Consider the following 115343-nt stretch of genomic DNA (forward strand, 5'->3'; position numbering starts at 1 on the left):
GCGCAGCCGGGGCAGTCGAAGCCGTCGGGCTGGTTGGCCGACAGCATCGTCTTGGCGCCCTTGGCCGCGATGCCTTGCGACAGCAATTGATGTGCAACGCTTTTAAGCGCGCCCCAGCCACCGGCCGGATGACGGTAGAACTCGATCTTCTGGTGCTTCATGTGAAAGCTCCGAATCGGAAGTTGGAGGGACGCTACGCGCGGCCGTCACTCCTGATTCTGGAAGTCATCGCGGTAGCAGGCTGTCAAAGCGACCGAGCGGAGGCGTCGTGCCGCCGAATTACGCTTTGAAGCTGTACAGGCTTAGCCAATGGCCATCGTTGCAAGCCGCCCAGGAATTCGAGGAGACTGGCATATACCGTTAGCCGCGTCTCGGGTGATGTCATCTGCTAAACAGATTTTTCTGAATTTGGACCAGATGGTCCTCCATCAAGCGCCTAGCCGTGGCCTCATCACGGTCCTTGAGCGCTTCCACGAGTGCGCGGTGTTGGTGCTCATATGTTTTGCGACGCTCCGGTGTGAGCGAGCGCTGCTTCAGTCGCCCCCACTCTCCCTGTTCGCGGATACGGGTCGCGAGTTCAAGAATCTGCTGGAAAAACGAGTTGTGTGTTGCTACAGCAAGTGCCTCGTGTAGCGCGCCATCCCAGTGCTCAAACTCTTCAACGGTCTGTGCCGCTTCAGAGCGCTCCAAACATTCGTCCATCCGAGCGAAATCGCGTGATGTTCCAAACTGGACTATCAACGATGGCATCAAAGGTTCAATCAAAAGCCGCGCCTGCATAAGCTCGGCGGGACTTGTGATTCCAATGTCGCGCTTAGCGTCAGCCTGCGCAGATTCAGGCTGCGGCACGGCAGCAACAAACGTCCCGCTCCCCACGGTCTGAGTAATCAACCCGCGATTTTTCAGTTCGCCGAGCACGCGGCGCACTGCTCCTCGTGACGCGTTGAATTGCTCACTCAGTTCGCGCTCTGCTGGCAGCTTGTATCCCACTGCGAGCCGGCCGCTGCTGATTTCCTCGATCAAGTAGCGCGCCAGGGCCTTTGCCCCATCGGCGCGAACCGCTTGCTCAACATCGATTTCACTCACAAGGCCTCCCTCTGAGGTAGCGAACTCGTTACCCAGTAGATCGCATTGTATCGATGATGAACCAATTGGTAAAGATAATTTAACCGAAACCCTTGCATTGGTCCCAATGCGGTACTACATTTTCGTGGAATCGAACCAATCTGATCGAGATACAACGAGGACAAAATGAAGTTTGCAACCCTGAACACACCTGAAGGTAAGCTTGTCGCCCTGGTAAACACTGAGTCTGCGCAGTTTTGGCCTGTTTCGAGCCTCATTCCAGGTTTTGATGGCGACATGGTCCAATTGGTCCATGTTTTTCATGAGATCAAGGACCGACTCACACCGACCGGCGCAGGTAAGCCGCTCGATGCTGCGACCGTTCTTGCACCAATTGACCAGCCCCGCCGCAACATCTTCTGCGTGGGCAAGAACTATCACGAGCACGCCAAGGAATTTTCGATCTCAGGCTTTGACAGCAGCGCCAAGGAGGGCGAACACGCTCCCGAAGCGCCGGTCCTGTTCACGAAGCCGGCGTCGACCATCATCGGGCCGAACGTCAAAGTTCCGAACCACGCAGGTGTGACGAGCCAACTGGACTACGAGGCAGAGCTGGCCGTGATCATTGGTACGGGCGGGCGGGGGATCAAAAAGGCTGACGCGTACAAGCACGTCATCGGCTACACGATCGTCAACGACTTTACCGCCCGCGACCTTCAGAAGACGCACCGTCAATGGTTCCTTGGTAAGTCGCTCGACGGCTTCTGCCCGATGGGACCGTATCTGGTCACCGCAGACGAGGTAGATGTCGAGCACCTGGACATCAAGTGCTGGATCAACGGCGAGCTTCGCCAGAACTCGAATACGGGCCAGCTCATCTTTGACATCCCCACCCTGATCGAGACCATCTCGGCCGGCATCGAACTGCAGCCTGGTGATGTGATTGCTACCGGCACACCCGCAGGTGTTGGTATCGGCTTCACGCCGCCGAAGTTTCTCCAATCCGGCGACGTCATGCGTATCGACATCGACGGTCTGGGGACTCTGACCAACGAGGTTCAATGATGGCGACTACTGTTGTCCGCAACATCGCAGTGGAGGTCACCGGCGAAGGGACGCCCGTACTCTGCATTCACGGGCTCGGCGGGTCGTCCAATACCTGGACGCCGGTGCTCTCCGCGTTTGACGGGTTCAGCGTCCTACGTATTGATCTGCCTGGAAGCGCGCGGTCGGCGCTTCGCCCCGAAGCCCTCTCGATCGAACAGTACGTTGCTTCGGTTGTTGAGGTGCTGGGCGAGATGGGCATCGAGGCGGTCCACGTTGTCGCCCATAGCTTGGGAACAATCGTCGCCCAGCATTTTGCGGCCACATATCCGCAGCGGGTCAGCAGCTTGGCTCTATTTGGCCCGCTTACCAACCCTCCGGAGCAAGCCCGTTCGGCCATCCGTGCGCGCGCTGAGCTTGCGCGCCAAGGGCTTGCAGGCATGCAGCAGATTGCAGATGCAATCGTCTCAGGCGCGACCAGTCGAGAGACCAAAGCGACTCAGCCAGCCGTACTGGCGCTGATTCGCGAGAGCGTCATGCGTCAAGGCAGCGAAGGATACGCGCAGAGTTGTGAAGCATTGGCAAGCGCGCAATCCGCACAGATCGAATCGATCAACGTACCCGCGCTGCTCGTGACTGGCGACCAAGACGGCGTTGCGCCCGAGGCAGCGGTCAAAGCCATGGCAGGACGAATCCACGGAGCATCCGTTCACGTACTCCCTGGCTGCGGGCACTGGATGACTTTCGAGAAGCCGACTGAATGCATCCAGCTTCTTGAGCAGTTCTACCAAAATTTCAAGTAAAGCGACAACACGGAGGAGACACCAATGACAAAAACTGTATTCAACAACGTTACGATTTTTGACGGTTCCGGTGCGGCCCCTTTTCAGGGCTCGGTTCTGGTCGATGGGGCGCGCATTGCGCAGATCGCACGTGATGGCAGCGACATCGAAGTAGCGGACGCGCGCACATTCGATGGTCGCGGTCGCTTCTTGATGCCCGGGATGACCGAGGCACACACCCACTTTTCGTGGAATGACCAGCCGACGCTGTCGGCGATTCAGTTCATGCCTCCCGAGGAACACATCCTCTGGTGCGTCCGGGTGGCCAAGCGATACCTGGATATGGGCTGGACCTCTGCGATTGGGGCAGCAGCGGCCAAAGCGCGCCTGGACGTTGTACTGCGTAACTCTATCAACGCTGGCGACTTTCCTGGCCCTCGCTACCTTGCAGGCAGCCAAGAGCTGACGACCATTGGGGGCCTTGGGGACAATACGCTTCCGCATCTCCCGTTCGAAGAACTGAGTTTCGGCACGGTGTGCACTGGGCCCGAGGAGATTCGGCGCGCCGCTCGGATGTTCATCAAGTACGGCGTCGACCATCTGAAGATCAATCTTTCCGGCGAGTACATCGCAGGGATTCCTGCGGAGCTGTCACCATTCTCCGAAGAGGAGATCGCAATGCTCGCGGCAGAAGCCAAGCGCAACGGCAAGCGCGTTGCTGCCCACGCGCGCTCGAGCGAGTCGGTCAAGCAATGCGTTCGGCACGGCCTCGAGATGATTTACCACGCTAGCTTTGCCGATGAAGAGGCGCTCGATATGCTGGAGGCAAACAAGGACAAGCACTTTGTTGCTCCAGGGATCGGCTGGCTGGTTCGCACCTGCTTCAATGCTTCGGACTATGGTGTGACGCCGGAAATCGCCGAGAAGATGGGCTATAAGCGCGAGCTCGAAGTCGCAGCGCAGACGCTTTCCAAGATGCACAAGCGTGGCATTAGGATTCTGCCTGGGGGCGACTACGGTTTCGCCTGGATGCCTCACGGCACGAACGCAAACGACCTTCAGTATTTTGTTGACTACATTGGCATGACGCCGACTGAAGCGCTTGTAGCAGCAACAAAGCTGGGCGGCCAAATCATGATGCGACCGGACGAGCTTGGTCTGCTGCGTGAAGGCTTCATTGCCGACCTGGTGTTGGTCGACGGCAACCCTCTCGAGAATCTGAGCATTCTCACGAACCCCGATCGTATCGCGTTGGTGATGAAGGAAGGCGTCATTCACAAGGAGTGCAAGGACATTCGTCCGCCTAGCGCTGCACTCCATATTGCCGACGACAATCGACCGTTTGTCGATGAGGGTGTGCGTAAAGCAATGCAGTGATTCGCACGCGCTGCCTGTAGACCTAGGCCTTAGTTGGCCCGTGGTCTGATCCTCGCGCCGACCACTACAGGCCAGGTTCCTGATCAATGGAGGTCTTGGATTCGGTAGTCCTTTGACTATCGAGTCCCCTCTGTTGTCAGCGAAAACGAAGCGTTTTCACAAACAACAGTACGCACCTTTCCATCTGGCCTTCAGGCTGGATGAGGGCCGCTTTTTGCCGTCCAAATATGAAGTTATCTGGAGGAGACAACCGTGAAATATCGACACACCCTAACGTGTGCTGCAGCAATTGGGCTTACAGGAGCATTGCCAACCGCCGCGCATTGTGCTGATTTCGCTGTGAACAGTTTCAGCGTTCTTGGTACAACACAAGCCAAGCCCGACGCGATCTACGGCTACGGCACCGGAAATGAAAAGCTGCTGACGTACCAGTTCGAACACTTTAGCGGGCACAGCTGGGGGGACGTGTATTTTGACGCTGAGGTCTATCACGGCCGAGATGTCGGATCACCGTTCGTAACAGGCCACAGCATCCAGAACCTCCTGGTGCTGAATCCGCGACTCTCGTTGGGAAAGATAACAGGCAAAGATCTTTCCTTCGGACCCGTCACCGATGTCTCTCTGATTTCACGTTGGGAGGCCGGAAGCTATCCAAATGACAATCCCTATCGATCCCAGAACTATGGGGTATCGCTGAACTTCGATGTGCCAGGCTTTTCGTACTTCGAGTCCGGGCTCCTCTATCGGAACACGAACTTCGACAAACGCACGTGGCTGTGGCGGTCCGTGCTGATGTCTAAGCCGGTCGAAGTCTTTTCGCAGAAATTGCACTTCAACTTGCTGTCACTTGTCAGCGGCAGTCAGAACAACGGGACCGAAGTGTTCGAGCGTGGGGAAATGCTCTGGGAGGTTGGCGGGAAAGCAGCCTATCAGCTTGGCCTGCGCCTGGAGTATGAAACATATAAGAACGATCCCATCAAGGGCGGCAGGTACCAGCGTTGGCTGCCGATGCTGATGTTCAAATACACGCTGTAGTTAAGAGGCACCTTGGTTGGACCGACTGTGCTGCCCTATAAAGGATGAGGGAAGTCAAAGCGGACTCTAGGCGTCGGAGGTGCTGATGCGCCTCCGCGCCTCTATGGATCCTCCAAGAGTTCCTATGAGTCACGGCTTAGTGCGCGGCCGCAAGGCCATTGAGGCCGACCTGTGAACCGCTGACGCAGAATCCGGCAAGGAACACCACGGGGCCGAGGACCATCGGCATGGTGTAAAGCCGCAGAAACAGCCGCAGTGTTTCGAACTCGTGGAATCCGGAAAGGTGCTGGTCTCCGGCATACTGCTGTATGCGACCAAGGATCAGGCGCTCATTCATGATGGGAAAGGTGCCGCAGTTTGGCCGCTTGAGAAGCGGGAACTTGTGCCCTATCACCCCAAGGAGCAAGCCGAAGTTGGAGCACAGGGAACACCGGCTACCGCCGTCAAACCTCACTCGCCCTAACAGAACCATCCGCTATGGGGCGGCTTCGTTTAGTGAGAGCCAGCGCTTCGGCGAGAAAAACCGCCGCTTACCGCCATATTTGCCGCCGGCGCAAATGTGGCGCTTATCACACTTAATCAAGCACTCGTGGACGAGATGTTCCTGGTTTCCATCAACAGCGCTGGTGCGCTCAACAGGGCCCATCAGAAAGTTCCAAATTCAATGACCTAGGCCCCGGATAGTTCCAAATTAAGTGAACCAAGAGTTCCAAGTTCGCTGAACCGTTCCGCTGAGAATGGCGCCATATCGGGCTCTGCGGTTCAAGATTGAGTGAATCTCGACACCTGCCCCGGGGGCTCGTCAGCCTTCGCTCGGGCATCGAACTCCTGGTTTGGACAACGCCCTGTCAACGATTTTTCATGCTCATTGCCGGGAGCCCCGACACCTGTTCAGGCTTCTGTACGATTACGCCGTACCAGCCTAGGCCCGGATAGGTCTCATAGCCAAGGGTACGCGCGAAGGCGACCTGGGTGCCATCCGACATTTCATAGCAGCCAGTCGGTGCATTGCCTGCCTTCAATGGAAATATCTCGCTTAAGAGGCCCTTGCCATCCGAAGCCGCAATCACTCGGTAGCCGGAGTCGAGCAGCAGGCAGCGCGTACGCTGCCAATCTTCGGCGGAGACCCGCACGCTCTTGACCACCGTCTCTGCCTGGGGTGCCCAGTTGAAGAACACGGCAAGCACGCCGAGCGGTGCACCGTCGGCCCGACCCTCTTCGCGAATGGCGGTGGCATAGGTGGCTACGCTGGCGTTTTGAAGCATCCGCGAGACAGTGATGTCGTGTGCCACATACGCTTCACCCGACGCGGTTGCCAATGCACGCCTGAACCAATCCACACCTGACACGACCCGGCCACGCACCCCAGGGTACGTTTGCGGCCGGCCGTTGGCAATCACCCGGCCCTCGGCGTCGATGACCCACAGATCCAGGTACACCGTGTAGCTGTTGAGGATGATGCCAAGCCGCTTGCTGGCGAATGCAGCCACATCGCCGTCGGGGCGGCTCACTGCTTCGACAATGGCGGCGTCGGTCGCCCACCACCGCACGTCGCAGGAGCGCTCATAGAGATTGCGGTCGACGATGTCGATCATGTTGAGCGCCATGTCCGTCAGGCGCTGGCCTTGTTGGCCGCGCATTTTCTGGATCATGGCATCGCCCAACTGCGTCAGCTCGACGATCGAGCCGGCCAGTTCGGTCGTCAGCTCACCGGTGATGCCAGCAATGCGTTCCGACACTTGCTTGACCTGATTCGCTACGACGCTGAAGCTGCGGCCCGTTTCGCCGGCACGTGCGGCTTCGATCAGCGCATTCAGCGCGAGGAACTTGGTTTCACGGTTAATTTCGGCAATACCCGCAATCTTGTGGTCTGCGATGCGACCAACATGGTGTGACAACTCGACGATGCGCTCTGCGCTTGCCATTGGATAACGCCCCCATGCGTTGGGCTACTGCACGAGCCGTACAGGAGCTGGATGTGATTGTTGTCGGGGGGACATGCGAGATATGTGCCAACGCGAGGCGGCATAAGGTATCGAGGTCGGCTGCACGGTTACCGAGCACTCCAGGCGATGCGATGCATCACCAACGTGCATGGTGCATTGCTTGCGCGCACCGTCCTGCCGTCGTTGGGCCGCGTTGTTGTACGCGCTGCACCGTCTCAGGCCGCGTGCATTCCCTGGTATGGGAATTGCAAGATGCGACCACCGAATCCGGGAACAGGAGCGCGCATGAAAACCCCTCGGCAGCCTCTTCGTGCCATGGTGGAGCAGTTTGTCCGCTATATCGGATTCGGCAGCGGTGCGACGCTGGTGCACTACGCCAGCCTATTCGCACTGGTGCATGCCGATGTGCCGGCCTGGCGCGCTTCGGTCATCAGTAACACGATCGGTGCAGGGCTTTACTACGTGATCAGCCGGCGCGCGGTTTTTCAGACCAGCCTCGGCCACGTGAACGCCATGATTCGCTTCGCCGTGGTGGCGGTCATGGCGGTGGGATGCAATGCCGCCATCATGGCGGTCGCCCTGCGGTTAGGCCTGTACTACCTGGTTGCCCAGATGTGTGCCTCAGCCCTGTCGGCCACGCTCGCCTTCCTGGCGCACCGGTACTGGACCTTCCGCGATGACGCGATGGTCAGCACGACACTGCCTTCCTCACCGATGACGGCGCTCAGCGACCCTCTCGAGCACTTTGAAGCCCTATCACTATGATTCTGGCGATGCTGCGTGGCGTTGCCGTTTTCCAGTACCGTCTGCGGTGACGCGTTCCGCTAGGGATGGTGTTCAGAACCCAATTTCACCGCACTGAGTCATCAACGTAGAGCCAATGCAGTGCAAACGGTGCGGCGCCTGACTCGAACGCAACGCCGCGCTCCGCATGAAGGCTCCGGTTGCCCGCCCGCTCAGGCAACTTTTTCGCTCACGCCGTGGCCTCGCGCATTAGCCGCCCATGCATCATCCACAGATTGCTCAGGGCGAACAGCGTATGCAATAGACGTTCCCGTGTGAACCGCCACGACTCCGGGATCGCATCGACAGTACCGGTCGCCCGCACTTCGTCGTTCAGACGTGTGTATGCGCGACTGTTTGGTTCCCCTCTACAACGGGATATCTCAGCATTGCGAGTTTCGCGGCCTCGCCCGTGAGGTTGTGAGAGAGTTGGGGCAATCGTTATTTTGGGCACCCCAGTTCCACCCTTGAGCGGTCCATCACGCCCCTCAGCTAACCGGCTGCTTCTAGCTGCGAACAGTCGGTCAATTTCAGGGCATGGCCTCCTGTCACTAGGCGATGGTTATAGCTGAATCACGCGATCAAGAACTTGTCACGGTTTTTGCCGATCCATGCCGGAGCACGACCACGACCGGACCATGTGGCGCCAGTTTTCGGATCTTGATACTTCGGTGCCACGGTCGTCTTCTTCTTGGTAGCGCGACCAGGCTTCGACGCGAGACCAATGTCTTCTGCTGTCAGACCGTACTCTTCCACGACTTGGCGGACCTGCTGGATCACCGTCTCAAGCTCTTTAACGCGAGCGCTCTCAAGTTGCTCTTCCAGCTTTGCCTTCTGTGCCAGAAGTTCCTTGTATGTGGCCATTTCCGATCCTTATCAGGGTTTTGGAAATCGGATCATAACTGAGATGAGGGGCCCTCATCAAAAACGTTACCGCAACCGTTCCATTGGCTCTATGCACAGGCAGGATGGTAAAGCCCGCCAAGTCATACCGAATGACGAATGCTCACTACTAAGCTAATCGAAGGAGTGCGAACACCGAGGCCATTGCGACTCTCTATGTATGCGGCTCAGTCGAGAAGGCAGACCCTGTGAGTTGAACCCTGAAATCCGCCACAGGAACTGCCAATATTGACTCGCGGCACCGAGTAAAAATGCGCGCCCTGTTAGGTGCGCACGTACCCCAAATCGCAAAAGCTGGGGACCTCACCTTGCCTTACAGCTCTGCCCGATAAAAAGCAGAGCCGTCCAACTCACTAACGCTTACGAGATCGTTCGTGCTACCAAACAGCAATTGGGCCACATCCAGCTGAACTTCAAGCTCGTGCAGAACTTTTCGTCCGAACCTCTTTCCGCTCTCCGAAATAGCCTCCCTCTTGATAATGATCGGAAACGTGCACTCTTCAGTGATCCCGTGCCTTTCACAGCGATTCCGGAACTCCATCAGCATGGCGACCGTTGCTTTCCCGATTGCTTTTGCCCACATGCGACTCAGCCCTCGATCACGCATCTCCGGAACGATGAAATCGGAACCCAGCTCAACATGTACCGCCGGGATCCCTTGTTCGAAAATCTGATCGATCCGTAGCTCTACAGTACAGAACCCGATCTCTACATTCTGGTCGCACAACACGAAGCAGTGCCGTTGGCTTGCTGACATTCCAAGCCCGGCTACGTGGTGGACGGACGTCTCAGGCCACGCTCCCGGCCTTGCCAGCAAGTCGTTCGTAGAAGACGACCTCCCATCGAAATACGTTATTGGGTCATTCACGTCTGACACGCGAGCCTTTTCGTGAAGCGATCGGATCACGGCGGGCAATGTCTTTGACGGGTGACCGTTCGCGTAGACCACCATGGTCGCCTCGCCCAGGTAATTCAACTGCACAAACACAGGGCACCCCGTCACCCCTTCGATCAAAAACGGTTCAGACAATGCTTTGGCGACAGCCTTCGCCAGCGGCGACAGCGTAATCACCTCGCTGTCACTACCAACGTCAACCGAACTATCATGCTGCAACATAGGAAATCCTCCCGCCCGCCAACAACATTGGCAGATAAAAGAGCAGGCTAAGCCTTAAAGAGCTAATGCCGGCATACCAAAGGGATACGCTTGTGGATACAAGCGCGCAACGCGATCAATGGAAAACTCGTGGCTTCGATTGCGGACTGACCGAAACCGATCGCAACGTAACGGACAGATTCAGGCTGGGATATGGCCGGCGACACTCACCGATCCCACCATTTCAGGATTGGGGACTCGCCAATTTGTCAACACGCAGCAGGTCTGGAAAACCTCGTCGTGGACAAAGCTTTTATAGGAACCAAGCTCAAGCTTGGGCGCAGCGCACAGGCGTTGTACACGCCGCGCCTCTCTAGTGCTCGTATTTGCTGGTGCTTGTGGGTGAAAGCCAGGTGGAGAAACTAGATCGAAGTTGGCCTAGCGATACGGCCCACGACGACGATCAGCGAAACCTCTGGATCGCTTCACAAGACAGCAAGATCTGAATTGATGTACATGCCGAACCGTGACGACTGCACGGTGGATGCTGAGATTTATCAAGGCTCAATCAGCCTGATAAATATTGACTCGACGACGGATCGGTCGAGAAGTGAATCATGCCGCTTATGCACGGCTACTTAAACAGTAGCACGGCATTTGACGGTAAAGCAAGCTTGGCAGAGAAATATCATGCAAATTTCCCCAGGGCACCAAGCCTGAAAGCGAAAATACCTTGGCCCACCCTTCCGGCAGGGGGTCGCAATATCATTCCCTACACCACGCGACTGATCGAGGCCGACATCGAGCCCTCGGTCGGCGGCCGCCACAACAGTTGCGTCAACGCGTTGGCACAAACCATCGGAGGGCTGTATGACAATACGGCTGTGTCAGGGCGACTGCTCTGCCTGCCTGGATTGTCGAAAACCGTTTTCACATAAGGCTTTCAAGACCAGCCGTCTTGCGCCACAGCCTCGCTTATATGCAACGATTCGGGCGGCACTTCAATCCGACTCCAGCTTCCTGTGCTAGACACCATGCGCTGCGGAGTAGCGCTGAAGCTCAACCCAAAGATCGGAGCCCGTGATTGAATGCCTCTCTGCGTGGAAAAGCGGTATATGACCGACGCACATAAATGCCCCGCGTGTCGCCTCAGGCCTCTAACGATCTGCGTTTTCCGGCACCAAGCGAATTCGCCTCAAGCCTCCCGCCGCCTCGACAGCATGAGCGTTGCGCCATGAGCTCACAAAGCGCCATCTAAACGCCACTTAAATCTTGTCGATTTAAGAATCCCTGCTTTTCAGACCACCAAGTGCCGCCAATGCGCCACTTGTCTATAGCCTCGGAAGCGCTACAAAGCATCGCCACAACCGGGCTTGTGCTCTGAGGGCGTCGGTCAGTTCCATATGTATGGATCGTGCGACCACAAGAGAAACGGCTGTGTCAGGGTCAGTCGGCAAAGCGAGTCTCGCCTCAAACTCAAGCCCCACAAGCCTTTAGGCGCTCCAGCCGTCGAAAAACGAAATCGTTAAACGCAACGAACGTGAAGATCGCCCGATCCCAGACTTGTCAGTAGCCCCTCATCAAGTCGAAATTGTCTTTCGGCGGCACTTGCCTAGTCGACCACATTGCCTTATGCTGAAAACTAGAAAAACCGCCGGTATGCCGGCATGAAGTTGATCGACTGCTCAGTTGATCGACACCCAGGCTTAACGGGCGCCCTACCTAGAGTGCCCCCTAAAGCTAGGAACATCCAGACAACCTGGACGCGCCGATAGCACGTCGCAAGAATGTGCTGATCGCCGGGAAATTGCGGTCACCCTGCTGTGATGCATCCCGCCGGCGCCGAGCTCGACTCGAGTGATGTCGGCAACGACACTCACCAAGAAGCCCCGCTACCCGCAATTTCGACCCCGCGCCGTCCGGCGCGTTCGGGCCCTCAGATGCGTTGCCTTCTGGCCGCGCTCAAGAAATCCCGCGCAATCCTCATCCAATCGAGTCTTCGCACGCAGGCCGCGCGCTCGCGAACGACGAAGAAAAAAGCAGCATGGCGGCAAGTCGCGTTCCCGCGGGAACACGCACGGCCTCGAGCCGATCATCTTTCAAAGTAGCGCAGGACAGCACAGATCAACTTGCATCGCGCACAAGCGCCTGCAACATACAGATCGACAACACGAAGGTTTTGTGTTTGCAGGCGAACCAATGACTTAGGTTGGGGCGCAGATCAATTTACAGACTAGCTCAGGCATTTCATAACCCATCGGAGGAGCCCATGCGTACCGACCCTAGCTTCACAAATCGATCGACGACCCTCGGCGTGGACGTCGGTTACTCCTTCACCAAATATGCGTTCATGCGCGACGGAAAAATCACCACTGGGAGCATGCCGTCGGTTGCACGCCGCGTCACCGAAACCACCTTTGAGTCCAGTCTTGAAGCCGTCGGCGCACGTGAAGCCGATCTACAGATCGAAGTCAATGGCATGAAGTATCTGGTGGACACCACTGACGCCGAGGTTGTCCCATCAAGCATCATCCGGACCGAGACCGATGATTTCCCAACGTCGAACGAATACTATGCCCTGCTCGGCTCTACCCTCGTTCGTTGTCAACAAAGGTACATCGACGAGCTGGTGCTGGGGCTTCCTTTGCCAACGTACCAAATGCACGCACGGGGCTTGATCGAGAAATTCCGTGGTAGCCACGACTTTGGTCGTCACGGAACCTTCACTATCCGCAACGTTTCGGTTCTCCCTCAGCCGTTGGGAGCTTATGTATTTTTGCGGTCGACACACCCGCAGGCATTTTCCGGTGATACGTCGTGCTGCATCGTTGATTCGGGCTGGAATACGACCGACACCTTCGTATCTTCATCCAGCTTCAAGGTCGACCGAGCGCGTTGCGGCGGCTTGCAAGGCGGAGCAGCGATCGTGCTGCGAGAGATCGCAGCGCTGCTACAGCGCAAACATAAGGGCCGGTTCAGCAACTTGGACCGCATCGATCGGGCGATCGTAACCAACAAGCCGCTGATGCATAACGGTGAAGCGATCGACCTTCAACCGTTCCTTAACTCCGCGCTGCACGTCACGATCCCGATCGTGCGGTCAGTTTTGACCACCATCAAGACACGAGAGGATTTAACTGTGTTTGCGGCGGGTGGCGCGGCGCACTACTACTTGCGGGCGCTTCGTGAGACGCTCGGCGGTGAAATTAATGTCGTCGAGCAGCCTCGCTTCGCAAACGCGGTTGGCTTTCTACTCGCCGGCGAGGCCGCACTTAAGGGGAAACGATGACATTGCTGAAAGGCAGATTCACGGTGCACGAAGTGGAGGATGCCCATATAGCCGAAGTCCTCGCACTCGAGCCGTCCCCTCGCCGACGTTCGCGCTTGCTTGTCCGATATGCCAACCTTGGCCGCATGCTGGAGAAGATGCGATTGGCCGAAGGAGACGGCATTGGCACACGCTTGCGACCGGCTCTCGCGGTCAGTGAGGCCCCGCCGTCCCAGCAGCCTACCGTAATCACTGACTTGGGGGATGCATTCTTCGCGAATGCTCTCTCTGACTTCATGTCCCCGCGAGTCGAAGGCGATTAGAGCAATACCAAAGACAACATGGGGGTTCGGCTGCGTGGTGATTCTCCGTTTCCATAGAGTGGAGTGCTCCGATTCAGCTGTGATCCAATCGCCCATATCGTTGTCCTTTATATTGCTGTGGCTTAAAGGCAACGCGAGTACGGCTACTTCACGTTGGTCTAAAGTCGGTGTAGTATGTTTTTACGCCGCACATGCGGCATGAGCCCTTCGGGCACCTGTAATCAATCGACTCCAACTTGGAGTTGTAATCCATTCAAGCAAGCGTTTCCTGCGCCTTGAAGAAACGTACCTCCCGCCATTCGCTTGGCACCGGTGCGTTTACCATCGACTGAAAATCCAGCCTGACTGACACCCTGCGCCCAGCGGCGGCGCGTTCTTGTGTCCGTTTGCGCCCGTCGAACCTGTTCCGCCCGCAGCACGTGCGAATCCGCAATGCCGATACGGTTTGCGACTCGCCTCGGCGACCCGCGCTTCCGAAATCTGTAGCTATCAATCAGGTCGGGGCACCGCCCCCTCGAAAGGCCTTCGCCACGTCGCGCCCCTGGTCCGGGTACGCCTCGCATCAACCCGCAAAGCTTTCTGACCCGTCGCCCGCTTCGGGCGACGGCAGCGTATTGCTGCGCGGGTTGCATTCGCCCTTCCGAATGCGAGATTTGTCGTACGGAGGACCTGCCATGTCCACTCGCAATAAACACTCAAAACTCGATCGGCCCGAGGTCGTCGCGTTTCTGCGCCGTTGCACTGTTGCACGGCTGAGCGCAGCAGATAAGGGGGCGTACTCGCTCCAGAACCTCGCGAACAGAATTGAGGAGCATTTCCACATCAAGGCAAACAAGTCGACTATCCATCGATTCCTTAAAGTCCTTGGAATCAATTTCGCGTGGGAGAAGGTCAAATGACACGGGCAATGAGAGCCTATTCTCCCCAGGAATTGGCGCGCAAGCTGGTCTCAGCTGTCGTCGCACTGGGAAAAACAAAGAGTTCGCTCGGTGCGCTCGTCGACCATGTCATCCTGTCTGTCGGAACGGCCCGCAGCTTCGAGCAATGCGTACGTGAGTTCCTCACGTGGCGTCTTGGCGGCGGCACAGCGACTGGCGCGCCCGTCACTCGCGCCGAACTTGAACAATACCTGGTGCAAGAAAGTCAGCGCTGGCGCCAAAAAACTCTGGGCCAGCACCGGCAGGCGCTCAGTCTTTTGTTCTGCGTAACGTTGCCGAATCTCGACGCGGAGATTCCAACGTTCACCATTGGACGCGCATACACGCGCGAAGAGATGGAGCAGATTGCTCGCTGTCAATCGAAGCGCAACGCCCTCGGGACACGGATCGCGTTCAGCTGTGGCTTGCGTGCGAGCGAGCTGATTGAACTGCGCGAAGCACATGAACTTGACCCCGAATCGAATCGCCCATGGCGCCACGATTTATTCCTGGGATTACCAGAAGGCTTCATTTACCGAACGACCGGCAAGGGGGGATTGGCGCGCAGCGTTTGGATCCCACGCGAATTGCACGAGCAGCTACAGCTGCGCCGGCTTGAGACTCCAGCATCAGTAGTGGATCGCAAGGTGCATCGACTGCGGGTCTTTGATATAGGCGGCGGACACAGCCTCTCTGAGTCCTTTTCTTCTGCGAGTATCCGGACGCTCGGTTTCTCGCTGGGGCTACACGGACTGCGTCACTCCCACGCACAGCATCGCCTTGAAGTTCTCCTGAGGATGGACCTGGATCCGCTGGATTGCCTGGAAATCGTCAGCCAGGAACTCGGTCATCTCCGGCCCGACATCAGCCTCGCATACACGCCGCGGAGGAAAAGTGCCGCCCAAAACTAATCGCCCCGCTGGTATGCGTGTCCGCCGCAAGCGAGACGGCACATCCACCTTTTATATGCTCCGTCCCGAAGGGCAGAAGCTCATCCTGGGCAACGACTTTGGCGTCGCCTGCTCTCGGTGGGTCGACGAGCAACACACACGAGTGCGGCAATCTCGCCCTGCTACTGCACTCGCATTGCTTGATGCGTTCGAACAATGCTCTCTGCCATTGCTCGACACACACGCAACTGCGCACAGAAGCAGCGAACTGGCGATTCTTCGAGAGTACTTCACCGACCGCGGCAATCCGCGCCTCGAAGCAATCGACGGCGAGGTTGACTTCCTGACATGGTACGGAGCGGCCAATCACGCAAGTTTGGCAGATGCAGTGATCCGACTTTTCCGCTTTGTGTGGAAGTTCTCTCAGCAGCTCGAAATCAGCAATGATGCCTGCCCCTGGAAATCATTCGATCTCAGCAAAGCCCGGCTTCAGCTCGAGGCCGTTGACGTTGTTTATGGTTTCGCGTCGGTGCCGCTAAAAGATCTGCTCGGCGAACTTCTTGCCAAAGCGGCAACAACGATTGTCGAGCAGGATCACGATCCCAGCGAGTCAAAGATCATGCAGGTTCAGCTAAAACAGGCGGTATCGCTTGCGGTTACTAGGCTGCGTAGTTGTGGGAGGCTCGATTTGGTGTCCGCAGTGTACCAACTCACAGTCGACGATCTGATCGCACTGCGCGGGTCGCCTACCGTCGCGCTGGCTCGTCCGTCGGGTCGCATTCTGCTAGACCATCGGCGCAAAGAGGCTCTGGCCTCGCTGCGGTCCGAAGCTAAATCTACTCACGCCGCGCAACAAGCGTGTGTGGCGTCGCACCCTGCTACGTTCGGGAGAGCGAAATGTCCCACGGTCTAATTTCTGAACAAGAACCCATGGCTGACATCGTAGACATCGCCCCAAACCGCGCCGCACGCGAGGCACCCTGCCTGCTCGCCGCCAGCCACCGCCCGGCTGGTCCGCTGGCAAACGGCAAGTACCACCACTGCGACGAGCCTGTCGAGCCTGGCATGCGCTGGCACCCCCGCGTGGAGTGCCGTGACTCGTGGCATAAGAAACAGGGGCGTCGTTGATGAAGTCGAGCCTGTTCCTTCTCGCCGCCCAGTTTGACGGCCGCGTCCTCTTGACGTTGAACGAGGTGTGCGACGCCATCGCTATCCAGAAGCAGACCGCCTACAACCGGCTGTCGACCGGCACCTTCCCGATTCCCATGCGCAAGGAAGGACGCAACCTCGTTGGCGACATTCGGGACGTGGCCGACTACCTAGACTCGCAGCGTGCGGCAGCCAAGCACGAGCACGAGAAGCTGCAACAGGCGATGGCACCGTACTGATCGCCAGTGCACGATTGGACAAACACGAAGGGGCTACGGCCCCTTTTTTGCTATTTCTCGTTGCTATGAATTTGCTACAGCAACCGTAGAAAATGCCAGCAAACCCCCGCCGTTAAGCCAAACACATATTTACTTCGCACCAGTCCATCATCGGTGCGACGGACAGGCGACGTGGGTTCGGCGTGGGGCGTTCAGCGGTCACAGCAAAATCAACGATTCAAAATCCAGAGGCGCAGTTTACCGGTTCTAGTCCGACAGCCCCAGCAGCGGATGCTGCTCCCGACGCCACGGTGAGACAAAGAACGCGGCCACTTCATCGGCGCGCACGGCGTCGACGCTGGCGTGCTTCCACTTGGGTGCGTGGTCCTTGTCGACGGCCAGCGCGCGGATGCCTTCGATGCCATCGCCCTCGGCAAACACGTGGGTCATCATGTCCAGCTCGCGGCGCAGTTCGTCAGCCAGCGTGGTGTGGCGGCCGCGGCGGATCAGCTCCAGCGTCACTGCCATCATCAGCGGCGAGCGCTTGGCCATGTGTGCGGCGGTCTGTGCGGCCCACTCGGCATCGGTACTGCCGGCGAGGTCGGCCAGGATGCCTTGCACGGTGTCGTGGCTGAAGCAGGCGTCAATGGCCTCACGGTGCGGGATGACGATCGCCTTGGCGGCATCCGGCGACGATGCGGCATCCGTGAAGCACGCGGCGATCTGCTCGGCGCTGCCCCAGCTGCCATCGCGCAGGCGCTGCACAACGGCGGTGAGCGTTTCGGTCGTGACATGGCAATCGGCGAGGCCAACCGACAGCGCATCCGCCGCCTCGATCATCTGCCCCGTCACGCCCAGGTATTCGCCCACATGGCCCGGCACGCGCGCCAGAAACCAGCCGCCACCCACGTCCGGAAACAGGCCGATGTTGGTTTCGGGCATCGCCATCTTCGTGCGCTCGGTCACCACGCGCAGCGATGCGCCCTGCGAGATGCCCATGCCGCCGCCCATCACCACGCCGTCCATCAGCGCGATGTAGGGCTTGGCGTATTGGAAGATCAGGTGGTTGAGGCGGTATTCCTCGGTGAAGAAGGTGATGAGCTGCGGGTCACCCGCGGTGGCGGCACGGTGAAAGAACCGGATGTCGCCGCCTGCGCACAGGGCCTTGCCGCCCTCGCCGCGCAGGATAACGGCGTGAACTTCGGGATCATGCTGCCAGGCCAGTAGCGCATGCGACATCGCGCGGATCATCTCCAGCGACAGCGCATTAAGCGCCTGCGGCCGGTTCAGCGTCAGCCAGCCGATGCCGCCGCGTACTTCGGCAATCACGTTGGGTTGGACTTCGGCCTGGGGCGCAGTGGAAGCGGTGGATTGCATGTCTCTGATGTTGTTGTGGGAATCACGGGTCGCACTGTACACGACACACTTCTTAAGCGAGGAAGGGCTCTAGCCCGCCCCCTTTCGCAGCGCGGGTGTTGGGCGTATATCTGCCGGTTGGAGACAACACACATCACAACAATCCAATGACCCCTGCCAACGGCGCCCCGGGCGCGTCCACTTTCGATCCTGGCCTGATCCTGCTGGCCTTTGCGCCGGTCTTCCTGCTGACCATCGGCGCGGAGGCCTGGTACTGGCGCAAGCGCGATCCATCTGTCTACAGCCTCAAGGACACCGTTTCAAACGCCTGCCTCGCGCTGATGCACCAGGCGTCCGACGCGTTCTTCCTGTGGCTGATGATCAAGACGGTCTACGCGTGGACATACAACCATGGCCTGCGCGCCGTGCCCGAAACTTGGTGGTCGTTCGCGCTGCTGCTGTTGCTGCAGGATTTTCTGTACTACTTCTTCCACCGCGCCAGCCACCGCGTGCGCTGGATGTGGGCCTCGCACGTGACGCACCATTCGTCGGAAGGAATGAATTTTTCGACCGCCTTCCGCCAGAGCCTGACCTATCCGATTTCCGGGATGTGGCTGTTCTGGATTCCGCTTGCGTGGATCGGTTTCACGGCCGACTGGGTGATTCTGGCAGTGGGCCTGAATCTGGCGTTCCAGTTCTTCGTGCACACGCGGCTGGGTGCGCTGGATTCGCGCTACGCAGGTTTCTGGCGCTGGCTTGGGCAATACGTCAACACGCCTTCCGTGCACCGCGTGCACCACGCCAAGAACCCGCAGTACATCGACCGCAACTACGCCGGCGTGCTGACCATCTGGGACCGCATGTTCGGCAGCTTTGTCCCCGAGGAAGACGCGCCGGTCTTCGGCATCACGCGGCAGGTCCGCACGCATAACCCGATCACCCTCACCTTCCACGAATGGCGCGACATGTGGGCCGATGTGGTGCGCGATCGCGATCTGCGCTACCTGTGGAAGCCGCCCGAGTGGCGCAGCCCGCGCGCTACCTTGACAGCCGAGCACGGCCACATTGGCTCTCCCTCCTAGGCATTGCTAAAAAAAAACGCCCCGAAACCTCGGGGCGTTCTTGTTGGCAGATCGGCTGGCGATCAGACCGCTTCTTCACGCGATGCGCGCTTGCGCTCGTGTTCCTTCAGGTGACGCTTGCGCAGGCGGATGCTCTTCGGCGTGACTTCCACCAGTTCGTCGTCGGCGATGAATTCCACCGCGTATTCCAGCGACATCTGGATCGGCGGCACCAGGCGCACCGCTTCGTCGGTGCCGGAAGCCCGCACGTTGGTCAGCTGCTTGCCCTTGATCGGGTTGACGACCAGGTCGTTGTCGCGGCTGTGGATGCCGATGATCATGCCTTCGTACAGCGCATCGCCGGGCGACACGAACATGCGGCCGCGGTCCTGCAGCTTCCACAGTGCGTAGGCCACGGCAGCGCCGTCGTCCTGCGAGATCAGCACGCCGTTGTGGCGCTCGCCCAAATCGCCTTCCTTGACCGGGGAGTAGTCGTCGAAGATGTGGCTGATCAGGCCGGTGCCGCGCGTGAGCGTCAGGAATTCGCCCTGGAAGCCGATCAGGCCACGGGCCGGGATACGGTATTCCAGACGCGTGCGGCCCTTGCCGTCCGACGCCATGTCGAGCAGTTCGCCCTTGCGGCGGCCCAGCTCTTCCATCACGCCGCCCTGGTGGCCGTCTTCCACGTCCACGGTCAGGCGCTCGAACGGCTCGCACTTCACGCCGTCGATTTCCTTGAACACCACGCGCGGGCGCGACACGGCCAGTTCGTAGCCTTCGCGGCGCATGTTTTCCACCAGAATCGTCAGGTGCAGTTCACCACGGCCCGACACTTCGAAGATCGTGTCATCGCCGGTGTCCTTCACGCGCAGCGCCACGTTGGACTTCAGCTCGCGGTCCAGACGGTCGCGCAGTTGGCGGCTCGTCACAAACTTGCCTTCGCGGCCAGCCAGCGGCGAGGTGTTGACGCAGAAGTTCATCGTCAGCGTCGGCTCGTCCACCTTCAGCATCGGCAGCGCGTCCTGGGCGTCCGGCGCGCACACGGTGCAGCCGATGCCCAGTTCTTCAATCCCGTTGATCAGCACGATGTCGCCGGCTTCGGCTTCCTGCACCAGCTCGCGCTCCAGGCCACGGAACTTCAGCACTTGGTTGACGCGGCCCTTGATCGGCGCGCCTTCCGGGCCGAACTTGACCACCACGTCCTGCAGCGGACGCACGCGGCCACGCGTGATGCGGCCCACACCGATCTTGCCGACGTAGCTGGAGTAGTCCAGCGAGATGATCTGCAGTTGGAACGGACCGTTCGGGTCGTCGTTACGCTGCGGCACCTTTTCGAGAATGGTCTCGAACAGCGGCTTCATGTCGCCGCTGCGCACGTCGTCGGTCAGGCCGGCATAGCCGTTCAGGCCCGAGGCGTACACCACCGGGAAGTCGAGCTGGTCGTCATTGGCGCCCAGCTTGTCGAACAGGTCGAAGGTCTGGTTGATCACCCACTCCGGACGCGCGCCCGGACGATCCACCTTGTTGATCACGACGATCGGCTTCAGGCCCAGGGCCAGCGCCTTGCGCGTCACGAAACGCGTTTGCGGCATCGGGCCTTCCACAGCATCGACCAGCAGCAGCACGCCGTCGACCATCGACAGCACACGCTCCACTTCACCGCCGAAGTCCGCGTGTCCCGGCGTGTCGACGATGTTGATGTGCGTGCCGTTGTATTCGACCGCGCAGTTCTTGGCCAGGATGGTGATGCCGCGCTCTTTTTCGATGTCGTTCGAGTCCATCACGCGTTCAGCAACTTGCTCGTTCTCGCGGAACGTGCCGGACTGGCGGAGGAGCTGGTCGACCAGCGTGGTTTTGCCGTGGTCAACGTGGGCAATGATGGCGATGTTGCGAAGCGCGCGCATGGGATGTGAACTCGAAAAGACGTGACACGAGCCGGGGACAGCACCAAAAACAGCTCGCGGAATAACCTGACATTCTAGCATGCTGCGATGCGCAATAGATGACGCTACCAAACGAAACCCTTGAGGGATGTTGCGAGAGCGATCAATGAATCACGAATTATTTCTAAAAACGAAATCAGCTATTCAGTACCTTGCTGTTTGCTGCGCCGATTCGTATATTTGTCCGGACAATGATTGTGCATACATAAGATGTCCGAACAGACAAGATCCGCCACTGAAGTCGGCACCTCCGGAGCGCTCTTCCGGGTGGAGGACTACCGCATGTGCGAAAGCGTGGGCTACCTCGTCGGGCGCACCAAGACAGCGCTGTCCATGGCGATCGAGCAGGAAGTCGCGCAGATGGATGTGACGCATTCCCAGGCCAGTTGCCTGGTACTGCTCGCCAACGGCCGCTGCCAGACCGCCACCGACCTCGGCCGTGAACTGAACACCGACATCGGCTCGCTCACCCGCATGCTCAGCCGCATGGAAAAGCGCGGCCTGATCGAGCGCGTGCGCAGCGAGTCCGACCGCCGCGTCGTCCACCTGGAGCTGACCGAAGCCGGCCGCGACCTGGCCGGCCGCATGCCAGCCATCTACACGCGCGTGCTGAACCGCTTCTTTGCCGGCTTCTCGCAAGACGAAGTCCAGACGCTGCGCGGCCTGCTGCGGCGCGTGCTCGACAACAGCTGCGCCGCCGAAGGCCAGCGCTTGCGCCCTGCTGAACACTGACGCCGCCTTGCCCGAGTTGCACCAAACGTTTCCGCTCTCCCGATCGCCTGACACTACAAACAACATGAACGCCTCGATCTCCGCCCCCCAGGCACTTGGCTCCCGCAGCCGCACCGGCGACAGCCGGGCGCAATGGCCGGCGCGCCTGGGCGTGGCGCTTTCCGCCATTGCACTGGCCGCATTGGCCGGCTGCGCCAACCTCGGCAATTCGCACAGCACGCAGACGCTGACTTCGCCCGAGCAACTGGCGAGCGCGCAAACGCTGCCGTCGCAAGGCGGCCAGTGGCCGTCGCAGAACTGGGTCGACCAGTTCAACGACCCGCAACTGCGCGCACTGGTGGACGAAGCGATCAAGGACAACCCGAACCTGCAGGTCGCCTTTGCCCGCGTGCGCGCCTCGCGTGCGATGGCCGACGTGGCGCGCGGCAATCTGTATCCGAGTGTCGGATTCGAGGCCGAGTCGACACGCCAGCGCCTGTCGGAGTACGACCTGTTTGAAGGCACGCCGCTGGCCGGCCGCTGGTTCACGGAATCGAAGATCCAGCTCGGCGTGAGCTATGACCTGGACTTCTGGGGCAAGAACCGCTCCGCGCTCGAAGCCGCCCTGTCCGATGACAAGGCGCTGGAAGCCGAAAGCCAGGCTGCGCGCCTGATGTTGTCCACCACGGTGGCCCGCACCTATGCCAAGCTGGCCGCGCTCTATGCGCAGCGCGACGTGGCCGAGCGCGCCATCACGCAGCGCAAGGATCTGACCTCGCTGGCCGGCCAACGCCTGCGCGCGGGGCTCGATACGCAAGTCGAAACCACGCAGGCCCGTGCCAATGTGGCCGCCGCACAAACCGAACTGGAACAGGTCGACGAGCAGATCACGCTGGCACGCAATCAGTTGGCTGCGCTGCTGGGCAAGGGGCCGGACCGCGGCCTCAGCATCACGCGCCCCACCCTGCTCGCACAACCTACGCCCAAGCTGCCGAACAACCTGACCATCGACCTGATCGGCCGTCGCCCGGACCTTGTGGCCGCGCGCTGGCGTGTCGAGGCCGCGTCGAAGGATATCGACGTGGCCAAGGCGGAGTTTCTGCCGGACATCAGCCTGACGGCGTTCCTGGGCCTGGCCTCGATTGCGCCGGAGAACCTGCTGCTCGGCGCGTCTCGCCAGCTTGGCATCGGCCCGGCGCTGAAGCTGCCGATCTTCCAGGGCGGCAAGCTGCGCGCCAACCTGCGCGGCAAGTACGCCGGCTATGACGCCGCCGTCGCCAGCTACAACCAGACGCTCACCGAAGCCCTGCACGACACCGCCGACCAGATCACCGCACTGCACAGCATCGATGCGCAGGTCGCCATCCAGCGCACCGCCTTGACGGAAGCCGAACGCGCCTACAGCCTGGCGCGCACGCGCTACAGCGCGGGCCTCGGCACGCAACTGGTCGTGCTGAACGCCGAGACGACCGTACTGCAGCAGCGCAAGCTCGCGACCGACCTGCAGGCGCGCCGTCTCGACGCCCAGATGGCCCTCATCAAGGCCCTGGGCGGCGGCTATACGGCCGAAGAGCTGCCGGGTGCCAAGCCTGAGCACGCGACCACCGGCGAGGCGACCCAGCCCGCGGCATCGCATAGCTGATCCGACGTGAATTGAATTGAACTGAACCGACCGTTCCAACGCATTCTTTCGAGCCAACATCATGAGTGACAACAAGCCCCAAGCCGCACAGCCCGCTGCCCCTGCTTCGGGAACCCCGGCGGCAGCCCCCGCGGCACCGTCGAGCAGCAATGGAAACGGCAACGGAAAGCGCAAGCGCATGCTGACCACGCTGGCCGCCGCACTGGTGGTTGCAGGCGTCGGCTACGGCCTCTACTGGGGCCTGTACGGCCGCTGGTTCGAATCGACCGACGATGCCTACGTGCAGGGCAACGTCGTCCAAGTGACCCCGCAGGTGGCGGGCACCGTGGTGGCCATCCGCGCCGATGACACGCAGCTCGTGACCGCCGGCCAACCGGTGATCGAACTGGACCGCGCCGATGCGCGCGTCGCGCTGGAACAAGCCGAAGCCGCGCTCGCGCAGACGGTGCGCCAGGTGCGCACGCTGTATTCGAACACCAGTGCGTACACCGCCACGCTCGCCATGCGCGAAAGCGATCTCGCCAAGGCCAAGGACGACCTCGCCCGCCGCAAGCAGATCGCCGGCACGGGTGCCGTGTCGCAAGAAGAAATTTCGCACGCGCAAACTGCCGTGCAGGCTGCGCAATCGGCACTCGAAGCCGCCAAGGAGCAACTGCAGGGCAATCGCGTACTGACCGAGCAGACCACACTGGAGCGTCACCCGAACGTGCTCCAGGCCGCCGCCAAGGTGCGTGAGGCCTACCTCGCCTATGCGCGGACCAGCCTGCCGGCTTCGGTGACGGGCTATGTGGCCAAGCGTTCGGTGCAGGTGGGCCAGCGCGTCGCGCCGGGCACGCCGCTGATGGCGATCGTGCCGCTGGACCAACTCTGGGTCGATGCCAACTTCAAGGAAGTGCAGGTGCGCCACATGCGCGTAGGGCAGCCGGTTGAACTGGTGGCCGACGTGTACGGCAGCAGCGTGACGTACCACGGCAAGGTGGTCGGCTTCTCGGCCGGGACTGGCTCGGCGTTCTCGCTGCTGCCGGCGCAGAACGCCACAGGCAACTGGATCAAGGTGGTGCAACGCCTGCCGGTGCGCGTGTCGCTCGACCCGAAGGAGTTGAAGGACCACCCGCTGCGCGTGGGCCTGTCGATGGAAGCCAAGGTCGACATCCATGACGAAGGCGGCCAGGCCCTGGCCACCGCTCCGGTTGCCTCGCCGCTGCAGACGACGGTGTACGACCAGGCCGGCAAGGATGCTGACCAGGTGATCGCCAGCATCATTGCCAACAATGCTGGCCGCGGCGCCGCTACCGCACCGGCCGCCGCCAATGTGCCGGCCGCATCGGCCCCGCGCGCGTCGCAACCTGCACCCAAGGTCTAAAAAAGGTCTGAAGCATGGCAACTGCCGCGCCCAAGCCGCTACCGCCACTGACCGGCGCCAAACTGGCGATCGGTACGGTGGCGCTGTCGCTGGCTACCTTCATGAACGTGCTGGATTCGTCCATCGCCAACGTGTCGATCCCGGCCATCTCGGGCGACCTCGGCGTGGCGCCGAACCAGGGCACGTGGGTCATCACGTCGTTTGCGGTGGCCAACGCCATTTCGGTGCCGCTCACGGGGTGGCTGACGCAGCGTTTCGGACAGGTGCGCCTGTTCGTCACGTCGATCCTGCTGTTCGTGCTGTCTTCATGGGCGTGCGGGTTGGCGCCCAACATGGGCATGCTGATCGCCGCGCGGATCATCCAGGGCGCCGTGGCTGGTCCGATGATCCCGCTGTCGCAATCGCTGCTGCTGTCGACGTATCCGCCCGCCAAGAGCTCGATGGCGCTGGCGCTATGGGGCATGACCACGCTGGTCGCGCCGATCATGGGGCCGATCTTCGGCGGCTGGATCTCCGACAACATGACCTGGCCGTGGATCTTCTACATCAACATTCCGGTGGGGATCCTGGCCGCATATGCGACCTGGGCGATCTACAAGGACCGTGAATCACCCACGCGCTCGCTGCCGATCGACAAGGTCGGCCTGGCACTGCTGATTCTGTGGGTGGGTTCGCTACAGCTGATGCTCGACCGCGGCAAGGAGCTCGACTGGTTCAACTCTTCCGAGATCGTGCTGCTGACGGTCATCGCCGTCGTCGGTTTCGCGTTCTTCCTGGTGTGGGAGCTGACCGAAGACCATCCGGTGGTGGACCTGACGCTGTTCAAGGGCCGCAACTTCAGTGCAGGCGTGGTCGCCATCTCGGTGGCGTATGGGCTGTTCTTCGGCAACCTCGTGATCCTGCCGTTGTGGCTGCAGACCATCGTCGGCTACACCGCCACAGACGCGGGCCTGATCATGGCGCCGGTGGGCATCTTCGCCATCATCCTCTCGCCCGTGATCGGCAAGAACCTGCCGAAGATGGACGCGCGCTGGGTAGCGACTACAGCGTTCATCACGTTCGCGCTGGTGTTCTGGATGCGCTCGCACTTCACCGTGCAAGTCGACACCTGGACGCTGATGGTGCCGACCCTCATCCAGGGTGCGGCCATGGCGATGTTCTTCATCCCGCTCACGTCCATCATCCTGTCGGGCCTGTCGCCCGAGCGGATTCCGGCGGCGTCGGGCCTGTCGAACTTCGTGCGGATCATGTTCGGCGGCATCGGCGCGTCGATCTCGACCACGATCTGGGACAACCGCTCTGCCCTGCACCACGCGCAGCTGGTCGAGCACGCGAACCCGTACAACCCGGCGTATGCGTCGTCGATCGACCAGTACGCGCAACTGGGCATGCCGAACCTACAGGCCAATGGCGCAATCGAGCGCGTGATCTCGCAGCAGGCCGCGATGATGGGTGCCAACGATATCTTTTGGATCTCGGCGGTGCTGTTCATCGTGCTGATCGTCTTCATCTGGCTGACAAAGCCGGCGAAGTCGGCGGCCGGTGCGGAAGCCGCTGCCGGCGCACACTGACGCGACATCCCCCAAACAAAAAAAGCCACGCAGCAACGCGTGGCTTTTTTATCGTTCGTCGACCGCTCAAAGATGGACGAGGCGCTCCGGCCGCAGCACGCCGTTCTGCCATCCCGCCACGCCAAGTAGCGATAGGGAGGTTTCCACGCCCGCAGTGTCGCGCAGGCCATAGACGCGCACCTGGTCCGCATTCGGCAACGTCAATCGCAACGGCAGGCGCTGGCCATGCAGGAAGCGGCGGCTCTCTTCGGCATCCAGCTCCACGCGCGGCAACGTCTGCAGCAGCGCATCGACCGGAGCCAGCAAGTCGGCACGTGCTTCTTCGGTAGCGGTCTCCAACGCTTCGAGCGTCACCGCGCCGTCCAGTGTCAGGTTGCCGACCTGCGTGCGGCGCAGCGCAACCAGATGCGCACCGCAACCCAATACCTCGCCGATGTCTTCACCCAGTGTGCGGATATAGGTGCCCTTACTGCACGACACGCGCAACGTGATGGTCGGCGTTGCGGATTCCAGATCGGTCGCCAGCACATCGACCGCGTGGATCGTTACGCGGCGCGCGGCACGCTCCACCGTCTGGCCGGCGCGCGCGTACTCGTACAGCGGCTTGCCGTCTTTCTTCAGCGCAGAGTGCATCGGCGGGACCTGATCGATCTCGCCGACAAAGCGGGCGATGGCCGCCTGCAACTGCGCTGGCGTCACCGACACGGGCCGCTCGCTCAGCACCTCGCCTTCCGCATCAGCGGTACTGGTCTTGATGCCGAGGCGCACGACGGTCTCGTAGGTCTTGTCCGCGTCGAGCAAGTCCTGCGAAAACTTGGTCGCCTCGCCAAAGCACAGCGGCAGCAAGCCGGTGGCGAGCGGATCGAGCGTGCCGGTATGCCCGGCCTTCTTCGCCCACAGCAGGCGCTTGGCACGGATCAGCGCGTCGTTGCTCGACCAGCCAATCGGCTTGTCCAGCAGCAGCACACCGTGCACATCGCGGCGCGGCGGCTTTGCCGGCTTGGGCGCGTGTTGCTCAGCCATCGTCAGTCGTCTTTGGCGCGCGTGGCGTTGGCTTCGTCGATCAGGCGCGACATCTCGATACCGCGCTCGACCGAACCGTCAAAGTGGAAATGCAGCGTCGGCACCGTGTGGATGTGCAGGCGCTTGAACAGCAGCGAATGCAGGTAGCCCGCCTTCTCGTTCAGGATGGCGGCAGCCGCTTCGGGCTCGGCGCCCAGCACCGTAAAATAAACCTTGGCGTGTGCGTAGTCCGGCGTGAGCGTGACGGATTGCAGCGTCACCAAGCCCATCGCCGGATTCTTGATTTCGCGCTGGATCAGCTCGGCCAGATCGCGCTGGATCTGGTCGGCGATGCGCACGTTGCGGCCCGAGGCCGATCCCGATTTCTTCGGCATAGTGTGTTCCTCACATGGGCAACGCAGCACGCGCTGGCCACCCCAAAAAGACAAAACGGTGGCGCGGGACGCGCCCGGGCCACCGTCGCAAAATCGAGCCGGACACCGCAGCGTCCGGCCACCGCATTACAGCGTACGCGCCACCTCGGTGATCTCGTAGATCTCGAGCTGATCGCCTTCCTGAACGTCGTTGAAGTTCTTGATCGACAGGCCGCATTCGAAGCCTTGCTTCACTTCCTTCACATCGTCCTTGAAGCGCTTGAGCGAATCGAGCTCGCCCGAGAAGATGACCACATTGGCACGCAGCACCCGCACCAGCGAGTTGCGCTTGACGAAGCCGTCCAACACCATACAACCGGCCACCGCACCCACCTTCGGCACGTGGAAGACCTGACGCACCTCGACGAGGCCCGTGGTTTCTTCCTTCTTCTCCGGCGACAACATGCCCGACATCGCCGCCTTCACCTCATCCACAGCGTCATAGATGATGTTGTAGTAGCGGATGTCGATACCGTGGTTCTCGGCCAGCTTGCGCGCACCGGCATCGGCTCGCGTGTTGAAGCCGATGATGACGGCCTTCGACGCGGTTGCCAGGTTGACGTCCGACTCGGTGATACCGCCCACCGCAGCGTGCACAACCTGCACACGCACTTCGTCGGTCGACAGCTTCTTGAGCGAATGCACCAGCGCTTCCTGCGAGCCCTGCACGTCGGCCTTGATGATCAGCGGCAGCGACTTCACGTCGCCTTCACTCATCTGCTCCAGCATGTTTTCCAGCTTCGCAGCCTGCTGACGTGCCAGCTTCACATCGCGGAACTTGCCCTGGCGGAACAGCGCGATTTCACGCGCCTTGCGCTCGTCCGGCAGGACCAGCACTTCTTCACCTGCGCCCGGCACTTCCGACAGACCCTGGATTTCCACCGGGATCGACGGACCAGCCTCCTTGGCAGGCTTGCCGTTTTCGTCCAGCATGGCGCGCACGCGGCCGTAGGCGGTGCCTGCGAGCACCACGTCACCGCGCTTGAGCGTACCGCTCTGCACCAGCACCGTGGCGATCGGGCCCTTGCCCTTGTCCAGCTGCGCTTCCACCACCAGACCCTTGGCCGGTGCATCCACCGGTGCCTTCAGTTCCAGCACTTCGGCTTGCAGCAGCACGTTTTCCAGCAGGTCGTCGACGCCCTGGCCAGTCTTGGCCGACACCGACACGAACGGTGCATCACCGCCGTACTCTTCCGGAATCACGCTCTCAGCCACCAGTTCCTGCTTGACGCGGTCGGCATTGGCTTCGGGCTTGTCGATCTTGGTGATCGCCACGACGATGGGCACGCCGGCGGCCTTCGCGTGAGCAATGGCTTCCTTCGTTTGCGGCATGACGCCGTCGTCGGCAGCCACCACCAGAATCACGATGTCGGTCGCCTTGGCACCGCGCGCACGCATGGCCGTGAAGGCCTCGTGACCCGGGGTGTCCAGGAAGGTGATGACGCCGCGGTCGGTCTCGACGTGGTATGCGCCGATGTGCTGCGTAATGCCACCGGCTTCGCCCGCCGCCACCTTGGCACGGCGGATGTAGTCCAGCAGCGAGGTCTTGCCGTGGTCGACGTGACCCATCACGGTCACGACCGGCGGACGGGTTTCGGCTTCGGCGTTGGTTTGCTCCTGCACGTCCCCAACCAGCAGCGCTTCCGGATCGTCCAGCTTGGCTGCGACCGCCTGGTGGCCCATTTCTTCAACCACGATCATCGCGGTCTCTTGGTCCAGCACCTGGTTGATCGTGACCATCTGGCCGAGCTTCATCATCTGCTTGATGACCTCAGCTGCCTTGACCGACATCTTGTGTGCCAGATCAGCCACAGAGATGGTTTCCGGCACGTGCACTTCACGCACGACCGGCTCGGTCGGTGCCTGGAAGGCATTGCGATTGTCGTCGCCATGACGGTTACGGCCGCCCTTGGAGCCGGAACGCCAGCCATCTGCACCGCCGCCGGTGTCGCCGCGGGTCTTCAGACCACCACGCTTACCGCCACGGTTGTCGTCTTGCCAGCCCGACTTGCCGCGACCGCCCTTCTTGTCGCCAGATGGCGAAGAACTCGGTGCCGCTGCGGCAGGTGCCGGAGCAGCAGGCTTCTTCGCCGCTGCGGCCGGACGCGCTTCACCAGCGGGCTTGACCGGCTTGTGCAGCGTGCCCGATTGCTCGGCCTTCTTGATCTCTTCAGCCTTGCGCTCGGCGGGCGTCTTCAGCACACGTGCCGGGGCGCTCATCATTTCGCGGATGGCGCGGGCTTCGGCTTCGGCAGCTTCGCGACGCTTGCGCGCGGCGTCTTCCTCAGCCTTGATCTTGTCGGCCGCAGCACGTGCCTCGTCCGACGCCTTTTGCGCAGCTTCGCGCTCGGCAGCCAGACGCGCGGCATCTTCCTCGGCCTTGCGGCGCGGGGCTTCGTCCGAAGCCTCGGCAGCAGCGCGGGCAGCAACGGCTTCCTCTTCCGCCTTCTTGGCAGCGAGTTCAGCCTGGCGCTTCTGCTCGGCTTCGGCGGCTTCCTGACGGGCGCGACGCTCGGCTTCCTCGCGCTCCATCGCTTCCTGCCGGGCCTTCAGTTCGGCTTCCTGGCGGGCCAGCAATTCGGCCTGGCGACGCTGTTCTTCCTCGCGACGTGCGACTTCCTCGGCGTCGACCACCGGGGTATCCAGTGCGGCTTCCTCTTCTGCCGGCGGCGCGCTCGGCTCGTCACGCTTGACCAGCACGCGCTTCTTCTTGACTTCCACTTGCACGGTGCGCGTCTTGCCGGTGGCATCCGCCTGGCGGATTTCACTGGTTTCGCGCTTGGTGATCGTGATCTTCTTGCGCGCGCCATCCTCGGCACTGCCGTGTGCTCGCTTGAGATAGTCGAGCAAACGGGTCTTGTCCGATTCGGTGATGACGTCTTCCGGCGTCGCCTTTTGCACGCCCGCGGCCTGCAACTGTTCCAGCAGCGCCGAAGCGCTACGGTTCAATTCGCCAGCGAGTTGGGCAACTGTTGTGCTTGCCATTCAAACCCTTTCGATGCTTGGTTTTAAGTGAGATTGCGAAAAACGATCAACGCTCAGTCGCAACGTCACGAAAACCAGTGTTCACGCGCCTTCATGATCAGCGCCTTGGCTTGTTCTTCGTCGACGCCGGTCATCTCGACCAGTTCGTCCACGGCCAGCTCGGCCAAGTCGTCACGCGTCTGGATGTTCCCCTCGGCCAGCTTGCCGATCAGCTCCGGGGTCAGCCCCTCGAGGTCGCGCAGGTCTTGCGACACCTTCTCGACCCTTTCTTCCTTCGCCAGCTCCATCGTCAACAGCACGTCACGGGCGCGATTGCGCAGCTCGTTGACGGTGTCTTCGTCGAACGCTTCGATTTCCAGCATTTCCTGCAGCGGCACGTAAGCCACTTCCTCGAGCGAGCTGAAGCCCTCTTCGATCAGGATGTCGGCAACCTCTTCGTCCACGTCCAGCTTCGCCATGAACAGCTGGCGAACCACGGAGCTTTCTTCAGCCTGCTTCTGAGCAGACTCTGCCGGCGTCATGATGTTGATCTGCCAGCTGGTCAGCTCCGACGCCAGACGAACGTTCTGGCCGCTACGGCCGATGGCCACGGCGAGGTTTTCCTCGTCGACCACCACGTCCATGCTGTGCTTTTCCTCGTCCACGACGATGGACTGCACTTGCGCCGGCGCCAGCGCGCCGATCACGAACTGCGCCGGGTCTTCCGACCACAGCACGATGTCCACTGCCTCGCCGCCAACTTCATTGCGCACTGCCGTCACACGCGTGCCACGCACGCCGACGCAGGTGCCGATCGGGTCAATGCGCTTGTCGTGCGCCACGACCGCGATTTTCGCACGCACGCCCGGGTCGCGCGCGGCCGCCTTGATCTCCAGCAGGCCCTGTTCCATTTCGGGCACTTCGTTTTCGAAGAGCTTGATCAGGAACTCGGGGCACGTGCGCGAGAGCTCGATTTGCGGGCCGCGTGCAGTGCGGTCGACATTCAGGATGTACGCGCGGACGCGGTCGCCCGTGCGCAGGTTTTCCTTCGGGATCATCTGGTCGCGCGCCAGCAGCGCTTCCACGCGGCCGGACTCGACGATCAGACCCTTCTTGTCGGCACGCTTGATCGTACCGGTCATGATCTTTTCGCCGCGATCCAGGTAGTCGTTCAGGATCTGCTCGCGCTCGGCATCGCGGATGCGCTGCAGGATCACCTGCTTGGCCGCCTGCGCGCCGATACGGCCGAATTCCACCGACTCGATCTGCTCTTCGATGAAATCGTCGACGTTGATGTCGGCGTTCTGCTCCTTGGCTTCGAACAGCAGAATCTGCTTGTCCGGCTCCTGCAGGCCTGCATCGTCGGGAACGACGAGCCAGCGACGGAAGGTTTCGTGTTCGCCCGACTCACGGTCGATCGCCACGCGCACATCCACGTCTTCTTCAAAGCGCTTCTTGGTCGCCGAAGCCAATGCGGCTTCCAGCGCCCCGAACACCACATCCTTGTCGACGTTTTTTTCGCGCGCAAGCGCATCGACGAGCAACAGAACTTCGCGGCTCATTGCTTGTTCCCTTTATTTCGATTTCCTTTGAAGTCCAGCACGGGCACCAGCCGGGCGCGATCCAACTCCGCCAGCGTGAATTCCAGCAGTGCCGGGCCATCCTTGCCCTCGAATTCGAGGCCGATCCGTTCCTGGCCGGGCTCTCCCGTCGGAGCCTGAATGATGCCCGTGAAATTCTTCTGTCCGCCCACCGGCAGACGCAGCGTCACTTTAGCCTCTAGGCCAGCGAAGCGCGTGAAGTCGACCAATGTGCGCAGCGGGCGATCCAGCCCCGGTGACGACACTTCCAGCCGTTCGTAGTTGACGTTTTCAACCTCGAATACGCGCGTGAGCTGATGGCTCACTTTTTCGCAATCTTCAATGACGATACCGTTTTCCGCCTGATCGATATACACGCGCAGCAACCCGGCTGGCGCGCGTTCCACTTCCACCAGCTCGTAACCCATGGCGGCGAGGGTTTTTTCAATCAGATCAGTCAGATGCACGTTTTTCCTGAAGAATTTCCCGGTCTGGCCAACCTGCTGAAGCAAAAAAAAATGGGCGCAACGCCCATATCATTCGCCCATCTTCTGCAGGATGACTTTTGATTAGACTCACATTGTAATGCGTCTCGGGGCAAAACGCAAAGTTTGCCCCGAGAGATCGCAGAACCCGCTGTGTGGCGGGTCGCACCCACAACGCTCAGCGCTTGCCGCCGCGTTTTCCGCCGCCACGCGGTGCCTTGTTGCCGTTCGGCATGCCGCCACCGCCCTTGCCACCGGGGCGCTTGTTGCCCGGTGCGCGGTTGCCATCACGCATGCCTCCGCCCACACCACCTGAGCCACCACGCCCGTCCGGACGGCTGCCCATCCGGGTGCGTGCCGTCAGCGTCGTCGGGCCACCCACGTTGATGTAACCCATGGAGGTCTGCATCGGATCCGGTTGGCGCGGGCTGGACTGACGGCGCTGCGCAGGCTGCGCGCGGTTACCGTTTTCAACCCCAAGACCACGTGACTGGAAGTTCGCTTCGCCGGTAAAGCCCGACGACATCGGCCCCATCAGCACCGGCGCCGGTTGGCGACGACGATCATTCTGGCGACTCTTCTCGCCCGAACTTGCCGTCGGCACCTTCATGCCCAGCGTGCTCATCAGCGTGCGCACATCTTCGGGCGACACCTCTTGCCAGCGCCCACGCTTGAGGCCGCGAGGCAGCACAAAACTGCCATAACGCGTGCGGATCAGGCGCGACACGGTCAGATTGACCGCCTCGAACATGCGACGCACTTCGCGGTTGCGACCTTCCGTGAGGGCAACGTGGTACCAATGGTTGACGCCCTCGCCGCCGCCGTCCGCACAGCGCAGGAAGTTGGCTTCACCATCCTGCAGTTGGATGCCGTGCAGCAGCTTCTGGCGGTCGGTTTCAGCCAGCTCCCCCAGCGTGCGCACCGCGTACTCACGCTCGACGCCGTAGCGCGGATGCATGAAGCGGTTGGCAATATCACCGGACGTCGTGAAGATCAGCAGGCCTTCGGTATTGAAGTCCAGACGGCCGACGGCGACCCATTTGCCGGTCTTCATGCGCGGCAGCGCGTCGAACACGGTCGGACGGCCTTCCGGATCCGACTGGCTGACGATTTCGCCGGCCGGCTTGTGATACAGCAGCACGCGCGGTGGCTTGTTGGGCAGCTTGCGCTGGATCAGCTTGCCGTTCACGCGTACCTGGTCGGTGGCAAGGATGCGCTGACCGATGTGCGCCGGCAGGCCGTTCACGGAAACCCGGCCCTGCAGGATCAGGTCTTCCATGTCGCGGCGCGAACCGAGGCCGGCGTCGGCGAGAATTTTGTGGAGCTTGGGCGCGTCATCCTCGGAGGTCAGCTCCCGCACCTTGGACGGCTGCGAAGCTCCGCCAGCATCGGCTTCGGTGTCGTACGCACCGGAAATCACGTACTGGAAGACGTCTTCGGAGCCCTTGCCGCCCTTCGGCCCCTTGCCGCCGCGGTTCTGGTTCTGGCCACCGGCCTTGCCCTGGGGCTTGCCACCGCGGTTCTGCGGCTTGCCGCGGCCGCCGGCATTCTTGCCGCCTGCACCTTCGGTGCGCTCCGCGCGTTCGGCTCGCTCCGCTGGCTGGCCCTCGCCCTGACGGCGGCGGTTCTTGCCAAAACGGCCTCGCGGACCGCGTCGCTCCCCCTGGCCTTCCGCCGACGGCAGCTCAGCCGGTGCGGCACTCTCCGCAGCGACAGCCACCGGCTCGCTCACCGCATCTTTCGGCTTGCGTGCACGCGGCGCGCGAGGCTTGCGCGGCTGCGCGGGTTGGCCGGCGTCCGCACCAGCTGCATCGGCGGCCTCGCCCTCGGGGCGTCCGTCCTGCGGCTGGCGGCGCGAAGCCACAAGGTTGCGCAAACCGCGGCGCAATCCCTTGCGACGAGGCGCGGACTCGGTCCCGTCGCCGCCTTCTTGTCGGGGCGGCTGAGCGTCGGCGTCGGCCGGCATACGTGTATCCATGGAATCAGGCTGGGTGCTCACAACGTCTTTCAAATCTTAGGGGTTCAAACCATGCGCCGACCAGGCGGCTGTCATGGCATTACGAGTGTTCGTTGGCGGGAGTCGAGGGCGACTCGGCCGGCGTTTTGTGTTCGTCTTCCGAATCCACTTCGGTCGCATTCACCGAAGGCGGCTCGGCCTGCGCAGCGGGCTCATCGGCCGCCATCTCGGAGAGCCCCTCCGCCACGGCCAGTTCTGTTTCCGTGCCTTCGACGACCGGCGACTCAACCGCTTCTGCCGCCAGGGGCGCAGCACCCTCGGCGCCTTCCGGTACTTCGTTGACCAGCGCGGTCAACTCTTCCACTGCAATCGCGCCACCCTCGAACTCGATGGCGCCCTGTTCCAGCAGGCTCGCCTGCGCCTGGGCGCGGGCATCTTCGAGCGGCGGCAGTTCGTCCAGCGAACGCAGGCCAAGGTCGTCGAGAAACTGCTTGGTCGTCGCATACAGCGCCGGGCGACCCGGCACGTCGCGATGGCCGATCACTTCGATCCAGCCGCGGTCTTCGATCTGCTTGATGACCTGCGTGTTGACCGTCACACCGCGGATGTCTTCGATGTCGCCGCGCGTCACCGGCTGGCGGTAGGCGATGATTGCCAGCGTTTCCATCACGGCGCGCGAGTACTTGGGCGGCTTTTCCGGATGCAGGCGATCCAGGTACACACGCATCTCGGGGCGGCTCTGCAGACGCCAGCCCGAAGCCAGCGCGACCAGTTCGACACCGCGGTCGAGCCAATCCTGGCGCAGCTCTTCGAGCAGCACGCGGATGGTGTCCGCGGAGACATCTTCGTCGAACAGCTTGCGCAAGTCATTGACTCGCAACGGGTCCTGCGCGCAGATCAGCGCGGTCTCGAGGACGATCTTCGCCTCTTGGGTATTCATCGGGTTGAGCGGCTCGTCATTGCTCGCGCGCGGCCAGTTGCCGTCACGCTTGAGGTTTGTCGTCCCACCGCGAAGCACGCGGCATTTCTGAATGCTGTTGCCCACCCGGGCCCGGCGCGCGAGGGCCAATGGATTCAATTGGGCCTTGCACCGAAACGCAGTGGCTGTGCCCGCAAAATAGGGCCGGAGGAGCGAGTTGATCCGGTGCGGGTCAGGCACCACAAGGGCAATTTCTTCCGCCGCCATGGGGACGGATACTGCACCGGACGACTACCAACGAAGAATGGCAGCTCGCCCGAATCGACTGTCCAGGGTGACTTTACCGCTGGATGGCATCGCTTGGCGCCGCGCTTGGGATTGTTGATGTGCGCGGGTGGCGAATCGAATGTTGCCGATTGTAGGGCAATTTCCCGCGATGCCGCAACCAGGAAGATACCCCAGCCTCCCACTCAAGCCGGATGCCGATCCGTGTCTGTTTAAAACATCTAAAGCACGAGGCAAAAGCCATGTGCGTTAAGCATCTCTGGCAGCCAGACGGCATGCACCAGCCCCCAGACCCCGAACGCGGCAATGGCGACGCCGGCCGCGCTGCGGGCCCAACGCTGGCGAGAAAGCCCGCGCAGCCAGCCCGCCAGACCTGACATCATCAGCAGATTGGGCAACGTGCCCGCACCAAAAGCGAGCATCACCGCCGCCCCCGATGCCGCGTTGCCTGCCAGCAACGCCACGGCCAATGCGCCGTACACCATGCCGCACGGCACGAGCCCCCAAGCCAGCCCTGTCACGTAGCGTCGAAACAGCGGAGGACGGCGCCGCAGCTTGCCCCCCAGCCGGGCCGCGATCTGAGCCAGACCGCCAGTGACATGGCCAAGCACCCGCTCGAGCCACGCGCTGCGCCACGCGTCTCCCGCGGAACGGAGCAGCAGCAGAAGGCCGTAGGCGAGCAGCAACGCGCTGGCCAGCGCAAACAAGCCGCGCTGGATCGGCAGCCATTGCTGACGCCAGACCGTCGCGCCCATCGCGCCCATGATGGTACCCAGCAGCGCATAGGTGGTCAGCCGCCCCGCGTGCATGACGACCTGCTCGAACCACAACCGCCGACGCGACACGATCCGCACCGCCACAGTCCCGCGCTCGGCTGCGAGGGCGATACCGCTGCACATCGCCAGACAGTGCACACCGCCGAGCAATGCAATCAAAAAAACGCTCACAAGCGCCGCGACACTCATCTTTTTGACGGTCTTTTGATGTGGGCCAAAGTTTCTGTTTTGCTGCCCGGAATCCGGCGTAAATCGCGCGTTTTGCCGCATCGGAAATATCCGATGGCCAGAAGGTCGTCGTTATAATAAGCCGCAGCTGCATCACAAAAATTACGCATTTCACTTTCTCGAAATTCAGTCGCCCCGCCCGTGCTCACTCGAATCGCGCTTACCGACCAAGCCTCGCGTTGCTCCACCTGCGTACTCGGGCAAATCTGCCTGCCGGTGGGGATGAATGCGGAAGACGTGCGCAAGATGGACGACCTCGTCGGCGAGCGCATCCGCATTAAGAAAGGGCAAACGCTCTATGCCCTCGGTGAGCCGCTCGAAGCGGTGTACGGCATTCGTTTCGGGACACTCAAAACGCATCTGACGCTCGAAGACGGGCGGCACCAGATCACCGGTTTCCACCTGCCCGGTGAAATCGTCGGGCTCGATGGCATTGGCGACATGCGCCATGTGTCGGACGCCACCGCGCTCGAAGACACCGAAGTCTGCGTGGTGTATTACGACCAACTGCAACAGCTCTCGCGCCGGCTGCCCTCGCTGCAGCATCAGTTCCTGCGCATCATGAGCAAGGAAATCTCGCAGGATCACCTGATGCTGCTCACGCTCGGCTCCATGCGTGCGGAGGAGCGGCTGGCTGCGTTCCTGCTCAACCTCTCCAAGCGTTCGGCCCAGCGCGGGTACTCGTCGACCGAGTTCGTGCTGCGCATGAGCCGCGAAGAACTCGGCAGCTACCTGGGCCTGAAGCTCGAAACCGTGAGCCGCCTGTTCTCGCGCTTTGCCGAGGCTGGCCTGATCCAGATCCGCCAGCGCCACGTCAAGCTGGTCGACCTGGCCGGACTGCGCCAGGTGATGAGCGGCCAGGCCGCCTGAGCTGTATCCCATTGCTGCCTGTTGGCCCGCTCACACGAGCGGGTGTTCGTGCGCTTCCAGCTTGCCGATGCCCGGCGACACATAGAGCGTCAGCGCGCTCGACAAGCCGCACAGTAACCAGAACACGAAAAACGACACGGTGTAGACCGCCTGGGTCGACACCGTGATCTGTTCACCGAAGAAACGCAGGTCGGCCGGGTCCACCACCGCAAAGACGATCAGCTCTGCCAGCGCGGCTGAGAGAAACGCCGGCCACAGGATCCACATCAGCAGTCGACGCTTCATCGCGCCTCCGGGTGAATGGCGTGGGTCGGTGCGGCAGCCGGTTTCTCGATGACGAGGCCGCGCCGCACCACGTTGTCGTGGATGACGGCATCCGGATGTGAGATCGCCAGCCAGATGGTGACGCCGCAGCCGACCATGGCGACGAAGGGCCCGGCCATCAGCAGCCACGGCCAGGGCTCGCGCCACCAGGGCCGGACCGGTGCGGAAGTTTGCGTTGCGTGCATCGAGGCCTCCTGTTGGGGATACAACTCATACCGCGTCAGCGCGGCACGATGAAGCTCGACGGCTCGCGCAGCACGAGGCTGTCGCTGCCGTTGTCTGCGTGAATGACGAAGTGGATCTTGTGCGAGCCGGGGGCGGCGTCATCCGCCGGGCGTCGCACGCGCACCGGCAGCAGGCGGTTGGCCGCGGGCGGCAACTCCAGCGTGGTCGATTCACCCCCACCGCCCTGCACATCCAATTCGGGCATGCCTTCTGCGGTGATGGTCACGTGCAGGGGCCGCTCCGAGGCGTTCATCAGCTGCAGGCGATAGACGTTCTCGATCTTGCCGCCGTCCACTTCGCGCGCGAGTGCACCGCGGTCGCGGATCACATCCACCTTGAGCGGCTGGCGCATGACCAATGCCACGACAAAGCCGATGAAGAGCGCCATCAGGATGCCGCTATAGATCAACACACGCGGGCGCAACAGATGCCGGCGCGCCTGCTGCGGGCTGAGCCGGTCGCGCATGGCGCGCTCCGACGTGTAGCGGATCAGGCCGCGCGGATAGCGCATCTTTTCCATGACCTGATCGCACGCATCGATGCAGGCACCGCAGCCGATGCATTCGTACTGCAACCCCTGGCGGATATCGATGCCGGTCGGGCACACCTGCACGCAGATGCTGCAATCGACACAGGAGCCGAGGCCCTGCGCTTCAAAGTCGGCATTGCGCGAACGGCTGCCGCGCGGTTCGCCGCGTTGAGTGTCGTAGGTGACGACGTAGGTATCGGGGTCGACCATCACGCTCTGGAAGCGCGCGTACGGACACATGTAGCGGCAAACCTGCTCGCGCATGAAGCCCGCGTTGCCCCACGTGGCGAAGGCGTAGAACAGCATCCAGAAGGTTTGCCACGGACCAAGGGCGAGCGTCCATGTCTGCGTGCCCAGGTCGCGGATCGGCGTGAAGAAGCCGACGAAGGTGAAGCCCGTCCACAGTGCAATCAGGACCCAGGCCGCGTGCTTGGCCGCCTTGATGCGCAGCTTGCGCAGGCTCCAGCGCTCACCGTCGAGGCGGATGCGGGCAAAGCGGTCGCCTTCGATATGCCGCTCGATCCACATGAAGATTTCGGTGTAGACCGTCTGGGGGCACGCATAACCGCAAAAGAGCCGCCCCGCCACCGCCGTGAACAGGAACAGCCCGAGCGCAGACAGCACCAGCAGCACCGTCAGGTAGATCACGTCCTGCGGCCAGAGCACCAGACCGAACAAGTAGAACTTGCGCGCAGCGAGGTCGAACAGCACCGCCTGCCGGCCGTTCCACTGGAACCACGGCAAGCCATAGAAGATGGCCTGCGTGGCCAGCACCAGCCAGACGCGCCAACGTGCAAACGCTCCGCTCACGGCACGCGGATAGATCTTGCGCCGGACTTCATAGAGCATCTGCTCGGTCGGGGCGTCCTCCGCAGCCGCTGCCGCAGTCGCAGACGCCATGGGACGCCAGGCGGGTTCTTGATCGCTCATTGCTATTGCTGCGCGCTCGGGTTGTTGTTCGACAGGCCCCACACGTAGGCAGCCAGCATGCGGATCTTCTCGGGCGAGAGCAGGTTCTCGTGTGCCGGCATCGTGTTGTTACGACCCTTGAGGATGGTCTCGACGATGGTCGCTTCCGAGCTGCCGTACAGCCACACGCGGTCGGTCAGGTTCGGCGCGCCAAGCGCCTGGTTGCCCTTGCCTGTGGCCATGTGGCAAGCCGCGCAGACCGACTTGAAGGTCGGCTCGCCACGTGCCGCCTTGATCGGGTCGTATGACAGGCCCGAGAGCGAGCGCACGTAGTTGGCCACGTTCACAGCCTGGTTGCCATCCACCACAGCAGCCAGCGATGGCATCACGCCATGTCGGCCCTTGGTGATGGTGGTGAGGATCGTGTCCGGATCGCCGCCATACAGCCAATCGCTATCGGTCAGGTTCGGGAAGCCCTTCGAGCCGCCTGCGTCCGAGCCGTGGCATTGCGCGCAGTTGTTCAGGAACAGGCGCTGGCCGATTTCGCGTGCCTGCGGGTCCGCCGCGATCTGCTTGATGTCCAAGCTCGCGTAGCGTGCATAGAGCGGGCGCACCTTGGCTTCCGCCTCGGCACGCTGCGAGGCCAGCTCGCCGCGCGTGGAGAAACCCAGCACGCCGCCATACGCACCCAGCCCCGGATACAGGATCAGGTACGCCACCGCAAAGATGCACGACAGCAGGAACATCCACATCCACCAGCGCGGCAGCGGGTTGTTCAGCTCGCGCAGGTCGCCATCCCATACGTGGCCGGTGTCGTCGCCGGCCTTCTGCCCAGGCGCGATCTGAATACGCCGCTGCGAGAACAGCAGCCACACACACCACACGATGCCCACCAGGGCGATCGCTGCGATGTAGTACCCCCAGAACTCCGAAATGAAGTCGCTCATGATTTGGTGTCCTTATTGATGCGGGCGCGGCGTCTCAACGCGCGCACCGGCGACCTCGGCCTCATCGGGCAGCAGGAACGGCAGCATGGCCGACTCCGCATTGGCAGCACGGCGATGCGCCGAAAACGCCCACCAGCTGATGCATACGAACAGCACCAGAAACACCGCCGTGGCAATTGCACTTAACGTGGCCATGACTCACTCCTTTGCGGCAACGGTGGCGGCCGATTCATCAGCGGGCGTACCGGCCATGTCGCGAACATTGCGCAGTTCCACGCCCAGGCCCTGCAGATAAGCGACGACGGCGTCCTCTTCGGTCTTGCCGGCGAGTTGCTCGCGTGCACCGGCAATCTGCGCATCGGTGTACGGCACACCGAGCTGGCGCAGCACATGCATCTTCTTTTCGATGTCGCTGTCATCCAGCGGCGTCTTCGAAAGCCATGCATACGAAGGCATGTTCGACTCGGGCACCACTTCGCGCGGATCGCGCAGGTGGATGCGATGCCAGTCGTCGGAATAGCGCTGACCCACGCGCGCCAGGTCCGGACCGGTACGCTTGGAGCCCCACAGGAACGGGTGGTCGAACACCGATTCACCGGCCAGCGAGTAGTGGCCATAGCGTTCGGTCTCGGCGCGTAGCGTGCGCACCTGCTGCGAGTGGCAGCCGACGCAGCCCTCGCGGATGTAGATGTCGCGCCCCGCCAGCCGCAGCGGCGAATACGGCGCGATGCCCTTGACCGGCTCGGTGGTCGAATGCTGGAAGAACAGCGGCACGATCTGCACCAGCCCTGCAATGCTGACCACCACGAGCGTCAGTGCGATCAGGAAACCGATGTTCTTTTCCAGCGTTTCGTGCGAGAAGAACTTGTTGGATGGGTTGCTCATGTTCGTCTCCTCACTGTGCCGCGACCAGCGGAGCTTGCGCAGGTTGAGGAATCGGTGCATCCACCGCCTTGCTGCCCTGGATGGTCTTGATCACGTTGAAGGCCATCAGCAGCATGCCGGCCAGGAAGCACAGGCCACCCAGCAGGCGAATGAGGTAGAACGGGTACGTCGCCTTCACCGCTTCGACAAAGCTGTAGGTGAGCGTGCCGTCGGCCTCGGTAGCGCGCCACATCAGGCCCTGCATCACGCCGGCGACCCACATGGCGGCGATGTAGAGCACCACGCCGATGGTGGCGATCCAGAAGTGCACCTCGATCAGGCGCGTGCTGTACATGCGCTGCTGGCCGAACAGGCGCGGAATCATGTAGTACATCGAGCCGATGGTGATCATCGCCACCCAGCCGAGCGCGCCGGAGTGCACGTGGCCGATGGTCCAGTCGGTGTAGTGCGACAGCGCGTTGACGGTCTTGATGGACATCATCGAGCCCTCGAACGTCGCCATGCCGTAAAACGACAGCGCCACCACCAGGAACTTCAGGATCGGATCGGTGCGCAGCTTATGCCAGGCGCCCGAGAGAGTCATGATCCCGTTGATCATGCCGCCCCACGACGGCGCCAGCAGAATCAGCGAGAACACCATGCCCAGCGACTGTGCCCAGTCCGGCAGCGCGGTGTATTGCAGGTGGTGCGGGCCGGCCCACATGTAGGTGAAGTTCAGCGCCCAGAAGTGCACGATCGACAGGCGGTACGAATAGATCGGTCGCTCAGCCTGCTTGGGCACGAAGTAGTACATCATCCCCAGGAAGCTGGTGGTCAGGAAGAAGCCCACGGCGTTATGGCCGTACCACCACTGCACCATGGCGTCCTGCACGCCGGCGTAGGCCGAATACGACTTCCACATCGTCACAGGCAGCTCTGCGTTGTTGACGATATGCAGCAGCGCGATCGTGATGATGTACGCGCCGAAGAACCAGTTGGCCACATAGATGTGCTTGGTCTTGCGCTTAATGATCGTGCCGAAGAACACGATGGCGTAGACCACCCACACGACGGTGATGAGGATGTCGATGGGCCATTCCAGCTCGGCGTATTCCTTCGAGCTGGTGATGCCCAGCGGAAGCGTGATGGCCGCAGCCACGATCACCGCCTGCCACCCCCAGAAGGTGAAGGCCGCCAGCGTGTCGGAGAACAACCGCACCTGACACGTGCGCTGCACGATGTAGTACGACGTGGCAAACAGCGCGCTGCCGCCAAACGCAAAGATGACGGCATTGGTATGCAACGGACGCAACCGGCCATACGTCAGCCAGGGCACCCCGAAGTTCAGTTGCGGCCAGATCAACTGGGCCGCGATCAGCGCACCGACCGCCATGCCGACGATGCCCCAGACGATCGTCATGATCGAGAACTGGCGGACAACGCGGTAATTGAAGGTCTGGGTGGGCTGGGTATGCGGTATCGCGCTGGATAATTCCATGCTTGCTCCCCGAGAGTTTTGGTGTGATGTGGTCATGTTAAGAACCGGGCCGCTTGCGGGTGTTGACGTGCATCAAGGCACCCCGGCCCAGGTGGTTCAAGCAGTTCCGTCCCGCGACATTGCGTCGCGTGCAGGCGTGTCGGGATCCAACAGAATCGATTCGGCGGGCGCCCTGAGATCGTCGTACTGGCCCGAGCCCACGGCCCACCACAGCACGCCGACAATCGCCACCACGAGCATCAGCGAGAGCGGAATCAACAGGAACAGCGTTTCCATATCGCCCCCTTACTTGGCGCGTGACAAACGCCACGCATTGAGCGCCACCAGCAGCGACGACGCCGACATGCCGATGCCCGCGGCGAGCGGCGACAGCCACCCGAGCGTGGCGAGCGGAATGCTGATCGCGTTGTAGGCGAAGGCCCAGCCCAGGTTCTGACGCACCACGCGCAGCGTGCGGCGGCCAATCGATACGGCCTCGCTGATGGCGAGCAGACGCGGCTCGGTCAGGATGGCGTCGGCGCCAGCCTGGGCCAGCGGCGCGCCCGATCCAATCGCAATGGAGACCTGTGCCTGCGCGAGCAGCGGCGCATCGTTGATGCCGTCACCAACGGCCAGCACGCGCGCACCCTCGGCCTGCAGCTTGCGCACGTAGGCGCGTTTGTCTTCGGGGCTGACACCACCCACCGCGTGGTCGATACCGAGGCGATTGGCCCACCAGTGCACGGTCTCGGGCGCATCCCCGGACACGAGATGCAGGCGCAAGCCCTGCGCACGCAAGGCAGCCAAACAAGCGGGCGCATCCGCACGCGGCGTGTCGGCCAGGGTGAAACGTGCAAGCGGCTGGCCGTCACGGCCGAGCCAGACGGACGTACACGCGGCCGCAGGAGGCACCTCCTCCACCGGCGTTTCGCCGTAACGGATGGAGGCGGCCGGCTGACCGGTGTACTGCGCAGCCGCGAATGACTGCGTGCCCACCCGCATCTGTTTGCCCTCCACCATTGCGTGTACGCCCTGCCCCGGCACGTTGGCGGTACTCGTCAACGTCGGCAAGGGCATCGCGTGCGGGGTGGCAGCACGCAGCGACTGGGCAATCGGGTGGTTCTCGGCTTGCTCCATCGCGCACGCCAGCGCCAGGCAGTGCTCCGCGTCCATGTCGGCGAAGGTCTCGATGCTTAGCAGGCGCAGCCGTCCTTCGGTGAGCGTGCCGGTCTTGTCGAGCAGCACATCGGTCACCGCAGCAAGGCCTTCGACAGCGTGGCCGCGCGTGACCAGCACGCCGCGCCGTGCAAGCGCACCGCCGGCCGCCGCCAGCGCAGACGGCGTGGCCAGCGACAGTGCGCATGGGCAGCTCACCACCAGCACCGCCACCGTGACGGCAAACACGCGCGCCGGGTCGATCCACCACCACGCAATCGCAGTAAGCAGCGCCCAACCGAGCAGCACCGCCACAAAGCGGCCCGCCACGCGATCGGCGAGTTCGGCCATGCGCGGTTTGTCGGACAAGGCGCGCTCGAGCAGTTCAACGATCGCCGACAGGCGTGTCTGCGCACCCACGCGCGTCACACGCACGCGAATCGCGCTGACCACGTTGTAGCTGCCGGCCAGCACGGTCGCCCCCACATCGCGCGCGCGCGGCACGCTTTCGCCGGAGAGGAGGGATTCGTCAATCTCGGTGGCGCCGTGCTCGATGGTGCCGTCTGCGGGCAAGACTTCGCCCGCGCGCACCTCCACGCAATCGCCCTGCTGCAATGTGGCGACGGGGATGATTTCGAGCGCACCGCTGGCGGCATTCATGCGCCGGCAGGTGGCAGGCAACTGGCGCACCAGCGCCTCAGCGCCGGAAGCCGCGCTCTGGCGTGCCCGCAGTTCAAGATAGCGCGCCGCCAGCAGAAAGGCGACGAACATCGTCACCGAGTCGAAATATGTTTCACCGTGGCCGCCGTTGGTCGCAAATACGGTGGCCACCACGCTGGCCACGAAGGCCGCGCCCACACCCAGCGCCACGGGCACGTCCATGCCGACGTGCGCGTGCCGCACCTGTCGCCAGGCATTCACAAAAATGGGCCGCGCAGAAATCAACACCACCGGCACGGTCAGCACCAGGCTCGCCCACTGCATCAGGCGGGTCTGGCTGAGGGGGATGTCGCTGCCGTGCAGATACACCGGCCATGCATACATCATCACCTGCATCATCCCCAACATGGCGATGCCCAGACGGATCAACAGGCTGCGGCGCTCGCGTGCCTCGGCCGTGCGGCGCGCGGAGGGCTGGTCGGGCCACGCTTCGTAGCCGACGTCGGCAATCGCGGCAAACACCGTGGACAAGCGCACGGCGCCCGCGTCTCCCACAATGCGCGCGCGTTCGGTGGCGTAGTTGACGGTTGCCTCACGCACACCCGGTACGCGGGACAGTGCGCGCTCGATCAGCCAGACGCACGCGGCGCACCGCATACCGCTGATGGCAAGCGACAGCTCCTCAGACCCATCCGCCCGCACACGCACGAAGCGCTCGCGCATGACGGGCAAGTCGTAGGTCGACCAGACGGCTTCGGCTTCAGTGCGTCGTTCGCCCTCGATGGGCTTCGCAAAGGCGACGGGGCCGTCATAGACATGGCCCATGCCGGAGGCGTGCAGCGTCTGCGCGACGGCCTGACAGCCGGCACAGCAAAAATCCCGGGATTGGCCGCCGATCTCGGCGTGAAGCGCGGCAGCGCCGTCCAGCGGCAAGGCGCAGTGATAGCAGGTGACGTGTGATGCGCCCGCCCCACCCCTGGCAAGGGGCGAGCCTGAACCGGCAACCGGCACGGCTGGATGATTGGGGGCGAATGTCGTCGTCATTATGAAGACGATGCTAGCCAGCATCCTTCCGGCGACCCTTGATGCGAATCAACTCAGGCCCATGAAAAACGCGGCCGGATATGCGACTTTTGCTGCACTCCCGGCAAATACCAGCCCTCGCGCAAAAAATTTAGGCGCCTATAGTAAAGAGCTGCACCAGGCAAACAGGAGGGCGCGTCATGGCAACCGAATTCAGCCTGTACAACATCCACTGCGAATGGGGCGAGCACGGGGCATCCGCGCTGGCACCGCATTGCGACGTGGTCATCGTGGTGGACGTGCTGTCCTTCTGCACCTGCGTGGATGTGGCCGTGGCGCGCGGCGCACGTATCTATCCGTACCCCTGGCGTGACGGCAGCGCAGAAGTCTTCGCGCGTCGGGCCGGCGCGATGCTGGCGGGCACCAACCGCAGCCAGCCGGGCTACACGCTCTCGCCGGCGTCACTACGCGAGTTGCCGATGGGCAGCAATCTGGTACTGCCCTCGCCCAACGGCGCAACGCTGGCCCTGGCAACCGGGTCAACGCCCACGTTCGCCGGCTGCCTGCGCAATGCGCGCGCCGTGGCGGAAGCTGCATCGCGGCTAGGCCGACGCGTGGCCGTGGTGGCATCGGGAGAACGCTGGGCCGACGGTAGCCTGCGCCCCGCCCTGGAAGACTGGCTGGCCGCTGGTGCGATCGTGCATCACCTCTCGGAAACGGTGGCCGGCTTTCTGCCGCAGGCGCTGTCACCCGAGGCGCTTGCCGCCCGCGCGATCTACCGGGAAGCTTCCCAGACCGGCATGATGAAAGCGTGGCTGCTCGATTCGGTGTCGGGCCGTGAACTGTGCGAACGCGGCTTTACCGAAGACGTGACCATCGCCTCGCAGACCGACGTCAGCAATGTCGCCCCGATGCTGGTGGAAGGCGCGTTCCGCAACGTCAACCGCAAGACCGAGCGCCTGCCGCAGGATTTCTTTGGCGCAAACCTGCGGCCCTCGCAGGCACCGTCATCGCACCGCAATCCGCCGCCGCTTTCGCATTAGGCGCCCGATGGCGCCAACCGATCAGGTCAACGACGTATCGACTTCGCGGCGAGGCGCCTCGAGGTATTCGCGCGACTGCATTTCGATGATGCGCGACACGGTGCGCTGGAATTCGTTGGCCATCTGGCCCTCGGTGTAGAGCTCGTCAGCCGGCACTTCGGCAGACATCAGCAGCTTGACCTTGTGGTCGTAGAACACGTCAATCAGCCACGTGAACCGGCGCGCCTCGGAGGCCATGCGCGGCGTCATCTTGGGCACGTCAGCCAGGATGACGGTGTGGAAGCGCGAAGCGATTTCCAGATAATCGTTCTGGGAACGCGGCCCGCCGCACAGCGTGGCGAAATCGAACCACACCACGCCGCCAGCCTTGCGCGCGGCGCGAATCTCGCGGTGTTCAATGTGCAGCACTGGCGAGTCATCCGGCCCCTCTGCCACCGCGGCAAACGCATCACGCAACGCCGAGTTGGCCTTGGCGCCCAGCGGCGTGTGATACGCCTGCACCTGCTCCATCGCGCGCTTGCGGTAGTCGATGCCGGCATCGACGTTCAGCACGTCCAGCTTCTCTTGCAGCAGTGCGATGGCGGGCAGCACACGATCGCGGTGCAGGCCGTCCGGATACAGCAAGTCAGGCCGGTAGTTGGACGTCATCACAAACTGCACGCCGTTGGCGAACAGCTGATCGAGCAGTCGATGCAGGATCATCGCGTCGGCCACATCGCTGACATGGAATTCGTCAAAGCAAATCAGGCGGTAACGCTTGGCGATGCGACGCGCCAGTTCATCCAGCGGATCGGCGCGGCCGCGCAGCTCTTCCAGCTGGCGATGCACCTCGCGCATGAACTCGTGGAAGTGCAATCGCGTCTTGCGCACAAGCGGCACGCAAGCATAGAACGCATCCATCAGGAACGACTTGCCGCGCCCCACCCCACCCCACATATAAACGCCGCGCGGCAAGTCCGGATGCACGAGCATCTTGCGCAGCGCGCTGGAACGGCGCCCTTTGTAGGCGACCCATTCGTCGTAGCACAACTGCAGGCGATCGACGGCACGCTGTTGCGCTTCGTCGGGCTGATAGCCGCGCGCCTTCAGTTCCTTGAGGTAGGTTTCCTGAACGTTCATCTGCTTTGGCGGGGCCGCTGGGCAATCGCCCGAGCAGCCCAAATGGAACAATGCCCGGCATCTTGCGGATGACCGGGCACCGTGCTCGCTCTTCAGCGAGTCATTACATGTTGAGCTGACGCTTGTCGACAGCCAGCGCAGCTTCGCGCATCACTTCCGACATCGACGGGTGCGGATGGCAGATGCGGCCGATGTCTTCCGCCGCAGCCTTGAACTCCATCGCCACCACGGCTTCGGCCACCAGGTCCGATGCGTTGGCTGCGACGATGTGCACGCCCAGGATTTCGTCGGTCTTCGCATCGGCGATGACCTTCACGAAACCGTCGGATGCGCCCATGCCCAGTGCACGGCCGTTGGCCATGAACGGGAACTGGCCAGCCTTGATCTCACGGCCTTCGGCCTTGAGCTGCTGTTCCGTCTTGCCGACCCATGCGATTTCCGGGAAGGTGTAGATCACCCAGGGGATGCAGTTGTAGTCGATGTGCGGCTTCTGGCCGACGATGCGCTCGGCTACGGCCACGCCTTCGTCTTCGGCCTTGTGTGCCAGCATCGGGCCACGCACCACGTCACCGATCGCCCACAGGTTCGGCAGTTTGGTCGCGCAGTGGTCGTCCACCTCGATGAAGCCGCGCTGGTCGGTCGCCATACCGATGGCTTCCAGGCCCAGGTTGTCGGTGTTCGGCACACGGCCGATCGAGACGATCAGCTTGTCGCACTCGAGCACTTGCGCAGCGCCAGCGGCATCGGTGTAGTTGACCTTCACACCCTTGGCCGACGATTCGATCTCGCCGACCTTCACACCGACGTTGATCTTCAGGCCTTGCTTGACCAGCAGCTTGTTGGCTTCCTTCGCAACGGATTCGTCCGCCGCGCCAAGGAAGCTCGGCAGCGCTTCGAGGATCGTCACTTCCGAACCCAGACGGCGCCACACCGAGCCCAGCTCCAGGCCGATCACGCCAGCGCCGATCACGCCCAGCTTCTTCGGCACTTCGGCAAACTTCAGCGCGCCTTCGTTGTCGGCAACGATCACGTTGTCGACCGGCACGTTCGGCAGATGGCGTGCCTTCGAGCCCGTGGCAATGATCACGTGCTTGGCGGTCACGACTTCCGTGCCGGCCTTGCCCGCGACTTCCACTTGATAGCCAGCGTCGGTCTTGCCAACGAACTTGCCGTAGCCCTTGAGCAGCGTCACCTTGTTCTTGCGGAACAGGAACTCGATGCCCTTGGTCATCTTGCCGACGATGTCGTCCTTGCGCTTGAGCATCTTGGCCACATCGACGCGGGCGCCGTCCACCGTGATGCCGTGATCGGCTAGGTGGTGGTTCACGTTCTCAAACTCTTCCGACGAAGCCAGCAGCGCCTTGGACGGAATGCAACCCACGTTCAGGCACGTGCCGCCCAGACGCGGCTCGCTCTTCGGATCGTCGTAGGCGTTGCCTTCGCAGCACGCCACGTTCAGGCCCAACTGGCCAGCGCGGATGGCGGCGATGTAGCCGCCGGGGCCGGCGCCGATCACCAGCACGTCAAATTCTTTGCTCATGGAGAAATCCTCGATTCGGACGCCGCCGCATAGCGTGGGCGGCGTCTCGTGTCATCAACGCGGTTGATTACAGGTCCAGCAGCAGGCGTGCGGGATCTTCCAGCGCTTCCTTCATCGCCACCAGGCCCAGCACGGCTTCGCGGCCGTCGATGATGCGGTGGTCGTAGGACATGGCCAGGTAGTTCATCGGGCGAACCACAACTTGGCCGTTCTCCACCACGGCGCGGTCCTTGGTGGCGTGCACGCCCAGGATGGCCGATTGCGGCGGGTTGATGATCGGAGTCGACAGCATCGAGCCGAACGTACCGCCGTTCGAGATCGAGAACGTGCCGCCGGTCAGGTCGTCCAGCGTCAGCTTGCCGTCCTGGGCCTTTTTGCCGAATTCTGCAATCTTCTTCTCGATGTCGGCCAGGCTCATCTGGTCGGCGTTGCGCAGGATGGGCACCACCAGGCCGCGCGGCGAGCCGACAGCGATACCGATGTCGAAGTAGCCGTGGTACACGATGTCGTTGCCATCCACCGACGCGTTGATGATCGGGTACTTCTTCAGCGCGTGAACAGCGGCCTTCACGAAGAACGACATGAAGCCCAGCTTCACGCCGTGGGTCTTCTCGAACTGGTCCTTGAACTTGGCGCGCAAGTCCATCACCGGCTTCATGTTGACTTCGTTGAAGGTGGTGAGAATGGCGTTGGTCGATTGCGATTGCACCAGGCGCTCGGCGATACGGGCACGCAGGCGGCTCATCGGCACGCGCTCTTCCGGACGGTCGCCCAGGGCAGCGAAGTCCACCGGAGCAGCCACTTGCTGCAGCGCCGGACGTGCGGCTTGCGGAGCGGCGGCCGTTGCCGTTGCCGGCTTGGCACCACCAGCCACGGCACCCAGCACGTCGCCCTTGGTGATGCGGCCATCGCGGCCCGTGCCGGCCACTTGGCCAGCCGACAGGTTGTTCTCAGCCATCAGCTTGGCAGCCGACGGCATGGCCACGCCACCCGTGGCAGCAGCAGCGGCCGGAGCAGCGGCTGCCGGCGCGGGCGCTGCGGCGGCGGGTGCCGGAGCAGCAGCGCCTGCCTTGCCTTCGGTGTCGATCTTGGCCAGCAGCTGTTCCGACGTGACGGTTGCGCCGTCCGCCACCAGTACTTCAGCCAGCACGCCAGCCGACGGAGCCGGCACTTCCAGCACGACCTTGTCGGTCTCGACTTCGATCAGGATTTCGTCCTGGGCCACGGCTTCGCCCGGCTTCTTCTTCCAGGAGATCAGCGTGCCCTCTTCAACGGACTCGGAAAACTGCGGGACCTTGACATCAACGATAGCCATTTCAGTGGTTCCTTGGATTCATGTATGCGCGCCCTTCTCAGCGGGGCGGCGCTTCAATTCGATATACGGTGGAATTCGACGGTGGAATTCGGTGGCGACGATGCGCCAAGGCGACGGCCGAAGCCGTCGCCTTGATGCGCTTGTCGCTTACTTGGTCAGCACGAAGCCCTTGAGCTTGGCGAATGCTGCATCGATCAGCGCCTTCTGCTGCTCGTTGTGCTTCGCGTAGTAGCCCACAGCCGGCGATGCCGATGCCGGGCGGCCTGCGTAGCCCAGCTTCTGACCCTCGGCCATGTTTTCCATGATGTAGTGCTGCACGAAGAACCAGGCGCCCTGGTTCTGCGGTTCGTCCTGGCACCACACCACTTCGGCGAGGTTCGGGTACTTCTTCAGCTCCGCTGCGAACGCCTTGTGCGGGAACGGATAGAGCTGTTCCACGCGGATGATGGCGGTGTCGGTCTGGCCACGTTCCTTGCGGGCGTTGACCAGGTCGTAGTAGACCTTGCCCGAGCAGGCCACAACGCGCTTGACCTTGGCGGCGTTCAGATCTTCGGCCGTATCGGCGATCACCGTTTCGAAGTGGCCCTTGGCCAGATCCGACAGCGGAGACACGGCGTCCTTGCTGCGCAGCAGCGACTTCGGCGTGAGGATGATCAGCGGCTTGCGGAACATCCGGATCATCTGGCGACGCAGCAGGTGGAAGATCTGCGCCGGCGTGGTCGGCTGCACCACTTGCATGTTGTGGTCTGCGCAGAGCTGCAGGTAGCGCTCCAGACGCGCCGAGCTGTGCTCCGGACCCTGACCTTCGTAGCCGTGCGGCAGCATCAGCGTCAGGCCCGAGGCGCGGCCCCACTTCACTTCGCCCGACGAGATGAACTGGTCGATCACGACCTGCGCGCCGTTGGCGAAGTCACCGAACTGGGCTTCCCAGATCACCAGGGTGTTCGGGTCAGCCGACGAGTAGCCGTATTCGAAGCCCATCACGGCCTCTTCGGACAGCACCGAGTCGATGACGGTGAACGGCGCCTGGCTTTCCGACACGTTCTGCAGGGGGATGTAGCTGCCAGCGTCCCAACGCTCACGGTTCTGGTCGTGCAGCACGGCGTGGCGGTGCGTGAACGTACCGCGGCCGGCATCCTGACCGGTGATACGCACCGGGTAGCCCGAGGCCACCAGCGAGGCGAACGCCAGATGTTCGCCCATGCCCCAGTCCAGCGCCTGGTCACCCTTGCCCATCTTGGCGCGGTTGTTGACGACGTTCTCAACCAGCGGGTGCAGCTTGAAGTGATCGGGGATGGCGGTGATGCGCTCGGCCAGACGCTTGAGTTCGGCCATCGGCACAGCGGTATCGGCGGAATCCGTCCACTTGCGGTTCAGGAACGGCAGCCAGTCCACCGCGAACTTGTTCTTGAAGTTCGACAGCACCGGGTCGACCGTGTGCTTGCCGGCGTCCATGGCGGCGCGGAATTCCTGCACCAGGCCATCAGGCTCTTCGGTCTTCAGCGTGTTCTGCGTGACGAGCTTGTCTGCGTACAGCTTGCGCGTGCCCGGGTGCTGGCCGATCTTCTTGTACATCAGCGGCTGCGTCATCGCCGGCGTGTCTTGCTCGTTGTGGCCGAGCTTGCGGAAGCAGATGATGTCGACCGCGATGTCCTTCTGGAACTCGGTACGGAAGTCCACGGCCAGCTGCATGGCCAGCACGACGGCTTCCGGATCGTCGCCGTTCACGTGCAGGACCGGCGCTTCGATCATCTTGACCACGTCGGTGCAATACAGCGTCGAGCGCGAATCGCGCGGGTCCGACGTCGTGAAACCGATTTGGTTGTTGATGACGATGTGGATCGTGCCGCCCGTACCGTAGCCGCGCGTCTGCGCGAGGTTGAGCGTTTCCATCACGACGCCCTGGCCTGCGAAAGCCGCGTCACCGTGCACTTGCACAGCCAGCACTTGCGCGCCGTGCTTGTCGTCGCGGCGCTCCTGGCGTGCCTTGACCGAGCCTTCCACGACCGGGTTGACGATTTCCAGGTGCGACGGGTTGAACGCCAGCGACAGGTGAACCGGGCCGCCCGGGGTGGTCACGTCGCTCGAGAAGCCCTTGTGGTACTTCACGTCGCCGGCCGGCAGGTCGTCCACGTGCTTGCCTTCGAACTCGGCAAACAGGTCGGCGGGCATCTTGCCCAACGTGTTGACCAGCACGTTCAGACGGCCGCGGTGGGCCATGCCGATCACGATTTCCTGCACGCCCTTCTCGCCCGCGCGCTGGATCATTTCGTCCATGGCCGCGATGAAGCTTTCGCCGCCTTCCAGCGAGAAGCGCTTCTGACCGACGTACTTCGTATGCAGGAAGCGCTCGAGGCCTTCAGCGGCCGTCAGGCGTTCCAGGATGTGCTTCTTCTTTTCCGCCGAGAAGGTCGGCTTGGAGCGAATGGTTTCCAGACGCTCCTGCCACCAGCGCTTCTGCGCCTGGTCGCTGATGTACATGAACTCGGCGCCGATCGAGCCGCAGTACGTTTCGCGCAGGTTGTTGACCAGCTCGCGCAGGCTCATCGATTCCTTGCCGAAATATGTGTTGCTGGCATTGAAGATGATCTCCTGGTCAGCTTCGGTGAAGCCGTAGAAAGCCGGGTCCAGATCCGGAACCGGGGGGCGCTCCTGACGCTTGAGCGGGTCAAGATCGGCCCAACGCAGGCCCACGTTGCGGTACGCGGCAATCAGCTGCGTCGCGGCCACGCGCTTGCGACCCATGTCGGAATCGGCAGACGCGACAATCGTCTTGATCGGGCCAGCCTTGGCGCGCTCAGCGAACGACGTGATGATGGGGGCGTGGGGGATATCCCGGGCGTTGGAACCGTCGACGGCGGGGACGTTCTGCAGCGCATCGAAGTACGCGCGCAGTGCCTCGCTAACGGACGTGGGATCTTGAAGGTACGCTTCGTACTGATCTTCAACGTAGGCGGCGTTACCGCCGGACAGGTACGAAGTGTCCAGGTACTGCTTATACAGCTCAGTCATGGGGCGCTCACTTTTCTCCGGGTCTGCCGGAGTTCAGCGGGTTCATCAACCTTCCGCGACACGGCTTGACCGGTTAGCGGATCGCAAACTAAATCGCCTGAAATCACCTGATCGGACCGGATCGCGCATGGCAGGAAAGAGGGACCGAGACAGCTTTTACAGACAAGTTGTGCGGGAAGGACCTAAGTCTTCACGGGCGGGAAGCATAGCACGTTTATAAGCAATATTCCGATTCTTTGACGTGACAAACGCATAGGGTTATGCCACGCAAAAAGAAGCGTTTTCATCACATTCATGCCGGCGAAATGCGATCCACCCAATCGGTAATGAGCCCGTCCAGCCCGGCGCCCCAGAGCAGCTGGGCGCGATCCACGTCATTGACCGTATAGCAGCAGACGCGGAAGCCGGCAGCGTGTGCCCCGGCAATGATTTCGGGCGTAAGTTCGCGGTGGTTGGCGTCGAGCGCAACGCAGTCGAGCGCGCGCAGACGGTCGAGCCAATCGGCGGGCAGCTTGTCGAACAGCAGTGCGCGCGGAAGCTCTGGTACCGCTTCCCGCGCGGCGGCCAGCGCCTCTTCGGAAAACGACGACAGCAACGGCGGCACATCGGCGCCGGCCCACAGCGTGTGGGCATCGAGCGCCACGGCAGCCCCCGTGCGCCACTCTACGCCGGGCACCGGCTTGATTTCGATGTTGGCGAGAAAGTTGTTGGCGCGGAGGTAGCGCGCGATGGCCGCCAGCGTGGGTACGGGCTCGCCGGCATAGGCCGGGCTGTGCCAGCTGCCGGCATCCAGTTGCGCGATCTGGCCGAGCGTGAGCGCGTCGAGGCGACCGGTGCCGTTCGAGGTGCGGTCCAGCGTGGCGTCGTGCAGCAGGACGGCCACACCGTCGCCTGAGAGTTTCACATCGAACTCGAACATGCGGTAGCCGAACGAGGCGCCATGGCGGAACGCCGCCAAGGTATTCTCGGGCGCCAGCTTGCCGGCACCACGATGCGCAATGGCGCGCGGGTACGGCCAGGCCGGCAAGGTGCGTGCGTTGCTCATGCCTGTGCCTCGATGCGGCGGGTGGTTTGCGGATCGAACCAGTGCAGGTGGTCGGCAGAGGCGGTGATGGGCAGCTTGTCGCCCGCCTTCACGCTGGCGTGCGGCTCCAGGCGGACAACAACCGGGTGACCGGCCAGCGAACCGTAGGCAAACGCATCGGCGCCGAGTGCTTCGACTACGCGCACGTCGATGAATGCGATGGCCTCGTCAACAGCGCATGGCTCGATATGTTCCGGCCGCAAACCCATCAAAGCATGTTCGGGCAGATGCAAGCCCATCGGCAGATGACCCAGCGTGGCTGGCGCATCGCCCCCCTTCGCGCCATCGACGCGGATCTGCGCGCCCTCGCCTGCGTGGCGTGACACCGGCACCAGGTTCATCGGCGGCGAGCCGATGAAGCCAGCCACGAACGTGCTGGCCGGGCGCGAGTACACCTCCAGCGGCGAGCCGATCTGCTCGACCCGACCACCGTTGAGCACCATCATGCGGTCGGCCAGCGTCATGGCCTCGACTTGATCGTGCGTGACGTACAGGCTGGTCGTGCGCAGGCGGCGGTGCAGATCCTTCAGCTCCAGGCGCATCTGCACGCGCAGCTTGGCATCGAGGTTCGAGAGCGGCTCGTCGAACAGGAACACAGCAGGTTCTCGCACGATCGCGCGGCCCATGGCGACACGTTGGCGCTGACCACCCGAGAGCTGACGCGGCTTGCGGTCGAGCAGCTTGCCGAGTTCCAGAATGCCCGCGGCCTGCTGCACGCGCGCCTGAATATCGCTCTTTGGCAAGCCGCGAATCTTCAGGCCATACGCCATGTTGTCGAACACGGTCATGTGCGGATACAGCGCGTAGTTCTGGAACACCATCGCGATATCGCGCTCAGCGGGTTCCAGTTCGTTGACGACGCGGTCGCCAATCCACACCTCGCCGCCGGTGATGGGCTCGAGGCCTGCCACCATGCGCAGCAGCGTGGACTTGCCGCAGCCCGAGGGCCCGACGATGACGATGAATTCCCCATCGCCAATTTCCATGTCGATGCCGTGCACGACCTGGAGGTTGGCGTAGTGCTTCTGCACGTTGCGTAGAGACAGTTTTGCCATTGCGATTCGTCTTTTACTTTTCGCTTATTTCTCAGTTTCCACCAGGCCCTTCACGAACCACCGCTGCATGCCGATCACGATGGCCGCAGGTGGCAGCATCGCCAGCATCACGGTGGCCATCAGCAGGTTCCAGTCGGTGGCGGAATCGCCGGAGCGGGAGATCATCTGCGTCACGCCCAGCACGATGGGGGTCATGCTCTTCTCGGTCGTGATCAGCAGCGGCCAGAGGTATTGGTTCCAGCCGTAGATGAACTGGATCACGAACAGCGCCGCAATACTCGTGCGCGAGAGCGGCAGCACCACATCCCAGAAGAACTTGAGCGGCCCGGCGCCGTCAATGCGCGCGGCTTCGGCCAGCTCATCGGGAATGGTCAGGAAGAACTGCCGGAACAGGAAGGTGGCCGTGGCCGACGCGATGATCGGGATCGTCAAGCCGAAGTAGCTGTTCAGCATGCCGAGGTCCGACACCACCTTGTAGGTGGGCAGGATTCGCACTTCCACCGGCAGCATCAGCGTGACGAAGATCAGCCAGAAGAACGTCTTGCGCAGTGGGAACTTGAAATAGACGATCGCGAAGGCCGAGATGATGGAGATCGCGATCTTCCCGAGCGAAATGCCCAGCGCCATGATCAGGCTGTTCATCAGCATGGTGCCGACTGGCGTGGCCGAGTTGCCCATGCCGTGGGTCAGCACTTCGCGGTAGTTGTCGATGAGGTGCGAGCCCGGGATCAGCGTCATCGGCGCCTGCAGCACTTCTTCGGTCGTCAGCGACGACGCAACGAAGACCACATACACCGGAAACGCCACGACGATCACGCCGAGGATCAGCACGACGTGCGTGAGGAAGTCCAGGAATGGACGGCGCTCAATCATGATGCGGTTGCCCTCCTTTTAGTATTGGACTTTGCGTTCAACGTAGCGGAACTGGACGATCGTCAGCACGATCACCAGCCCCATGAGGATGACCGACTGCGCCGCCGATCCGCCGATATCGAGCCCGCGCACGCCGTCTTGGTAGACCTTGAACACGAGCGTCTCCGTCGCCTTGAACGGCCCGCCCTGCGTGACCGAATCGATGATGGCGAAGGTATCGAAGAACGCGTACACCACGTTCACCACCATCAGGAAAAACGTCGTGGGCGACAGCAGCGGAAACACGATCGACCAGAAGCGCTTCCACGGCCCCGCACCATCGATGGCCGCCGCTTCAATCAACGACTTCGGGATGCTCTGCAGCCCCGCCAGGAAGAACAGGAAGTTGTAGCTGATCTGCTTCCACGCCGCGATGATGACCACCAGCGTCAGCGCCTGCCCGCCGTTGAGCACGAAGTTCCAGTCCACCCCCATCTTGCGGATCACGAACGACACGATGCCCAGTGACGGATTGAACAGAAAGCTCCACAGCACACCCGCCACAGCCGGTGCAATCGCATACGGCCAGATCAGCAAGGTCTTGTAGAACGTGGCGCCACGCAGCGCACGATCAGCAAAGTACGCCAGCGCCAGCGAAGTGCCCAGCCCGACAAGCGCCACGCCAATGGCGAACACCGCCGTGGTCTTGAACGATCCGAGGTAGGTCGGATCGGCAAAGAGATCATGAAAGTTCTCCAGCCCCACGAATTCGAGGTTGATGCCAAAGGCATCCTGGCGCAGCAGCGACTGATACAGCGCCTGTCCCGCCGGCCAGAAGAAGAACACCAGAGTGATGACGATCTGCGGGGCCACCAGCACATACGGCAGCCAGCGCGATCGAAAGACGACGCGTTTTTCCATGCGACATTCCAAAAACGCACCGCCGGCCGGTGCAAGCGCACGAGGCCGGCGGTTCAGACGAGCGCGATGTTGCGCTTATTCCTTGACGGTCTTCTCGAAGCGGGCGAGCAGTTCGTTGCCACGGGCAACGGCTGCATCCAGCGCTTCCTTCGGCGTCTTCTTGCCGGCCCAGACGGATTCCAGCTCTTCGTCAATCACCTGACGGATTTGCGGGAAGTTGCCCAGACGGATGCCGCGCGACTTGTCCGTCGTCTTGACGATCATCTGCTTGACGGCCACATCAGCACCCGGGTTCTTGTCGTAGTAGCCCGACTTCTTCGTCAGCTCATAGGCCGCCATCGTCACAGGCAGATAGCCGGTCGACTGGTGCCAGTCGGACTGGATTTCCGGACGCGACAGGAACGTGAAGAACTTCGCCACGCCTTTGTATTCCTCGGCCTTGTGGCCGCCCATCACCCACAGCGAAGCGCCGCCGATGATGGTGTTTTGCGGAGCACCGGGCACGCCAGCCTCGTACGGCAACGGTGCCGGGCTGAACGCGAACTTGGTGCCCACGCCCTTGCGGATGTTCGCCAGTGCCGCCGACGACCCCGTATGCATGGCGCACTCACCCGCGATGAACTTCGCCTTGGGCTCGTCCTTGCGGCCGGCGTAGGTGAAGTAGCCCTTCTTCTGCATGTCGGCCAGATTCTCGATGTGCTTGATCTGCACCGGGCCGTTGAAGTTGAGGCGAGCCTTCGGGCCACCAAAGCCGTTGTTCTCCGTGGCGAACGACACGTTGTGCCAGGCTGAGAAGCTCTCCAGGTGCACCCACGATTGCCAGTCGGTCGTGTAGCCGCACTGGAAGCCGGCAGCCTTCAGCTTGGCCGCGTCGATGGCCACTTCCTGCCACGTTGCGGGCGGCTTGTTCGGATCAAGGCCGGCCTTCTTGAAGGCGTCCTTGTTGTAATACATGATCGTCGTCGAGCTGTTGAACGGGAACGACAGCATCTCGCCCTTGTTCGACGTGTAGTAGCCCGCCACGGCCGGCACATAGGCCTTCGGGTCGAACTTCTCGCCCGCGTCCTTCATGATCTTAGCGACCGGCACGATGGCGCCCTTGGCGTTCATCATGGTGGCGGTGCCAACTTCAAAGACTTGCAGGATGGCCGGTGCATTGCCGGCACGGAACGCCGCAATACCCGCTGCCAGCGATTCATCGTACTGGCCCTTGTAGACCGGCACGATCTTGTAGTCGGACTGGCTGGCGTTGAACTTGCCGGCGATCTCGTTCACCTTGTCATTCAAGGCGCCTTCCATCGAGTGCCACCACTGGATCTCCGTCACAGCGTACGCGCCTTGCGCAAACGTACACGCGGCCAGCACTGCTGCTGCCCCCGCAATCTTCTTGATCGTCATCGTTTCTCCTGTATACGACGTGATGGCGAGCTTCCTCGCTCTGCCAACGGCGCGCCGACTCTAGCTCAATGGCCGGGCATTTTTATGACAGCGGGATGTTACTTGCCTTTCTGTCACAAAGAAATTGGGAAAACCCTCCAAGGTTTGGCTTGCAACGGCCGTTAGAATGGATTGAAGCCATCCTCTATTGCACCCGCAGCATGCTCGCCCCACCGACCACTCCTGCCGCTCCGGACTCGCCAGAAACCACGCCCGTCATTGCGGCGCGACGCATTCCGCAGCCCCTGCATCAGCTCTCGAATGATGCACTGCGCAATATCACCGGCGTCTTCACGGATGTGGACGGCACGCTCACCACACGGGGCAAGCTGCCCGCGCAGACGTACTCGGCGTTGGAGCAGTTGCACCGCGCCGGCATCAAGGTCGTGCCCGTAACCGGCCGTTCGATCGCCTGGTGTGAAGTCATCGCACGGCTGTGGCCCGTCGATGCGGTGATCGGCGAGAACGGCGCATTTGCCATGCGCGTCGACGCACGCGGCCACCTGGCGACGGATTTTGTCGATGACGCCCAGACGCGCGCGCGTAACCTGGAGCGCATCCGGGAAATCGGCGCGGAGATCCGGCGTGCGGTGCCCGGTTCGGCCCTGGCGACGGACCAGGCCTGGCATGCAGCCGACCTCGCCGTCGACCATGCCGAGCAGGTGCCACCGCTGCCCCAGCATGCGGTGCAGCACATCGTCGACATCATGCGCACGCACGGCATGCACGCCACCGTCAGTTCGATTCACGTCAACGGCTGGTTCGGCAAGCACGACAAGCTAAGCGCCAGTGTGTCGCTCGCCCGCCGTGCATTCAGCATCGACTTGCATGCCGAGCGCGAGCGCTGGGTGTTCGTGGGCGATTCGGCCAACGATGCGGCGATGTTCGAGTTCTTCCCGCTCTCGGTGGGTGTGGCCAATGTGCTGGACGTGATCGATACGCTGCCCGTACCGCCCGCCTACCTCACCGAAGCCGAAGGCGGCGGCGGCTTCGCCGAGGTGGCCGCGCGCATTCTCGGGGCACGCGCTCCCGCCCTGCCCGCACCACGCGGCTGACGGGCCGCGAAATCCCGCCTGCGCCGTCCGCCGCACGCGGCACAGCACTTGCGCCACGATAGGGCGTTGCACCGCTTTGCATCATGTGAAGGCCTCACAACGGTGCATCGCGCAGCAACGTCCCTTTCAACGCCCGACAGGAGGTTTCTCATGCAAACCCAGGAACTGCGGCAGCGGTTCGAACACGCTGAAAGCACCATCGCCGAACTCGCCCGGACGTGCTCGTCGCACCAGAACGTACCCAGTGCGCTGAAGCAGTCGATTCAGGAATTGGACCAGCAAGCCCGCGAGTGTCACTCGCGCGTGCAGGGCGGCAATGAGCAGACGTTCATCGAAGCCGTGGACAAGCTCGAAGCCTGTTCCGACCGTGCCAAGATGGCCTGCCAGAACGCCGAGAAGGTCGACCAGACCGTGCAGTCGGCGGTCATGCGCACGCACCAGGAGCTCTCGCGGCTCAAGCACAGCCTGCACTGAGCGGGCCGGGCTTCCAGAAAAAAAGGGCGGATCCCCTTTCGGAAATCCGCCCAATCCCAATCGCCAAGCTCGACGATATTCGGTTGAACCGGCCTTGTTGACAGAGCGTCAGTCGAAGCCGAGTTCCTGCAATTTGCGGGTGATGGTGTTGCGGCCGATGCCCAAGCGTGTTGCCGCTTCAACGCGGCGCCCGCGCGTGACACCGAGCGCGGCCTCCAGAATGGCCTTCTCAAAACGGCGCGTGAGCGCATCCATCACATCCGGCTGACCGGCCTCGAGCATGGCCTTGGCTTCGCCTGCAAGTGCGCGCTCCCAGCTCGCCGTCACGGAGGCGCCGAGCGCCGTCGTGGACGCCAATACATCGGCCGCTGCCGGCACATAGGGCTCGCCACCGTGCGAAGGCTCGCCGATATAGGCAGGACGCACCGTACCGGCATCCCCTTCTGCGGGCAGCATCTGCGCGCTGCCGCGCACGAGGTCGGCCGGCAGATCCTTGATTTCGATGGTCTGCGCCGGCGCCATGACGGTCAGCCAGTTGCACAGATTTTCAAGCTGGCGCACGTTGCCCGGGAACGGCAGCGTGGCGACATGTGCCAGCGCTTCGTCCGACATGCGCTTGGGCTCCACGCCCAGTTCCTTCGCGCTCTTCTGCAGGAAGTGGCGCGCGAGCAGGGTGATGTCTTCCGGGCGCTCGCGCAACGGCGGCAAGCGCAGGCGGATCACGTTCAGGCGGTGGAACAAGTCCTCCCGGAACAGGCCATCCTTGACGCGCGTTTCCAGATTCTGGTGCGTGGCCGCGATCACGCGCACATTGGCCTTGAGCGGGTTGTGGCCGCCCACGCGGTAGAAGTGCCCGTCCGACAGCACGCGCAACAGACGCGTCTGCAAGTCGAACGGCATGTCGCCAATTTCATCGAGGAACAGCGTGCCGCCCTCGGCCTGCTCGAAGCGGCCGCGGCGCATGGTCTGCGCACCGGTAAAGGCGCCGCGCTCATGGCCGAACAGTTCGGATTCCAGCAGGTCTTTCGGGATCGCCGCCGTATTCAGCGCGATGAAGGGGCCGCTCGCACGCGGGCTGTGCTTGTGCAACGCGCGCGCCACCAGCTCCTTACCCGTCCCGGATTCCCCGGTGATCAGCACCGTCACGTTCGACTGCGACAGCCGGCCGATGGCGCGAAACACATCCTGCATGGCCGGCGCCTGGCCGAGAATCTCGGGCGCATCGCTCAGGCGATCGTCAATCTCTTCCTCGCGCAGGCTTTCTTCCAGCGCGCGGCGGATCAGTTCGACTGCGCGATCCACGTCGAACGGCTTGGCCAGGTATTCAAACGCACCGCCCTGGAACGCCGCCACGGCGCTGTCCAGGTCAGAGTACGCGGTCATGATGATGACCGGCAGCCCCGGGTGCTTCGTCTTGATGGCCTGCAGGAGGTCCAGCCCCGAGCCGCCCGGCATGCGCACGTCGGATATCAGGACTTGCGGCGTTTCTTCATCCAGCGCACTGAGCGCATCGCGCACGTTGGTGAAGCTGCGTGACAGCAAGCTCTCGCGCGCCAGCGCCTTTTCAAGGACCCAGCGGATGGATTGATCGTCGTCGACTATCCAGATTGGCTTCATGTGTTGGTTCGTCTGCTTGACTTCGTATCTCGACACTGCGGCCTGGATCCTTGTGCGCTGCGTGCGCCGATGAAGCGTCAGTGCAGCGGCACCAGAATGCGGAAATCTGTCAGGCCTGGCCTGCTCTCGCACTCGATCAGGCCATCGTGCTGTTGCACGAATGTCTGCGCGAGTGTCAGGCCCAGTCCGCTCCCCCCCTCCCGCCCCGACACCAGCGGGAAGAAGATTCGCTCGCGGATGTCGTCCGGGATACCAGGACCGTTATCCACGACATGCAAGTCCAATGCCAGCTTGTAAAGCCGTTTTGCGATCGTGACTTTGCGCGCCACACGCGTGCGCAGAATGATCTCGCCGTCGCCCTGCGCAATGCGCGGTCCCAGCGCATGCGCCGCGTTATGAACGATGTTGAGCACGGCCTGAATGAGCTGCTCCTTGTCGCCGCGAAACTCCGGCAGGCTCGCATCGTAGTCGCGTACGATGCGCAGCCCCTGCGGAAACTCCGCCAGCACCACCGAGCGCACACGCTCGAGCACCTCGTGGATGTTCACATCGCCGACGATGTGCGGATGCCGATGCGGCTCCAGCAGGCGATCGACCAGCGTCTGCAGCCGGTCGGATTCCTTGATGATGACCTGCGTGTATTCCCGCAGCGAGCGCTCGGGCAGCTCGAACTCCAGCAACTGCGCCGCGCCGCGAATGCCGCCCAGCGGGTTCTTGATCTCGTGCGCAAGGTTGCGGATCAGCTCTTTGTTCGCGGAGGTCAGGTCCAGCAGGCGCTCTTCGCGCTCGCTGCGGATCTTCTGCTCGTTGGGCAGCAGCTCCAGCAGCACGGCGCCTGGCGCAAAGTCGATCGCCCCCACCACCGCATGCGCGTGCAACGACTCGTGGCCCGGACGGTCAAGCGACACGTCGCGCCGCTTGGCATCGAACTGGCGGACGGCCACGGTGGCGATCATCTCGGCCAGCTCCGACGGGTCGACAAACAGCTCGTGCAGCGACATTTCCACCAGCTGACGGCGGGACACGGCCAGCGCGGCTTCAGCGGCGGGGTTCGCGTAGAAGACCGTCAGCGCCGGATGGCTGACGAACAAGATAGGATTGGGCACCGCATCCAGCCCCGGATACGAGGGCGGTGCACCGTGTGAAAACGGAATGGGCGGCGGCCCATCGATGACATCGCCGGTGGAAGCTCCCAGCACGGCGGCGGAGACTGACGGCGCGGATGGCGTCGTCTGTTCCTGTTCATCGCGGCGTGCCGCTTTGCGGATCAGTCGACGCGTCACTCGGCTACTCCTTCAGGTTGCCCAGCTCCCGGCGGATGGAATCGACATTGGCCTGACTGCGCTCGATGTCGCTCTTCAACTGCGCGGTGCGGTCCAGATATTTCTGATAGTTACGTTCATTGCCCTGGCGTTCGGGCTGACCGTTGTTGTATTCGGTCTTCAAGCCTTGGAGCTTGCGCTCCTCTTCGGCCAGTTCGGCTTCCAGCACCTGGCGTCGCTCGCTATCGCGCGCCTTCTGTGTGGCGCTGTCCACGCGCGGGAATGCGCCTCCCGCATTGCTACTGCTGGGTGCCGGCGTTGGCGCCGCCCCTGCACTACGCGGGCTACGCGTGCCCGGCACGGTCACCACGTCCGGCAGCGTCAGCTTGCGGCAGCCCTTCACATTGCCACTGTTGCGATACTCCGGCACGCCGTTCGGGCCCGTGCACAGATAAACGTCATCGGCGTACGCAGGTGCCTGCATGGACAACGCTGCAAGCACTGCCGCGCTGGCAAGCAGTCCGGATGCAATGCGTGAGGAAGGACGGAACATGGATGAAACCTGGCGGAAACGTCGATCGGGCGCCGGAATCCGGCGATCGCTCATTCTAGCCACAAACCTTCCCTTCACAAAAAGGAAGGGCGACCTGCGCCGCCCTCCTTTGACAACCGTCTCTTCGCCCCGACGCATCGGCCGGGGCGCTCGCAAATTACAGCGAGTAGTACATCTCGAACTCGAGCGGGTGCGTCGTCATGCGGAAGCGCGTGACTTCTTCCATCTTGAGCTCGATGTAGGCGTCGAGCATCGAGTTGGAGAACACGCCGCCACGGGTCAGGAACTCGCGATCCTTGTCGAGGTACTCGAGGGCCTGATCCAGGCTCGAGCACACGGTCGGGATCTTTGCGTCTTCTTCCGGCGGCAGGTCGTACAGGTTCTTGTCGGCAGCTTCGCCCGGGTGGATCTTGTTCTGCACGCCATCCAAACCAGCCATCAGCAGCGCCGAGAAGCCCAGGTACGGGTTCATCAGCGGATCCGGGAAGCGCGTTTCGATACGACGGCCCTTCGGGTTCGCCACGTACGGAATACGGATCGAAGCCGAACGGTTACGTGCCGAGTAAGCCAGCTTGACCGGAGCCTCGAAGCCCGGCACCAGACGCTTGTACGAGTTCGTGCCCGGGTTGGTCAGGGCGTTCAGTGCGCGAGCGTGCTTGATGATGCCGCCGATGTAGTACAGCGCGAATTCCGACAGACCGGCGTAGCCGTTGCCTGCGAACAGGTTCTGGCCGTCCTTCCACACCGACTGGTGAACGTGCATGCCCGAACCGTTGTCGCCCACGACCGGCTTCGGCATGAACGTGGCGGTCTTGCCGTAGGTATGCGCGACGTTCTGGATCACGTACTTCTGCAGCTGCGTCCAGTCAGCGCGTTGCACCAGCGTGCTGAACTTCGTGCCGATTTCGTTCTGGCCCTGGCCAGCCACTTCGTGGTGGTGCACTTCAACCGGAATGCCCAGCGATTCCAGGATCAGGCACATTTCCGAGCGCATGTCTTGGAACGTGTCGATCGGGGCGACCGGGAAGTAGCCGCCCTTCTTGCCCGGACGGTGGCCCGAGTTGCCGTGTTCGAAGTCCTTGCCCGACGACCACGGGGCTTCTTCGGAATGGATCTTCACGAAGCAACCTTGCATGTCGATGTTCCAGGTCACGCCGTCGAAGATGAAGAATTCGGGTTCCGGACCGAAGTAGGCGGTGTCGCCCAGGCCGGAGCTCTTCAGGTAGGCTTCAGCGCGCTTGGCGATCGAGCGCGGGTCGCGGTCGTAGCCCTTGCCGTCCGACGGCTCGACCACGTCGCAGGTCAGCACCAGGGTCGGCTCTTCGTAGAACGGGTCGATGTGGCCGGTGTTTGCATCCGGCACCAGCAGCATGTCCGACGCTTCGATGCCCTTCCAGCCGGCGATCGACGAGCCGTCGAATGCGTGGCCGCTTTCGAACTTGTCTTCGTCGAAGTGCGAAACGGGGACCGAGACGTGCTGCTCCTTACCCTTGGTATCGGTGAAGCGGAAATCGACGAACTTGACGTCGTTTTCCTTCACGAGCTTCATCACGTCTGCAATGCTTTGGGACATGCCATTCTCCTGGTAGCGCAATAACGCAAAGTATTGTGAGCCGGTTGTGTGACGGATCGCTGCGCACTCGGCGGCAACTCGCCTCCACTCCGAAACATCTTCTTTCCAGCAAGGTCGTCCGGCACACCCGAACGCCCCTGAAAAAGACCGCGGGAATCTTAGCAGAAACTATGCCAATTCCCCTCCACCTGCCGGGATGCGCTCCCGCAAATAGTGCAGTGCCGCGCCAGCCTATGCCTGGCACGGTGCGCAAGACCGGGCAAGCCACAGGATTGACGTGGTCCAAGATCACCTCGAATCACCCCAAGGCTGTCCCTGCAACATAGCCATCGCACAAACACGGTGCATCAAGACAGTAAACGCACCGTTTGCGTGCACAAAGGCGGTGCGCGCACCATCTCGGGGATTTTCACCCGCGCCACGAAAGGGCGGCGCTAAAATGCTTGTTTCCATTTCGCCGACCTTGCCCGCCATGACTGCCACCACGCTCACCCGCGAGTCCCTGCTGGAAGCCGCCGCTGCCCGCCGCCAGGCGGATCAGTTGCCGTATTTCGGAGCCCTGTCGCCGCAGGAGGCTGCCGCATTGCTAGCGGCCGATCCGCAGGCACGCCTGGTGGACGTGCGCACGCGCGCCGAACTTGACTGGGTCGGCACGCCGGACGTCCCGCCCGGCCAGTTTGTGCATGTGGAGTGGAACCAGTATCCGGGCGGCGTGCGCAACGCCAATTTCCTGAGTGCGTTGGAGGCCGCCGTGCCGAAGGAAGCACCGGTGCTCTTCCTGTGCCGGAGTGCGGCACGCTCCAAGCATGCCGCCGCAGCGGCCGCCCAAGCCGGTTACACGGCGGCGATGGATGTGCTGGAAGGTTTTGAAGGCGCGAAGGACACCGAAGGCCACCGCAAGACCGTGGAAGGCTGGTGCTTCCGCGGCCTCCCCTGGCACGGCGCCTGAGCCCCGCGGCGTCGACCTTCAGGACGCCGCAGCGGCGTCCGTCTCGAAAATCTCGCCGCCAAGCGCCAGCGCGCCTTCACGCAGCACCACATACGCGCGCGCGACGGCTTCGGGCGAGCCCTTCACCCCCAGGTCGATGTGCGAGCGGGCATAGCGCTCGCCGCGCGCTGCGTCGCCCACACTGGGGAGACTGAAGACCTTCACACCATCGAACTCGGCTTCGATGCGCTCCATCAGCGGCGTGAGCCGCGACTCCGGCAAGCCGAACACCAGGAACGAGCGCTCCTCGCGCGGTGCGCGGTGGAACTGATCGGCGTAGTAGGTCTCGAGCACCCACTCCATCATCGGCCACGCCATCACCGGGAAACCCGGCATGAAATGGTGATGCGCCACCGAGAATCCGGGGATGCGGTTGTAGCTGTTGGGGATGATGCGCGCGCCCTGGGGAAACTCGCCCATCTTGAAGCGGTGCTGGTTCTCGGGGGTGGAAACATCGGCCTTGACCGGATCGCCTGCCGCCGACTCGATGATGCGCTGGGTAATCAGTTCACGTGCTTCCGGATGCAGCTCCAGCGGCACGCCCAGCGCGGCGGCGGCGCATTGGCGCGTGTGGTCATCGGGCGTGGCGCCGATGCCGCCGGTACAGAACACCACGTCGTCGCTGGCGAACGTGCGCTTGAGCACGCTGGTGATGCGCGCGGGCTGGTCGCCGACGTATTCCGCCCAATCCAGTGCCAGACCACGCTCGCCGAGCACTTCGATCAGCTTGCGCAGGTGCTTGTCTTCGCGGCGGCCGGAGAGGATCTCGTCGCCGATGATGATCATGCCGAAAGCCATGTCAGTCCTGATGGTTCTTGATTATTCGCGGGGCAATTCAATGGTGGTGACCTCGATCACGCTGGCTTCCACCATGCATGCGGGCGGCGCCTCGGCACGCAGGCGTGCAAGCGCGCGCAGGCAGAAGTGCCCGAACCACAGCGCCGAGAAGATGAAGATCAGCACATACAGCCAGATGACAGCGATGGCAATGATCGGGAACAGCACGATGGTCACCACCGACGACACCCACAGCAGCGTCGGCGCCGAACCCAGCATGCCGACAGCAATGCCGATGCCGAGCAACGGCAGCCGGTAGCGCTGCATGATCGCGCGACGTTCCTCCGCCGTGGCGTGGTCGGCCAGCGCGTCGTACGTCATCAGGCGATAGGTCAGCCAGCCCCACAGCAACGGCGGGATCAGCGCGAAGAACGGCGGGATCAGCCACAACGGCAGCGTGATGACAGCCACGAGGATGAACACCAGCGTGCACAGCAGCGCATGCGTGAGGCTGCCCAATACCGAGCCGCCCTTGCGGCGCTCAAGCTGCGGATAGCTGCGATCGAGAAAGCGCATGACCACCGGCACCGACGCCACGCTCACCAGCACGAGGATCGACACGACGATCACCGGCACCAGCAAGGTGATGACCAGCAGCGGCGCAATGGCCGACCACAGCCCCGTCATGCCGATCGCGTTGAGGCCGCTCTTGATCCAGCCCATGAACGCCCAGCTTTCCACGGCATCGCGCGCCACGCCATTCATGGCGTCCCAGCCGAAATACAGCACTCCGCCCCAGACCACCAGGGCCACGACGAACGGCAGTACCGTCAAGAACAGCATGCGCGGATGCAGTTGCGAAAGCAGCGCACGGCCAAACGAGCGAATCAGGTCGTTCATGCGGGGGGGAGTCGGGAAATCAGGGAGCGGACAGCCTAGCACAGCGTGCGGACATGACGCAGGCACCGCCAAGCGTCGCACTGCGCCTGGCCTTACGCGCGGCCGAACAGTCGCTTGAGGCCAAGCCACTGCTGGCGCAGCACGCCCCGGCCGTAATCACGCGAACGGCCTTGCGGCGCGGGAAGTTGATCGCGGATGCCGGTGGCGTGGTACTCCGGCGAAAAGATGGCGGTGCCGAACAGCATGTCCCACCACGGAAACAGCACGCCGAAGTTGCAACCGCCGAGCACGCCCGGTTTGCCCGGCACCTCATGCCCGAGGCCGATGGCGTGGTGCAGACGATGGAAACGCGGCGAGATCAGCAGCCGTTCACCCAGCCAGCCGAAGTGCAAGCGCACGTTGGCATGCTGCAGGCTTTGCAGCAGCTGCGAGATGGCGACCAGCAGCACGTACTGCGAGGGCTCCACCCCGATGATCAGTGCGGCGATGGCGAACACTGCCCCGCGCAACACATCGTCGAGGATGTGGTTGCGGTCATCCGACCACAGCGTCATCTGTTGCTGGCTGTGATGCAGCGAATGCAGGTTCCACCACCAGTGGAACTTGTGCGACAGACGGTGATACCAGTAGTCGAGCAAGTCGAACAGCACCAGGTAGATCAGGAAGCTGACGATGGCGACGGACGTCACACCCGGCCACCAGTCTTCCACGTTCAGGTGCGCCCAGCCCCAGAAACGCAGCTTGCCGTCCAGATCGTCGATCAGCGGCTGCAGCGTGAAGAACATCAGCAGCGGAAAGAAGCCCAGCCGGTGGAACAGCGTGTAGAAAATGTCCGCGCGCACAGCCTTGCGATCGTGCACCGGCTCCACCGGACGCCAGCGTTCCAGCGGGCGGAAGATCAGCAGCAGCACGGCGATCTGCACGAGGCCCATCAACAGCCATTCGGTGCCGGGGTACGCATCTTCAACGTAGCCACCCAGGCCGATGGCGTAGGTGATCGGCATCACGACGTGCTGAAAGAGCACGTCCTGCGCTTGCGTGAAGGTGTCGGCAATCCAGTCGAACATGTCAGCGTGCTGCCGCGTGTGCGGGGTGAGCAGCAAACCAGGCCTTGTACTGCGGATGATCGCGCAGCGTGGCGAAGCAGAAGCCCTTGCGCTCGAGGCCTGTGATCAGCGGTTCCAGGTCAGCCGGTGCCCATGGATCCTTGCGCGACCAGATGCCAAGGTGCGCCATGGTGATATCGCCATCGCGCACGCTGGACAGCGCCTTTTGCAGCAGCGCATCGTTGGGATAGCGCTCGGACGGCAGCTCATCGCCAAGAAAACCTGCGGGCGCCCAGGCCACATGCGCAAACCCACACTGCTTGGCCCAGCCCTCTGTGGTGGCCGAGAGGTGGCCGCCAGGCGCACGCCACAGCGGGTCCATCGGCTGACCGGTCATGACCTTGAAGCGATCGGCGCTCCGCTTGAGTTCGGCGCAAAACTCGGGCTCACCCCAGACGACGTTGCGGCCGCCCTGCTCGCCAAACTGCGGGCGGAAGCGGACTTTGCCTGCCCCAGCCTCGCCCTTGTAGTAGACGTGGTCGAACGTGTGGGTGCCAAAGGCGTGGCCGTCCGCCGCCAGGGATTTCCAGTACGGCGCCCAGCCGTCATCGAGCGTGCTGTCGCCGTGGATGGTCTTCTCGTTGGCGAGGAAGAAGGTGGCCTGGATGCGGTGGCGGCGCAGCGTGTCGGCAATCAACTGCGCCTGGCTCATGCTGCCGGTGTCGAATGTCAGGTAGACGGTGCCCCTGCACGCGCCGGCATTCACACCGCCCGGTGCGGCAGTCGCCAGCGCACACAGCCCCAGTGCCGCCGTAGCGGCCGCCGCGCGAAACACCGACATACCGGATTTCATGGTCACCACGCTCAGATCAGGGGCGCGCGCGAGCGGAAGTAGATGCCGTGCGGCGAGCGCCCGACCTTGATCTTCTCCACCACCGTACGGCTTGCCACATCGACGATGGCCACGGTCTTGGCCCAGCGGCAGGTCACCCAGAGCTGTTTGCCGTCGGCGGTCAGCTCCATGTCATCCGGGCCGGGCGGCAGGCCGGTGATATCACCCACCTTGGTCAGCGTTTGCTGATCGATGATGCTGATCGTGCCCGACACGCGGTTGGACAGGAACAGGTGGCGCTTGTCGCCCAGCGCGCGGAAGTTGTGCGCGCCCTTGCCGGTCGGGATGCGCTTGACGGTGGTGCGCGTGCGCCAGTCGATGACTTCGACGTAGTCCGCGCCGGTCATGCCCACCAGCAGGTATTTCTGGTCGGTCGTGACCCACACGCCGGCCGGCGCGGACCCAATGGTCATGCGCCACATCACGGTCTGCGTGGGCAGATCGATGGCCACGACTTCGTTGGAATCCTGCACCGTGATGAACGCGATCTTGCTGTCCGCCGTGAAGGCGATGTGGCTGGGCGTCTTCGCCATCGGCACTTGCTTGGCGATGGTCAGCACGTGGCCGTCCCAGCGGTAGATATCGACGCGGTCCAGACGGTTGCCGGTGGTCAGGAACCACTTCTGGTCGGGCGAAAAGCCGATCTGGTACGGGTCATCGATGCGCGGCACGCGCTGTTGGATCTTGCCGGTGACCGGATCGAGGAACACCAGATCGTTGCCGACCGCATTGGCGACGATCAGCGATTTTTCGTCCGGGGTGGCGATCAGGTGGTGCGGTTCCTTACCGATGGGGAACGTCTCCAGCACCTTGCGGGTGTCTTTGTCGATCAGAGAAACGCTGGCGTCGCCCGAATTGAGCACAGTGACGACTTCAGCACGCGCCGCATGCGCGGCCATCAGGGCTGCGGCCGACAGGACAAGCGTGGAAAACCAACGGGAGGCAAACGAGGCGCGCGAGGCAGACATAGCGAGAAGATTCAGCAACTTAGCCAGCCATTTTAACGCCCGCCTTTACGGCACCGCTGACACAAATCAAAAAAAGAAAGCGGGAACTTTCCCCGCGCCCGCCAAGGCATCGCAGCGCCTAGCGCTGCATGGATTCCCACACCTTTTGCAGCCGCTTGACCGACATCGGCACCGGCGTGCGCAATTCCTGCGCAAACAGTGCGATGCGCAGCTCCTCCAGCATCCAGCGGAATTCCTCCATGCGGGGGTCGGTGCCGCCCTGCCCTTGCACGCGCAGCGCCTTTTCCGCGCGCTGGTACTGCTGGATGAGCGGCGCCATCTCCTGCATGCGCTGCGTGTCGCGCGCGGGGTCGGCCTTGAGCTTGTCGATGCGCAAGGCGATGCCCTTCAGGTAGCGCGGGAAGTGCGTCAGCTGCGCATATGGCGTCGCCTCGATGAAGCGCTTGTGCATCAGCGTCTTGAGTTGTGCGTCGATATCCGCATAGGCGGCGGCGAACGGCTTGGCCATCTGCAACTTGCGTGGCATCTGCGCGTACTCCGCCAGGATCGCGCCAGCCAGCCTCGCGATCTCCTGCGCCAGCAGCGTCAGGCGGGCACGGCTTTCGTCCTTGCGGGCACCGAAGCTGGCGTCGTCGGTGGGCAGCGGGTCTTGCAGGCAGGCGCGCTCCAGCGTGGCGTCCAGTATCTGGTTGCGCAATTCGTCCTGCGTACCCAGGTGCATGAACTGGATGGCCATCTGCGACAGGCCCGGGATGTTCTTTTCCAGGTACTTGAGCGGCTCGCGCAGTTGGATCGCAAACAACCGGCGCAGGCCCAGCCGATGGATGCGCGCGGCCTCGGCCGGATCGTCAAAGACTTCCACATCGCAGTGGTCGCCCGCATCGACGAGTGCCGGATAGCCGAACAGCGTCTGGTTGCCCTTACGGACTTCGAGCAGCTCCGGCAGCTGGCCGAAGTTCCAGGTGGTCAGGCCCGAATACAGCGCCGCATTGGCCGGCAGGTCCGACGATGGCGATTTGCCGGCCTTTGCGGGCTTGGCACCATCGCTCTGCGCCGCGTCTTGGGCGGCAATCGACTGGAACGTCTGCTGCGCGCGTCCACCGAGTTCAGCGCGCAACTGTGCCAGATTGCGACCCATGTCGAGCTGCCGACCATGCTCGTCGATCACCTTGAAGTTCATGAAGTGATGCGCGGGCAGCGTTTCGAGCTTGAAGTCGGCGCGTTTGAGCATGATGCCGGTCTGCTCGCGCACATCAGCGATCAGGCGGTCGAGCAGGTCGCCATCGCCCAATTTGACGCGCGAGACGAAGCCTGCCGCGTAGTCGGGCAGCGGCACGCAATGGCGGCGCAGCTTCTGCGGCAGGCTCTTCAGAAGCAGGTGCACCTTCTCCTTGAGCATGCCGGGCACCAGCCATTCGGCGCGCTGCGCGGGCACCTGGTTGAGCGCGTACAGCGGCACCGTGAGCGTCACGCCATCACGCGGGCTGCCCGGCTCGAAGTGGTACGTCAGGCCCATGTCGATACCGGCAATCGGCAGCGTCTTGGGGAACAGGTCGGTCGTGATGCCGGCCGCCTCGTGCCGCATCAGGTCATCGCGATTCAGGTACAGCAGCTTCTGGCCGGCTTTGCCACTGGCGTTGGCAGCCTCGGCGTACCAGCGCTCGAACGACACGGTGTTGTAGATATCGGCCGGGATCTGGCTGTCGTAAAACGCGTAGATCAGCTCATCGTCCACCAGCACGTCCTGTCGGCGGGACTTGTGCTCGAGGTTCTCGATCTCGCGCACCAGCCGCTGGTTGTGCGCAAAGAACGGCAGACGCGTTTCGAATTCGCCGTCGACCAGCGCGCGGCGGATGAACATCTCGCGCGCCTCCTTCGGCTGCATCGGCCCGAAATGCACACGGCGCTGCTGGTAGATCGGCAAGCCATACAGCGTGCCGCGCTCGAAGGCCATCACCTGGCCGGCCTTCTTTTCCCAGTGCGGATCGCTCCACGACACCTTCAGCAGGTGCGCGCCGGCCTTCTCCACCCACTCCGGCTCGATCCGCGCGAGCGTGCGACCGAACAGGCGACTGGTCTCCACCAATTCACCGGCCACAACCCACTTGCCCGCCTTGCGTGCAATAGTCGAACCCGGCCACAGGAAAAACTTGATGCCGCGCGCGCCGAGGTATTCGCGGCCCTTGCCATCGGCCTCTTCAATACGCACGCCGATGTTGCCGAGCAGGCCCGTCAGCAGCGCCAGATGCAACTGCTCGTAGGTCGGATCGGTTTCATTGAGCTTCCAACCCTGCTCCGCCACCGTCGTATGCAGTTGCGAATGCACATCGCGCCATTCGCGCAGCCGCACGTGTGAGAGGAAGTGCGAGCGGCAATTCTCCTGCAACTGCTTGTTCGACTTCTTGTGCGCGACGGCCTCTTCAAACCACTTCCACAGCTTCACCCAGCCGAGGAATTCGGACTTTTCGTCAGCAAACTGACGGTGTGCCTGATCGGCTTGCTGCTGCAACTCCTGCGGCCGCTCGCGCGGGTCCTGCACGGACAGCGCACTCGCGATGATGAGCATTTCGCGTAGACATTGGTGGTCGCGGCCAGCCAGAATCATCCGCGCCACGCGGGGGTCCAGCGGCAGACGGGCCACCTGTTTGCCCAGCGGCGTCAGCGCATTTTCATCGTCGACGGCACCGAGTTCCTGCAGCAACTGGTAGCCATCGGCAATCGCACGGCCCAGCGGCGGCTCGATGAAGGGGAACTGCTCGACATCCGTCAACCGCAGCGCCTTCATGCGCAGGATGACCGACGCCAGCGATGAACGCAGAATCTCCGGATCGGTAAAGCGCGCCCGCGCAACGAAATCTGCCTCTTCATACAGGCGAATACACACGCCATCAGCCACCCGGCCGCAGCGGCCCGCGCGCTGGTTGGCTGCAGCCTGCGACACCGGCTCGATCTGCAACTGCTCGACCTTGTTGCGATACGAATAGCGCTTGACGCGCGCCAGCCCCGTATCGACCACGTAACGGATGCCCGGCACCGTGAGCGAGGTCTCGGCCACGTTGGTCGCCAGCACGATGCGCCGCGCGTTGGACGGCCTGAACACGCGCTCCTGCTCCTGCACGGACAGACGCGCAAACAGCGGCAGGATCTCGGTATGCGCAGGATGGTGCTTGCGCAGCGCCTCGGCGGCCTCGCGGATCTCTCGTTCGCCCGGCAGGAAGATCAGCACGTCGCCCGAGCCTTCGCGGGCGAGTTCGTCCACCGCATCAACGATGGCTTCGTAGAGATCGCGCTCCTTGTCCTTCTCATCCCGCTGCACGGGGCGGTAGCGCACTTCGACCGGATACAGCCGGCCGCTGACCTCGATGACCGGCGCAGGCCCCTTCGGCCCCGCAAAGTGCTCGGCAAAGCGCTGGGCGTCGATGGTCGCCGAGGTGATGATGATCTTCAGGTCCGGGCGCCGCGGCAGCAGTTGCTTCAAATAGCCCAGCAGGAAATCGATGTTGAGGCTGCGTTCGTGCGCCTCGTCGATGATGATCGTGTCGTAGGCGCGCAGCAGCGGATCGTTCTGCGTTTCGGCCAGCAGGATGCCGTCGGTCATCAGCTTGACCGACGCGCCGGCGGAGAGCGCATCGTTAAAGCGCACCTGATAGCCCACGTGCTCGCCCACCGGCGTGCCGATCTCCTGCGCGATGCGCTTGGCCGTGGACGTGGCGGCAATCCGGCGTGGCTGCGTGTGGCCGATCAACCCCGTGCCGCCCGCGCCGATCCCCCGCCCGATCGACAGGCAGATCTTCGGCAACTGCGTGGTCTTGCCTGAGCCGGTCTCGCCCGAGACGATCACCACCTGGTTAGCGGCAATGGCCTGGGCGATCTCGTCGCGGCGAGCGGAGACGGGCAACGCCTCTGGAAACGTGATCGGGGGGACGCGGTTGGCGCGGGCGCGGCGCGCTTCCAGTGCGGCGGCCAGCTCTTCCGGCGTAGGCTTCGGGCGACGCTGCGAACGACCAGATGGACGACCATTGCCGCCAGGCTTGCGCTCGGGCGGCGGGGCGTCTTTCGGCTGGGGGCGGGAGGGCACCGCAGACTGCGGCTTGGCGTGGGAATCTGACATCGGGCGGGATTATAATCCGCGCATCTTTCCTCGCGCCGGCCCGCGCCCCGTGCCGCTTTCCCTGCTCCGCCCGTGACCGCTCGTTCCTCCGCCCCCGCTTCCGGCGTCTCGCTGGTTGCGCACACGCCCGCCCCCGTCGACGTCGCGCCGATTCCGCCCACGCCCGAGCAACAGCAGTTCGTGGACTGGCTGCGCGCGGTGGCGCCGTACATCCACGCCTTCCGCGACAAGACCTTCGTGATCGGTTTCGGCGGCGAGCTGGTCAAGGCGGGCATGCTGGGCTCGCTGGTCAACGACATCGCCCTGCTGCACGCCATGGGCATGCGCATCGTGCTGGTGCATGGCTCCCGCCCGCAGGTGGAAGAACAACTGGCGCTGCGCAACGTGCAGACGCAGTTTGTCGACGGCATCCGTGTCACGGACAACGCCGCGCTGGAGTCGGCCAAAGAGGCCTCGGGCGAACTGCGCCTCGATATCGAAGCCACCTTCAGCCAGGCGCTGCCGAACACGCCGATGGCGGGTGCGCGCATCTCGGTGGTGTCGGGCAATTTCGTGACGGCGCGGCCGGTCGGCATCGTCAACGGCGTGGATTTCCAGCACACGGGGCTGGTGCGCAAGATCGATGCGGACTCGATCCAGCAATCGCTCTCCAACCGCAAGATCGTGCTGCTCTCGCCGCTGGGCTTCTCGCCCACGGGGCAGGCGTTCAACCTGTCAATGGAAGACGTGGCGACCAACACGGCCACAGCGCTCAAGGCCGACAAGCTGATCTTCATCACCGAGGTGCCGGGGCTGGTGGACCGTGTGGGCAAGCTGCAGCAAGAGCTGTCGATGGAAATGGCCATCGAGCGCGTGCGCGAAGGTGCCCTGCAAGCGGACGTGGCCTATTACCTGCAGCACATCGTCAAGGCCATGCGCGGCGGCGTGCGCCGGGCGCACCTGATTCCGTTTGCATTGGATGGCAGCATCCTGCTGGAACTGTTCCAGCACGACGGCGTGGGCACCATGGTGTCGCACACCGATCTGGAATACCTGCGCGAAGCCACGCTGGACGACGTGGGCGGCATTGTCCAACTGATCGAACCACTGGAAGCCGACGGCACGCTGGTGCCGCGCGAGCGCTGGCTGCTCGAGCGCGACATCGCCAACTTCTCCGTCATCGAGCACGACGGCATCATCTTTGGCTGCGTGGCGCTGTATCCGTATCCGAAGGATGGCATGGCCGAAATGGCGTGCCTGATCGTCTCCCCCGACAGCCAGGGCACCGGCGATGGGGAACGACTGCTCAAGCACACCGAAGTGCGCGCCCGCGCCCTGGGCCTCAAGCAGCTGTTCGTGCTCACCACGCGCACGGAACACTGGTTCCTCAAGCGCGGTTTCGTGCGCGCTACCGTGGACGACCTGCCGGAAGACCGCCGCAAGCTCTACAACTGGCAACGGCGCTCGATGGTGCTGATGAAGAAGCTCTAAGCCCCGATATGCCCCTGAGCGGCATACCGGAATCCCGGCGGTGCCGGCCACGCGTTTTACAATGGCGAAATTCGCGCGCGTCCGATGAATGTCCCACCAGGGCGACGCATCCGCCACACAAGAGAAAAGAGGAAACCCCATGGCCCGCATGGTCCACTGCGTCAAGCTCAACAAGGAAGCCGAAGGTCTCGACTTCCCGCCCCTGCCCGGCGAACTGGGCAAGAAGATCTGGCAAAACGTCTCGAAGGAAGCCTGGGCCGGCTGGCTCAAGCACCAAACCATGCTGATCAACGAAAATCGCCTGAACATGGCGGATTCGCGCGCCCGCCAGTACCTGCTCAAGCAGACCGACAAGTACTTCTTCGGCGAAGGCGCCGACGAAGCTGCCGGCTACGTGCCGCCGCCCTCGGCCTGATCTGCCGCTGCCAATGAAAAAGCCGTTCAGTTTGCGCTGAACGGCTTTTTTGTTTGAGCAATCACCCAGGGGCTCAGGCAAGCACGATCGTGCCGTCGAGCTTGAAGATCGACACGGCACGGCGTAGTGCATCGGCCTGATCTGCCATGGCCTGCGCAGCCGCCGATGCCTCTTCCACCAGCGCAGCGTTCTGCTGCGTCACCTCTTCAATCTGGCCCACAGCGATGTTCACCTGCTCGATGCCGGTGCTCTGCTCGGCCGAGGCGGAGGAGATTTCCGCCACGATCTGCGTCACGCGCTGCACCGAAACCACAATCTCGTCGATGATGCCGCCCGCATCCTGCACGAGGCGCGCGCCAGCTTCCACGCGTTCGGTTGATTGGCCAATCAGTCCCTTGATCTCCTTGGCTGCCGTGGCACTGCGCTGCGCAAGGGTGCGTACTTCGCCGGCAACCACGGCAAAGCCGCGGCCCTGCTCCCCGGCGCGTGCGGCCTCCACCGCGGCATTCAGCGCCAGGATGTTGGTCTGGAAGGCAATGCTGTCGATCACGCCGATGATTTCGCCCACCCGGTTCGAGCTCTCGGAGATGCCCTGCATGGTCTGCACCACATCGCTCATCACCTTGCCGCCACGCGCTGCTGTGTCGGAAGCCTGACCTGCCAGCGACGAGGCCTGTACCGCGTTCTCGGAGTTGCGCCGCACCGTGGAGGTGATCTCGTCCATGTTGGCGGCGGTCTCCTGCAACGAAGCCGCCTGCTCTTCCGTGCGCGACGACAGGTTCAGGTTGCCCGAGGCGATCTGCGAACTCGCGGCAGCCACACCCTCGGCATTGCGACGCACCTCGCTCACCACGCTCGCCAGGCTGCGCTGCATGTCCTTCAACGCAATCAGCAGTTGCGCGATCTCGTCGGACCCGCGGGCCTCGAAGGCATTGGCCAGGTCACCTTGCGACACCGTGCGAGCCACATCCACCGCACGCGACAGCGGCCGCGTAATCGACCGGCTGAACACAAACGCGCCGGCCAGCCCCAGCCCGAACGCAGCCAGCATCAGCACGACGCTGACCACCAGCGCCGTATGCGCGGCCTCCGCAGTCTTGGCCGATACGGCTGTGCTTTCCGCGGCGATCTCCCTGGCCGCTTCATCGAGCAGGCGAGCCGGTTCTCGATCCACGCCGGCCACGATCTTGTCGCCCACGGTCGGATCAAACGACGACGCCACAAACATGTCGTGACCCTTGCGATAGCCCTGCCCCATGGCCATGTGCGCGGTCGCGAACTGGGCGATCAGGTCACGGCTCCTGCCCGCCGGAAGCGTGGCCTGCAACGCCTTTGCCTGGTCGGCGACCGCCTGCTCGCCCTTGAGGAACGCACCCCAGTATTTATCCAGCTTGACGGGGTCCTCGCCGCGCAACAGGGTGTCCTTCCATTCCTGCACCTGGGTCTTGAAGGTGACAAGCATGTTGGTCACGGCGCGTTCGTCGGCCACTCGAGCCTGCACGGTGGTGTTGTATTCGACGATGGAGTGGTTCAGCGAGGCAATACCGTAGATGGCCCCGGCAAACATCAGCAGCAAGGCCGCCGCAAATGCCAAGGGAAGTTTGATCGCGAGTTTCATGGTGTTCCGGGTAAGGCGACTTCGAGTGGCAGCCCACGCTGCCCCGTCTCCGTCTTATCGGCCACTCCATGTCTCGCTGAACCCCCGGTTTTCAATCCCTCGCCGCGTGCAAACGTGCGCGCAGATCACTTATTCCCTGCGTCGCCCCAAAGTGAAGCCCTCGGCATAAAAAAAAGCTGCTCACTTGCATGAGCAGCTTTTTATGGGTGCACAAGCCGGATCAGAAATCGCGGCGCTGGACGCCTGCTTCCGTCCCCAGCAGCAGCACGTTGGCGCCGCGCTTGGCAAACAAGCCGACCGTCACCACGCCTGGAATGTCGTTGAGCACCGATTCCAGCCCCTTCGGATCGGCAATGCGCAGGCCGACCACATCGAGAATCACATTGCCGTTGTCGGTCTTGTAGATCTGGCCTTCCTTGGTCATGCGCAGGCGCGGCTGGCCGCCCAGCGCAGCCAACTGGCGCGCCACGGCAGCACGTGCCATCGGCACCACTTCCACGGGCAGCGGGAACACGCCCATCGTCTCGACCAGCTTGCTGCCGTCGGCAATGCAGACGAACGTGCCGGCCACGGAAGCGACGATCTTCTCACGCGTCAGTGCGCCGCCACCACCCTTGATCATGGCGCCCGAGGCGTCAATCTCGTCGGCACCGTCCACGTACACGGGGATCGCGTCGACTTCATTCAGATCCAGCACCGTAAAGCCGTGGCCCTGCAGGCGACGCGTCGACGCCTCCGAGCTCGACACCGCACCCGCAAAGCGCGCCTTGTGCGGCGCCATGGCGTCGATGAACAGGTTGGCCGTCGAGCCGGTGCCGACACCCAGCACGGCACCTTCGGGCACGTTGGCCAATACGTAGTCTGCGGCGGCCTGTGCCACCAGTGCCTTCAGTTCATCCTGCGTCATCGCAAAAACTCGGTCGGGATCGGAAAACGCAGTAGTGTACCGGATCAACATAACGGCTCTCCCCCAGCTAGCCGAGCCAAACCCGCGGAGTACAATCGATTCATCCTCCACCCACCAGCGCAACGCTGGAACGTATTGCGGACTCGCTTCATGACTCAGCTCGATCAACTCAAGCAGTTCACCACCGTCGTCGCCGACACGGGCGATTTCCAGGCCATGCGCGCCTATGCGCCGCACGATGCAACGACCAATCCGTCGCTGATCCTGAAGGCCGTGCAGAAGGCCGAATACCGCCCGTTGCTGGAGCAGGCCGTGCGCGACGCACGCAGCGACAGTGTGGAAGACATCATCGATGCCGTGCTCGTGGCCTTCGGCTGCGAGATCCTGTCGATCATCCCGGGGCGCGTGTCGACTGAAGTCGATGCACGCCTGTCGTTCGACACCGAGGCGACCGTCGCCAAAGCCAAGCACCTGATCGCGCTGTACGAAGCGCGTGGCGTGGCGCGCGAGCGCGTGCTGATCAAGATTGCATCGACGTGGGAAGGCATCCGCGCGGCAGACCAGCTTCGCGCCGAAGGTATCCGCTGCAACATGACGCTGCTGTTCTCGCTGGCGCAGGCCGTGGCGTGCGCGGAAGCGGGCGTGCAGCTCATCTCGCCGTTCGTCGGCCGCATCTACGACTGGTACAAGAAAGACGCCGGCGCCAATTGGGACCCGGTCGCGCAAGGCGGCGCGAACGACCCCGGCGTGCAGTCCGTCCTGCGCATCTACAACTACTACAAGAAGTTCGACTACGCGACCGAGGTGATGGGCGCGAGCTTCCGCAACACTTCGCAGATCGTCGAACTGGCTGGCTGTGACCTGCTGACCATCAGCCCCGACCTGCTCGCCCAACTGCAACAATCCGATGCGCCGGTCGAGCGCAAGCTGTCGCCGGACAACGCCAATGCCGCCAACATCGTGCGCCTGCCCGCCGACGAGAAATCGTTCCGCTGGCACATGAACGCCGATGCGATGGCAACGGAAAAGCTGGCCGAAGGCATCCGCCTGTTTGCGGCGGACGCGGTCAAATTGGAAGCGTTGATTGAGCCGCTGCGCGCGGCAGCGTAAGAAAGGATAAGTGCCCTACCCCAGCATGGCGGGCAAGCACACGCCCGCCGGCTGGTGGATCACCAGATCTGCCGTCGCGTCCAGCGCGCTCGGTTCTGGATTCACCACGATCACGCGCGCGCCGTGATCCTTCGCCAGGCCGGGCAACCCGGCAGCCGGGTACACCATGCCCGACGTACCCACCACCAGGCAGACATCGCACGTGTTGGCAGCCTCTTCGGCGCGGTAGTTCGCCACCAGCGGCAGTTGCTCGCCAAACCACACCACACCTGGGCGCAGCATCGCGCCACACGTTGCGCAACGTGGGGGCCTTGCCGGCTCCGCCGTGGCGATGTCGCATTTGCCGCACCCGCCCAGCCATTTGTTGGCGAACAGGTTGCCATGCAGTTCGATCACGCCCTCGCTTCCGGCACGCTGGTGCAGCCCATCGACGTTCTGCGTGACCAGCATGACCGTCTTGCGCCTGGCCAGTGCGGCTATCGCCAGATGCGCGGGATTCGGCTGGGCCTGCAGTACACGCTCGCGGCGCTCCTGATACCAGTCCCACACCATGCGCGGGTGCTTGCGGTAGGCTGCCTCAGTGGCCAGATCTTCAGGGTTGAAGCGCGCCCACAGGCCCGTGAGTGCATCGCGAAACGTGGGCACGCCGGATTCGGCCGAAACGCCAGCACCGGTGAGTACCATGATGCGCTCGGCCGCATCGATCCAGGCGTGTGCCCGGGCCAACGCGGCCGGTGCGGATGCGTCCGTCAGCTCGCCGCTCATCACTTCTTGGCGAGTGCCGCAGCGCGTTGCCGGACGGCCTCAAACAGGCAAACGCCGCTGGCCACCGACACGTTCAGGCTTTCCACGCGCAAACCCAAGTGAGACAAGGGTTGACGGGTTTCTTGGGTCATTGTCATCCAGTGCTTTTTCGGCTTCACAGGACAATTACAGGGCACTGGCATGGCAACCTTCAGCAAAAATTTGGACAAGCCTGGCAAAGCCTCGTGGCAAGTGAAAATTCGCCGCAAGGGGGTTCCCGGCATATACGCGAACGTTCGCCAACAAGGCACAGGCACTGGACTGGGCACGGCGGACTGAGTCAGAGATGGACCGGGCGGAACATCGGACAACCCGCGCAGCAAAACAGACCGCAATGGCCGAGATTTTAATCCGTTACCACGATGAAGTCGTTCCAACCCATCGCGGCGGCAAGTACGAACTTCAGCGCATCAAGCAACTGCGAGGGCAAGAGAGCTTTCCGGCTTGGCGAACAGACGCGATCCCATGTCGGGACCTAATTCGAATCTCAAGCCTGCGTTGACACGAATTCGTTTGTCTTCAGTGACAGCAGCCGATCTGCGTCGGCTTGGGCCGAATCGCGATCTAACCTCGCCTGATCGCACTGGTACGTTTCGATGTGTTCCTTGTTGTGGTCAGTGACCGTCAGCAAGGTAACGACACCCTTGAAGCGTTCTGTCCAGCCGTTATTCGAACGGACCGTGAACGCCTTTGCGCGAACAATGTTCTTTTCCATGTGCTTCCCCGTTTCGTCATATGTGTTGACGTTGGAAGCATGTTGCGCCGCGCATTCGTAATGCGTACCCCCACGAAGGTGGGGTGCCCTGCAATTGCCATACATTTGACGAACACGGCCACCGTACACGCTATCGGCCCATGCCCCACTGCTACGCTGGCTGCGGCATCGACACTGCAACCTTATTGCGACCGGTCGCCTTAGCGTTGTACAGGGCTTCATCGGCAGCACGGATGACGGCGGACACGTCTACATCCCGTTCTGGTGTCCATGCTGCCGCACCAATACTGGCTGTGACGCGGCCATACTCGCTGCCCGCATGTTCGATGGCAAGGTCGGAGATTGCTGTGCGAATCTCTTCGGCAATGGACGCGGCACCTTCTGGCGAGGTATCCGGCAACACCACAATGAACTCTTCACCGCCATACCGTGCAGCACTATCTGCCGGTCGGCGTAAGTGTTCACCGATACACTTCGCGACTGCTGCCAGCGCGTCGTCACCCGCCTGATGACCATAGGTGTCGTTGTACACCTTGAACCGGTCAATATCGACGAACAGCAATGAAAACACGCTGCGGTTTCGCTTGGCACGACGCCATTCCTCATCAAGGATTTCACCAAGTGTGCGGCGGTTGTTCAGGCCAGTCAGCCCATCGGTCCTCGCCAGCATCGCCAGTTCCGATTCCGCGCGCATCCGGCGCCGCAGTTGCATCCCGAAAGCGATGGAAAGACCGATGAAGCCGAGTGCGAGTGCTGCCATCAAAGACGCGATGGTCAGCGCTCGATGTTCCCAAGCTGCATAAATGTCGGAGTGGGCTTCCGCCACCATGATGATGAGCGGCAGGTTCGGCAGGTTCTTGAAGTAGTACAACCGCTTGATTCCATCGAGTACCGATACGTCCGAAAAACTGCCTTCCGGTGCGGACAGAAACCGCTTGAAGGTACTCGCGTTGCGGATGTTCCGCCCAATGACCTTCACGTCATAGGGTTGGCGCATGATCATTGCACCGTCTCGCCCGATCAGCGCCACCGATCCATGCGGACCCAGTGACAGTGCAGCGAACAGTTTGCGGAAGTATTCGAGTTGGACTGCGATCAGCACGACGCCCGCGAACGACCCATCCGGTCGAGACAGCCGACGACTCAGTGGAATACTTGGAGACCCGTCACGCAATCGTGACGCGTACGGATCGCCAACGTACAGGCCAACGTTCGGATTGTCTCGATGCACCTTGAAGTACTCGCGGTCCGAGAAATTGGCTTTTCTTGGCACGTCGCCAGCGGAATCGATGACGATATTGCCTTCAGCGTCCAGCACCAGCATCGAACCCAGATACGTCGCCGTCGCGGCGCGGTCGAACAGGGCGAATCCACGCAACCGTGGCGAAGCGGCCATGACCTCTGGATCGTTCACGCCATCGACAACGGCTTGGAGCGACAGCGCGTAGAGTTCGAAATTTCTTTCGATGTCACGCTCTGCAAGAAGTGCCAGGTTGCGCGATGTCTCCGTGGCACGCGCCATTGCATCCAAGCGGCTTTGGTATAGAACCATCGCGCAGATCGCCGCCATCGATAGTGCGATCACGACCGCAGCGGCCACGAGTGCCGTGGGCGCCTTAAACCAGCGGTAGTCCCGATTGAAAGAGAACCAGCGAAGTGGATTGGTATTGTTGCTGTCCCACCGCATCGTTTGCTCTGCTATGAAGACTGCGAAACGTTGGAGTGCGCCACCATGTCCTACCTGCGGCGAAGGACACCGCTGCAAGCCATGTTGGTTCAGGTCACCGATGATTGAGTGGGTCAACCATAGACGGAACCTGCCTTGGCGTCCATTTGCCGTGCATCATAGCTGATCCCTAGAAGCAAGGATCGTGGGTGGCACGCAAGCAGGCCGTGACCCGGCAAGGGTCAGCCGGTCCGGGAAACCGGTTCGGCGACAGCTTGGCACATGCGAGCGCACCACCGTCACCGACAAGTCCACCGACATGCGCCAGCCACGATTGATGGCTGGGCCAGGTGGACCGCGTGTTTCGTAAGTTAGTGATTCTTAAGAAAATTATTTCGCAGCGCGTTGCCGGACGGCTTCGAACAGGCAAACGCCGCTGGCCACCGATACGTTCAGGCTTTCCACGCTGCCGGCCATCGGAATGCTGACCAGCGCGTCGCACGTCTCGCGCGTCAGGCGGCGCATGCCTTCGCCTTCAGCGCCCATCACGATCGCGATGGGGCCCTTGAAGTCGGCCTGGTAGAGGTCCTGTTCGGCTTCGTCCGCGGTACCGATCACCCACACGCCGCGCTCCTGCAGTTCGCGCAGCGTGCGCGCCAGGTTCGTCACGGTGATGTATGGGACGGTTTCAGCGGCGCCGCTCGCCACCTTGGCGACCGTCGTGTTGATGCCAACGCTGCGGTCCTTCGGCGCAATGACGGCGTGCGCGCCAGCCGCGTCCGCCACGCGCAGGCAAGCACCCAGGTTGTGCGGGTCGGTCACGCCGTCGAGCACCAGCAGCAGCGGCGTGCCCTCGATGCCGTCGAGCAGTTCGTCCAGATTGAGTGCCAGCGAAAGTGACTCCGCCTTGGCCACCACGCCCTGGTGGCGATCGGTGCCGGCGATACCGTGCAGGCGATTGTTGTCTGCAGGGATCAGGCGCACACCCGCTGCTTCCGCCGCTTTCAGGAAATCCTGCATACGGCGGTCGCGGCGGTTCGCCTCGAAGTAGATTTCGTCGATCGACTTCGCGTCGTGGCGCAGCCGGGCGGTTACGGCATGAAAGCCGATGAGGAGCTTGGATTTAGACATGGCGCGATTGTACCTGTCTGCCCTGCCCCCCCGGCCGTTTTAACGCCCCTTGGTCTTGCGCGCAGACTTGACCGGCGCCTTGCGCGGCGCTGCGGCCTTGTGGCCGCCACCCTTGGGCTTGTTGGTCCCACGCGCCGCCGGCTTTTTGCGCGCGGACTTGGCGTGTGCCTTGCCAGGGGGCACGGCGCGGTCGCCCGGCTCAAACACAGGCTGCTCTTCGAAGACGCGATCGAGCGTCTCGTCGAACGATTCCTCCGGCTTGGCCGTGCCACCCAACAGCGCCGCCAACTGCCGCGGCTTCTTGCGCCCCACCGGCGGTGCCGGTGTTGCCACCGCAGCCTGGCGCGCGGCGGGCGCTTCGGGCACCCCTGTTACCTTGGCCGGACGCAGCGCCTTGGTGGAAGGCTCCTGGATCAAGCGGAAATCCATCTTCCGGGCGTCCAGATCCACGCGCAGCAACTGCACACGCACGCGGTCGGTCAGGCGGTAACGGATGCCGGTGCGCTCACCTCGCAGCTCGTTGCGCGCCTCGTCGTACTGGAAGTAATCGCTGCCCAGCTCGGTCACGTGGACCAGGCCTTCGACATACAGCTCATCGAGCTGCACGAAGATGCCAAACGACGTAACCGCGCTGACGGTGCCCGAGAACTCGTTGCCCAGCTTGTCGCGCATGAAGTAGCACTTAAGCCACGCCTCGACGTCGCGGGAAGCCTCATCGGCGCGGCGCTCGTTCGCCGAGCAATGCACGCCAAGCTCATGCCAGATCGCCTCGACCTTGGCCTTGTTGACGACGGCAGCCGGCACGCCTTTCTCAGCCTCAGCCTGCAGGCGACGCGCCTTGGGTGACAGCGCGCTGTTGAGCTGCACGCCCGGCGCCAGCGCTGGCACATAGCGCGTGTGATTCAGGATCGCCTTGATCGAGCGGTGGACCAGCAAGTCCGGATAACGGCGGATCGGGCTGGTGAAATGGGCATACGCCGGATACGCCAGGCCGAAGTGGCCGATATTGTCCGGGCTGTAGACCGCCTGTTGCATCGAACGCAGCAGCATGGTCTGCAGCATCGGCGCATCAGGACGCGCAGCGATCTTTTCCATCACCTCCGCATAATCGGAGGCCTGCGGCTTGTCGCCGCCGCCCAGCGTCAGACCGCTGGTCTTCAGGAACGCGCGCAGCGCCTGCAGCTTTTCTTCGGTCGGGCCCGCATGCACGCGATATAGCGCCGGGTGCTTGTACTTCTCCAGCATCTCGGCCGCGCAGACGTTGGCCGTCAGCATGCACTCTTCGATCAGCCGGTGCGCATCGTTGCGGGTGCGCGGCAAGATCTGCTCGATCTTGCCCTGCGCATTGCAGACGATGTACGTCTCGGTCGTATCGAAATCGATCGCGCCGCGCTCGCGGCGCGCCTTGAGCAACGTCTGATACAGCTCGTACAGGTCTTGCAGATGCGGCACCAGCGGCGCACGCTTGGCGGCCTCCGGGCCCTTCACGTTCGACAGGATCGCCCAGACCTCGTTGTAGGTCAGGCGTGCCTTCGAGTGCATCACCGCCGGATAGAACTGATACGCCTTGATCTCGCCCTTGGCCGTGATGACTGCGTCGCAGACCATGCACAGGCGGTCCACCTCCGGGTTCAGCGAGCACAGGCCGTTGGAGAGCTTCTCCGGCAGCATCGGGATCACGCGGCGCGGGAAGTAGACCGAGGTCGCACGATCAATGGCATCCGCATCCAGCGGATGCCCGGGCCGCACGTAGTGCGAAACGTCGGCAATCGCCACGATCAAACGCCAGCCCTTGCTGCGGCCGATCTTGACGGGTTCGGCATAAACGGCGTCATCAAAATCGCGCGCATCCTCACCGTCGATGGTGACGAGGGGTACGTCGCGCAAATCAATGCGGCCAGCCAGATCGGCGTCGCGCACCACGTCAGGCAGCGCTTCCGCCTCCCGCTGCGTTGGCTCGGAAAACTCGTGCGGAACGCCGTACTTGCGCACCGCGATCTCGATTTCCATGCCGGGGTCGTCGATCTCACCCAGCACTTCGACCACGCGGCCAATCGGCTGCACGTAGCGATCCGGATATTCCAGGATCTCCACGCTGACCACCTGGCCGACCTTCGCCTTGCCCTGCCCCTTGGGGGCGATCAGGATGTCGCGACCCAGGCGCTTGTCTTCGGGCGCCACCACCAGGGTGCCGCTCTCGGAAAGCAGGCGGCCGATGATGCGCTTGTTGGCCCGCTGCAGGATCTCGACGATCTGGCCTTCCGAACGTCCGCGGCGGTCATAGCCGACGGCGCGCACCAGAGCGCGATCGCCGTGCATGGCCTTCTGCATCTCACGCTCGGGCAGAAAGATGTCGGGCTCGCCGTCATCGCGCACGAAAAACCCGTAGCCGTCGCGATGGCCGATCACGCGGCCCTCGATGAAATTGGGCTGGTGCGCCAGTTCGTAGCGCCCCTTGCGGTTGAGTTCGATCTGACCATCCCGCTCCATGGCGGTCAGACGCTTGATGAAGCCGTCATGCTCCTTGCGCGTGACCGAAAGCGCCTTGGCAATGTCGGTGGCAGACAGCGGAGACCCCGACGTGCGGAGCACACCGAGGATTTCCTCGCGGCTCGGGATCGGATAAGTCGGTTGATTCAATTTTTTCTTCTAGAGTGTTGACAGGTTCGCTGGAACCCGTAATAATTACAGCTTCGGTACACGCACACCTGCCCAGGTGGCGGAATTGGTAGACGCACTAGTTTCAGGTACTAGCGGGTAACTCCGTGGAGGTTCGAGTCCTCTCCTGGGCACCAGAGTTTAGGAACGGCGCAACGCAAGTTGCGCCGTTTTTCTTTTCCGAAGCCAGATCGTTGTTCAGTTGCTGACGCGGCATTCCGCGAAGGGCGACGGGCATTGTGTCTTGGCTATCGCACCGGGGCCGAGCCAGGATCACCGGCCTCACCTGCCCCAGACGCTGGGTGGGTTCGACGCCCAGCGCATCCACAAAGACACGCCGCACATCGATCATCCGCGCAAGGTGGCCGCAAAGCCAGTCCGCACGCGGGTTTCGAGCCAATGTTGCAGCCCGTGTCGTGAGGTTACCGAAGTGGCACGCACGACGCAAGCCGCACACACCACCCCGTCCCTCATACTTCGACGCAATCGACCGAGGGATCAAGCGGCCGGCGCCTCGCCGTTGCCAGCCGTGCGCGCCTTGCCGCGCTTGATCCAAGCCGCCAGGTTGTGCGGACGCAGCGTGTCGTATTCCTCGAACGGCTGATGGATCCACGGATTGGTCGGCAGGAATTGCACGGCGTAGTCGGGTTTGATCTTCGAACAGCCTTTGTGCCACAGCACCGCGGTACGCACGTCGGTCACTGCCGGATAGCGTTCCTTCAGGTGGCGCCCCACGCGCTCCAGCGTGACACCGGAATCCACCAGATCATCCACCAGCAGCACACGGCCCGACAGCTCGCCGCGCGTCATCGTGATGTACTGGGCAATGTCGAGATCGCCCTGCTGCGTGCCGGCAGCCTCGCGGTAGCTGCTGGTCGCCAGGATGGCCAGCGGCAGGTCGTAAATACGGGAAAGCTGATCGCCTACGCGCAAACCGCCGCGCGCCAGGCACAGAATCTTGTCGAACTTCCAGCCCGACTCGTGCACGACCAGCGCCAAGCGCTCAATCAGGCCGTGGTATTCGTCCCAGGACACCCAGAGGTGCGAGTCATCGTTGATCGGCTGGTTCATGGCATTCCTCTTCGTATCGTGAATGCGGCGTGAGTGGCCGCTGTCATGTTCTATGGTGAAAAACAGCGCTCCATGCAAATTCGCCCGGCGAATCACCGGGCGAATCTTGGAGCAGCGCGTCAGTCCTTGTACGGATGACGCAGCAGGATGGTCTCGTCGCGGTCAGGGCCGGTCGAGATCATGGCAATCGGAATGCCGGCCACTTCTTCGACGCGCTTCAGGTAAGCCTGCGCGGTCTCGGGCAGCGCTTCCCACTCCTTCAAGCCGAAGGTCGACGTATTCCAGCCCGGGAATTCTTCGTAGATCGGCTGGCAGCGCGCCACGGCATCCGAGCCGCGCGGCAGGATGTCGACCTGCTTGCCGTCAAGCATGTAGCCGACGCACAGCTTGATCGTCTCCAGACCGTCGAGCACGTCGAGCTTGGTGATGCACAGACCGGAGACACCGTTGATCTGGATCGCGCGGCGCAAGGCGGCGGCATCCAGCCAGCCGGTCCGGCGCGGACGCCCCGTGACCGAGCCGAATTCCTTGCCCACGTTGGCCAGGCGCACACCGGTCGGATCCTGGCGCGCCGGGTTGTCGGCGTCATACAGCTCGCTCGGGAACGGGCCGGAACCCACGCGCGTGCAGTACGCCTTGGTGATGCCCAGGATGTAGTGCAGTTGGCCCGGGCCCACGCCGGCGCCCGCGGCGGCATTCCCTGCCACGCAGTTGCTCGACGTGACAAACGGATAGGTACCGTGATCGATATCGAGCAGCGTGCCTTGCGCGCCCTCGAACATCAGATTCTTCCCGGCCGCGTTGACGGCAAACAGCTCGGCCGACACGTCCGTCACCATCGGCGCGAGGCGCTCGCCGTACGGCAGCATCTCGTCCAGCACCTGCTGGAAGTCCAGCGCAGGATGGTTCAGGTACTGCGTCAGAACGAAGTTGTGGAAATCCAGGTTCTCGCGCAGGCGCTCGGCAAAGTAGGCCGGGTCAAACAGGTCCTGCACGCGCAGCGCGCGGCGAGCAACCTTGTCTTCGTACGCTGGGCCGATGCCGCGGCCGGTGGTGCCGATCTTGGCGGCGCCGCGCTTGAGTTCGCGCGCCTTGTCGATGGCGACGTGGTACGGGAGGATCAGCGTGGTGGCTTCGGAGATACGCAGGCGGTTCTGCACCTGCACGCCAGCCGATTCCAGCTCGTCGATTTCCTTGAACAGCGCCTCGGGCGAGAGCACCACACCGTTGCCGATGTAGCACGCGACGCCGTCGCGCATGATGCCCGACGGGATCAGACGCAGGATCGTCTTCTTGCCGCCGATGATGAGGGTATGGCCTGCGTTATGTCCGCCCTGGAAACGAACCACGCCTTGCGCATGATCGGTCAGCCAATCGACGATTTTCCCTTTACCTTCGTCACCCCATTGGGTGCCGATGACGACGACATTGCGTCCTTGGCTCACTGCTGGTGCGGACATGTTGAATTTGCAGATGGGTTAAAAACGTATTCTACCCTTGTTGTCAGGGGCTTCCCTGAAATTGCAGGGTATTTACACAACGTTATGCAACAGCTTCAAACGGAAGCGTTGCGGGGCTTGACGATCCAGCGACCGCCCTCTTCCACGAGTTGGCGGTCGTAGGCGAATTCTTCCAGATCTTCGGGGTGACCCGGCAGCGATTGGATGACGATCTCGCCGACAGCACGCAGGGCGGCAATCGCTTCGCGAAGTTTGGCATCGCCCGACCACGGCGCGTGGATGGCCGCCGCACGGGCCTCGACCGGCGAAATACCGGCGACCTCACGCAGATCCAGCGAGAAACCGGTTGCAGGGCGAGCACGGCCGAAGGCCTCACCGACCTTGTCGTACCGGCCCCCACGCGCCACGGCGTTCGGCACGCCGGCCACGTAGGCAGTAAACATCACACCACTGTGGTAGTGGTAGCCACGCAGATCGGCCAGATCGATGTTGACGGCGGCACCGCCGGCATGCTGAGCCAACGCAGCAAGATCGTCCAACGCACGGCCAATGGCTGGCAGCGTTGGCAGTTCAGCACGGGCACGATTCAGCACATCGACGCCGCCATACAGCGCCGGCAGCAGATTGATCGCGTCGCGCTGCGTCGGCGGCAGTTCTGCCGTAATGGCGCGCAGGGCCGGCACATCCTTGGCAGCGAGCGCCGTGAACAGGTCATCCTGAATGCGCGCGGCAATGGGCGACTGATCCAGCAAGGCCGCGACCACACCGACATGGCAGAGATCCAGTCGCACATCAGCCAGACCCGCGGCTGACAACGCGGCAAGCATCAGATCCTGGATTTCCAGATCGGCTTCCAGGCCGGCATGGCCATAGATTTCGGCGCCGATCTGCAGCGGCTCACGCGTGACGTGGAAACCACTTGGACGTGTATGCAGCACCGAGCCCGCATAGCAGAGGCGGGTCACGCCGGCGCGATTCAGCAAGTGGGCGTCGATACGGGCAACCTGAGGGGTGATGTCGGCACGCAGGCCGATGGTGCGACCGGAAAGCTGGTCCACCAGCTTAAAGGTCTTCAGATCCAGGTCGTGGCCGGTGCCGGAGAGCAGCGACTCGATGTACTCGAGCATCGGCGGCATGACCAGTTCGTAGCCGTAGGTGCGGAATAGGTCGAGCATGCGGCGGCGCAGCTCTTCAATCTTTCGCGCCTCGGAAGGCAGCACATCGGCAATGGATTCAGGCAGCAGCCAATTGGTCGGCATGGCAGTTTCGCTCGGCAATCGAGGTTCAGCGGAAATTCGTAAAAAATGCAGGAATGCGCTAGCGGTGCAGCAAGCGCAGGAGGATCAACCCCGCCGCCATCGACACCAGACCGATCACGCGCAGCTTTTCGTCGGGCAGCTCGGTCAGCATCAGGAAGGCACGGCGCCAGGCCTGCGGCGCCACAAACGGCAGGATGCCCTCAAACACGAGCACCAGCGCGCACGCAGCCAGCAAAACGGTGGGGAGCGACTCTTCCATGGGATGCAGTGGGCGAACGAACAAAACCCCGGCAAGCCGGGGTCTGTCCGCCTCAATTCAATCAACCGAGCATTGTACTAGCGATGGCGCCCGGGCTGGGCAGCGGGCGCTCCCGTCGAGCCACCACCATTGGGGCTACGCATGTACTTGAAGAAATCGCTGTTCGGCTGCAACACCATCACGTCCTTGCGATCGCGGAACGATGCGCGGTACGCCTCCATGCTGCGCCAGAACGCGGCAAACTGCGGATCGCGGCCGAATGCTTCGGCATAGATGTCAGCGGCGCGGGCATCGCCCTCACCCTTGATCTTCTGCGCGTCGCGGTAGGCATCGGCCAACACGACTTCACGCTGGCGATCGGCATCGGCACGAATCTTTTCACCTTCGGCGGCACCGGTCGAGCGCAACTCGTTGGCCACGCGCTTGCGCTCGGCTTCCATACGGCGGTAGACCGATTCGGTCACGCTGGCCAGCAGATCCACGCGCTTCAGACGCACGTCGATGATGTCGACGCCGACCGACTTGCCGTACTCCTGCACACCCTTGAGGATGCTCTGCATCACCGCCTCGCGGTCCGTCGACACCACGTCGGAGACGGTGCGGCGCGCAAACTCGTCGCGGGCGATGGAGTTGATCTTCTGCGTCATGCTGTCCTGCGCGAGGCGGTTGTCGCCCTTGAAGCTCACGTAGAACAAGCGCGGATCCGACACCCGCCACTTCACGAACCAGTCGACCAGCAGGTTCTTCTTCTCTGCCGTGATGAATCGGTCAGCGCCGGCCACGTCGATGGTCTGCAGGCGCTTGTCCATGAACACCACGTTCTGCAGCGGCGGGGGCAGCTTGAAGTGCAGCCCCGGCTCCTTGATGACCTGCTTGATCTCACCAAAGGCGAACACCACGGCGTATTGCCGCTGGTCCACCACGAACACCACCGACGACAACACCGCCAGGGCAATCACGAGCGCCACGAAGGCAGAAATCAGACGATTCATGTGCCCTCCTGTTAGCGCGAATCGCGGTCACGGTTGCGCAGCGCCTCGCGCGAGCGCGAGTCGGCGTCGTTCACCGTTGACGGGTTGGAGGGCGTCGGCACACCTTGCGCGGAACCACTGTCCTGCGGGGACGCACCGGGCGCAGCGGCCGGGCGCGAAGTATCGCCCTGCGTTTGCGCGATCAGCTTGTCGAGCGGCAAATACAGCAGGCTGCCGTTGCTCTGATCGACCATCACCTTGGTCGCGTTGGCGTAGATATCCTGCATGGTTTCCAGGTAGATGCGATCGCGCGTGACCTGCGGCGCCTTCGCATATTCGCGCTGTACCGACGCAAAGCGCGCGGCATCGCCTTCCGCCCGCGCCGTGACACGGGCCTTGTAACCCTGGGCCTCTTCGGCGAGGCGCGCAGCGGTACCCTTGGCACGCGGCACCACGTCGTTGGCGTAGGCCTGCCCTTCAGAGATCGCGCGTTCGCGGTCCTGGCCGGCCTTGGTCACATCGTCGAATGCGGCCTGCACCTGTTCGGGCGGCTGCACACTCTGCACGTTGACGCTGAGGATGCGGATACCGGTCTTGTAGGCCGACAGGATGCGCTGGATCGATTCCGCCAGATTACGGCCGACGGCATCGCGCCCTTCGTACAGCACCGAATCCATCTTGTTGCGGCCGACGATTTCGCGCACCGACGTTTCTGCTGCCTGTGTCACGAGTTCCTCATCACCGCCACGGTCCGTGCGGTTGTAAAACAGGTAATCGACCGGGTTGGAAATGTTGTACTGGACCGAGAAGCGCACGTCGACGATGTTCTCGTCCTGGGTGAGCATCGACGAATCCTTCAGGTTCGTGTCCTTGATCTGCGTGGTGCGGCCGATCTCGAGCGTACGCACGCCAGACAGGTTGACGATCTCGTGCGACTCGATCGGATATGGCAGGCGCCAGTTGATGCCAGGCGACGCCTGGTATTTGAAGCGACCGAACTGCAGGATCACGCCGGTCTGGCCTTCCTGCACGATGAAGAAGCCGCTGGCTAGCCACAGGCCCACCAGCACCGCCAGCAACACGCCGACGCCGAGACCGGAACCACCGCGGCCGTTGCCCGGGCGCAGCGGCGTGGGGCCATCGTTGCCGTTACCGCCTTCCTTGCGCCCGAACAGGCTGTTCAGGCGGCGGTTGAAGTCACGCCACAGCTCATCGAGGTCGGGCGGGCCGTCCTGCGGCGGTTTGCTCTGGCGCTTCGGCTCGTCTTTGTCTTCGCGCTCGGTGTTGTTGTTGTCATCGCCGCGACCCCAGCGCGGGTCGTTCAGCGAAAGCAGCACACGCAAGCGGGGCCACAAGCCCCGCACCGGACGGGGCGTGGTCATGGAAGAAGACTGGGTCGAAATCTCGGGCATGAGGGGTCGGGCGTGGTCCTAGTCTGACTGCGAAAGAGAAGCAGCGGGCCATTCTATCAGCCCTGTTCGTCACCTTCGGCGGAAGACCCGCCACTCCGCAAGCTTTGCGACAGTTCGTCACGGTGTGCCGGCAGCGAATCACGACGGCTGTCGAAGCGGGGGTCGAAATCACCGTCGTGCGGCGCGGGGTTCTCACGCAGGCGGATGGCGGTCTCGACCAACGCTTCGCGCAGCAAATCCAGCCCGGCACCTTCGATGGCGGAGACGAACACGCGCCGTACCGCGCCCGTTTCATCGCGCTCAATACGCGGCCCCTGGGCACGCAACTCCTCGGCGGCATCGATCTTGTTCATCACCAAAATCTGCGGAATGCCACTGGCGTTGATTTCATCGAGTACGCGGTCGACCTGCTCCATCTGCTCATGCTTGACGGTACTGGCGGCATCCACCACGTGCAGCAGCACATCGGCGTGCACGGTTTCTTCCAGCGTGGCGCGGAAGGCCGCCACCAGCTGCGTCGGCAAGTCACGGATGAACCCAACGGTATCGGATAGGACTACGTTGCCGAGCCCCTCCAGGTACAAACGCCGGGACGTCGTATCCAGCGTGGCAAACAACTGGTTGGCGGCGTAGGCACGGGCCTTGGTCAGCGCATTGAAGAGCGTCGACTTCCCCGCATTGGTATAGCCGACCAGCGAGACGGAAAACGCGTCGTTGCGGCTGCGCGCACGACGCTGTGTATCGTGCTGCCGCTGCAGCTTGTCGAGCTCGGACGACAGGCGCTTGGCGCGTTCGTCCAGCATCCGGCGGTCCAGTTCGAGCTGGCGCTCACCCGGGCCGCCGCGCATGCCAATCCCGCCCTTCTGACGCTCCAAATGGCTCCACGCACGCACGAGCCGCGACGCCTGGTAGCGTACGCGCGCGAGTTCGACCTGCACCTTGCCGACGTGGCTCTGCGCACGCTGGCTGAAGATGTCGAGGATGAGGCCGGTCCGATCCACCACGTGGCGGCCGAAGAAGCGCTCGAGGTTGCGCTGCTGCGCGGGGCTCAGCGCGTGGTTGAAGATGACGATTTCGGCGTCTTCTTCATCCGCAGCGATCTTCACCTCTTCGGCCTTGCCGGCACCGATGAACAATGCCGCGTCGGGCCGTGACCGTTTGCCGGTGACGGAGCGCACCGGATCAGAGCCGGCCGTGGAGGCCAGCAACGCCAGTTCACTCAGACTTTCGTGGAAATCATGCTTGCCGAAATCAACGGCGACCAGAATGGCGCGCGTCGGCTCCGAGCTGGAGGTGGGATGGGATGCCAAGCGGGAAAATGAAAAAGGAGGAGAAACCGAGGTGGGTGCGTCCCGCCGCGCGGAAGGCGGCGGGAGCGAGGCAGGATCAGGCGTCGGACGCTTCGTCCACGCGGAAATTCACGGCACGGGCCGGCACCACGGTGGAAATTGCGTGCTTGTACACCATCTGCGTGACGGTGTTACGCAGCAGCACGACGTATTGGTCGAACGACTCGATGTTGCCTTGCAGCTTGATGCCGTTGACGAGGTAGATCGACACCGGCACATGCTCCTTACGCAGCGCATTCAGAAACGGGTCTTGTAGCAATTGCCCTTTGTTGCTCATGGCACACTCCAGATTTATAGGTTTAGTGATGGGTTATGGGGCTCGGAAGCCCGGGTTCAAGCAGGCGACGCAAAAAAAGTTCGTCAAAAGAGTCGGCCAGAGGCGTCCAAATGACGCCCATGGCGCCTGGGTTTGTAGGCACCCTGCGCCATGTCTCGTGAATTTAGCCTTAGAAAACGGGGAAAGCAAACGGAAAACCGACGACCCCGCCATATGAAATGGCTCGGCCTTTTTGGTGATCCCCCGTTCGGTTGCCCCGCGTCACACGCTCCCCCGATCGCGCCGCCCACGCGGTACTCAATCCTTCGATTCAGCGTACGGATTTTTGTTCGTACGAAATTCGATCCGCAGCGGCGTGCCCTTCAGCTGGAAGGCTTCGCGGAAGCGCCCTTCGAGGAAGCGACGGTAGGTTTCGGGGATATTCGACAGCGCATTGCCGTGAATCACCACGATCGGCGGGTTGGAACCGCCCTGGTGCGCATAGCGCAGTTTCGGGCGCGAAACGCCGGCGCGGCGCGGTTGCTGGTACTCGACTGCCTCCTGCAGCACGCGCGTGAGCTTGGGCGTCGGCAGCTTGACCATGGCGGCGGCATACGCCGCGTCCACGGATTTCATCAGCGCACCGATACCGGTTTTTTCCTTGGCCGAGATGTAGTGCACGTTGGCGAATGACAGGAACTGCAGCTTGCGCTCCAGATCGTGCTTGATGCGATCGCGTGCATGCCCTGTGAGGCCATCCCACTTGTTCACGCCGATCACGAGCGCGCGGCCGGACTCGACGATGAAGCCGGCAATATGCGCATCCTGGTCGGAAATATCCTGCTGCGCGTCGAGCAGCAGCACCACCACGTTGGCATCGGCAATCGACTGCAGCGTCTTCACCACCGAAAACTTCTCGATTGCCTCGAAGACCTTGCCACGCTTGCGCAGGCCGGCCGTGTCGATCAGCGTGTACGGCTTGCCGTTGCGTTCAAAATCCACGTAGATGGCGTCGCGCGTGGTGCCCGGCATGTCGAACGCGATCACGCGCTCTTCACCGATCAGCGCGTTCACCAGCGTCGACTTGCCCACGTTCGGACGACCCACGATGGCGATGCGGGTACCGTGGTCATGTGCATCCGCTGCCTCGGCAAGCTCTGGGCGCTCGGCAAAGGCCAGATCGAGCGCCTCCGCCACCAGGTCATTGACCCCATCGCCATGCGCGGCTGAAATGGCAGCCGGATCGCCCAGGCCAAGCTCATAGAAATCGCTGGCGACGGCGGTGTAACGCATGCCCTCGGCCTTGTTCACAGCCAGCAGAATCCGGCGACCGGTCTTGCGCAGGTAGTCGGCGATCACGCGATCCTGCGGCGCCAGCCCCAGGCGGCCGTCCACGATGAAGATGACCACGTCGGCTTCGACCACGGCCTGGCGTGTCTGCTTGGCCATCTCGGCAACAATGCCGTCCTTGGCGACGGGTTCGAAGCCGCCGGTATCGATGGCGATGAACGGACGGTCGCCGACACGCCCCTCGCCGTAGTGACGATCGCGCGTCAGGCCGGGGATGTCCGCGACCAACGCATCACGCGAGCGCGTCAGACGGTTGAACAGGGTCGATTTGCCGACATTCGGCCGCCCCACGAGGGCAATGACTGGTTTCATGCTTGCGTGCCGTGCGCGAATGGCGCTCCGGCAAATTCAGGTTCTGCAACTGCTGTTGGCACCCAAACGATCAGCCGCAGGCTCACCGCACAGATGCAAGACGCCCGCGGGGTACGCGGGCGCAAGTTCAAGGCGGCAACGCCGCCCCGATGTGATTCGCGTGCCGCCATAGCCTTCTCGCCAGGCAGCACCCGATGGTTACTTCGGCAGGTAGCCGTAGACGCCACCGCCGCTGGTCTGCACGACCAGCGTCTGGCCGACGACAACCGGTGCCGCGCCGATGGCGCTGCCGTCCGTCTTCACACGAGCAACGAACTTGCCATCGCTGCTCGACAGGAAATGCAGCCAGCCTTCGGAGTCGCCCACGATCACGGCGTGACCGAATGCCAGCGGCGTGCCGAGGTCACGCCAGAGCAGCGAATCGTTCTTCCACAGATCCGCGCCGTTCTGGGCGTTGAAGCCGTAGACAACCGACTTCTCATCGGCCGCGAAGAGTGCGCCGCCCTCTTGTGTCACACCGGTCAGCGACGAGAAATCGCGCACCCACTGCGGCGCGCCAGTGTTGACATCAAAGCAAGCCACACGGCCCTGGAAGCTGGCAGCGCACACCTGCGCACCGTTGATCGACGGTGTGCCGGTCACATCGTTCAAGCGCTCGATTTCCGACACGCCACGCGGATACGACACGGCGGCTTCCCAGCGCAACCCACCGTTGCTGGCCGACAGTGCGCCCAGTTTGCCACCGGCAAAGCCGAGGACGATGTTGTCACCGGCAAAGACCATCGGCAGGCTGCTACGCAAGTTCAGCGCTGACGGAGAACGCTGGTAGATCCACTTGCGCTCGCCGTTGCTTGGGTCCAGGCCGAGGACGCGGCCATCGGTCGTGCGGACCACCACTAGGCCCTGACCGACCAGCGGCGCCGTCAGGACTTCACCGTTGACGGCGATCTTCCACTTCTGGGCGCCCTTCTCGTCGAAGGCAATGACGGCACCCTTCTCACCGGCCACAGCCGTCAACGTGCCATCGCTGCCGGGGCCAGAGGTCAGGTCCACATCGGACTTGCCTTGCCACAGCGTGCGCCCCGTGGCGCCATCCAGCGCGGTCACGGTACCGCCCGCCGCCGACACGTAGACGTTGTTGCCCGCAACCGCCGGTTGCATCACGTAGCGGCCGCTCTTGCCGACGCTCACACTCCACACCTGGCGCACGGCCAGCACCTGCTGGACTTCCTGCAGTTTGGCCGGCTCGTGCTTGGTCTTGCTGCTGAACAGCGAGCAACCGCCGAGGACAGCCGTTGCCGCGAGTGCCAGCACCGCAATGCGCGCGGAATGTGCGACGCCGCGCACGACACCACCCTGCTCAAGTGCGTGAATCATGAAATCGGAATCCTTTTGTTATGCGTTGAATTGCACGAGCCACGCCAATCAGGCGCCGCCCAGGGCATCCAGCTTGAACTGCACGATCTGGCGCGCCGAAGCATCGGCCGGGCTGAATTTCTCCAGCGCCAGCTTGTAGGCGGCACGAGCGTCTTCGGTCTTGTTCTGTGCGGCAAGCAAATCGCCGCGGCGATCGGCGTACAACCCGGCAAATGCCGGCGCAACGTCGCCGGAGACTAGCGCGAGGCCCTGATCATAGGCTTTCTCGTCGAGCAGCAGGCCTGCCAGACGCAGCTTGGCGAGCGCCTTGTATTCGTCATCGCGCGCATGGTCGACGGTCCACTGCAACTGCGCCTTGGCGCCAGTTGCGTCGTTGGCTTCGTACAGCGCCTTGGCCGCAGCCAGGGCGGTCATCTGCGCATAGGCCGTGCCGCCGAACTTGTCTTCCATGTCGGTGGCGGCGCGCTTGATCTTCTCGGCATCCTTGCCGTCGACGGCCTTCTGCACCTGCTCGTACAGCACCGACGCCTCGCCCGCCTGCTTGCGCTGCCAGTTCTTCCAGCCAAACCAGCCAGCCACGGCCAACAGCACCACAATAGCGATCCACGTCACCACGTTGCCGTTGTCGCGCCACCAGTGCTTGAGGCTCTCTAGTTGTTCCTGTTCTTCGAGATCGTAGGCCATGCTTTGCCGAGCTTGAGGTTTGGGAGTGATTCGCGGAGATCGGTCGCCGCTGTTAATCGTTGTTGGCCACCATGGCGTCGATCAGGCGGTCGACCAACTGGTCGGACGGCACCGTCTGCTGGGCATCCGCAGCCGGATCACCGCGCAGCGGCTTGATCTGGGCCACGCCCTGTGCGACTTCGTCGTCGCCAATGATAACCGCATAGGATGCACCACTTGCGTCGGCGCGCTTGAACTGCGACTTGAAGCTGCCGTTGCGCCCCTCTGCCGACGCATGAAGGATGACGTCGAGGCCGGCGTCACGCAGTCGTTCCGCGGCTACCAGTGCCTGTACCTGCGCTTCGTCACCCTGGTGAACGATGTAGACATCGCAGCCTTGCGCTTCGGGCTCGAGCTTTTCTTCGCGCAGCAGCTCGATGATGCGCTCCACGCCCATCGCCCAGCCGCATGCGGGTGCGGGCTTGCCACCGATCTGCTCGATCAGCGGATCATAACGACCGCCCCCGGCCACGGTGCCTTGCGCGCCGAGCTTGTCGGTCGTCCACTCGAACACGGTGAGGTTGTAGTAATCCAGCCCACGCACCAGCCGCGGGTTGATCGTGAACGGAATGTTGTTGGCCTTGAGCAACTTCTGCACACCTTCGAAGTGCGCGCGCGATGCTTCGCCCAGGTAGTCGATCAGCTTGGGCGCGCCGGCGGCCATTTCCTGCAGCGCGGGATTCTTCGTGTCCAACACGCGCAACGGATTGGTGTACAGGCGGCGCTTGCCGTCTTCATCGAGGATGTCCTGGAAGCCCTCCAGATACTTGATGAGATCGGCTCGGTGCGCGGCACGCTCCTCCGCCTGGCCGAGCGAATTCAACTCTAGCTTCAGGCCGACCAGGCCGAGGTCGTCCCACAGGCGCTGGCACATCAGGATGACTTCGGCGTCGATGTCCGGGCCGGCAAAGCCCAGGGCTTCCACACCCACTTGATGGAACTGGCGGTAGCGGCCGCGCTGCGGACGCTCGTGGCGGAACATCGGGCCCGTGTACCACAGGCGCTTCGGGCCGTCGTACAGTAGGTTGTGCTCGATCACGGCGCGCACGGCGGCGGCGGTGCCTTCGGGGCGCATGGTCAACTGCTCGCCATTCAGCGCGTCGGTGAAGGAGTACATCTCCTTCTCGACGATATCGGTCACCTCGCCGATGCCGCGCACGAACAATTGCGTCTGCTCGACGATCGGCGTGCGGATCTGCTGGTAGCCATAGGCGCGCAGCATGCTGCGCACGGCGTTGTCGAAGTGCTCCCACAGGGGGGCGTCGCCGGGCAGCAGGTCGTTCATGCCCTTGACGCCCGCGATCTTCTGCACGCGTTGTTGTTTGGTATCGCTCATGATGTCACGTTAAAAGCCGGCCTCTCGCAGCTATGTCCACGCGGGGCCGGCCTGTCGATTCTTGCTCTGAAGCCTTATGCAGCCGTCTCGGTCTGCGCGCCGTAGTGCGTGCGCACGTATTCGTCGACGATGCTCTGGAATTCTTCTGCGATGCGCTCGCCGCGCAGCGTCTTCACCTTCACGCCGTCGACGAACACGGGTGCCGCTGGCGACTCGCCCGTCCCCGGCAGCGAAATGCCGATGTTGGCGTGCTTGCTTTCGCCCGGACCGTTGACGATGCAGCCCATCACAGCCACGTTCATTTCTTCGACACCGGGGTACCGCACCTTCCACATCGGCATCTGCTCACGCAGGTACGACTGGATGCTCGCTGCCAATTCCTGGAAGACCGTGCTGGTCGTGCGGCCACAACCGGGGCACGCAATGACCATCGGCGTGAAATTGCGCAGGCCCATGGTCTGCAGGATCTCTTGCGCGACGATGACTTCCTTCTCGCGCGGCGCCCCAGGCTCCGGCGTGAGCGAAATGCGGATCGTGTCGCCAATGCCTTCCTGCAGCAGCACAGACAACGCCGCCGTAGAGGCCACGATGCCCTTGCTGCCCATCCCAGCCTCGGTCAGGCCCAGGTGCAGCGCGTAGCTGCAGCGTCGCGCCAACTCGCGATAGACCGCAATCAAATCCTGCACCGCCGACACCTTGCACGACAGGATGATCTGGCTGCCTGGCAACCCCAGTTCTTCAGCCTTCTGCGCAGACTGGATAGCGGAGGTGATGAGCGCCTCGACCATCACGGCGCGGGCGTCCCACGGCACGGAACGTTGCGCGTTCTCGTCCATGATGCGCGCGAGCAGGTCCTGATCAAGGCTGCCCCAGTTCACGCCAATGCGCACCGGCTTTTCATAGCGGCAAGCGATCTCGATCATCTGCGCGAACTGCGTGTCGCGCTTGGCGCCCTGCCCCACATTGCCCGGGTTGATGCGGTACTTGGACAGCGCCTGCGCGCACTCCGGATAATCCTGCAGCAGCTTGTGGCCGTTGTAGTGGAAATCGCCGACCAGCGGCACATCCACACCCATGCGATCGAGCTGCTCGCGAATGGCCGGCACGGCAGCCGCAGCTGCCGGCGTATCCACCGTGATACGCACGAGTTCGGAGCCGGCGCGCGCCAGCTCCTTCACCTGGATGGCCGTGCCGATGGCGTCCGAGGTGTCGGTGTTCGTCATCGACTGCACGCAGACCGGCGCAGCGCCGCCGACATGCACGACACGATCGCCCCAGCGGATTTCCGCCGCACGCGAGTTCCTGCGCGGCAGTGGGCCGGCCAAGCCAGGGGCGCAATCAAGAGGCGTGGAGGTGTTCATGATCAGGCAAGACGCCGCGCCATATCAGGCGCCGCGCCGTTCAACAAAACGGTTCAGGGCAACGTGGCCCGGGCCACGCGATTGCGGGCGTACTTCTGGATATCGACGGAGGCGCCGCCCACCGCCAGCGACGCGACCGCTTCGGCATTGCCGAATACGACCTTGAACGGCGGCGTGCCGGACAGCTCGCGCGTATCGCCTTCTTTGGAAATACCGCTGGCGAGCGTCTTGCCGGATTTGTCCTTGATCTCGTACCAGGACGCCCCCGAGAAATGCACCGAGACCGAACCACTGTCCGAGGCCGAGGCCGCCGGCTTGGCACCTTCCGTCGCCACCGCAGCAACCGGTGCGTCGACATTCATGACAGCAGGCTTGGCACCGACGGCCGCAACGGCAGGTACCGCAGCGGCACCGCTGTCCGAGCGCGGCAGTGTTGGCGGCGGCGCCAGCGGTGCAGTCACCACCCCCGAGGCAGGCGCGGCCGGGGCCACGGGCGTCAGGGGTGTGGGCATCGAAGCCGCAGGCGCTTCGGCCGAGGGCTGCTCAGGCGCCGGAGCCACTTGTGCCGGCGCAGCCTGTTCGGCCGCAGGCGCTTCCTTCGCATCTGACTCAGCGTTCTGGGTTGCAGCCGTCTGCGTGGTAAACCAGTGCTTCAGGCGGTCCATGGCAGCCAATGCGCCGGCGGCCACCGCCACGGCAACCAGCACGCCGACAAGCCAGCGGCTATTGGCACCGCGCCGCTTGCCGAAGCTCGGCTTGTCAGAAAACGATTCGCCCAGCCCCCCTTCCGGACGCAAGCCGATGTTGGTGACCGGCGCACGCGCATTCAGGCGGGCCAGTTGGTCATCCACATCCACCTGCAATGCACGTGCATAGGCGCGGATCAGCCCCTTGGCGAACGTCATGTCGGGCAGCGCGCCGACATCGGCAGACTCCACGGCCAGCAGCTTGCCCGGCGCCACTTTCAGGCGCGTGGCCAGATCGTCGACCGTCAGACGCTGCTGCTCGCGGCCCGCATGCAGACGTTCAGCGATCTGGCGCAATGCTTCGTCGCGGTCGGGCGACGCTGCGGCCGGCGGATTCGAGACTGGCGCGGCACCGTGAGAGAAGTCGGCAGCGCTTGCCACGTCGCGGTCAGTCATCCCATGCTCCTCGTTCGAAAGCCGCCTCTTCGGGCGCATTGGGGAAGCGGCGCTGCAATTGCGCGCTCCACGCGTTCTGTTGCGAGATATCGCCCAGGCGGCGCGCGATGCGGGCGCCCAGCCAGAGGCTTTCTGCCGTGGCATTGCCGCGGCCATTGACACGTTCGATGAACGGCATGGCACGAGAATACTCGCGGCGCTTGTAGTACAGCTGTGCCAACGTCACGTTGGTCAACGCATTGTTTGCGTCGATGTAGGTGGCACGCGTGAGACTCTTCTCCGCACCATCCAGATCCCCTTGACGCATCTGGCAGACACCCAGGTTCGTCCACGGCTTGGCCGGGCTGCCGGCGGCCGGGGCCTGAATGGCCTGGCGCAGCATCGTCATGCCCTGCTCCGGCTTGCCTGCCTGCGAGCAAAGGAACCAGCCGTAGTTGTTCAGCAAGTCGCCGTCCTGCGGCGTCGCAGCGAGGGCGCGACGAAAGCTGTCGTCGGCAAGGTCGTGCTGCCCAAGACTCATATAGGCCAAGGCCCGGATGTGATACGCACCCGGCACGGACGGATCAATCGCAATGGCGTTCTTGACCTCGTCGAGCGCTGTTGCCGCCTGCCCGGCCTCGAGGTACTGGGTTGCCAGTTGCAACCGGATCGCTGCACGCCGGCTGGTATCGGTCTGATCGGAGAGCGTCTTGACGTCCTGCGTCTGGGCCGGCGGCGGCAATGCGCACCCGGCGGCTGCCAGCGTGAAGACCAGACTGACAGCAGTCGACCAACGCTTCATGCGGTACCCATGCGATGAGTGGAATCGGCCCCGACCACCGGGATCTCGACGATCTTGCCAAACTTGCCGCGCTCGGCCAGGCGCGTGCGATCCTTGACCTCGCCAGCCAGTTGGCCGCAAGCCGCGTCGATATCGTCACCACGCGTCTTGCGGATGGTGGTGACGATGCCGGCGTCCAGCAGCACTTGGGCAAAGCGGCGGATCTGCTCGTTGTTCGAGCGCTTCAACCCGGACTCGGGGAACGGGTTGAACGGGATCAGGTTGAACTTGCACGGCACGTCGGCCACGACGCGCAGCAGTTCACGCGCATGCTCGACGGTGTCGTTGACGCCATCCAGCATGCAATATTCGAAGGTAATGAAATCGCGCGGCGCGAACTCGAGATAGCGACGGCAGGCCGCCATCAGTTCGGCCAGCGGGTACTTCTTGTTCAGCGGCACAAGCATGTCGCGCAGCGCATCGTTGGACGCATGCAGCGACACGGCCAGCGCGACTGGCACATCGCGCGCGAGTCGGTCCATCATCGGCACCACGCCGGAGGTGGACACCGTCACACGACGGCGCGACAGGCCATACGCGTTGTCGTCCAGCATCATGCGCAGAGCCGGCACCACGGCGTCGTAGTTCAGCAGCGGCTCGCCCATGCCCATCATCACCACATTGGTGATGACGCGATCATCCTTGGGGCCGCGGCCGAGCTGCTTGCGCATGGCGAACTCGGCCATCCACAGCTGGCCGATAATCTCGCCGGTGCTGAGGTTGCGCGAGAAACCCTGCTTGCCGGTCGAACAGAACCGGCAGTTGACGGCACACCCCGCCTGAGACGACACACACAGCGTGCCGCGCGTCTCTTCCGGGATGTAGACCGTCTCGACGGCATTGCCCTGCCCCACGTCGACCAGCCACTTGCGTGTGCCGTCCGACGAGAGGTGATCGGAAATGACCGCCGGCGCCTGGATGTTGGCGCGGGTCGCAAGCTTTTCGCGCAACGACTTGGCGAGATCGGTCATCTCGCCGAAGTCGGACGCGCCCGACTGGTGAATCCAGCGCTGCAACTGCTTGGCGCGAAACGACTTCTCACCCAGGCTCTCGCAGTACGCAAGAAGGCCCGGTGCGTCGAAATCGAGGAGATTCACCACATCACTCATGACTTGCAGTCCGAAACGCCAATTCCAGTCTAGTGTTGACGCTTAGCGGCTGTAAATGTTCAGGCCCGGGAAGAAGAAAGCGACTTCCACGGCAGCCGTTTCAGCGGCGTCCGAACCGTGTACGGCGTTGGCGTCGATGCTGTCGGCGAAGTCAGCGCGGATCGTGCCCTTCTCTGCCTTCTTCGGGTCGGTTGCACCCATCAGGTCACGGTTCTTGGCGATTGCGTTTTCGCCTTCCAGCGCCTGCACCATCACCGGGCCGGAGATCATGAAGTCGACCAGATCCTTGAAGAACGGGCGCTCCTTGTGCACGGCGTAGAACTGCTCGGCTTCTGCGCGCGACAGGTGGATCATCTTGGCCGCGACGACCTTCAGGCCTGCGCCTTCGAAACGGGCGTAGATCTGGCCGATGACGTTCTTGGCCACTGCGTCCGGTTTGATAATCGAGAGGGTGCGTTCGATCGCCATTAAAAACTCCAAAAAATGAAGGTGTTACGTGAAAGATAAACGTTAGATTCTAGCACGGCGCGCAGGAGGATTGGATGTGGACCGGTGCAGCCCATTGCCGCGCACCATCGCCAAGAAAAGAGGCTTAAGGGTCACTTCACCCAACAGGCGCCACAGCGCTCAGGCAAACGCCTTAGCATCGCCTTATCGCGAGCACCATAAAGCACCCGAGAAAGGCATTTTCCGTCGCAACCGGATGCCACAGGCAGGAACCGCGTGGCATGCTGCCCCCTCCAAATAGGGACGATGTGGCTTGCAAAAGCCTCCTTCGGATGCCACATTCGGTGTGCCGTCGCATTGTCTGCAATGTCATTCACCCAAGGAGTTCGCATGGACAACCAACTCAACACGTACGGTTTTGGCGCTTCCGGCACCGCCGGCGCGTTGGCCGTCCGTAACCGCGTGCTGCGCAATACCTATTGGCTGCTCGCGCTTTCCATGATCCCCACCATCCTCGGTGCGTGGGTCGGCGTTGTCACCGGCTTCAGCCTGATGGCGCGAAACCCGCTGATCGGCTTCGTCATCTTCATGGCGGTGGCGTTCGGGTTCTTTTACGCCATCGAGCGCTTCAAGAACAGCGGCGTAGGCGTGGCTTTGCTGCTCGGCTTCACGTTCTTCATGGGGCTGATGCTCTCGCGCCTGATCGGCATGATCCTGGGCTTCTCGAACGGCGCCTCGCTCATCATGACGGCGTTCGGCGGCACGGCGATCATCTTCGGCGTGATGGCGACGGTGGCCACGGTCAGCAAGCGAGATTTCTCGGGCCTGGGCAAGTGGCTGTTCATGGGCGTGCTGGTGCTGATTGTCGGTTCGGTGGCCAACATCTGGCTGCAACTGCCGGCGATGATGCTGACGATCTCGGTGCTGGCCATCGCGATCTTCTCGGCGTACATCCTGTTCGACGTGCAGCGCATCGTGAACGGCGGCGAAACCAACTACGTGACCGCTACCCTGGCGATCTACCTCGACGTCTACAACATCTTCACGAACCTGCTGGCGATCCTGGGGATCTTCGGCGGCAACCGCGACTGACGCTCGCATCGCGCTGGCAACGGCGCGGCAAAAGCAAAACCGGCGCCTGGTGCGCCGGTTTTTCTTTGTCCCAAGCAAGGGCAATCAGTCGCGCTCAAACACCGCAATCGACTCCACATGCGACGTGTGCGGGAACATATTGACCACGCCCGCGCCCGCCAGCCGATAGCCAGCCTCGTGCACCAGCAGGCCCGCGTCGCGCGCCAGCGTGGCAGGATTGCACGACACATAGACGATCCGCTTGGGCAAGTACTGCGTCGCCTCGCCGCCGCGCTGCGCAAGCTCAGCCAGCGCCTTCGATACCGCCAAGGCACCTTCGCGCGGCGGGTCGACCAGCCAGCGGTCGAACTTGCCCAGTGCGGCGATATCGTCGGCCGTCACTTCAAACAGGTTGCGGCACGCAAACGTCGTCTTGGCATCGAGCCCGTTGTGCTTCGCATTGGCGAGCGCACGGGTGGTCAGCGCTTCGCTGCCTTCGATGCCCATGACTTCACGCGCGCGCGTGGCCATGGGCAGCGTGAAATTGCCGATGCCGCAAAACAGGTCGAGCAAGCGATCGCCCGGTTGCGCATCGAGCAGCTTCAGCGCGCGCGACATCAGCACACGATTGATCTGATGATTAACCTGCGTGAAGTCCGTCGGTTTGAACGGCATGGTGATGCCGAACTCGGGCAGCGTGTACGTCAGCGCACGATCCAGCGGGTAGAACGGGTAGACCGTATCCGGGCCTTTCGGCTGTAGCCAGAACTGGACGTTGTACTGGTCGGCGAAGGCACGCAACTCAGCCTCGTCCTCGGAGGTGAGCGGTTCCAGATTGCGCAGTACCAACACCGTCACATCCTGGCCGACCGCGAGTTCTATCTGCGGCATGCGCTGAAAAATGGATAAACGCCCCACCAACCCGCGCAACGGCACCAGCAGCGCTGACACGTGCGGCGGCAACACCTCGCACGAGGTCATGTCGACCACATAGCTGCTCTTGCGCTCGTGAAAGCCCACCAGCACGCCACCCTTGGCCGCCACGTGGCGCACCGTCAAACGTGCGCGATACCGATAGCCCCAATCCGGCCCAGCCACCGGCCGGAACACCACATCCGGGCGCAGCTTGGCGAGGTGCCACAGGTCGTCTTCCAATACACGCTGCTTGATCGCCACCTGGGCACGCGCATCCAGATGCTGCATCGAGCAGCCGCCGCACACGCCAAAGAACTTGCACCCCGGCGTCACCCGCGAAGCGGACGGGCGCAGAATACTAACGACGCTGGCCTGCTCATATGACGGCTTCACCCGGTGGCTGCGATACATCACCTGCTCGCCCGGCAGCGCACCCTCCACGAACACCACCTTGCCCGGTGTGCCGTCTTCGTTGGTCAGGCGGCCGATGCCGCGCGCTTCACCGTCGAGCGAGACGATTTCCAGCGGACCGGACACGGGCATCTCTGGCTTCCGACGCCCACGCGGCTTGGTCGCCGGCGCGGTCGGCGCGGCAGTTGCTGAATCAGAAGAGGAAGGCGTGACGTTGGGTGCAGCTTGAGACACGAGCGAGCCTGGACAAATCGGGGACAAGGGCGGCATTGTAAGACACCGGAGGACCAGCATGGGTACTGTCATCCTGACGTGGAATATCCAGTGGGGCCGTGGCACCGACGGGCACGCGAGCCTTGACCGCCAGCTTGCAGAAGCGCGCAGCATGGCGCAGTTCGACGTGTTGTGCCTGCAAGAGGTCACCGCTGGCTTCAATCACCTGCCTGGCCAACCGGGCACCGATCAGTGGGGCGAACTGGCGGATGCACTAAGCCCCGAGTACACCGTGATTGGCGGCTTCGCGCTGGAACGCCACGATGGCGCACACGTGCAGCGCTTCGGCAACGCGATCGCCACACGCCTGCCCGTGCTCCACGTCACGCGACATGCTTTGCCCTATCCGCCCGATTCCACACCCAGCATGCCGCGCATGGCCATCGAAGCGATGCTTCAGGCGCCGTTTGGCCCACTGCGCGTCATCACGACGCATTTGGAGTACTACTCTGAGCTTCAACGTCTGGCCCAGATCGATGCGTTGCGGGCAATGCATGCGCAAGGCTGCGCGCGGGCACGTCAACCGTCGGTGCTCGGCCCGGAGCCCGAAACCGGGCCATTCCGCCCACTCGCGCAGACCGCCGCCACCATCATCTGCGGTGATTTCAACTGTAAGCCGGATTCCACGCCCAAGCGCCTGGCCACCGTGCCTTTCACCCAGGAACCGGCGCTACATGACGCGTGGGAAATCGCACACGGCGCCACACCCCAGCCGCCGACGTTCGGCGTGCATGACCGCGCCGGCTGGACAGAGCCCGCCTATGCGTGCGATTTCATGCTGATCAGCGAACCGCTGAAACCGCGCGTGCTGCGCGTGGAAGTCAACAGCGCCACACAGGCATCGGACCATCAACCGATGCTGCTCGAACTGCGAAACGACTGAACTCGAACCAAGAAGCGGACAACGGCGCCTTACAGCACCGCGTCCTTGCGCACGCCCTGCGAGGCGAAATGCCGCTTGAGCTTGACCAGTGCTTCCTGCTGGATCTGACGCACGCGTTCGCGGGTGAGACCCATTTCGGCGGCCAGCTCTTCCAGGGTGGCGGGTTCGATATGGTTGAGGCCGAAGCGGCGCTCAACGACGTAGCGATGCTTGTCAGACAGACGTGCGAGCCACGACTTCATCAACTGCGATAACTCGCGATGCGCCACCTCCTGATCCGGCGAGGCGCCATGCTCGTCGGACAGGAAATCGAGCAGGCTCGTACCCGGATCCAGATCGAACGGCGTATCGAGCGAGGTCGTGTGCTCGTTGAGCGAGAGCACGTCCTGCACTTCATCCGTCGTCTTGCCGAGCAGGTGAGCGATGTCTTCGAGGCTTGCGTCGCGGCCATCGACCCCGCTCTTCTCCAGATGGCGCTTGGCGCGCAGCACCTGATTGAGCTCACGAATCACATGCACCGGCAAACGCACCGTGCGAGCCTGGTTCATGATCGCGCGTTCGATGCTCTGGCGTATCCACCACGTCGCATACGTGGAGAAGCGGAATCCACGCTCCGGATCGAACTTCTCGATCGCATGCATCAGACCGAGGTTGCCCTCTTCGATCAGATCGAGCAATGGCACGCCGCGGTTCAGATACCCCTTGGCGATGCTCACGACCAGACGCAGGTTGCGCTCGATCATCACCTGGCGCGCAGCAAACTCTCCTGCCTTGGCCAGCGTCGAAAAATGGAGCTCCTCGGCCGGCGTCAGGAGCGGCTTGATACTGATGCGATTGAGATAGTGTTGAACAGTGTCGGCGGCCAGTTCGGCCTGCAACACCTTGCGGAAGTCTTCCTCCGGCGCGGCCTCTTCAGCCTCCTCGCGCTCTTCCTCGTCTTCATCGGGCTCGTCGATGCTGTCGGAAGCCTCGCCAAGATCGGCCGATTCGGAAACGGGTGCATCGTCGACCAGTGCATCGACGACTTCGATCTCGTCGGCAGGAAGTTGCGCCGCGCCACGCGCACGCCGCCCCGCACGCCCATTCGACGTGCGTTGGCCCTCTACAGCGTCGATGTTGTCATCGGCGGGGGTGACGGGCGTGACGGCTTTCTGGCGCGGCATGCATTCCTCTATTGAGGCGGTAGGAAGCGCATCGGATCGACCGGCTTACCGTTGCGGCGCACTTCAAAATGAAGCTTCACGCGATCCGCATCGGTACTGCCCATTTCGGCGATCTTCTGCCCTTTCTTAACCGTGGATTGCTCGGTGACCAGAACCTTGTCGTTGTTGCCGTAGGCGGTCAGGAACGTGTCGTTGTGTTTGATGATGACAAGATTCCCGTACCCACGCAAGGGTCCGACGTGGATCACTTTTCCGTCATCGGCAGCGACAACCGGATCACCGCGTTTACCACCGATATCGATGCCCTTGTTGGCCTTGTCATCGAAGCGGTTGATGAGCGCACCACGCGCCGGCCACGCCAGCGAGACTGCATTGTCCGTTGCCCCGGCAGGAGCGCTGGACACCGCGGCAGGCGGCGGCGTGACCGGCGCGGAATCGATTGGCTGCGTAGTCGAGTTACCCGGACGAACCGGCGTGACGACGGCTCCGCTGCTGCTGACATCCGCATTCGGCGGCACGACTCGCAGCAGTTGATCGACTTCAATCTGATTCGGGTTGGCGATGTTGTTCCACGCCACCAGGTCTCGCGGCGATTGGCCATTGCGCAGGGCAATGCTGTACAGGGTGTCGCCACGCTTGACGCGATAGAAGCCGGGGGGCGGCGGCTCTTGCGACACGGTGCCGGTGCTGCCGGCACGCGAGGTGCGATCCAGAACAGGTGCCTGATTGCCGGAGGATGCGCAAGCCGCCAACAGTGCGGCCGATACCATCGCCACAGCGAGCCGGCCGGCGCGTGCGGGGCTTGGAGGGTTCATGGAGCTCCGGGAAGTGAACATGCTAAACAGTTCCTGATTTTAACGGGACAAAGAAAACGCCTTCAAGCGCGGTACTGTGAAACTGGAAGCGGCTGCGTCGCTCGATCAAGACGAGCTGCTGCGCGGGGCCGCTGTTGCGGTCGGTGGCCACCGGTGCGATCAGCCGGCCGCCAACCGCGAGCTGGTCGAGCAGTGCCTGCGGCACCTCCAACCCCGCCGCCGCCAGGATGATGGCGTCGAACGGCGCCGCCTTCGGCAGGCCCAGCATGCCGTCGCCGTAGTGCAGACGGATGTTTGGCACGCGGAGTGGCCGCAAGTTCGCTTTGGCTTTTTCATGCAGCGGCCGGACGCGTTCGATCGAGTACACCTCGTCCGCGAGCTGTGCCAGAACGGCGGCCTGGTAGCCGCAACCTGTACCGATCTCCAGCACGCGCGCGAGCGGCATGCCTGGGCGGCCTGACCGCCCACCGAGCAGCAACTCGATCATCCGGCCCACCACCGACGGCTTGGAGATCGTTTGCTGATGACCGATCGGCAATGCGGAATCTTCATACGCCTGCGACGCCAGTCCGGCATCGACAAACAGATGACGCGGTACCGAACCGATCGCGGCGAGCACACGCTTATCGCTCACGCCTCCCGCTTGCACGCGGCCGACCAATGCCTGACGCGCCCGATCCGACGCCATGCCACCTGCCGCTGCATGCGCAGCCTGCGTGCGCACCTGCACGGCGCTCGCCGCGACCGCACCGACGACGGCGTCGACACCGGCCACACGCTGCGGCGCCGGCCCAGATGACGGTGAATTCGATACACGCTCGGCCGAGGCCGCACGCACCGGTGTCGGGCGTGACACAGCGCTCACCCCCGAAGAGATGCGCGTTTCGCGCTGGCGCTCAACGGGCTTGCGCTCGACCACTGCGTCGAGCGTCAACGGAAAGCGCCGGTCGCGCGGGCGTTCAGACATGGGCCACCGGGGCGGTCATGGCGTCTGCCAGCGGCGCACGGTGCGCAGTTGGGCCGTATCGGTCAGATCCAACTGCAGCGGCGTGAGCGAGACGAAGCCATTCGCCACGGCATGGAAATCGGTGCCTTCGCTGGCGTCCTTGGCATCACCTGCGGCGCCGACCCAGAAGATCGGTTCGCCGCGCGGATTGGCCTGACGGATCACTGGCTGCGACTGATGCCGCTTGCCCAGGCGCGTTGCGCGCCAGCCGGCCAGTTCGGCGTACGGCACGTTCGGGATGTTCACATTGAGAAGCATCGGCCCATCCAGCGGATCGGCCAGATAACGCTCCACCACCTCGCGCGCCACGCGTTCGGCTGCATCCAGATGCGTCCAGCCCTTGTCGACCTGCGAAAACGCGATCGACGGAATACCGAACAGATAGCCCTCGATGGCTGCGGCGACGGTGCCGGAATACAGCACGTCTTCGCCCATGTTCTGGCCCTGGTTGATGCCGGACACGACCAGATCGGGCTTGTCTTCGATCATGCCGGTGAGCGCGATGTGCACACAGTCCGTCGGCGTGCCGTTGACGAAACGGAAGCCCTTCTGGGCCCCTTCTGTGGCCTCGAACACCGAAAGCGGCCGCTGCAGCGTAAGCGAATTGGATGCACCGCTGTGGTTCTGCTCGGGCGCCACCACCGTCACGCGGCCCAGGGGCGTAAGCGCGCGATAGAGCGCCGCCAGCCCGGGCGCGAGGTATCCGTCGTCGTTGGCAATGAGAATATGCATGGCGCGGATTGTAACCGAGCCACGTGTTGGAATTGCGCATGCGCAGTGCCATTCAGTAGCGATCCAAATCGATCGGCAAACCACACTGCGCGTCGCTCGCGATCGAATCGAACGGTCGTGCTTTTATTCGGTTACACTGCCAGACGAAATCGCGTGCGATGCATGCGAGATGGCGAACAATCCAACACTAGATTGATCAGGAGACACACCATGAAAGCCGTCGTCTGCAAGACCTGGGGCCCGCCCGAATCGCTGGTGATCGAAACGCTGCCGGACCTCACCCCGGGTGCCGGAGAAGTCGTGATCGATGTGAAGGCCGCTGGGGTGAATTTTCCCGACGTGCTGATCATCCAGAACAAGTACCAGTTCAAGCCGGAGCTGCCGTTTACGCCGGGCTCCGAAGTGGCGGGCGTGGTCAACGCGGTGGGCGAAGGCGTGACGCATCTCAAGGCAGGCGACCATGTGATCGCCTTCCTCGGCCAGGGCGCGTTTGCCTCGCAGGTGAAGGCGCCGGCCAAGGTGGTGATGCCGATGCCCCCGGGCATGGCATTCGACACCGCCGCGGCATTCACCCTGACCTACGGCACGTCGCATCATGCGGTGGTCGATCGCGGGCAACTGAAGGCGGGCGAGACCATGCTGGTGCTGGGCGCGGCCGGCGGCGTGGGCCTGGCGGCCATCGAGATCGGCAAGGCGATCGGCGCGCGCGTGATCGCCGCAGCCTCTAGCGATGAAAAGCTTGCCGTCTGCAAGGACCATGGCGCGGATGCGTTCATCAACTACTCGACCGAAGACCTGCGTGAGCGCATCAAGGAACTGACGGACGGCAAGGGCCCGGACGTGATCTATGACCCGGTCGGCGGCATCTATGCTGAACCGGCATTCCGCTCGATCGCCTGGCGCGGACGCTACCTTGTGGTCGGCTTCGCCAACGGCGAAATCCCCAAGATGCCGCTGAACCTGGCACTGCTCAAAGGCGCATCGCTGGTGGGCGTGTTCTGGGGCGAATTCGCGCGCCGCGAGCCGAAGGCGAATCTGGCCAACATGATGCAGATGCTCGGCTGGATGCAGGAGGGCAAGATTCGCCCGCACATCTCGGCGCGCTATCCGCTGGAGCAGACCACGCAGGCGCTGCTCGACATGGCGGCACGCAAGGTGACAGGCAAGGTGGTGATCCAGCCGTAAGCGGCATCGACGCTGCATGAAAAAAGCCGCGCGGGGCAGCAACCCAGCGCGGCTTTTTCTTTGGTGCAAGCCACTCAGGCGGCTTCTTCCAGCGTCGGATAGTCGGTGTAGCCCTTTTCCTGGCCGCCGTAGTAGGTGTTGCGATCCGGCTTGTTGAGCGCGGCGCCAGCACGGAAGCGCGCCACCAGATCGGGGTTGGCGATGAACGGGCGGCCAAATGCCACCGCATCAGCCAGGCCGGAGGCGATCATCTGCTCGCCCTCTTCCGCCGTGTATTGGCCGCATACGATGAGCGTGCCCTTGAACGCGTCGCGCAACTGGCGACGGAATTCAGTGGACAACTCAGGGCCGCCCGCCCAGTCGGGCTCGGCGATATGCAGGTAGGCGATACCGCGCTTGGTCAGTTCGCGCGCGAGATACAGCGCGCTTTCCTCGGCCTGCTCGTCGGCAATGTCGTGCGCGACGAAGTGGGGCGACAGGCGGATGCCGACGCGGTCCGCACCGATCTCGGCGACGGCCGCGTCGACCACTTCGAGGATCAGGCGCGCACGGTTCTCCAGCGAGCCGCCATACTGATCGGTGCGTTGGTTGCTGTTGGTCGACAAGAACTGGTGCAGCAGATAGCCGTTGGCGGCGTGAATTTCGACAAAGTCGAAACCGGCGCGGCGGGCACGCAGCACGGCCTGGCGATATTGCGCGATCACGCCCGGAATCTCTTCCGTGGCCAGGGC

Annotated in this window: 101 protein-coding genes, 1 tRNA gene and 1 pseudogene (1 of these 103 running past the window's edge); 29 read left to right on the forward strand and 74 right to left on the reverse strand. The window is 62.9% G+C overall.

The window, feature by feature from the left end; translation table 11 throughout:
* Positions 1 to 381: 381 nt before the first annotated feature.
* Positions 382 to 1086, reverse strand: a complete 705-nt coding sequence (locus tag NG900_RS07020; protein ID WP_252678499.1) for a FadR/GntR family transcriptional regulator — start codon at positions 1084 to 1086, stop codon at positions 382 to 384.
* Positions 1087 to 1251: 165 nt separating this feature from the next.
* Between NG900_RS07020 and NG900_RS07025 the strand changes: the two genes are divergently transcribed.
* From NG900_RS07025 to NG900_RS07040, 4 genes are all read left to right on the forward strand, one after another.
* The gene (locus tag NG900_RS07025) at positions 1252 to 2130 is read left to right on the forward strand and encodes a fumarylacetoacetate hydrolase family protein (protein ID WP_252678502.1); all 879 of its coding nucleotides are present in this window, start codon (positions 1252 to 1254) and stop codon (positions 2128 to 2130) included.
* Complete coding sequence (locus NG900_RS07030; protein WP_252679813.1) at positions 2130 to 2912, forward strand: alpha/beta fold hydrolase; 783 nt, start codon at positions 2130 to 2132, stop codon at positions 2910 to 2912. Before NG900_RS07025 ends, NG900_RS07030 begins: the two co-directional genes overlap by 1 nt.
* A 24-nt stretch (positions 2913 to 2936) precedes the next feature.
* Positions 2937 to 4268 carry a metal-dependent hydrolase family protein gene (locus tag NG900_RS07035; RefSeq protein ID WP_252678504.1) on the forward strand — a complete coding sequence of 444 codons (1332 nt, stop codon included), beginning with the start codon at positions 2937 to 2939 and terminating at the stop codon, positions 4266 to 4268.
* Positions 4269 to 4520: 252 nt separating this feature from the next.
* Positions 4521 to 5303 (forward strand): outer membrane protein OmpK, encoded by a 783-nt coding sequence (locus tag NG900_RS07040; RefSeq protein ID WP_252678506.1) that lies wholly within the window; start codon positions 4521 to 4523, stop codon positions 5301 to 5303.
* Between the two features lie 136 nt (positions 5304 to 5439).
* Here NG900_RS07040 and NG900_RS07045 read toward each other — a convergent pair whose 3' ends face one another.
* Both NG900_RS07045 and NG900_RS07050 read right to left on the reverse strand, forming a co-directional pair.
* Positions 5440 to 5640, reverse strand: a complete 201-nt coding sequence (locus NG900_RS07045; RefSeq protein ID WP_252678508.1) for a hypothetical protein — start codon at positions 5638 to 5640, stop codon at positions 5440 to 5442.
* A 511-nt stretch (positions 5641 to 6151) separates the two neighbouring features.
* Positions 6152 to 7228, reverse strand: coding sequence for a methyl-accepting chemotaxis protein (locus tag NG900_RS07050; RefSeq protein ID WP_252678510.1), 1077 nt, complete (start codon positions 7226 to 7228; stop codon positions 6152 to 6154).
* 306 nt (positions 7229 to 7534) lie between these two features.
* On the opposite strand from NG900_RS07050, the gene NG900_RS07055 reads away from it, so the two are divergent.
* Entirely contained in the window at positions 7535 to 8014 is a 480-nt protein-coding gene (locus NG900_RS07055) for a GtrA family protein (protein ID WP_252678512.1), read from the forward strand.
* A gap of 591 nt (positions 8015 to 8605) precedes the next feature.
* On the opposite strand, the gene NG900_RS07060 is transcribed toward NG900_RS07055, so the two are convergent.
* Together NG900_RS07060 and NG900_RS07065 are read right to left on the reverse strand one after the other, a co-directional pair.
* On the reverse strand, positions 8606 to 8896 hold the full coding sequence (locus NG900_RS07060) for an H-NS histone family protein (protein WP_252678514.1): 291 nt from the start codon (positions 8894 to 8896) through the stop codon (positions 8606 to 8608).
* A gap of 352 nt (positions 8897 to 9248) precedes the next feature.
* Positions 9249 to 10052, reverse strand: coding sequence for a hypothetical protein (locus NG900_RS07065; protein ID WP_252678515.1), 804 nt, complete (start codon positions 10050 to 10052; stop codon positions 9249 to 9251).
* A 596-nt stretch (positions 10053 to 10648) separates the two neighbouring features.
* On the opposite strand from NG900_RS07065, the gene NG900_RS26725 reads away from it, so the two are divergent.
* The 7 genes from NG900_RS26725 to NG900_RS07100 all read left to right on the forward strand — a co-directional run bounded on the left by NG900_RS26725 (position 10649) and on the right by NG900_RS07100 (position 16817).
* Positions 10649 to 10969: a hypothetical protein gene (locus NG900_RS26725; protein WP_420804130.1), complete on the forward strand. Its 321-nt coding sequence runs from the start codon at positions 10649 to 10651 to the stop codon at positions 10967 to 10969.
* A 1331-nt stretch (positions 10970 to 12300) separates the two neighbouring features.
* Entirely contained in the window at positions 12301 to 13320 is a 1020-nt protein-coding gene (locus NG900_RS07075; RefSeq protein WP_252678517.1) for a ParM/StbA family protein, read from the forward strand.
* A gap of 976 nt (positions 13321 to 14296) precedes the next feature.
* Positions 14297 to 14521 carry a hypothetical protein gene (locus NG900_RS07080; RefSeq protein WP_252678518.1) on the forward strand — a complete coding sequence of 75 codons (225 nt, stop codon included), beginning with the start codon at positions 14297 to 14299 and terminating at the stop codon, positions 14519 to 14521.
* Between the two features lie 8 nt (positions 14522 to 14529).
* A complete protein-coding gene (locus NG900_RS07085; protein WP_252678519.1) occupies positions 14530 to 15450 on the forward strand; it encodes a site-specific integrase in 921 nt (306 codons plus the stop codon).
* 55 nt (positions 15451 to 15505) lie between these two features.
* Positions 15506 to 16342, forward strand: a complete 837-nt coding sequence (locus NG900_RS07090; protein ID WP_252678521.1) for a hypothetical protein — start codon at positions 15506 to 15508, stop codon at positions 16340 to 16342.
* A 17-nt stretch (positions 16343 to 16359) separates the two neighbouring features.
* Complete coding sequence (locus NG900_RS07095) at positions 16360 to 16557, forward strand: hypothetical protein (RefSeq protein WP_252678523.1); 198 nt, start codon at positions 16360 to 16362, stop codon at positions 16555 to 16557.
* Positions 16557 to 16817 (forward strand): helix-turn-helix transcriptional regulator, encoded by a 261-nt coding sequence (locus NG900_RS07100; protein ID WP_252678525.1) that lies wholly within the window; start codon positions 16557 to 16559, stop codon positions 16815 to 16817. The genes NG900_RS07095 and NG900_RS07100 overlap by 1 nt, the downstream gene beginning before the upstream one ends.
* A gap of 246 nt (positions 16818 to 17063) precedes the next feature.
* On the opposite strand, the gene NG900_RS07105 is transcribed toward NG900_RS07100, so the two are convergent.
* Positions 17064 to 18173 (reverse strand): enoyl-CoA hydratase/isomerase family protein, encoded by a 1110-nt coding sequence (locus tag NG900_RS07105; RefSeq protein WP_252678527.1) that lies wholly within the window; start codon positions 18171 to 18173, stop codon positions 17064 to 17066.
* A 146-nt stretch (positions 18174 to 18319) separates the two neighbouring features.
* Here NG900_RS07105 and NG900_RS07110 point away from each other — a divergent pair, with 146 nt between their 5' ends.
* Positions 18320 to 19234 carry a sterol desaturase family protein gene (locus NG900_RS07110; RefSeq protein ID WP_252678529.1) on the forward strand — a complete coding sequence of 305 codons (915 nt, stop codon included), beginning with the start codon at positions 18320 to 18322 and terminating at the stop codon, positions 19232 to 19234.
* A gap of 62 nt (positions 19235 to 19296) precedes the next feature.
* Here NG900_RS07110 and typA read toward each other — a convergent pair whose 3' ends face one another.
* Positions 19297 to 21117: a translational GTPase TypA gene (gene typA / locus NG900_RS07115; RefSeq protein ID WP_252678536.1), complete on the reverse strand. Its 1821-nt coding sequence runs from the start codon at positions 21115 to 21117 to the stop codon at positions 19297 to 19299.
* A gap of 249 nt (positions 21118 to 21366) precedes the next feature.
* Between typA and NG900_RS07120 the strand changes: the two genes are divergently transcribed.
* The 4 genes from NG900_RS07120 to NG900_RS07135 all read left to right on the forward strand — a co-directional run bounded on the left by NG900_RS07120 (position 21367) and on the right by NG900_RS07135 (position 26443).
* Positions 21367 to 21888, forward strand: coding sequence for a MarR family winged helix-turn-helix transcriptional regulator (locus NG900_RS07120; RefSeq protein WP_252678538.1), 522 nt, complete (start codon positions 21367 to 21369; stop codon positions 21886 to 21888).
* 64 nt (positions 21889 to 21952) lie between these two features.
* Complete coding sequence (locus NG900_RS07125) at positions 21953 to 23509, forward strand: AdeC/AdeK/OprM family multidrug efflux complex outer membrane factor (RefSeq protein ID WP_252678540.1); 1557 nt, start codon at positions 21953 to 21955, stop codon at positions 23507 to 23509.
* A 61-nt stretch (positions 23510 to 23570) separates the two neighbouring features.
* On the forward strand, positions 23571 to 24872 hold the full coding sequence (locus NG900_RS07130) for an HlyD/EmrA/EmrK family protein (protein ID WP_252678550.1): 1302 nt from the start codon (positions 23571 to 23573) through the stop codon (positions 24870 to 24872).
* Between the two features lie 14 nt (positions 24873 to 24886).
* Positions 24887 to 26443, forward strand: a complete 1557-nt coding sequence (locus NG900_RS07135) for a DHA2 family efflux MFS transporter permease subunit (protein WP_252678564.1) — start codon at positions 24887 to 24889, stop codon at positions 26441 to 26443.
* A gap of 66 nt (positions 26444 to 26509) precedes the next feature.
* Here the strand turns inward: NG900_RS07135 and truB are convergent, their stop codons facing one another.
* From truB to NG900_RS07175, 8 genes are all read right to left on the reverse strand, one after another.
* Positions 26510 to 27466: a tRNA pseudouridine(55) synthase TruB gene (gene truB, locus NG900_RS07140; RefSeq protein WP_252678574.1), complete on the reverse strand. Its 957-nt coding sequence runs from the start codon at positions 27464 to 27466 to the stop codon at positions 26510 to 26512.
* A gap of 2 nt (positions 27467 to 27468) precedes the next feature.
* Positions 27469 to 27840 carry a 30S ribosome-binding factor RbfA gene (gene rbfA / locus NG900_RS07145; protein WP_045786654.1) on the reverse strand — a complete coding sequence of 124 codons (372 nt, stop codon included), beginning with the start codon at positions 27838 to 27840 and terminating at the stop codon, positions 27469 to 27471.
* A gap of 126 nt (positions 27841 to 27966) precedes the next feature.
* Positions 27967 to 30864 (reverse strand): translation initiation factor IF-2, encoded by a 2898-nt coding sequence (infB, locus tag NG900_RS07150; RefSeq protein WP_252678576.1) that lies wholly within the window; start codon positions 30862 to 30864, stop codon positions 27967 to 27969.
* Positions 30865 to 30929: 65 nt separating this feature from the next.
* A complete protein-coding gene (nusA, locus tag NG900_RS07155) occupies positions 30930 to 32405 on the reverse strand; it encodes a transcription termination factor NusA (protein ID WP_252678578.1) in 1476 nt (491 codons plus the stop codon).
* A complete protein-coding gene (gene rimP / locus NG900_RS07160) occupies positions 32402 to 32890 on the reverse strand; it encodes a ribosome maturation factor RimP (protein ID WP_252678580.1) in 489 nt (162 codons plus the stop codon). The genes nusA and rimP overlap by 4 nt, the downstream gene beginning before the upstream one ends.
* A 196-nt stretch (positions 32891 to 33086) precedes the next feature.
* The gene (rluB, locus tag NG900_RS07165; protein WP_252679814.1) at positions 33087 to 34874 is read right to left on the reverse strand and encodes a 23S rRNA pseudouridine(2605) synthase RluB; all 1788 of its coding nucleotides are present in this window, start codon (positions 34872 to 34874) and stop codon (positions 33087 to 33089) included.
* A 91-nt stretch (positions 34875 to 34965) separates the two neighbouring features.
* Positions 34966 to 35805, reverse strand: a complete 840-nt coding sequence (gene scpB / locus NG900_RS07170; protein WP_252678582.1) for an SMC-Scp complex subunit ScpB — start codon at positions 35803 to 35805, stop codon at positions 34966 to 34968.
* A gap of 485 nt (positions 35806 to 36290) precedes the next feature.
* Positions 36291 to 37034, reverse strand: coding sequence for a sulfite exporter TauE/SafE family protein (locus NG900_RS07175; RefSeq protein WP_252679815.1), 744 nt, complete (start codon positions 37032 to 37034; stop codon positions 36291 to 36293).
* 180 nt (positions 37035 to 37214) lie between these two features.
* On the opposite strand from NG900_RS07175, the gene fnr reads away from it, so the two are divergent.
* The gene (gene fnr / locus NG900_RS07180; protein WP_252678584.1) at positions 37215 to 37943 is read left to right on the forward strand and encodes a fumarate/nitrate reduction transcriptional regulator Fnr; all 729 of its coding nucleotides are present in this window, start codon (positions 37215 to 37217) and stop codon (positions 37941 to 37943) included.
* A gap of 30 nt (positions 37944 to 37973) precedes the next feature.
* On the opposite strand, the gene NG900_RS07185 is transcribed toward fnr, so the two are convergent.
* The 9 genes from NG900_RS07185 to NG900_RS07225 all read right to left on the reverse strand — a co-directional run bounded on the left by NG900_RS07185 (position 37974) and on the right by NG900_RS07225 (position 46077).
* Complete coding sequence (locus NG900_RS07185; protein WP_252678586.1) at positions 37974 to 38228, reverse strand: hypothetical protein; 255 nt, start codon at positions 38226 to 38228, stop codon at positions 37974 to 37976.
* Positions 38225 to 38452, reverse strand: a complete 228-nt coding sequence (locus tag NG900_RS07190; protein ID WP_252678588.1) for a FixH family protein — start codon at positions 38450 to 38452, stop codon at positions 38225 to 38227. Before NG900_RS07190 ends, NG900_RS07185 begins: the two co-directional genes overlap by 4 nt.
* Before the next feature lie 35 nt (positions 38453 to 38487).
* Entirely contained in the window at positions 38488 to 39951 is a 1464-nt protein-coding gene (gene ccoG / locus NG900_RS07195; protein ID WP_252678590.1) for a cytochrome c oxidase accessory protein CcoG, read from the reverse strand.
* Between the two features lie 2 nt (positions 39952 to 39953).
* Entirely contained in the window at positions 39954 to 40877 is a 924-nt protein-coding gene (ccoP, locus tag NG900_RS07200) for a cytochrome-c oxidase, cbb3-type subunit III (protein WP_252678592.1), read from the reverse strand.
* A 12-nt stretch (positions 40878 to 40889) separates the two neighbouring features.
* Positions 40890 to 41072 carry a cbb3-type cytochrome oxidase subunit 3 gene (locus tag NG900_RS07205; RefSeq protein WP_252678594.1) on the reverse strand — a complete coding sequence of 61 codons (183 nt, stop codon included), beginning with the start codon at positions 41070 to 41072 and terminating at the stop codon, positions 40890 to 40892.
* A gap of 3 nt (positions 41073 to 41075) precedes the next feature.
* Positions 41076 to 41762, reverse strand: coding sequence for a cytochrome-c oxidase, cbb3-type subunit II (ccoO, locus tag NG900_RS07210; RefSeq protein WP_252678602.1), 687 nt, complete (start codon positions 41760 to 41762; stop codon positions 41076 to 41078).
* Between the two features lie 10 nt (positions 41763 to 41772).
* Positions 41773 to 43239 (reverse strand): cytochrome-c oxidase, cbb3-type subunit I, encoded by a 1467-nt coding sequence (ccoN, locus tag NG900_RS07215; RefSeq protein WP_252678604.1) that lies wholly within the window; start codon positions 43237 to 43239, stop codon positions 41773 to 41775.
* A gap of 96 nt (positions 43240 to 43335) precedes the next feature.
* Complete coding sequence (gene ccoS, locus NG900_RS07220; RefSeq protein WP_252678606.1) at positions 43336 to 43515, reverse strand: cbb3-type cytochrome oxidase assembly protein CcoS; 180 nt, start codon at positions 43513 to 43515, stop codon at positions 43336 to 43338.
* A 9-nt stretch (positions 43516 to 43524) separates the two neighbouring features.
* The gene (locus NG900_RS07225) at positions 43525 to 46077 is read right to left on the reverse strand and encodes a heavy metal translocating P-type ATPase (RefSeq protein WP_252678608.1); all 2553 of its coding nucleotides are present in this window, start codon (positions 46075 to 46077) and stop codon (positions 43525 to 43527) included.
* Between the two features lie 179 nt (positions 46078 to 46256).
* On the opposite strand from NG900_RS07225, the gene NG900_RS07230 reads away from it, so the two are divergent.
* A complete protein-coding gene (locus tag NG900_RS07230; RefSeq protein ID WP_252678616.1) occupies positions 46257 to 47099 on the forward strand; it encodes a 2-phosphosulfolactate phosphatase in 843 nt (280 codons plus the stop codon).
* A 21-nt stretch (positions 47100 to 47120) separates the two neighbouring features.
* On the opposite strand, the gene zapE is transcribed toward NG900_RS07230, so the two are convergent.
* The 9 genes from zapE to ugpB all read right to left on the reverse strand — a co-directional run bounded on the left by zapE (position 47121) and on the right by ugpB (position 59395).
* On the reverse strand, positions 47121 to 48218 hold the full coding sequence (gene zapE / locus NG900_RS07235) for a cell division protein ZapE (protein WP_252678626.1): 1098 nt from the start codon (positions 48216 to 48218) through the stop codon (positions 47121 to 47123).
* Positions 48219 to 48321: 103 nt separating this feature from the next.
* Positions 48322 to 49758 (reverse strand): dihydrolipoyl dehydrogenase, encoded by a 1437-nt coding sequence (lpdA, locus tag NG900_RS07240; RefSeq protein WP_252678633.1) that lies wholly within the window; start codon positions 49756 to 49758, stop codon positions 48322 to 48324.
* 67 nt (positions 49759 to 49825) lie between these two features.
* Positions 49826 to 51073, reverse strand: coding sequence for a 2-oxoglutarate dehydrogenase complex dihydrolipoyllysine-residue succinyltransferase (gene odhB, locus NG900_RS07245; protein ID WP_252678634.1), 1248 nt, complete (start codon positions 51071 to 51073; stop codon positions 49826 to 49828).
* 147 nt (positions 51074 to 51220) lie between these two features.
* The gene (locus NG900_RS07250) at positions 51221 to 54085 is read right to left on the reverse strand and encodes a 2-oxoglutarate dehydrogenase E1 component (protein ID WP_252678635.1); all 2865 of its coding nucleotides are present in this window, start codon (positions 54083 to 54085) and stop codon (positions 51221 to 51223) included.
* 292 nt (positions 54086 to 54377) lie between these two features.
* Positions 54378 to 55130, reverse strand: a complete 753-nt coding sequence (gene ugpQ, locus NG900_RS07255; RefSeq protein ID WP_252678636.1) for a glycerophosphodiester phosphodiesterase — start codon at positions 55128 to 55130, stop codon at positions 54378 to 54380.
* On the reverse strand, positions 55127 to 56224 hold the full coding sequence (locus NG900_RS07260; protein WP_252678637.1) for a sn-glycerol-3-phosphate import ATP-binding protein UgpC: 1098 nt from the start codon (positions 56222 to 56224) through the stop codon (positions 55127 to 55129). The genes ugpQ and NG900_RS07260 overlap by 4 nt, the downstream gene beginning before the upstream one ends.
* Positions 56225 to 56248: 24 nt before the next feature.
* Positions 56249 to 57097: a sn-glycerol-3-phosphate ABC transporter permease UgpE gene (ugpE, locus tag NG900_RS07265; protein ID WP_252678638.1), complete on the reverse strand. Its 849-nt coding sequence runs from the start codon at positions 57095 to 57097 to the stop codon at positions 56249 to 56251.
* 18 nt (positions 57098 to 57115) lie between these two features.
* Complete coding sequence (gene ugpA / locus NG900_RS07270) at positions 57116 to 57997, reverse strand: sn-glycerol-3-phosphate ABC transporter permease UgpA (protein ID WP_252678639.1); 882 nt, start codon at positions 57995 to 57997, stop codon at positions 57116 to 57118.
* A 75-nt stretch (positions 57998 to 58072) separates the two neighbouring features.
* Positions 58073 to 59395, reverse strand: coding sequence for a sn-glycerol-3-phosphate ABC transporter substrate-binding protein UgpB (ugpB, locus tag NG900_RS07275; protein WP_252678640.1), 1323 nt, complete (start codon positions 59393 to 59395; stop codon positions 58073 to 58075).
* Positions 59396 to 59595: 200 nt separating this feature from the next.
* On the opposite strand from ugpB, the gene NG900_RS07280 reads away from it, so the two are divergent.
* The gene (locus NG900_RS07280) at positions 59596 to 60489 is read left to right on the forward strand and encodes an HAD family hydrolase (protein WP_252678641.1); all 894 of its coding nucleotides are present in this window, start codon (positions 59596 to 59598) and stop codon (positions 60487 to 60489) included.
* Between the two features lie 150 nt (positions 60490 to 60639).
* Positions 60640 to 60963 carry a hypothetical protein gene (locus NG900_RS07285; protein WP_252678642.1) on the forward strand — a complete coding sequence of 108 codons (324 nt, stop codon included), beginning with the start codon at positions 60640 to 60642 and terminating at the stop codon, positions 60961 to 60963.
* Between the two features lie 108 nt (positions 60964 to 61071).
* Here the strand turns inward: NG900_RS07285 and ntrC are convergent, their stop codons facing one another.
* The 4 genes from ntrC to NG900_RS07305 all read right to left on the reverse strand — a co-directional run bounded on the left by ntrC (position 61072) and on the right by NG900_RS07305 (position 65968).
* Positions 61072 to 62580, reverse strand: coding sequence for a nitrogen regulation protein NR(I) (ntrC, locus tag NG900_RS07290; RefSeq protein WP_252678643.1), 1509 nt, complete (start codon positions 62578 to 62580; stop codon positions 61072 to 61074).
* Between the two features lie 77 nt (positions 62581 to 62657).
* Positions 62658 to 63863, reverse strand: coding sequence for a nitrogen regulation protein NR(II) (gene glnL / locus NG900_RS07295; RefSeq protein ID WP_252678644.1), 1206 nt, complete (start codon positions 63861 to 63863; stop codon positions 62658 to 62660).
* Positions 63864 to 63867: 4 nt separating this feature from the next.
* Positions 63868 to 64395 carry a DUF4124 domain-containing protein gene (locus NG900_RS07300; RefSeq protein WP_252678645.1) on the reverse strand — a complete coding sequence of 176 codons (528 nt, stop codon included), beginning with the start codon at positions 64393 to 64395 and terminating at the stop codon, positions 63868 to 63870.
* Between the two features lie 157 nt (positions 64396 to 64552).
* On the reverse strand, positions 64553 to 65968 hold the full coding sequence (locus NG900_RS07305; protein ID WP_252678646.1) for a 3-hydroxylaminophenol mutase: 1416 nt from the start codon (positions 65966 to 65968) through the stop codon (positions 64553 to 64555).
* A gap of 472 nt (positions 65969 to 66440) precedes the next feature.
* Between NG900_RS07305 and NG900_RS07310 the strand changes: the two genes are divergently transcribed.
* Positions 66441 to 66917 (forward strand): rhodanese-like domain-containing protein, encoded by a 477-nt coding sequence (locus tag NG900_RS07310; protein ID WP_252679816.1) that lies wholly within the window; start codon positions 66441 to 66443, stop codon positions 66915 to 66917.
* Between the two features lie 18 nt (positions 66918 to 66935).
* Here NG900_RS07310 and NG900_RS07315 read toward each other — a convergent pair whose 3' ends face one another.
* From NG900_RS07315 to hrpA, 6 genes are all read right to left on the reverse strand, one after another.
* Entirely contained in the window at positions 66936 to 67754 is an 819-nt protein-coding gene (locus NG900_RS07315) for a competence/damage-inducible protein A (RefSeq protein WP_252678647.1), read from the reverse strand.
* A 21-nt stretch (positions 67755 to 67775) separates the two neighbouring features.
* Positions 67776 to 68633, reverse strand: coding sequence for an EI24 domain-containing protein (locus NG900_RS07320; protein ID WP_252678648.1), 858 nt, complete (start codon positions 68631 to 68633; stop codon positions 67776 to 67778).
* A gap of 92 nt (positions 68634 to 68725) precedes the next feature.
* Positions 68726 to 69700 carry a sterol desaturase family protein gene (locus NG900_RS07325; RefSeq protein ID WP_252678650.1) on the reverse strand — a complete coding sequence of 325 codons (975 nt, stop codon included), beginning with the start codon at positions 69698 to 69700 and terminating at the stop codon, positions 68726 to 68728.
* Between the two features lies 1 nt (position 69701).
* Complete coding sequence (locus NG900_RS07330; RefSeq protein WP_252678651.1) at positions 69702 to 70532, reverse strand: polysaccharide deacetylase family protein; 831 nt, start codon at positions 70530 to 70532, stop codon at positions 69702 to 69704.
* An 11-nt stretch (positions 70533 to 70543) separates the two neighbouring features.
* Positions 70544 to 71539, reverse strand: coding sequence for a YVTN family beta-propeller repeat protein (locus NG900_RS07335; protein WP_252678652.1), 996 nt, complete (start codon positions 71537 to 71539; stop codon positions 70544 to 70546).
* A 118-nt stretch (positions 71540 to 71657) separates the two neighbouring features.
* The gene (hrpA, locus tag NG900_RS07340; RefSeq protein WP_252678653.1) at positions 71658 to 75650 is read right to left on the reverse strand and encodes an ATP-dependent RNA helicase HrpA; all 3993 of its coding nucleotides are present in this window, start codon (positions 75648 to 75650) and stop codon (positions 71658 to 71660) included.
* A gap of 72 nt (positions 75651 to 75722) precedes the next feature.
* Here hrpA and argA point away from each other — a divergent pair, with 72 nt between their 5' ends.
* Positions 75723 to 77120 (forward strand): amino-acid N-acetyltransferase, encoded by a 1398-nt coding sequence (gene argA, locus NG900_RS07345; protein WP_252678655.1) that lies wholly within the window; start codon positions 75723 to 75725, stop codon positions 77118 to 77120.
* Between the two features lie 139 nt (positions 77121 to 77259).
* Positions 77260 to 77535, forward strand: coding sequence for an oxidative damage protection protein (locus NG900_RS07350; protein WP_252678657.1), 276 nt, complete (start codon positions 77260 to 77262; stop codon positions 77533 to 77535).
* A gap of 73 nt (positions 77536 to 77608) precedes the next feature.
* Here NG900_RS07350 and NG900_RS07355 read toward each other — a convergent pair whose 3' ends face one another.
* Together NG900_RS07355 and rpiA are read right to left on the reverse strand one after the other, a co-directional pair.
* Complete coding sequence (locus tag NG900_RS07355; RefSeq protein WP_252678659.1) at positions 77609 to 79153, reverse strand: methyl-accepting chemotaxis protein; 1545 nt, start codon at positions 79151 to 79153, stop codon at positions 77609 to 77611.
* A gap of 220 nt (positions 79154 to 79373) precedes the next feature.
* A complete protein-coding gene (rpiA, locus tag NG900_RS07360) occupies positions 79374 to 80060 on the reverse strand; it encodes a ribose-5-phosphate isomerase RpiA (RefSeq protein ID WP_252678660.1) in 687 nt (228 codons plus the stop codon).
* A 150-nt stretch (positions 80061 to 80210) separates the two neighbouring features.
* Here rpiA and tal point away from each other — a divergent pair, with 150 nt between their 5' ends.
* Positions 80211 to 81170, forward strand: coding sequence for a transaldolase (gene tal / locus NG900_RS07365; protein ID WP_252678661.1), 960 nt, complete (start codon positions 80211 to 80213; stop codon positions 81168 to 81170).
* A 15-nt stretch (positions 81171 to 81185) separates the two neighbouring features.
* Here the strand turns inward: tal and NG900_RS07370 are convergent, their stop codons facing one another.
* The 6 genes and pseudogenes from NG900_RS07370 to rnr all read right to left on the reverse strand — a co-directional run bounded on the left by NG900_RS07370 (position 81186) and on the right by rnr (position 88126).
* Positions 81186 to 81935 carry an SIR2 family NAD-dependent protein deacylase gene (locus NG900_RS07370; protein ID WP_289813713.1) on the reverse strand — a complete coding sequence of 250 codons (750 nt, stop codon included), beginning with the start codon at positions 81933 to 81935 and terminating at the stop codon, positions 81186 to 81188.
* Positions 81935 to 82066, reverse strand: a pseudogene (locus NG900_RS07375) (23S rRNA (guanosine(2251)-2'-O)-methyltransferase RlmB); the annotation flags it as partial. The gene NG900_RS07370 and the pseudogene NG900_RS07375, both read right to left, overlap by 1 nt.
* A gap of 395 nt (positions 82067 to 82461) precedes the next feature.
* Positions 82462 to 82689 carry a hypothetical protein gene (locus NG900_RS07380; RefSeq protein WP_252678662.1) on the reverse strand — a complete coding sequence of 76 codons (228 nt, stop codon included), beginning with the start codon at positions 82687 to 82689 and terminating at the stop codon, positions 82462 to 82464.
* Between the two features lie 151 nt (positions 82690 to 82840).
* The gene (locus NG900_RS07385; RefSeq protein ID WP_252679818.1) at positions 82841 to 84259 is read right to left on the reverse strand and encodes a sensor domain-containing diguanylate cyclase; all 1419 of its coding nucleotides are present in this window, start codon (positions 84257 to 84259) and stop codon (positions 82841 to 82843) included.
* A gap of 486 nt (positions 84260 to 84745) precedes the next feature.
* Entirely contained in the window at positions 84746 to 85486 is a 741-nt protein-coding gene (rlmB, locus tag NG900_RS07390; protein ID WP_252678665.1) for a 23S rRNA (guanosine(2251)-2'-O)-methyltransferase RlmB, read from the reverse strand.
* Positions 85487 to 85525: 39 nt separating this feature from the next.
* A complete protein-coding gene (gene rnr, locus NG900_RS07395) occupies positions 85526 to 88126 on the reverse strand; it encodes a ribonuclease R (RefSeq protein ID WP_252678666.1) in 2601 nt (866 codons plus the stop codon).
* A 70-nt stretch (positions 88127 to 88196) separates the two neighbouring features.
* Between rnr and NG900_RS07400 the strand changes: the two genes are divergently transcribed.
* A tRNA-Leu gene (locus tag NG900_RS07400) sits at positions 88197 to 88281 on the forward strand.
* A 361-nt stretch (positions 88282 to 88642) separates the two neighbouring features.
* Here the strand turns inward: NG900_RS07400 and NG900_RS07405 are convergent.
* From NG900_RS07405 to ndk, 17 genes are all read right to left on the reverse strand, one after another.
* On the reverse strand, positions 88643 to 89215 hold the full coding sequence (locus tag NG900_RS07405; protein WP_252678667.1) for a phosphoribosyltransferase: 573 nt from the start codon (positions 89213 to 89215) through the stop codon (positions 88643 to 88645).
* A 119-nt stretch (positions 89216 to 89334) separates the two neighbouring features.
* Positions 89335 to 90675 carry an adenylosuccinate synthase gene (locus NG900_RS07410; RefSeq protein WP_252678670.1) on the reverse strand — a complete coding sequence of 447 codons (1341 nt, stop codon included), beginning with the start codon at positions 90673 to 90675 and terminating at the stop codon, positions 89335 to 89337.
* A 95-nt stretch (positions 90676 to 90770) separates the two neighbouring features.
* Entirely contained in the window at positions 90771 to 91934 is a 1164-nt protein-coding gene (locus NG900_RS07415) for an ATP phosphoribosyltransferase regulatory subunit (RefSeq protein WP_252678672.1), read from the reverse strand.
* Positions 91935 to 91992: 58 nt separating this feature from the next.
* Positions 91993 to 92193, reverse strand: a complete 201-nt coding sequence (locus tag NG900_RS07420) for a DUF2065 domain-containing protein (protein ID WP_252678674.1) — start codon at positions 92191 to 92193, stop codon at positions 91993 to 91995.
* A 77-nt stretch (positions 92194 to 92270) separates the two neighbouring features.
* On the reverse strand, positions 92271 to 93185 hold the full coding sequence (hflC, locus tag NG900_RS07425) for a protease modulator HflC (RefSeq protein ID WP_252678676.1): 915 nt from the start codon (positions 93183 to 93185) through the stop codon (positions 92271 to 92273).
* 11 nt (positions 93186 to 93196) lie between these two features.
* A complete protein-coding gene (gene hflK / locus NG900_RS07430; protein WP_252678678.1) occupies positions 93197 to 94576 on the reverse strand; it encodes an FtsH protease activity modulator HflK in 1380 nt (459 codons plus the stop codon).
* A gap of 56 nt (positions 94577 to 94632) precedes the next feature.
* Positions 94633 to 95886 carry a GTPase HflX gene (gene hflX / locus NG900_RS07435; RefSeq protein WP_252678680.1) on the reverse strand — a complete coding sequence of 418 codons (1254 nt, stop codon included), beginning with the start codon at positions 95884 to 95886 and terminating at the stop codon, positions 94633 to 94635.
* A 76-nt stretch (positions 95887 to 95962) separates the two neighbouring features.
* Positions 95963 to 96202: an RNA chaperone Hfq gene (hfq, locus tag NG900_RS07440; RefSeq protein WP_003263868.1), complete on the reverse strand. Its 240-nt coding sequence runs from the start codon at positions 96200 to 96202 to the stop codon at positions 95963 to 95965.
* A 297-nt stretch (positions 96203 to 96499) separates the two neighbouring features.
* A complete protein-coding gene (der, locus tag NG900_RS07445; RefSeq protein WP_252678688.1) occupies positions 96500 to 97843 on the reverse strand; it encodes a ribosome biogenesis GTPase Der in 1344 nt (447 codons plus the stop codon).
* A gap of 198 nt (positions 97844 to 98041) precedes the next feature.
* Positions 98042 to 99220, reverse strand: coding sequence for an outer membrane protein assembly factor BamB (gene bamB / locus NG900_RS07450; protein WP_252678690.1), 1179 nt, complete (start codon positions 99218 to 99220; stop codon positions 98042 to 98044).
* A 48-nt stretch (positions 99221 to 99268) separates the two neighbouring features.
* Entirely contained in the window at positions 99269 to 99904 is a 636-nt protein-coding gene (locus NG900_RS07455; RefSeq protein WP_252678692.1) for a YfgM family protein, read from the reverse strand.
* Positions 99905 to 99956: 52 nt separating this feature from the next.
* Entirely contained in the window at positions 99957 to 101279 is a 1323-nt protein-coding gene (gene hisS, locus NG900_RS07460) for a histidine--tRNA ligase (RefSeq protein ID WP_252678694.1), read from the reverse strand.
* Between the two features lie 74 nt (positions 101280 to 101353).
* Positions 101354 to 102640, reverse strand: coding sequence for a flavodoxin-dependent (E)-4-hydroxy-3-methylbut-2-enyl-diphosphate synthase (ispG, locus tag NG900_RS07465; RefSeq protein ID WP_252678696.1), 1287 nt, complete (start codon positions 102638 to 102640; stop codon positions 101354 to 101356).
* A gap of 53 nt (positions 102641 to 102693) precedes the next feature.
* Positions 102694 to 103782, reverse strand: a complete 1089-nt coding sequence (locus tag NG900_RS07470; RefSeq protein ID WP_252678698.1) for a RodZ domain-containing protein — start codon at positions 103780 to 103782, stop codon at positions 102694 to 102696.
* On the reverse strand, positions 103775 to 104563 hold the full coding sequence (gene pilW, locus NG900_RS07475) for a type IV pilus biogenesis/stability protein PilW (protein ID WP_252678700.1): 789 nt from the start codon (positions 104561 to 104563) through the stop codon (positions 103775 to 103777). Before pilW ends, NG900_RS07470 begins: the two co-directional genes overlap by 8 nt.
* Entirely contained in the window at positions 104560 to 105711 is a 1152-nt protein-coding gene (gene rlmN, locus NG900_RS07480; RefSeq protein WP_252678707.1) for a dual-specificity RNA methyltransferase RlmN, read from the reverse strand. Before rlmN ends, pilW begins: the two co-directional genes overlap by 4 nt.
* A 42-nt stretch (positions 105712 to 105753) precedes the next feature.
* Positions 105754 to 106179: a nucleoside-diphosphate kinase gene (ndk, locus tag NG900_RS07485; protein ID WP_199031140.1), complete on the reverse strand. Its 426-nt coding sequence runs from the start codon at positions 106177 to 106179 to the stop codon at positions 105754 to 105756.
* Positions 106180 to 106548: 369 nt separating this feature from the next.
* On the opposite strand from ndk, the gene NG900_RS07490 reads away from it, so the two are divergent.
* Positions 106549 to 107250, forward strand: a complete 702-nt coding sequence (locus tag NG900_RS07490; protein ID WP_252678708.1) for a Bax inhibitor-1/YccA family protein — start codon at positions 106549 to 106551, stop codon at positions 107248 to 107250.
* A gap of 84 nt (positions 107251 to 107334) precedes the next feature.
* Here the strand turns inward: NG900_RS07490 and rlmD are convergent, their stop codons facing one another.
* Positions 107335 to 108687 carry a 23S rRNA (uracil(1939)-C(5))-methyltransferase RlmD gene (gene rlmD / locus NG900_RS07495; RefSeq protein ID WP_252678713.1) on the reverse strand — a complete coding sequence of 451 codons (1353 nt, stop codon included), beginning with the start codon at positions 108685 to 108687 and terminating at the stop codon, positions 107335 to 107337.
* A 160-nt stretch (positions 108688 to 108847) separates the two neighbouring features.
* Between rlmD and NG900_RS07500 the strand changes: the two genes are divergently transcribed.
* The gene (locus NG900_RS07500) at positions 108848 to 109711 is read left to right on the forward strand and encodes an endonuclease/exonuclease/phosphatase family protein (protein ID WP_252678715.1); all 864 of its coding nucleotides are present in this window, start codon (positions 108848 to 108850) and stop codon (positions 109709 to 109711) included.
* A gap of 29 nt (positions 109712 to 109740) precedes the next feature.
* On the opposite strand, the gene rpoS is transcribed toward NG900_RS07500, so the two are convergent.
* The 4 genes from rpoS to surE are packed head-to-tail and all read right to left on the reverse strand — an operon-like array spanning position 109741 to position 113427.
* On the reverse strand, positions 109741 to 110874 hold the full coding sequence (gene rpoS, locus NG900_RS07505) for an RNA polymerase sigma factor RpoS (RefSeq protein WP_252678717.1): 1134 nt from the start codon (positions 110872 to 110874) through the stop codon (positions 109741 to 109743).
* Positions 110875 to 110882: 8 nt separating this feature from the next.
* Positions 110883 to 111710 carry a peptidoglycan DD-metalloendopeptidase family protein gene (locus NG900_RS07510; protein WP_252678720.1) on the reverse strand — a complete coding sequence of 276 codons (828 nt, stop codon included), beginning with the start codon at positions 111708 to 111710 and terminating at the stop codon, positions 110883 to 110885.
* Between the two features lies 1 nt (position 111711).
* Positions 111712 to 112656 (reverse strand): protein-L-isoaspartate(D-aspartate) O-methyltransferase, encoded by a 945-nt coding sequence (locus tag NG900_RS07515; RefSeq protein ID WP_252678724.1) that lies wholly within the window; start codon positions 112654 to 112656, stop codon positions 111712 to 111714.
* Between the two features lie 15 nt (positions 112657 to 112671).
* A complete protein-coding gene (surE, locus tag NG900_RS07520) occupies positions 112672 to 113427 on the reverse strand; it encodes a 5'/3'-nucleotidase SurE (protein WP_252678732.1) in 756 nt (251 codons plus the stop codon).
* A gap of 210 nt (positions 113428 to 113637) precedes the next feature.
* On the opposite strand from surE, the gene NG900_RS07525 reads away from it, so the two are divergent.
* Positions 113638 to 114612 carry an NADPH:quinone oxidoreductase family protein gene (locus tag NG900_RS07525; protein WP_252678734.1) on the forward strand — a complete coding sequence of 325 codons (975 nt, stop codon included), beginning with the start codon at positions 113638 to 113640 and terminating at the stop codon, positions 114610 to 114612.
* Between the two features lie 74 nt (positions 114613 to 114686).
* Here the strand turns inward: NG900_RS07525 and NG900_RS07530 are convergent, their stop codons facing one another.
* Positions 114687 to 115343, reverse strand: partial view of an alkene reductase gene (locus NG900_RS07530; RefSeq protein WP_252678736.1) — the 3' portion only. The gene runs 450 nt beyond the window's last position; only the last 657 of its 1107 coding nucleotides appear in the window; its start codon lies beyond the right edge, outside the window; its stop codon occupies positions 114687 to 114689.

The organism is Ralstonia soli, assembly GCF_023955655.1.
Lineage (GTDB): Bacteria > Pseudomonadota > Gammaproteobacteria > Burkholderiales > Burkholderiaceae > Ralstonia > Ralstonia soli.

Bases quoted from the DNA above. Each gene is read 5' to 3' on its own strand.
- rlmD (WP_252678713.1), bottom strand. From the start codon at position 108,687: ATGCCCGTGTCCGGTCCGCTGGAAATCGTCTCGCTCGACGGTGAAGCG.
- NG900_RS07030 (WP_252679813.1), top strand. From the start codon at position 2,130: ATGGCGACTACTGTTGTCCGCAACATCGCAGTGGAGGTCACCGGCGAA.
- NG900_RS07025 (WP_252678502.1), top strand. From the start codon at position 1,252: ATGAAGTTTGCAACCCTGAACACACCTGAAGGTAAGCTTGTCGCCCTG.
- odhB (WP_252678634.1), bottom strand. From the start codon at position 51,073: ATGGCTATCGTTGATGTCAAGGTCCCGCAGTTTTCCGAGTCCGTTGAA.
- NG900_RS07060 (WP_252678514.1), bottom strand. From the start codon at position 8,896: ATGGCCACATACAAGGAACTTCTGGCACAGAAGGCAAAGCTGGAAGAG.
- NG900_RS07075 (WP_252678517.1), top strand. From the start codon at position 12,301: ATGCGTACCGACCCTAGCTTCACAAATCGATCGACGACCCTCGGCGTG.
- hrpA (WP_252678653.1), bottom strand. From the start codon at position 75,650: ATGTCAGATTCCCACGCCAAGCCGCAGTCTGCGGTGCCCTCCCGCCCC.
- NG900_RS07325 (WP_252678650.1), bottom strand. From the start codon at position 69,700: ATGTTCGACTGGATTGCCGACACCTTCACGCAAGCGCAGGACGTGCTC.
- NG900_RS07205 (WP_252678594.1), bottom strand. From the start codon at position 41,072: ATGGCCACGTTAAGTGCAATTGCCACGGCGGTGTTTCTGGTGCTGTTC.
- NG900_RS07355 (WP_252678659.1), bottom strand. From the start codon at position 79,153: ATGAAACTCGCGATCAAACTTCCCTTGGCATTTGCGGCGGCCTTGCTG.
- NG900_RS07135 (WP_252678564.1), top strand. From the start codon at position 24,887: ATGGCAACTGCCGCGCCCAAGCCGCTACCGCCACTGACCGGCGCCAAA.
- NG900_RS07525 (WP_252678734.1), top strand. From the start codon at position 113,638: ATGAAAGCCGTCGTCTGCAAGACCTGGGGCCCGCCCGAATCGCTGGTG.
- hflK (WP_252678678.1), bottom strand. From the start codon at position 94,576: ATGCCCGAGATTTCGACCCAGTCTTCTTCCATGACCACGCCCCGTCCG.
- NG900_RS07100 (WP_252678525.1), top strand. From the start codon at position 16,557: ATGAAGTCGAGCCTGTTCCTTCTCGCCGCCCAGTTTGACGGCCGCGTC.
- NG900_RS07385 (WP_252679818.1), bottom strand. From the start codon at position 84,259: ATGGCGGCGATCTGCGCGATGGTTCTATACCAAAGCCGCTTGGATGCA.
- NG900_RS07080 (WP_252678518.1), top strand. From the start codon at position 14,297: ATGTCCACTCGCAATAAACACTCAAAACTCGATCGGCCCGAGGTCGTC.
- NG900_RS07330 (WP_252678651.1), bottom strand. From the start codon at position 70,532: ATGAAATCCGGTATGTCGGTGTTTCGCGCGGCGGCCGCTACGGCGGCA.
- ndk (WP_199031140.1), bottom strand. From the start codon at position 106,179: ATGGCGATCGAACGCACCCTCTCGATTATCAAACCGGACGCAGTGGCC.
- NG900_RS07175 (WP_252679815.1), bottom strand. From the start codon at position 37,034: ATGAGTGTCGCGGCGCTTGTGAGCGTTTTTTTGATTGCATTGCTCGGC.
- rpiA (WP_252678660.1), bottom strand. From the start codon at position 80,060: ATGACGCAGGATGAACTGAAGGCACTGGTGGCACAGGCCGCCGCAGAC.
- lpdA (WP_252678633.1), bottom strand. From the start codon at position 49,758: ATGAGCAAAGAATTTGACGTGCTGGTGATCGGCGCCGGCCCCGGCGGC.
- NG900_RS07065 (WP_252678515.1), bottom strand. From the start codon at position 10,052: ATGTTGCAGCATGATAGTTCGGTTGACGTTGGTAGTGACAGCGAGGTG.
- rluB (WP_252679814.1), bottom strand. From the start codon at position 34,874: ATGCCGGCCGACGCCGACGCTCAGCCGCCCCGACAAGAAGGCGGCGAC.
- NG900_RS07415 (WP_252678672.1), bottom strand. From the start codon at position 91,934: ATGCCGACCAATTGGCTGCTGCCTGAATCCATTGCCGATGTGCTGCCT.
- NG900_RS07085 (WP_252678519.1), top strand. From the start codon at position 14,530: ATGAGAGCCTATTCTCCCCAGGAATTGGCGCGCAAGCTGGTCTCAGCT.
- NG900_RS07280 (WP_252678641.1), top strand. From the start codon at position 59,596: ATGCTCGCCCCACCGACCACTCCTGCCGCTCCGGACTCGCCAGAAACC.
- NG900_RS07515 (WP_252678724.1), bottom strand. From the start codon at position 112,656: ATGTCTGAACGCCCGCGCGACCGGCGCTTTCCGTTGACGCTCGACGCA.
- ugpB (WP_252678640.1), bottom strand. From the start codon at position 59,395: ATGACGATCAAGAAGATTGCGGGGGCAGCAGCAGTGCTGGCCGCGTGT.
- surE (WP_252678732.1), bottom strand. From the start codon at position 113,427: ATGCATATTCTCATTGCCAACGACGACGGATACCTCGCGCCCGGGCTG.
- NG900_RS07420 (WP_252678674.1), bottom strand. From the start codon at position 92,193: ATGGAAGAGTCGCTCCCCACCGTTTTGCTGGCTGCGTGCGCGCTGGTG.
- hflC (WP_252678676.1), bottom strand. From the start codon at position 93,185: ATGAATCGTCTGATTTCTGCCTTCGTGGCGCTCGTGATTGCCCTGGCG.
- bamB (WP_252678690.1), bottom strand. From the start codon at position 99,220: ATGATTCACGCACTTGAGCAGGGTGGTGTCGTGCGCGGCGTCGCACAT.
- NG900_RS07285 (WP_252678642.1), top strand. From the start codon at position 60,640: ATGCAAACCCAGGAACTGCGGCAGCGGTTCGAACACGCTGAAAGCACC.
- ntrC (WP_252678643.1), bottom strand. From the start codon at position 62,580: ATGAAGCCAATCTGGATAGTCGACGACGATCAATCCATCCGCTGGGTC.
- ccoP (WP_252678592.1), bottom strand. From the start codon at position 40,877: ATGAGCGACTTCATTTCGGAGTTCTGGGGGTACTACATCGCAGCGATC.
- NG900_RS07335 (WP_252678652.1), bottom strand. From the start codon at position 71,539: ATGTCTGCCTCGCGCGCCTCGTTTGCCTCCCGTTGGTTTTCCACGCTT.
- ugpE (WP_252678638.1), bottom strand. From the start codon at position 57,097: ATGATTGAGCGCCGTCCATTCCTGGACTTCCTCACGCACGTCGTGCTG.
- NG900_RS07250 (WP_252678635.1), bottom strand. From the start codon at position 54,085: ATGACTGAGCTGTATAAGCAGTACCTGGACACTTCGTACCTGTCCGGC.
- NG900_RS07510 (WP_252678720.1), bottom strand. From the start codon at position 111,710: ATGTTCACTTCCCGGAGCTCCATGAACCCTCCAAGCCCCGCACGCGCC.
- ugpQ (WP_252678636.1), bottom strand. From the start codon at position 55,130: ATGAGCAACGCACGCACCTTGCCGGCCTGGCCGTACCCGCGCGCCATT.
- ccoG (WP_252678590.1), bottom strand. From the start codon at position 39,951: ATGAGCGATCAAGAACCCGCCTGGCGTCCCATGGCGTCTGCGACTGCG.
- rbfA (WP_045786654.1), bottom strand. From the start codon at position 27,840: ATGCCGAAGAAATCGGGATCGGCCTCGGGCCGCAACGTGCGCATCGCC.
- NG900_RS07470 (WP_252678698.1), bottom strand. From the start codon at position 103,782: ATGACTGACCGCGACGTGGCAAGCGCTGCCGACTTCTCTCACGGTGCC.
- NG900_RS07045 (WP_252678508.1), bottom strand. From the start codon at position 5,640: ATGAATGAGCGCCTGATCCTTGGTCGCATACAGCAGTATGCCGGAGAC.
- NG900_RS07305 (WP_252678646.1), bottom strand. From the start codon at position 65,968: ATGTCCCAAAGCATTGCAGACGTGATGAAGCTCGTGAAGGAAAACGAC.
- pilW (WP_252678700.1), bottom strand. From the start codon at position 104,563: ATGAAGCGTTGGTCGACTGCTGTCAGTCTGGTCTTCACGCTGGCAGCC.
- NG900_RS07050 (WP_252678510.1), bottom strand. From the start codon at position 7,228: ATGGCAAGCGCAGAGCGCATCGTCGAGTTGTCACACCATGTTGGTCGC.
- nusA (WP_252678578.1), bottom strand. From the start codon at position 32,405: ATGAGCCGCGAAGTTCTGTTGCTCGTCGATGCGCTTGCGCGCGAAAAA.
- NG900_RS07350 (WP_252678657.1), top strand. From the start codon at position 77,260: ATGGCCCGCATGGTCCACTGCGTCAAGCTCAACAAGGAAGCCGAAGGT.
- NG900_RS07380 (WP_252678662.1), bottom strand. From the start codon at position 82,689: ATGGAAAAGAACATTGTTCGCGCAAAGGCGTTCACGGTCCGTTCGAAT.
- NG900_RS07130 (WP_252678550.1), top strand. From the start codon at position 23,571: ATGAGTGACAACAAGCCCCAAGCCGCACAGCCCGCTGCCCCTGCTTCG.
- ccoO (WP_252678602.1), bottom strand. From the start codon at position 41,762: ATGAGCAACCCATCCAACAAGTTCTTCTCGCACGAAACGCTGGAAAAG.
- NG900_RS07185 (WP_252678586.1), bottom strand. From the start codon at position 38,228: ATGAAGCGTCGACTGCTGATGTGGATCCTGTGGCCGGCGTTTCTCTCA.
- NG900_RS07230 (WP_252678616.1), top strand. From the start codon at position 46,257: ATGGCAACCGAATTCAGCCTGTACAACATCCACTGCGAATGGGGCGAG.
- NG900_RS07300 (WP_252678645.1), bottom strand. From the start codon at position 64,395: ATGTTCCGTCCTTCCTCACGCATTGCATCCGGACTGCTTGCCAGCGCG.
- tal (WP_252678661.1), top strand. From the start codon at position 80,211: ATGACTCAGCTCGATCAACTCAAGCAGTTCACCACCGTCGTCGCCGAC.
- ispG (WP_252678696.1), bottom strand. From the start codon at position 102,640: ATGAACACCTCCACGCCTCTTGATTGCGCCCCTGGCTTGGCCGGCCCA.
- rlmB (WP_252678665.1), bottom strand. From the start codon at position 85,486: ATGTCTAAATCCAAGCTCCTCATCGGCTTTCATGCCGTAACCGCCCGG.
- NG900_RS07055 (WP_252678512.1), top strand. From the start codon at position 7,535: ATGAAAACCCCTCGGCAGCCTCTTCGTGCCATGGTGGAGCAGTTTGTC.
- typA (WP_252678536.1), bottom strand. From the start codon at position 21,117: ATGCGCGCGCTTCGCAACATCGCCATCATTGCCCACGTTGACCACGGC.
- NG900_RS07035 (WP_252678504.1), top strand. From the start codon at position 2,937: ATGACAAAAACTGTATTCAACAACGTTACGATTTTTGACGGTTCCGGT.
- NG900_RS26725 (WP_420804130.1), top strand. From the start codon at position 10,649: ATGCCGCTTATGCACGGCTACTTAAACAGTAGCACGGCATTTGACGGT.
- rlmN (WP_252678707.1), bottom strand. From the start codon at position 105,711: ATGAGTGATGTGGTGAATCTCCTCGATTTCGACGCACCGGGCCTTCTT.
- rpoS (WP_252678717.1), bottom strand. From the start codon at position 110,874: ATGCCGCGCCAGAAAGCCGTCACGCCCGTCACCCCCGCCGATGACAAC.
- NG900_RS07095 (WP_252678523.1), top strand. From the start codon at position 16,360: ATGGCTGACATCGTAGACATCGCCCCAAACCGCGCCGCACGCGAGGCA.
- ccoS (WP_252678606.1), bottom strand. From the start codon at position 43,515: ATGGAAACGCTGTTCCTGTTGATTCCGCTCTCGCTGATGCTCGTGGTG.
- NG900_RS07490 (WP_252678708.1), top strand. From the start codon at position 106,549: ATGGACAACCAACTCAACACGTACGGTTTTGGCGCTTCCGGCACCGCC.
- NG900_RS07190 (WP_252678588.1), bottom strand. From the start codon at position 38,452: ATGCACGCAACGCAAACTTCCGCACCGGTCCGGCCCTGGTGGCGCGAG.
- infB (WP_252678576.1), bottom strand. From the start codon at position 30,864: ATGGCAAGCACAACAGTTGCCCAACTCGCTGGCGAATTGAACCGTAGC.
- NG900_RS07405 (WP_252678667.1), bottom strand. From the start codon at position 89,215: ATGAACCAGCCGATCAACGATGACTCGCACCTCTGGGTGTCCTGGGAC.
- zapE (WP_252678626.1), bottom strand. From the start codon at position 48,218: ATGAACGTTCAGGAAACCTACCTCAAGGAACTGAAGGCGCGCGGCTAT.
- hisS (WP_252678694.1), bottom strand. From the start codon at position 101,279: ATGAGCGATACCAAACAACAACGCGTGCAGAAGATCGCGGGCGTCAAG.
- NG900_RS07410 (WP_252678670.1), bottom strand. From the start codon at position 90,675: ATGTCCGCACCAGCAGTGAGCCAAGGACGCAATGTCGTCGTCATCGGC.
- NG900_RS07315 (WP_252678647.1), bottom strand. From the start codon at position 67,754: ATGGCTTTCGGCATGATCATCATCGGCGACGAGATCCTCTCCGGCCGC.
- NG900_RS07120 (WP_252678538.1), top strand. From the start codon at position 21,367: ATGTCCGAACAGACAAGATCCGCCACTGAAGTCGGCACCTCCGGAGCG.
- hfq (WP_003263868.1), bottom strand. From the start codon at position 96,202: ATGAGCAACAAAGGGCAATTGCTACAAGACCCGTTTCTGAATGCGCTG.
- NG900_RS07110 (WP_252678529.1), top strand. From the start codon at position 18,320: ATGACCCCTGCCAACGGCGCCCCGGGCGCGTCCACTTTCGATCCTGGC.
- NG900_RS07370 (WP_289813713.1), bottom strand. From the start codon at position 81,935: ATGAGCGGCGAGCTGACGGACGCATCCGCACCGGCCGCGTTGGCCCGG.
- NG900_RS07455 (WP_252678692.1), bottom strand. From the start codon at position 99,904: ATGGCCTACGATCTCGAAGAACAGGAACAACTAGAGAGCCTCAAGCAC.
- ccoN (WP_252678604.1), bottom strand. From the start codon at position 43,239: ATGGAATTATCCAGCGCGATACCGCATACCCAGCCCACCCAGACCTTC.
- NG900_RS07310 (WP_252679816.1), top strand. From the start codon at position 66,441: ATGACTGCCACCACGCTCACCCGCGAGTCCCTGCTGGAAGCCGCCGCT.
- NG900_RS07225 (WP_252678608.1), bottom strand. From the start codon at position 46,077: ATGACGACGACATTCGCCCCCAATCATCCAGCCGTGCCGGTTGCCGGT.
- ugpA (WP_252678639.1), bottom strand. From the start codon at position 57,997: ATGGAAAAACGCGTCGTCTTTCGATCGCGCTGGCTGCCGTATGTGCTG.
- der (WP_252678688.1), bottom strand. From the start codon at position 97,843: ATGAAACCAGTCATTGCCCTCGTGGGGCGGCCGAATGTCGGCAAATCG.
- NG900_RS07125 (WP_252678540.1), top strand. From the start codon at position 21,953: ATGAACGCCTCGATCTCCGCCCCCCAGGCACTTGGCTCCCGCAGCCGC.
- truB (WP_252678574.1), bottom strand. From the start codon at position 27,466: ATGGCTGAGCAACACGCGCCCAAGCCGGCAAAGCCGCCGCGCCGCGAT.
- NG900_RS07500 (WP_252678715.1), top strand. From the start codon at position 108,848: ATGGGTACTGTCATCCTGACGTGGAATATCCAGTGGGGCCGTGGCACC.
- NG900_RS07320 (WP_252678648.1), bottom strand. From the start codon at position 68,633: ATGAACGACCTGATTCGCTCGTTTGGCCGTGCGCTGCTTTCGCAACTG.
- NG900_RS07105 (WP_252678527.1), bottom strand. From the start codon at position 18,173: ATGCAATCCACCGCTTCCACTGCGCCCCAGGCCGAAGTCCAACCCAAC.
- scpB (WP_252678582.1), bottom strand. From the start codon at position 35,805: ATGAATACCCAAGAGGCGAAGATCGTCCTCGAGACCGCGCTGATCTGC.
- NG900_RS07090 (WP_252678521.1), top strand. From the start codon at position 15,506: ATGCTCCGTCCCGAAGGGCAGAAGCTCATCCTGGGCAACGACTTTGGC.
- NG900_RS07260 (WP_252678637.1), bottom strand. From the start codon at position 56,224: ATGGCAAAACTGTCTCTACGCAACGTGCAGAAGCACTACGCCAACCTC.